The 115,195-nt window shown below is 44.7% G+C and carries 92 protein-coding genes and 2 pseudogenes (1 of these 94 only partly in view); 50 read left to right on the top strand and 44 right to left on the bottom strand.

From position 1 onward, the window contains the following. Positions 1 to 189, top strand: a pseudogene (locus tag AB4274_RS08325) (IS110 family transposase); the annotation flags it as partial. A 391-nt stretch (positions 190 to 580) separates the two neighbouring features. On the opposite strand, the gene AB4274_RS08320 reads toward AB4274_RS08325, so the two are convergent. Together AB4274_RS08320 and AB4274_RS08315 are read right to left on the bottom strand one after the other, a co-directional pair. Next, the gene (locus AB4274_RS08320; protein WP_017046379.1) at positions 581 to 1,735 is read right to left on the bottom strand and encodes a YaaC family protein; all 1,155 of its coding nucleotides are present in this window, start codon (positions 1,733 to 1,735) and stop codon (positions 581 to 583) included. 330 nt (positions 1,736 to 2,065) lie between these two features. Beyond that, on the bottom strand, positions 2,066 to 4,648 hold the full coding sequence (locus AB4274_RS08315; protein WP_372111661.1) for a molybdopterin oxidoreductase family protein: 2,583 nt from the start codon (positions 4,646 to 4,648) through the stop codon (positions 2,066 to 2,068). A gap of 472 nt (positions 4,649 to 5,120) precedes the next feature. Here AB4274_RS08315 and nirB point away from each other — a divergent pair, with 472 nt between their 5' ends. From nirB to AB4274_RS08295, 4 genes are all read left to right on the top strand, one after another. Then, the gene (nirB, locus tag AB4274_RS08310; protein ID WP_372111658.1) at positions 5,121 to 7,703 is read left to right on the top strand and encodes a nitrite reductase large subunit NirB; all 2,583 of its coding nucleotides are present in this window, start codon (positions 5,121 to 5,123) and stop codon (positions 7,701 to 7,703) included. Positions 7,704 to 7,779: 76 nt separating this feature from the next. After that, positions 7,780 to 8,124 (top strand): nitrite reductase small subunit NirD, encoded by a 345-nt coding sequence (gene nirD, locus AB4274_RS08305; protein ID WP_012600889.1) that lies wholly within the window; start codon positions 7,780 to 7,782, stop codon positions 8,122 to 8,124. Positions 8,125 to 8,267: 143 nt separating this feature from the next. After that, positions 8,268 to 9,737 carry a NarK family nitrate/nitrite MFS transporter gene (locus tag AB4274_RS08300; RefSeq protein ID WP_017060867.1) on the top strand — a complete coding sequence of 490 codons (1,470 nt, stop codon included), beginning with the start codon at positions 8,268 to 8,270 and terminating at the stop codon, positions 9,735 to 9,737. Positions 9,738 to 9,905: 168 nt separating this feature from the next. Beyond that, a complete protein-coding gene (locus tag AB4274_RS08295) occupies positions 9,906 to 11,696 on the top strand; it encodes a protein kinase domain-containing protein (protein WP_372111655.1) in 1,791 nt (596 codons plus the stop codon). A gap of 33 nt (positions 11,697 to 11,729) precedes the next feature. On the opposite strand, the gene cra is transcribed toward AB4274_RS08295, so the two are convergent. Then, a complete protein-coding gene (cra, locus tag AB4274_RS08290; protein ID WP_017067037.1) occupies positions 11,730 to 12,734 on the bottom strand; it encodes a catabolite repressor/activator in 1,005 nt (334 codons plus the stop codon). 385 nt (positions 12,735 to 13,119) lie between these two features. On the opposite strand from cra, the gene fruB reads away from it, so the two are divergent. From fruB to fruA, 3 genes are read left to right on the top strand one after another with little or no spacing between them, the layout of a single operon-like run. Next, positions 13,120 to 14,253, top strand: a complete 1,134-nt coding sequence (fruB, locus tag AB4274_RS08285; protein ID WP_372111652.1) for a fused PTS fructose transporter subunit IIA/HPr protein — start codon at positions 13,120 to 13,122, stop codon at positions 14,251 to 14,253. A 9-nt stretch (positions 14,254 to 14,262) separates the two neighbouring features. Beyond that, positions 14,263 to 15,240 (top strand): 1-phosphofructokinase, encoded by a 978-nt coding sequence (pfkB, locus tag AB4274_RS08280; protein WP_065584602.1) that lies wholly within the window; start codon positions 14,263 to 14,265, stop codon positions 15,238 to 15,240. Between the two features lie 15 nt (positions 15,241 to 15,255). Next, positions 15,256 to 16,998 (top strand): PTS fructose transporter subunit IIBC, encoded by a 1,743-nt coding sequence (fruA, locus tag AB4274_RS08275; RefSeq protein WP_372111650.1) that lies wholly within the window; start codon positions 15,256 to 15,258, stop codon positions 16,996 to 16,998. A 165-nt stretch (positions 16,999 to 17,163) separates the two neighbouring features. On the opposite strand, the gene AB4274_RS08270 is transcribed toward fruA, so the two are convergent. The 3 genes from AB4274_RS08270 to yghU all read right to left on the bottom strand — a co-directional run bounded on the left by AB4274_RS08270 (position 17,164) and on the right by yghU (position 23,295). Further along, positions 17,164 to 17,487 (bottom strand): DOPA 4,5-dioxygenase family protein, encoded by a 324-nt coding sequence (locus tag AB4274_RS08270; protein ID WP_017060873.1) that lies wholly within the window; start codon positions 17,485 to 17,487, stop codon positions 17,164 to 17,166. A 204-nt stretch (positions 17,488 to 17,691) separates the two neighbouring features. After that, positions 17,692 to 22,161 carry an SslE/AcfD family lipoprotein zinc metalloprotease gene (locus tag AB4274_RS08265; protein ID WP_372111647.1) on the bottom strand — a complete coding sequence of 1,490 codons (4,470 nt, stop codon included), beginning with the start codon at positions 22,159 to 22,161 and terminating at the stop codon, positions 17,692 to 17,694. A gap of 276 nt (positions 22,162 to 22,437) precedes the next feature. Next, entirely contained in the window at positions 22,438 to 23,295 is an 858-nt protein-coding gene (gene yghU, locus AB4274_RS08260; RefSeq protein WP_372111645.1) for a glutathione-dependent disulfide-bond oxidoreductase, read from the bottom strand. A gap of 284 nt (positions 23,296 to 23,579) precedes the next feature. Here yghU and AB4274_RS08255 point away from each other — a divergent pair, with 284 nt between their 5' ends. Continuing rightward, positions 23,580 to 23,924 (top strand): YajD family HNH nuclease, encoded by a 345-nt coding sequence (locus AB4274_RS08255; RefSeq protein ID WP_017060876.1) that lies wholly within the window; start codon positions 23,580 to 23,582, stop codon positions 23,922 to 23,924. A gap of 180 nt (positions 23,925 to 24,104) precedes the next feature. On the opposite strand, the gene AB4274_RS08250 is transcribed toward AB4274_RS08255, so the two are convergent. After that, complete coding sequence (locus AB4274_RS08250; protein ID WP_017064770.1) at positions 24,105 to 24,485, bottom strand: hypothetical protein; 381 nt, start codon at positions 24,483 to 24,485, stop codon at positions 24,105 to 24,107. Between the two features lie 594 nt (positions 24,486 to 25,079). Here AB4274_RS08250 and AB4274_RS08245 point away from each other — a divergent pair. From AB4274_RS08245 to AB4274_RS08235, 3 genes are all read left to right on the top strand, one after another. Beyond that, on the top strand, positions 25,080 to 26,318 hold the full coding sequence (locus tag AB4274_RS08245; protein ID WP_017067032.1) for an OFA family MFS transporter: 1,239 nt from the start codon (positions 25,080 to 25,082) through the stop codon (positions 26,316 to 26,318). Between the two features lie 57 nt (positions 26,319 to 26,375). Continuing rightward, positions 26,376 to 28,040: a VRR-NUC domain-containing protein gene (locus AB4274_RS08240; protein ID WP_372111642.1), complete on the top strand. Its 1,665-nt coding sequence runs from the start codon at positions 26,376 to 26,378 to the stop codon at positions 28,038 to 28,040. Between the two features lie 222 nt (positions 28,041 to 28,262). Beyond that, complete coding sequence (locus tag AB4274_RS08235; protein ID WP_372111639.1) at positions 28,263 to 30,617, top strand: fatty acid cis/trans isomerase; 2,355 nt, start codon at positions 28,263 to 28,265, stop codon at positions 30,615 to 30,617. Positions 30,618 to 30,718: 101 nt separating this feature from the next. Here AB4274_RS08235 and AB4274_RS08230 read toward each other — a convergent pair whose 3' ends face one another. After that, positions 30,719 to 31,657, bottom strand: coding sequence for a LysR family transcriptional regulator (locus tag AB4274_RS08230; protein ID WP_017071124.1), 939 nt, complete (start codon positions 31,655 to 31,657; stop codon positions 30,719 to 30,721). Positions 31,658 to 31,750: 93 nt separating this feature from the next. Here AB4274_RS08230 and AB4274_RS08225 point away from each other — a divergent pair, with 93 nt between their 5' ends. From AB4274_RS08225 to AB4274_RS08215, 3 genes are read left to right on the top strand one after another with little or no spacing between them, the layout of a single operon-like run. After that, a complete protein-coding gene (locus tag AB4274_RS08225; RefSeq protein WP_017064775.1) occupies positions 31,751 to 33,076 on the top strand; it encodes a cytosine permease in 1,326 nt (441 codons plus the stop codon). 5 nt (positions 33,077 to 33,081) lie between these two features. Then, positions 33,082 to 34,206, top strand: coding sequence for a DUF917 domain-containing protein (locus AB4274_RS08220; protein WP_372111637.1), 1,125 nt, complete (start codon positions 33,082 to 33,084; stop codon positions 34,204 to 34,206). Positions 34,207 to 34,210: 4 nt separating this feature from the next. Beyond that, complete coding sequence (locus tag AB4274_RS08215; protein WP_372111634.1) at positions 34,211 to 35,791, top strand: hydantoinase/oxoprolinase N-terminal domain-containing protein; 1,581 nt, start codon at positions 34,211 to 34,213, stop codon at positions 35,789 to 35,791. Positions 35,792 to 35,941: 150 nt separating this feature from the next. Here AB4274_RS08215 and torS read toward each other — a convergent pair whose 3' ends face one another. Together torS and AB4274_RS08205 are read right to left on the bottom strand one after the other, a co-directional pair. Beyond that, positions 35,942 to 38,953, bottom strand: coding sequence for a TMAO reductase system sensor histidine kinase/response regulator TorS (gene torS, locus AB4274_RS08210; protein ID WP_372111632.1), 3,012 nt, complete (start codon positions 38,951 to 38,953; stop codon positions 35,942 to 35,944). Positions 38,954 to 39,017: 64 nt separating this feature from the next. Further along, positions 39,018 to 39,182, bottom strand: a complete 165-nt coding sequence (locus AB4274_RS08205) for a hypothetical protein (RefSeq protein WP_372111631.1) — start codon at positions 39,180 to 39,182, stop codon at positions 39,018 to 39,020. Between AB4274_RS08205 and torT the strand changes: the two genes are divergently transcribed. Continuing rightward, positions 39,127 to 40,074: a TMAO reductase system periplasmic protein TorT gene (gene torT / locus AB4274_RS08200; protein ID WP_240698627.1), complete on the top strand. Its 948-nt coding sequence runs from the start codon at positions 39,127 to 39,129 to the stop codon at positions 40,072 to 40,074. The two genes, AB4274_RS08205 and torT, sit on opposite strands and share 56 nt — an antisense overlap. Positions 40,075 to 40,134: 60 nt before the next feature. After that, complete coding sequence (locus AB4274_RS08195) at positions 40,135 to 40,590, top strand: methylglyoxal synthase (RefSeq protein WP_017064778.1); 456 nt, start codon at positions 40,135 to 40,137, stop codon at positions 40,588 to 40,590. 120 nt (positions 40,591 to 40,710) lie between these two features. Here AB4274_RS08195 and AB4274_RS08190 read toward each other — a convergent pair whose 3' ends face one another. Both AB4274_RS08190 and helD read right to left on the bottom strand, forming a co-directional pair. Continuing rightward, a complete protein-coding gene (locus AB4274_RS08190; protein WP_372111629.1) occupies positions 40,711 to 41,061 on the bottom strand; it encodes a VOC family protein in 351 nt (116 codons plus the stop codon). A gap of 87 nt (positions 41,062 to 41,148) precedes the next feature. After that, entirely contained in the window at positions 41,149 to 43,224 is a 2,076-nt protein-coding gene (gene helD / locus AB4274_RS08185; protein ID WP_102332912.1) for a DNA helicase IV, read from the bottom strand. A 177-nt stretch (positions 43,225 to 43,401) separates the two neighbouring features. On the opposite strand from helD, the gene yccS reads away from it, so the two are divergent. The 5 genes from yccS (at position 43,402) to AB4274_RS08160 (ending at position 48,956) form a co-directional block, all read left to right on the top strand. Continuing rightward, positions 43,402 to 45,585, top strand: a complete 2,184-nt coding sequence (gene yccS / locus AB4274_RS08180; RefSeq protein WP_372097306.1) for a YccS family putative transporter — start codon at positions 43,402 to 43,404, stop codon at positions 45,583 to 45,585. A gap of 332 nt (positions 45,586 to 45,917) precedes the next feature. Next, a complete protein-coding gene (locus AB4274_RS08175; protein WP_065584591.1) occupies positions 45,918 to 46,103 on the top strand; it encodes a hypothetical protein in 186 nt (61 codons plus the stop codon). 121 nt (positions 46,104 to 46,224) lie between these two features. After that, positions 46,225 to 46,545 (top strand): hypothetical protein, encoded by a 321-nt coding sequence (locus tag AB4274_RS08170; RefSeq protein ID WP_017060893.1) that lies wholly within the window; start codon positions 46,225 to 46,227, stop codon positions 46,543 to 46,545. Between the two features lie 161 nt (positions 46,546 to 46,706). After that, entirely contained in the window at positions 46,707 to 47,969 is a 1,263-nt protein-coding gene (locus AB4274_RS08165) for a hydroxymethylglutaryl-CoA reductase (RefSeq protein WP_029235254.1), read from the top strand. Positions 47,970 to 48,044: 75 nt separating this feature from the next. Beyond that, complete coding sequence (locus tag AB4274_RS08160; protein ID WP_017060895.1) at positions 48,045 to 48,956, top strand: LysR family transcriptional regulator; 912 nt, start codon at positions 48,045 to 48,047, stop codon at positions 48,954 to 48,956. Positions 48,957 to 49,031: 75 nt separating this feature from the next. On the opposite strand, the gene AB4274_RS08155 is transcribed toward AB4274_RS08160, so the two are convergent. From AB4274_RS08155 to AB4274_RS08145, 3 genes are all read right to left on the bottom strand, one after another. Further along, positions 49,032 to 49,946 (bottom strand): YjjW family glycine radical enzyme activase, encoded by a 915-nt coding sequence (locus AB4274_RS08155; RefSeq protein ID WP_372111625.1) that lies wholly within the window; start codon positions 49,944 to 49,946, stop codon positions 49,032 to 49,034. A gap of 43 nt (positions 49,947 to 49,989) precedes the next feature. Continuing rightward, positions 49,990 to 51,555, bottom strand: a complete 1,566-nt coding sequence (locus AB4274_RS08150; RefSeq protein ID WP_017060897.1) for a YjjI family glycine radical enzyme — start codon at positions 51,553 to 51,555, stop codon at positions 49,990 to 49,992. A 330-nt stretch (positions 51,556 to 51,885) separates the two neighbouring features. After that, positions 51,886 to 52,485: a class I SAM-dependent methyltransferase gene (locus AB4274_RS08145; protein ID WP_017064785.1), complete on the bottom strand. Its 600-nt coding sequence runs from the start codon at positions 52,483 to 52,485 to the stop codon at positions 51,886 to 51,888. A 161-nt stretch (positions 52,486 to 52,646) separates the two neighbouring features. Here AB4274_RS08145 and AB4274_RS08140 point away from each other — a divergent pair, with 161 nt between their 5' ends. Continuing rightward, positions 52,647 to 53,525 (top strand): LysR family transcriptional regulator, encoded by an 879-nt coding sequence (locus AB4274_RS08140; RefSeq protein WP_016797108.1) that lies wholly within the window; start codon positions 52,647 to 52,649, stop codon positions 53,523 to 53,525. A gap of 34 nt (positions 53,526 to 53,559) precedes the next feature. Here the strand turns inward: AB4274_RS08140 and AB4274_RS08135 are convergent, their stop codons facing one another. Beyond that, positions 53,560 to 53,910, bottom strand: coding sequence for a hypothetical protein (locus AB4274_RS08135; protein WP_081230662.1), 351 nt, complete (start codon positions 53,908 to 53,910; stop codon positions 53,560 to 53,562). Between the two features lie 287 nt (positions 53,911 to 54,197). Between AB4274_RS08135 and AB4274_RS08130 the strand changes: the two genes are divergently transcribed. Continuing rightward, on the top strand, positions 54,198 to 55,094 hold the full coding sequence (locus tag AB4274_RS08130) for a cation diffusion facilitator family transporter (protein WP_372111622.1): 897 nt from the start codon (positions 54,198 to 54,200) through the stop codon (positions 55,092 to 55,094). Between the two features lie 47 nt (positions 55,095 to 55,141). Here AB4274_RS08130 and yddG read toward each other — a convergent pair whose 3' ends face one another. Further along, a complete protein-coding gene (yddG, locus tag AB4274_RS08125; protein ID WP_371721354.1) occupies positions 55,142 to 56,074 on the bottom strand; it encodes an aromatic amino acid DMT transporter YddG in 933 nt (310 codons plus the stop codon). Positions 56,075 to 56,247: 173 nt separating this feature from the next. Then, entirely contained in the window at positions 56,248 to 56,922 is a 675-nt protein-coding gene (gene yjjG, locus AB4274_RS08120; RefSeq protein WP_017060902.1) for a pyrimidine 5'-nucleotidase, read from the bottom strand. Between the two features lie 213 nt (positions 56,923 to 57,135). On the opposite strand from yjjG, the gene AB4274_RS08115 reads away from it, so the two are divergent. The 3 genes and pseudogenes from AB4274_RS08115 to AB4274_RS08105 all read left to right on the top strand — a co-directional run bounded on the left by AB4274_RS08115 (position 57,136) and on the right by AB4274_RS08105 (position 59,816). After that, entirely contained in the window at positions 57,136 to 57,288 is a 153-nt protein-coding gene (locus AB4274_RS08115) for a hypothetical protein (protein ID WP_017060903.1), read from the top strand. 260 nt (positions 57,289 to 57,548) lie between these two features. Further along, entirely contained in the window at positions 57,549 to 58,697 is a 1,149-nt protein-coding gene (gene yiaY / locus AB4274_RS08110; protein WP_017069430.1) for an L-threonine dehydrogenase, read from the top strand. A 195-nt stretch (positions 58,698 to 58,892) separates the two neighbouring features. Further along, a pseudogene (locus tag AB4274_RS08105) lies at positions 58,893 to 59,816 on the top strand (hypothetical protein). Positions 59,817 to 60,186: 370 nt separating this feature from the next. Here the strand turns inward: AB4274_RS08105 and AB4274_RS08100 are convergent. Beyond that, positions 60,187 to 60,621: a YccF domain-containing protein gene (locus AB4274_RS08100; RefSeq protein WP_004730224.1), complete on the bottom strand. Its 435-nt coding sequence runs from the start codon at positions 60,619 to 60,621 to the stop codon at positions 60,187 to 60,189. 247 nt (positions 60,622 to 60,868) lie between these two features. Between AB4274_RS08100 and AB4274_RS08095 the strand changes: the two genes are divergently transcribed. Continuing rightward, positions 60,869 to 60,994 carry a hypothetical protein gene (locus AB4274_RS08095; RefSeq protein WP_017060906.1) on the top strand — a complete coding sequence of 42 codons (126 nt, stop codon included), beginning with the start codon at positions 60,869 to 60,871 and terminating at the stop codon, positions 60,992 to 60,994. A 102-nt stretch (positions 60,995 to 61,096) separates the two neighbouring features. On the opposite strand, the gene AB4274_RS08090 is transcribed toward AB4274_RS08095, so the two are convergent. Then, the gene (locus AB4274_RS08090; protein ID WP_017071139.1) at positions 61,097 to 62,173 is read right to left on the bottom strand and encodes a low specificity L-threonine aldolase; all 1,077 of its coding nucleotides are present in this window, start codon (positions 62,171 to 62,173) and stop codon (positions 61,097 to 61,099) included. A 303-nt stretch (positions 62,174 to 62,476) separates the two neighbouring features. Here AB4274_RS08090 and AB4274_RS08085 point away from each other — a divergent pair, with 303 nt between their 5' ends. From AB4274_RS08085 to AB4274_RS08075, 3 genes are all read left to right on the top strand, one after another. Further along, a complete protein-coding gene (locus tag AB4274_RS08085; protein WP_017069427.1) occupies positions 62,477 to 63,094 on the top strand; it encodes an NAD(P)H-dependent oxidoreductase in 618 nt (205 codons plus the stop codon). Next, positions 63,094 to 65,019 (top strand): monovalent cation:proton antiporter-2 (CPA2) family protein, encoded by a 1,926-nt coding sequence (locus AB4274_RS08080; RefSeq protein WP_372111619.1) that lies wholly within the window; start codon positions 63,094 to 63,096, stop codon positions 65,017 to 65,019. Before AB4274_RS08085 ends, AB4274_RS08080 begins: the two co-directional genes overlap by 1 nt. 540 nt (positions 65,020 to 65,559) lie before the next feature. Then, complete coding sequence (locus AB4274_RS08075; RefSeq protein ID WP_372111617.1) at positions 65,560 to 66,786, top strand: DUF819 domain-containing protein; 1,227 nt, start codon at positions 65,560 to 65,562, stop codon at positions 66,784 to 66,786. Between the two features lie 128 nt (positions 66,787 to 66,914). Here AB4274_RS08075 and tdh read toward each other — a convergent pair whose 3' ends face one another. Beyond that, complete coding sequence (gene tdh / locus AB4274_RS08070; RefSeq protein WP_372111614.1) at positions 66,915 to 67,946, bottom strand: L-threonine 3-dehydrogenase; 1,032 nt, start codon at positions 67,944 to 67,946, stop codon at positions 66,915 to 66,917. A 110-nt stretch (positions 67,947 to 68,056) separates the two neighbouring features. Further along, positions 68,057 to 69,250 (bottom strand): glycine C-acetyltransferase, encoded by a 1,194-nt coding sequence (locus AB4274_RS08065; RefSeq protein WP_102332044.1) that lies wholly within the window; start codon positions 69,248 to 69,250, stop codon positions 68,057 to 68,059. A 455-nt stretch (positions 69,251 to 69,705) separates the two neighbouring features. On the opposite strand from AB4274_RS08065, the gene AB4274_RS08060 reads away from it, so the two are divergent. Both AB4274_RS08060 and AB4274_RS08055 read left to right on the top strand, forming a co-directional pair. Continuing rightward, positions 69,706 to 70,638 carry a LysR family transcriptional regulator gene (locus AB4274_RS08060; RefSeq protein ID WP_065584581.1) on the top strand — a complete coding sequence of 311 codons (933 nt, stop codon included), beginning with the start codon at positions 69,706 to 69,708 and terminating at the stop codon, positions 70,636 to 70,638. Further along, the gene (locus tag AB4274_RS08055) at positions 70,638 to 71,021 is read left to right on the top strand and encodes a VOC family protein (protein WP_017069423.1); all 384 of its coding nucleotides are present in this window, start codon (positions 70,638 to 70,640) and stop codon (positions 71,019 to 71,021) included. The genes AB4274_RS08060 and AB4274_RS08055 overlap by 1 nt, the downstream gene beginning before the upstream one ends. Before the next feature lie 111 nt (positions 71,022 to 71,132). On the opposite strand, the gene AB4274_RS08050 is transcribed toward AB4274_RS08055, so the two are convergent. The 4 genes from AB4274_RS08050 to AB4274_RS08035 all read right to left on the bottom strand — a co-directional run bounded on the left by AB4274_RS08050 (position 71,133) and on the right by AB4274_RS08035 (position 74,718). Further along, on the bottom strand, positions 71,133 to 72,668 hold the full coding sequence (locus AB4274_RS08050) for a PepSY-associated TM helix domain-containing protein (RefSeq protein WP_372111612.1): 1,536 nt from the start codon (positions 72,666 to 72,668) through the stop codon (positions 71,133 to 71,135). Positions 72,669 to 72,779: 111 nt separating this feature from the next. After that, complete coding sequence (locus tag AB4274_RS08045; RefSeq protein ID WP_017064798.1) at positions 72,780 to 73,130, bottom strand: hypothetical protein; 351 nt, start codon at positions 73,128 to 73,130, stop codon at positions 72,780 to 72,782. Between the two features lie 301 nt (positions 73,131 to 73,431). Continuing rightward, positions 73,432 to 73,827: a cytochrome b562 gene (locus tag AB4274_RS08040; RefSeq protein WP_372111610.1), complete on the bottom strand. Its 396-nt coding sequence runs from the start codon at positions 73,825 to 73,827 to the stop codon at positions 73,432 to 73,434. Positions 73,828 to 73,971: 144 nt separating this feature from the next. Beyond that, positions 73,972 to 74,718 (bottom strand): phosphatase, encoded by a 747-nt coding sequence (locus AB4274_RS08035; RefSeq protein WP_017059533.1) that lies wholly within the window; start codon positions 74,716 to 74,718, stop codon positions 73,972 to 73,974. A 321-nt stretch (positions 74,719 to 75,039) separates the two neighbouring features. On the opposite strand from AB4274_RS08035, the gene AB4274_RS08030 reads away from it, so the two are divergent. After that, the gene (locus AB4274_RS08030; RefSeq protein ID WP_372111608.1) at positions 75,040 to 78,063 is read left to right on the top strand and encodes an HD domain-containing phosphohydrolase; all 3,024 of its coding nucleotides are present in this window, start codon (positions 75,040 to 75,042) and stop codon (positions 78,061 to 78,063) included. Between the two features lie 42 nt (positions 78,064 to 78,105). Here the strand turns inward: AB4274_RS08030 and AB4274_RS08025 are convergent, their stop codons facing one another. Further along, positions 78,106 to 79,125: a DMT family transporter gene (locus AB4274_RS08025; protein WP_372111606.1), complete on the bottom strand. Its 1,020-nt coding sequence runs from the start codon at positions 79,123 to 79,125 to the stop codon at positions 78,106 to 78,108. A gap of 91 nt (positions 79,126 to 79,216) precedes the next feature. Here AB4274_RS08025 and AB4274_RS08020 point away from each other — a divergent pair, with 91 nt between their 5' ends. After that, a complete protein-coding gene (locus AB4274_RS08020; RefSeq protein ID WP_102428808.1) occupies positions 79,217 to 80,164 on the top strand; it encodes a LysR substrate-binding domain-containing protein in 948 nt (315 codons plus the stop codon). A 36-nt stretch (positions 80,165 to 80,200) separates the two neighbouring features. Continuing rightward, positions 80,201 to 80,521 carry a heavy metal-binding domain-containing protein gene (locus AB4274_RS08015; protein WP_004730185.1) on the top strand — a complete coding sequence of 107 codons (321 nt, stop codon included), beginning with the start codon at positions 80,201 to 80,203 and terminating at the stop codon, positions 80,519 to 80,521. 149 nt (positions 80,522 to 80,670) lie between these two features. Here AB4274_RS08015 and AB4274_RS08010 read toward each other — a convergent pair whose 3' ends face one another. Next, the gene (locus AB4274_RS08010; protein WP_372111603.1) at positions 80,671 to 81,927 is read right to left on the bottom strand and encodes a peptidoglycan DD-metalloendopeptidase family protein; all 1,257 of its coding nucleotides are present in this window, start codon (positions 81,925 to 81,927) and stop codon (positions 80,671 to 80,673) included. A 161-nt stretch (positions 81,928 to 82,088) separates the two neighbouring features. Then, positions 82,089 to 82,928, bottom strand: a complete 840-nt coding sequence (locus AB4274_RS08005) for a tetratricopeptide repeat protein (RefSeq protein WP_017067625.1) — start codon at positions 82,926 to 82,928, stop codon at positions 82,089 to 82,091. A 230-nt stretch (positions 82,929 to 83,158) separates the two neighbouring features. On the opposite strand from AB4274_RS08005, the gene AB4274_RS08000 reads away from it, so the two are divergent. Next, positions 83,159 to 83,674, top strand: a complete 516-nt coding sequence (locus tag AB4274_RS08000) for a cytochrome b (protein WP_082151303.1) — start codon at positions 83,159 to 83,161, stop codon at positions 83,672 to 83,674. Between the two features lie 80 nt (positions 83,675 to 83,754). On the opposite strand, the gene AB4274_RS07995 is transcribed toward AB4274_RS08000, so the two are convergent. From AB4274_RS07995 to AB4274_RS07975, 5 genes are all read right to left on the bottom strand, one after another. Continuing rightward, positions 83,755 to 84,189, bottom strand: a complete 435-nt coding sequence (locus tag AB4274_RS07995) for a hypothetical protein (RefSeq protein ID WP_372111601.1) — start codon at positions 84,187 to 84,189, stop codon at positions 83,755 to 83,757. A gap of 116 nt (positions 84,190 to 84,305) precedes the next feature. Beyond that, on the bottom strand, positions 84,306 to 84,572 hold the full coding sequence (locus tag AB4274_RS07990) for a hypothetical protein (RefSeq protein WP_017059525.1): 267 nt from the start codon (positions 84,570 to 84,572) through the stop codon (positions 84,306 to 84,308). A 235-nt stretch (positions 84,573 to 84,807) separates the two neighbouring features. Next, positions 84,808 to 86,592 (bottom strand): ABC transporter ATP-binding protein, encoded by a 1,785-nt coding sequence (locus AB4274_RS07985; RefSeq protein ID WP_372111598.1) that lies wholly within the window; start codon positions 86,590 to 86,592, stop codon positions 84,808 to 84,810. Then, positions 86,586 to 88,349 carry an ABC transporter ATP-binding protein gene (locus AB4274_RS07980; RefSeq protein ID WP_136978008.1) on the bottom strand — a complete coding sequence of 588 codons (1,764 nt, stop codon included), beginning with the start codon at positions 88,347 to 88,349 and terminating at the stop codon, positions 86,586 to 86,588. The genes AB4274_RS07985 and AB4274_RS07980 overlap by 7 nt, the downstream gene beginning before the upstream one ends. A 228-nt stretch (positions 88,350 to 88,577) precedes the next feature. Continuing rightward, the gene (locus AB4274_RS07975) at positions 88,578 to 89,096 is read right to left on the bottom strand and encodes an NUDIX hydrolase (RefSeq protein WP_017090625.1); all 519 of its coding nucleotides are present in this window, start codon (positions 89,094 to 89,096) and stop codon (positions 88,578 to 88,580) included. 302 nt (positions 89,097 to 89,398) lie between these two features. Between AB4274_RS07975 and AB4274_RS07970 the strand changes: the two genes are divergently transcribed. Both AB4274_RS07970 and AB4274_RS07965 read left to right on the top strand, forming a co-directional pair. Next, complete coding sequence (locus tag AB4274_RS07970; RefSeq protein ID WP_017059521.1) at positions 89,399 to 89,659, top strand: DUF333 domain-containing protein; 261 nt, start codon at positions 89,399 to 89,401, stop codon at positions 89,657 to 89,659. A gap of 39 nt (positions 89,660 to 89,698) precedes the next feature. Continuing rightward, positions 89,699 to 89,821 carry a hypothetical protein gene (locus tag AB4274_RS07965; RefSeq protein WP_017059520.1) on the top strand — a complete coding sequence of 41 codons (123 nt, stop codon included), beginning with the start codon at positions 89,699 to 89,701 and terminating at the stop codon, positions 89,819 to 89,821. 4 nt (positions 89,822 to 89,825) lie between these two features. Here AB4274_RS07965 and AB4274_RS07960 read toward each other — a convergent pair whose 3' ends face one another. Beyond that, positions 89,826 to 90,704 (bottom strand): YdcF family protein, encoded by an 879-nt coding sequence (locus AB4274_RS07960; RefSeq protein ID WP_017064809.1) that lies wholly within the window; start codon positions 90,702 to 90,704, stop codon positions 89,826 to 89,828. 356 nt (positions 90,705 to 91,060) lie between these two features. On the opposite strand from AB4274_RS07960, the gene AB4274_RS07955 reads away from it, so the two are divergent. From AB4274_RS07955 to AB4274_RS07945, 3 genes are all read left to right on the top strand, one after another. Then, positions 91,061 to 92,431 (top strand): L-serine ammonia-lyase, encoded by a 1,371-nt coding sequence (locus tag AB4274_RS07955; RefSeq protein WP_372111593.1) that lies wholly within the window; start codon positions 91,061 to 91,063, stop codon positions 92,429 to 92,431. Between the two features lie 415 nt (positions 92,432 to 92,846). Further along, entirely contained in the window at positions 92,847 to 94,325 is a 1,479-nt protein-coding gene (locus tag AB4274_RS07950) for a peptide MFS transporter (protein ID WP_372111590.1), read from the top strand. Between the two features lie 200 nt (positions 94,326 to 94,525). Next, positions 94,526 to 95,308, top strand: a complete 783-nt coding sequence (locus AB4274_RS07945; RefSeq protein ID WP_372111588.1) for a siderophore-interacting protein — start codon at positions 94,526 to 94,528, stop codon at positions 95,306 to 95,308. 133 nt (positions 95,309 to 95,441) lie between these two features. Here the strand turns inward: AB4274_RS07945 and AB4274_RS07940 are convergent, their stop codons facing one another. The 6 genes from AB4274_RS07940 to AB4274_RS07915 form a co-directional block, all read right to left on the bottom strand. Continuing rightward, positions 95,442 to 96,344, bottom strand: coding sequence for a multidrug transporter (locus AB4274_RS07940; protein ID WP_372111585.1), 903 nt, complete (start codon positions 96,342 to 96,344; stop codon positions 95,442 to 95,444). 137 nt (positions 96,345 to 96,481) lie between these two features. After that, positions 96,482 to 97,186 carry a phosphonate utilization transcriptional regulator PhnR gene (gene phnR, locus AB4274_RS07935; RefSeq protein ID WP_004730140.1) on the bottom strand — a complete coding sequence of 235 codons (705 nt, stop codon included), beginning with the start codon at positions 97,184 to 97,186 and terminating at the stop codon, positions 96,482 to 96,484. A 68-nt stretch (positions 97,187 to 97,254) separates the two neighbouring features. After that, entirely contained in the window at positions 97,255 to 98,964 is a 1,710-nt protein-coding gene (locus AB4274_RS07930; protein WP_371704956.1) for a putative 2-aminoethylphosphonate ABC transporter permease subunit, read from the bottom strand. Between the two features lie 21 nt (positions 98,965 to 98,985). Beyond that, a complete protein-coding gene (locus tag AB4274_RS07925; protein WP_004730144.1) occupies positions 98,986 to 100,095 on the bottom strand; it encodes a putative 2-aminoethylphosphonate ABC transporter ATP-binding protein in 1,110 nt (369 codons plus the stop codon). Positions 100,096 to 100,322: 227 nt separating this feature from the next. Next, positions 100,323 to 101,744, bottom strand: a complete 1,422-nt coding sequence (locus AB4274_RS07920) for an FAD-dependent oxidoreductase (protein ID WP_372111582.1) — start codon at positions 101,742 to 101,744, stop codon at positions 100,323 to 100,325. 120 nt (positions 101,745 to 101,864) lie between these two features. After that, positions 101,865 to 102,875 carry a putative 2-aminoethylphosphonate ABC transporter substrate-binding protein gene (locus AB4274_RS07915; protein ID WP_372111580.1) on the bottom strand — a complete coding sequence of 337 codons (1,011 nt, stop codon included), beginning with the start codon at positions 102,873 to 102,875 and terminating at the stop codon, positions 101,865 to 101,867. Between the two features lie 367 nt (positions 102,876 to 103,242). Between AB4274_RS07915 and phnW the strand changes: the two genes are divergently transcribed. The 4 genes from phnW (at position 103,243) to AB4274_RS07895 (ending at position 108,078) form a co-directional block, all read left to right on the top strand. After that, positions 103,243 to 104,346: a 2-aminoethylphosphonate--pyruvate transaminase gene (phnW, locus tag AB4274_RS07910; protein WP_372111577.1), complete on the top strand. Its 1,104-nt coding sequence runs from the start codon at positions 103,243 to 103,245 to the stop codon at positions 104,344 to 104,346. After that, complete coding sequence (locus tag AB4274_RS07905; RefSeq protein ID WP_372111574.1) at positions 104,346 to 105,767, top strand: aspartate aminotransferase family protein; 1,422 nt, start codon at positions 104,346 to 104,348, stop codon at positions 105,765 to 105,767. Before phnW ends, AB4274_RS07905 begins: the two co-directional genes overlap by 1 nt. A 92-nt stretch (positions 105,768 to 105,859) precedes the next feature. Continuing rightward, on the top strand, positions 105,860 to 106,678 hold the full coding sequence (phnX, locus tag AB4274_RS07900; protein WP_372111571.1) for a phosphonoacetaldehyde hydrolase: 819 nt from the start codon (positions 105,860 to 105,862) through the stop codon (positions 106,676 to 106,678). A 332-nt stretch (positions 106,679 to 107,010) separates the two neighbouring features. Further along, the gene (locus AB4274_RS07895; RefSeq protein ID WP_372103293.1) at positions 107,011 to 108,078 is read left to right on the top strand and encodes an OmpA family protein; all 1,068 of its coding nucleotides are present in this window, start codon (positions 107,011 to 107,013) and stop codon (positions 108,076 to 108,078) included. A gap of 133 nt (positions 108,079 to 108,211) precedes the next feature. On the opposite strand, the gene AB4274_RS07890 is transcribed toward AB4274_RS07895, so the two are convergent. Next, positions 108,212 to 108,610, bottom strand: coding sequence for an OsmC family protein (locus tag AB4274_RS07890; RefSeq protein WP_371720962.1), 399 nt, complete (start codon positions 108,608 to 108,610; stop codon positions 108,212 to 108,214). A gap of 200 nt (positions 108,611 to 108,810) precedes the next feature. On the opposite strand from AB4274_RS07890, the gene msrB reads away from it, so the two are divergent. Next, a complete protein-coding gene (gene msrB, locus AB4274_RS07885; RefSeq protein ID WP_372111568.1) occupies positions 108,811 to 109,953 on the top strand; it encodes a peptide-methionine (R)-S-oxide reductase MsrB in 1,143 nt (380 codons plus the stop codon). A gap of 98 nt (positions 109,954 to 110,051) precedes the next feature. On the opposite strand, the gene AB4274_RS07880 is transcribed toward msrB, so the two are convergent. Next, the gene (locus tag AB4274_RS07880) at positions 110,052 to 111,419 is read right to left on the bottom strand and encodes a TrkH family potassium uptake protein (RefSeq protein WP_017065604.1); all 1,368 of its coding nucleotides are present in this window, start codon (positions 111,417 to 111,419) and stop codon (positions 110,052 to 110,054) included. Positions 111,420 to 111,438: 19 nt separating this feature from the next. Then, positions 111,439 to 112,095 carry a TrkA family potassium uptake protein gene (locus AB4274_RS07875; RefSeq protein WP_372111565.1) on the bottom strand — a complete coding sequence of 219 codons (657 nt, stop codon included), beginning with the start codon at positions 112,093 to 112,095 and terminating at the stop codon, positions 111,439 to 111,441. Between the two features lie 186 nt (positions 112,096 to 112,281). On the opposite strand from AB4274_RS07875, the gene AB4274_RS07870 reads away from it, so the two are divergent. From AB4274_RS07870 to AB4274_RS07860, 3 genes are all read left to right on the top strand, one after another. Further along, entirely contained in the window at positions 112,282 to 113,451 is a 1,170-nt protein-coding gene (locus AB4274_RS07870) for a mechanosensitive ion channel family protein (RefSeq protein WP_372111563.1), read from the top strand. Between the two features lie 86 nt (positions 113,452 to 113,537). After that, positions 113,538 to 115,073 carry a mannose-1-phosphate guanylyltransferase/mannose-6-phosphate isomerase gene (locus tag AB4274_RS07865; protein WP_372111561.1) on the top strand — a complete coding sequence of 512 codons (1,536 nt, stop codon included), beginning with the start codon at positions 113,538 to 113,540 and terminating at the stop codon, positions 115,071 to 115,073. 15 nt (positions 115,074 to 115,088) lie between these two features. After that, positions 115,089 to 115,195: the beginning of a phosphomannomutase CpsG gene (locus tag AB4274_RS07860; protein WP_372104299.1), read on the top strand. 1,318 nt of this gene lie beyond the right edge of the window; the window shows 107 of its 1,425 coding nt (coding positions 1-107); the start codon lies at positions 115,089 to 115,091; its stop codon lies beyond the right edge, outside the window.

The following is a 115,195-nucleotide window of genomic DNA, read 5'->3' as shown; positions in this document are numbered from 1 at the left end:
TTAGTTCATGGCGCAAGGACAGTCATTGCCAACCTTGGCGACAAGCAAGATAAGTTAAGTCAGTGGTGTCGCGGCGTTCTAGAACGAAGAGGAATGAACCGAGCAATAGTGGCACTGGCCGCGAAGAACGCACGAATTATATGGTCGCTTTTACACAATCAAACCGAATATGAAAACTATGCTGCTTAAGTAGAAACCTAAGCAGCATAGAGAGTTAAACCCACCGGGTCATTGCAGACGCTAATGATGGAGATAGGTTAAGACCACTTGCGGAGAGCCTGTTAATGCGGCGGACACACTAGATGTCATCTAACGAATAAGGCACCGCAGTCGCGCAAGTCATCAGGGCCACGACGTATGCGAATCGTCGATAAGTAGGCCGAATGTAGAGCGGCAGTCCAAAACCCATCAACATAAGTTTAGCGGATGTTTGACAACCGGGGGAATCCATGTAGCCGCATTAAGTGGTGAGCAACGCAGACCACCACACTTAAAGTATTGTGCCGTAAACACTTAAACTGAAGGAAACCTAGAATGCCAAGCGTTGGGAATCACTCTTAAATGCTTTGTTATAAAACCGTTACACCAAACTCTGCATTGAGCCCGGTTGTGCTGTTCTATGTTTTTTTCCGGTGATTCGATCGAGCATCAATAACGGGATAACTTCTTCAAATGTCGTCAAATAATACTCGATCAGAGAACCGATGTTATCATAAGAGCCCGCCTTAATTTCATGCCATACATCAGGTGTATACCTGACTAAAATGCTTAAGCCATAAAGCAAAAAGAAGTGGCGAACTACAATATCGTTTACTTTTCCAAACATTGGTTCAATGAACATAGAACCAGTAAAACTTGATTTATAGTGTTCAATCGCTGACCACCAAAGCTGGCCTGTTTCATGATTAAGTTTACCGTTAAAGATAGATCGCTCAGAACTGTCCTCATTCGTCTCCAGACGAATATCGTCTAGCGGAATCTTAGTATCAAGAATAAGCTCCAAGTTAATTGGGTTGTCCAAGTTTTCGTAAATACTTACAAATGTAAAGTCACGTTTAGGAAGAGAAAAGTTGAAGTTACCTTTCTCTCTATTTTTTCTACGGATTTCGTCTTCATATCGATGATTTTCAGATGAGTGTCCGATATGCAAACACTTAGATGGCTCTTGGATGAAGGAGTAGAGAACAGGCTCCAGTTCAGGAATGTGTTGAAACAAATCTTTTATAGAAACACTAGGGTGCATTTCTAGCTCAGAAATGTCTTTTGCACGTCTGTCTGCAGCCCACTCTTTTGGCTCAAGGCCTAAATACTTAGCATAGGAATAGAAATGCCCACCTTTCAACCCGTAAATATTGTAGTCCAAAGGACTATCAATGCCTTTTAGCCAAATAGCCAGTCCGTGACCTTGCTCGGTATGTTTTTGAATTGAAGCCAAGTCGCTCTGATTGTTTGGACTAGAAACCTGTTCAGCAATAGTTAACTGTAATAAAGCGTAATACCGAGAAAGAACCCAAGAATTAAGAGATGACGGTTTTTCTTGCCAGTACCCTAACGCTGAATCTATGGCAGAAGCTAGACCTATAGACTTTCGGTCAATAGTTTCTTCAGGTAATGAAAGGCTTTGTCTAGTGCACTTGTCTTTAATTAAATTTCTGCAAACCTCAACACTTGTTAGCTGCTTTAACCTTAACCAAACGAGTTTGTTTGGATCATTTGCTATTATTGGATTTCCCATGTCTCTCCCTTGGTTTTATAACAGCTATATTAGACAGAATAATTCTGCATTTTGTCCCCGAAACAATTCTGTCTAGTTTCCAAGACACACTACACTTAGTCTAATAACTCATTTAATAACATTATCTTACCTACTTATCTTCGTATCAAACATGACGAAAAGCAGAAATTTTCCATATAGTTTCTGCAAAATGCAGAAAACTCTCCAATATGTGAGTAAACCGCAGCTCGATAATGAATAGTCATATCTTTGAATATCGTGTTTTCAAACAAAAACGCCGACGTAATTGTCGGCGCTTAACTCTTGGTATTAATAGTTTAGAGGTAGTAACTACTTCGCCATGGTACTCAAAAACTCGGCTTCGAACTCTTCATCGGCTTCTCGGGTTAAGCACTCCACCAGCCAGTCGATGCTTTGATGGTCTAGCTTACTGTTCACCACGAAGGCTTGCTTTACGCCAGACTGACCCAGCTTGGCAGAGCCGTAGTTCTTGAATGATTTATTGCCGTGGTAATGGAGTGATTTAATCGCTTCTGCGTCAGGTTCTGGCAAGGCATCGAGGGTATTAGCAAGCTGAATAACCAGCTCCATAGGGTTCTTAGATGATGAGATGCGATACAGAAAACCGCCCTCCACTCTTTGGCGAACCCAGTAATCAAAGCCACTGCAGTCCATCACTTTGTCGCTGACCAGTGCGGCTTCACTGCGATAGCCACACGGTTCAACCACCACTGGGGTGTGTTTGAATTCTGGCTGGCCTGATGCGGCATCGGTATGAGGCAAGATCAGGTCACATGGTTTACTGTCTTTGGCGGTCGGTGCGTTCCAATGAATCGGCATGAAAACTTGTTCACGGCGCATCTCTTTGGTCACTACTAATCGCGCTTGGCACTCCCCTTGTGCGCTGCGCACTTTCACCACTGGGTTAATAGTGGCGTGGTTGAACGCATCTAGCCCAAACTCATCCAAGTTTAGTTCCGAAACCGTATCTGGGTGCATCGCAACAAAAGGCTCAGGGGTATGCTCACCTAAACCTGCCGCCAAGCCTGTGCGGCTCATGGTGTGCCATTGGTCTCGGATTCGCCCTGTGTTCATGATAAGTGGGAATTCAAGGCTGGTATCGGCAATCGGTTTGTCGTGCTCAACTGCAATAAACTGCGCTTTGCCTGATTCGGTAAAGAACTCACCATTGGTGAACATGCGCTGTTCGATGATCTCAGGTTGATACTCAAGTACTGGCCATTGCTGTGGAGTGAGTTCGCCATAGCCTTTTTCATCCAGTTGCGTGAGTCCAATTAAGCACAAATCACGCGCTTTGCCCGTTTCATTACCGAGCGCTGTCATCTCGCAATACTCTTTGAATATCTCGCCTTCGTGGCGGAACTCGAACTGCTCTTTGAATCCCATTTTTTGAGCGACTTCTTTCAATATCCACCAATCGGGTTTGGCTTCCCCTGGGCTTGGTAATACACGGCGTTGGCGTGAGATTCGGCGTTCAGAGTTGGTCACAGTGCCCGACTTCTCGCTCCACCCCTGCGCGGGCAGCACTACATCGGCCAAGCGAGTGGTTTCAGTGTCGGCAATGCAGTCCGACACCACCACAAACGGGCACTTCTCTAATGCGGTTTTGATCTTTTCACTGTCAGGCAGGCTCACAACTGGGTTCGTTGCCATGATCCACACCGCTTTGATTTTTCCCTCATTCATCGCATCAAACAGGTCGATCGCTTTTAATCCCGCATGAGTGGCTAGGTTGTCGGTCTGCCAAAATTCACTCACCGTTTGGTGTGATCGCGGATCACCAAACTCAAAGTGCGCCGCTAAAGTATTGGCTAGGCCGCCCACCTCACGCCCGCCCATCGCGTTCGGTTGTCCTGTGACAGAGAATGGCCCCATTCCCGGCTTGCCGATTTTTCCGGTGGCTAAATGGCAGTTAATAATGGCATTCACCTTGTCACACCCTTGTGTCGATTGGTTCACGCCTTGGGAGTAAATGGTTAGCACCTTCTCGTTCGATGCAAACAAACTGTAGAACTGTTTCAGCTGCTGCTCTGTTAACCCTGTGAGCTCAGGAACGCTTTTGTCGCCCCAGCCCGACTCTGTATAACGATATTGAGTCGCAGATCGAATCGATTCAGTAAAGCCTTGAGTGTGGTTTTCTATATAGTCTGAATCTAGCTTGTCGTTATCATCGAGGTAACCCAATAAACCATTGAACAATGCGACGTCTGAGCCTGATTCCAATGCCAAGTGAATGTCTGCGATTTCACAGGTGTCGGTATAACGCGGGTCGATGACGATAACTTTCAATTCAGGGTTGGCTTGTTTCGAGGCTCTTAATCTTTGGAAAAGTACCGGGTGACACCATGCTAAGTTGGAACCTGTAATCACGACGAGTTCGGCTTGCTCGAGATCTTCGTAGCACACCGGTACTGTGTCTGCGCCAAATGCTCGCTTATGCCCGACCACGGTTGAAGCCATGCACAGTCTAGAATTACTGTCGATGTTGCCGCTACCGATAAAGCCTTTCATCAGTTTATTGGCAACATAATAGTCTTCGGTAAGCAGCTGACCAGACACATAGAACGCAACCGAATCGGCTCCAAATTCTTCGATCGTTTGATTGAATTTGTCTGCGACCAACTGAGTGGCACGGTTCCAATCCAGCTCTTGTTTTTGCTCATTCTGAATATGAGCAGGCTGTGTTAGGCGTCCTAAAGGCGTGACGGTATCACCAAGCGCAATCCCTTTAGTACATAGCTTTCCATAGTTTGATGGATGATCTTTATCACCACGCACTTCTAGTTTTCCTAACGATGTCGGTCTCGCTTCTATTCCACACCCTACACCACAATAAGCACAGGTTGATTTTATCCAGCCGCTGTTTGAATCGGTCATCCGTTTCTCGCTCAATTATCCATAATTGTAATAACTGAAACCAAGCAAATAGCACGCCACTTAACACCACTCGACCAAATTGAAATATTACCATTTAAAAACAACAACTTAATGAAATTAAAAATATCAACACTGAACAAAATCGAACTTAGCCAAGATAAAAACTTAATTTTTGCACCATCTTGCAGAAAGTTGCACCACAAACGCTCATTTATATAAATATAACAAAAATTTTACATACCACTTTAGGGGTAATTACGTGCCACCTGCAATTTTTAAATCACTGAAATATATATATTAAATTTTATTTAAATGAACAAATCGCAATCTGGCACCCTCCTTGCTCCACTAGAAACCAAGACTTAGAAAAAACATTTTTGTTTTTCTTGATGATTATGAATTGAGTGGAATCTCAACCCGGTATTCATCTGCTAACGATTAGAAATTAGACGCTAGTGATGGTGACGCCGAGAATAAGGAATGGATTATGAGCAAGAAGAAAATCGTCGTTGTTGGTAACGGCATGGTTGGACACAAATTTATCGACAACATCCTGCAATCAGACAGTGATGAGTTTGATGTGATTACTTTTAGTGAAGAACCAAGGCTGGCCTACGACCGTGTTCAGCTGACGGCTTACTTTAATGGTAAAAGCGCTGATGACCTGTCATTGACCAGTGAAGAATATTACCAAAGCAACGGCGTGAACTACTTGTTGAATCAGAAGGTTGCCAAGCTAGACACCGCCAATCAACAAGTCATCACTGAAAGTGGTCACGTTGAAAGTTACGACAAGCTAATCTTGGCGACCGGCTCATTCCCTTTTGTTCCCCCTATTCCCGGTAACGACCAAGAACACTGCCACGTTTATCGCACCATCGAAGATTTAGACGCCATTGAGCTCTCAAGTAAAGGCAGCAAATCGGGCGTGGTGATTGGTGGTGGACTGCTGGGTTTAGAAGCCGCAAACGCAGTCAAAAACCTTGGCTTAGAAACCCATGTGGTTGAATTTGCGCCTCGCCTGATGGCGGTTCAATTAGATGACGGTGGCGGTGCCCTATTACGCAGAAAAATTGAAGACCTTGGTGTGCAAGTTCATACCGAGAAAGCGACCTCTGAAATAGTCGACGGAGAAAACGCTCGCTACCGTATGAACTTTGCAGACGGCACCCACCTTGAAACCGATATGATCGTGTTCTCTGCGGGTATTCGCCCTCAAGATGCCTTAGCTCGCAGCTCTGATATCGCCATTGGTGAACGTGGCGGCATTGTGATTAACGATCACTGCCAAACCAACATCGACAACGTGTATGCGATTGGTGAATGTGCCCTTTGGGACAACAAGATCTTCGGCTTAGTCGCCCCTGGCTATTCAATGGCGAAAATCGCGGCTGCGCATATTGTCTCTGACGGTACTGACGACGCTGCATTCACTGGCGCAGACATGAGCACCAAGCTCAAACTGCTTGGCGTCGATGTGGCCAGTATTGGCGAAGTACACGGCAAGACGGAAGGCGCTCAATCGTATACTTATAACGATGAAATTGAACAAGTTTATAAACGCTTGATCATCTCGGCTGACGGCACGAAAATTGTCGGTGCCGTATTGGTCGGTGATGCAGAAGCCTACGGTTCGCTACTGCAAATCAAGCAAAATGATATGCCCCTTCCTGAAAACCCATCAGTGCTAATTTTACCTAACGTGGCCGATGATTCTGGCTCTGCAATGGGTGTTGAAGCTCTGCCTGATAGCGCTGTGATCTGTTCATGTTTTGATGTGACCAAAGGCGATATTAAAGAGGCCGTTTCAGCTGGCTGCACCACGATGGCTGCATTGAAAGAAACCACGAATGCTTCAACAGGTTGTGGCGGTTGTTCTGCCCTTGCGAAACAGGTTCTCGATAGCGAGCTAAGTAACATAGGTGTGGAAGTCTCTAACGATATCTGTGAGCACTTTGCTTATTCTCGCCAAGAGCTTACCGACATCATTCGCGTCAACAAAATCAAGACCTTCGACGAGCTGTTAGATTCTCACGGCAACGGATTAGGCTGTACTGTGTGTAAACCGGCTGTCGGTTCGATTCTGGCTTCGTACTGGAACGATTACATCCTGGAAGATCAACATATCGAGCTGCAAGACACCAATGACATCTACCTTGGCAACATGCAAAAAGACGGCACTTACTCGGTAGTTCCGCGTATTGCTGGCGGTGAAATCACTCCAGATAAATTGATCGTGCTTGGTGAAGTCGCTAAAGAGTTCGACCTCTACACCAAAATCACGGGCGGTCAGCGTGTCGACTTGTTTGGCGCACAGCTTAACGAACTGCCTATCATCTGGAAAAAGCTGATTGATGCAGGTTTTGAAACTGGCCACGCCTACGGTAAATCGGTTCGTACCGTGAAATCTTGTGTCGGTAGCACTTGGTGTCGATACGGTGTCGACGACAGTGTTGGCTTAGCGATTCGACTTGAGAACCGCTACAAAGGCCTGCGTTCACCACACAAGATCAAGTTTGCGGTTTCAGGCTGTACTCGTGAATGTGCAGAAGCCCAATCGAAAGACATTGGTGTTATCGCCACCGACAAAGGTTGGAACCTCTACATCTGTGGTAACGGCGGTATGCGTCCTCGTCATGCAGACCTATTCGCCACTGATTTAGACGAAACCACACTCCTTAAATACATCGACCGCGTTTTGATGTTCTACACACGTACCGCAGACCGCTTACAGCGTACATCGGTATGGATGGAGAACCTCGAAGGCGGCATTGAATACCTCAAGCAAGTCGTGATTGAAGACAAGCTCAACGTAGCTGAAGAACTCGAAGCGGACATCGCACTCAACATCGAGAAGTACCAGTGTGAATGGAAAACCACCATTGAAAACCCTGAGAAGATGAAGCGCTTCCAGCACTACATCAACAGTGAAGAAATGGACACTAGCCTCTCTTTCATCAAAGAGCGAGAGCAGCGTTTTCCTAAGCCGAGCTTGAGTGATGCTTCGAATTCAAAACGCGATGAAAAGCTCGCTAAAGCAGACCAAATCGAAGTGACTGAGGTTTCATAAATTTCATCAGGTTCATCAGGTTCATCAGGTTCATCAATAAAAAAATAAAAACTCAATTTTAGACTAGGAGAAAGTCATGGAAAATTGGACAACCGTATGCAGCACCAGCGATCTAACCCCAAACGGGGGAATTTGCGCCAAAGTAGACGATAACCAAGTGGCTATTTTTTACTGCAAGCGCAGCGACACGCTTTATGGGCTCTCTAATTACGACCCTATCGGCAAGGCGAATGTGATGTCACGTGGTATAATTGGTTCATTAAGCGGAGAACCTTACGTGGCCTCACCCTTATACAAGCAGCATTACCACTTAGAAACTGGCGAATGTCTTGAACAGCCTGAGCTCAAGCTCGTGAAATTTGAAGTTCGCAAACAAGGAGAACAAGTTCAAGTTCTCGCACCACTTGCTATCGCCAGTTAACTAAACCGCCGACACCATCATGCAAACGCTTATTAGCGTGCGCAATTTCGGCACAGGGTTTATGCACATTAAAAGCGTTCTAAGTTCGGAAGTAACGCAGGTGCACAAACCGGGTAATTTTCCAGATTTAAAGGATTTAAACCATGGATAACACTAAATTTTCGCTGCTTTCATTTACGGGTAAGATGAAGGTCTTACACCTAAGCTGGATGGCCTTTTTCATTACCTTTGTTGTGTGGTTCAACTTTGCCCCACTACTGCAAATGGTAAAAACTACGCTTGGTCTTTCTACTGAAGAGATCAAAACCCTCCTGATCCTCAACGTTGCATTGACCATTCCGGCACGTGTCGCAATAGGCATGCTAACCGATAGATACGGCCCAAGGTTGGTTTACTCTTCGCTACTCGCGGTCTGTTCTATCCCTTGTTTCATGTTTGCTCTGGCAGACTCTTTTATTCAAGCGGCGATTGCTCGTTTCCTATTAGGCTTCATCGGTGCAGGCTTCGTTGTCGGTATTCGTCTAGTGTCTGAGTGGTTCCCACACAATGAACTGGGTACGGCAGAAGGTATTTACGGCGGCTGGGGTAACTTCGGTTCAGCAGCGGCAGCATTCACGCTTCCAACTCTGGCTTTAGCGTTTGGTGGTGAAGACGGCTGGCGTTATGCGGTTGGTATTACTGGCGTAATGAGCTTAGCGTTCTCGTTTATCTTCTACAAAAACGTGTCAGATACACCAAAAGGTTCGACTTACTTCAAGCCTGCTCAAGTAACAGCAATGGAAGTGACATCAAAGGGTGACTTTTTCTTCCTACTTATTATGAAGATCCCTATGTATGCCGCTTTAGCGCTACTGACTTGGAAGCTATCACCAAGCAACATCAACATGTTGTCTGACATGGCGGTTTACTCTGTGTATGCCGGTTTAGCTGCGCTTTACGTGTACGAAGTGTCGCAAGTTTGGAAAGTAAACAAGAACGTATTTAAAGAAGAAGTGCCAGAGATTCACCAGTACAAATTCAAGCAAGTTGCGGTACTTAACGTATTGTACTTCGCGACATTTGGTTCTGAACTGGCTGTGGTTTCTATGCTGCCACTGTTCTTCTCTGAAACCTTTGAATTAACACCGGTTCTTGCAGGTATGGTTGCATCAGCTTATGCCTTTATGAACCTAATGTCTCGCCCAGGTGGTGGTTGGATTTCAGATAAATTCGGTCGTAAACCAACACTGCTTATTCTAACGATTGGCCTTGCTGTGGGTTACTTCGCAATGGGTCAAGTCGACAGCACATGGCCTGTATGGCTAGCGGTTGTCGCGGCAATGGCGTGTTCTTTCTTCGTGCAAGCGGGTGAAGGTGCGGTATTCGCAACGGTTCCTCTAATCAAGCGTCGTATGACAGGTCAAATTGCAGGTATGACGGGCGCTTACGGTAACGTGGGTGCGGTAGTTTACCTAACTGTGTTGTCATTCGTGAGCTACCAAACCTTCTTCTTAGTGATTGCTGCAACAGCGGTACTTGGCTTTGTAACTCTACTGTTCATGGAAGAGCCTAACGGTCAAATCGCCGAAGTAAACGACGATGGCAGTGTCACGCTGATTAATGTCTCAAGCTAGTCTCAGTACTATGAAGCATTGATATTATTGAATCGGGAGAAGCACCTTAGCGGATACATCAATGCTAGGTGCTTCGTTCAAAGGCTCTAAGTTCACTAGGGCTTTTGTTCTTCCTAGGATGTTCTGTCAAGGAAGCGGGAAGAAGAGCAGTTAAGAAGAAGACCAGTTATGACAATTTCATTCAGCCAAGGGCAAGTCATCACGCCAGAATCCAACAACCAGTTAACGCTTAAGTTTGGTGGTTATTCGAATCAAGGCGTACGTGATGAAAACCAAGACGCCATCATTGTAAAACACCCCAAAACTCGCGTAGAGCAAGAGTTGAAAGGTAGTGTTGCCTGCATAGCAGACGGCGCAAGTTGCAGTGAACATGGCCAGAAAGCCAGTCACACCAGCGTGATGCAGTTTATCGACGACTATTACGCAACTCCCCAAAGCTGGAGCATCCAACGTTCGGCGCAAAAGGTCTTAACGTCCCTCAATTCTTGGCTCTTCAACACGTCTGTTTCTAATATTCATCCCGCACAACAAGTGAACCACAATGCCCTCGTTTCGACGTTCAGCAGCGTGATATTAAAATCGAACACCGCACATATCTTCCACGTGGGCGACAGTCGCATTTACTTACTAAGAGATGGAGAATTACGCCAGCTAACGCGCGATCACACCCGTAAAAATATGGGGCAAAAGCATTATCTAACACGCGCCTTAGGCATGGACAACCAACTCAACGTTGACTATCAAACCCTGCCTATCAAGAAAAACGACTGCTTTATCCTGACATCTGATGGCGTGCACGAGTTTGTCTCTCCCAATACCTTCAAGGAACACATCGACAAACCCGGAGCAGATTTCGAATACGCAGCACAAACCATCTGTAACACCGCTTTAAGCCACAATAGCTCAGACAACGTGAGTTGCTTGATTGTGCAAGTCAGCCATCTGCCTAAACCTTCGCTGATTGAGTTCCATGAGAAGCTAGCTAAACGTGCCATCCCCCCCGCTTTAAAGCTCGGGCAAAGTATCGACAACTTCATGGTGCTTGAGGTGTTGTATGCAGGATCTAGAAGCCATGTGTATCGTGTGATGCAGAAAGAGACACAGACCGAGTTCGTGCTGAAAGTCCCTTCCGTCCAATATCACGATAGCCCTTCGCAACTCAGAGCTTTCTTTAATGAACAATGGGCGGGGATCTTGTTAAAAAACAAGAGAGTAATGAAGGTTTACCCGACGCCAGAGAACTCGCAATTCTTATACCAAATCTGCGAATGGGTAGAAGGCATCACGCTAAGACAATGGATGTACGACAATCCAAAACCGTCACTCAATGAAGTACGCGACATACTAGAAAAGATCACTCAAGGCATTCGAGTACTGCAACGTGCAGACATGGTGCACCGAGACTTAAAGCCGGAAAACATCATGATTCAACGTGATGGTGAGGTAAAAATCATCGACCTTGGTGCGGTGTTAGTGAGAGGCCTTGAAGAGGGAGAGCTCACCGACAAAGACGACACTCCATTAGGCGCGGTCAATTACATAGCGCCAGAGACCATCAAGCACAACACGGCCACCACAAGCTCGGATCTGTTCTCTATCGCCGTGATCGGCTATGAGATGCTAACAGGTGGATTGCCCTACTCTGAAATGACTGCACAATCGCTTAAGCAATCTCGTCATCATCAGTGGGAATACCAACCCATCACACAGAAACGAGCTGACTTGCCAAGTTGGGTAGATTTGGTGTTACAAAAAGCCTGCGCGGAATCACCAAGCGAACGTCATCAAGTGTTAGGGGATTTTGTGGCAGACCTTTACACACCAAACCAAAGCTTGGTGAAAAGCAAAGCCAAGCAACCTTTGATAAACCGAAACCCAATCCAGTTTTGGAAAGTGTTGGCCTTGTTGCTCGGCATTGTTGCGGTCGTAGAACTGGGGTTATTGTTAAACCCAAGCTAGATACGTTTACGAATTAGCCTAATATAACCGCGTTTAGCCTCGTTTCACTAAGCTTCTTGGCACGAGTTCAATGCCAGCTTGGTAACGCTTAGCCGATGCATTCAGCGCCAAAGCAAAAGCGCTGTCGGCAATTACTTCAAACTGCTGAGGCAGTGAATGGACTTTAAAAGGCAAGAAGTCGAGCAGTCGGTTATCACCAAAGGTTGCCAGTTTTACTTGATTAATCAGCTCTGGCTTTTCAACCATCACATCCAACACACCCTCTAACAAAGTGTAAGACATAGTCACAATCGCATCAGGCACCGTGCCTTTAGCTATCCAGTCTTCAAAAACCTCGCGCCCTGATTCTCTATCAAAGTGTTCTCCATAACCCACTACCATCGGCTTGTTTTCTGCTAGCCTTGTTTGTTGAGTATGTGCTTTATTCGCCGCTTCAAAACCCAGCTGACGTTCACGTGAAATGTTCAGGTCAGGTAACGCACCGATCAAGCCAACACTATGAATGCTGTCATCGAGAATCGAGTGGGTCAGTTCAAATGCAGCCTCGAAATCTTCACTGATCACGCAAGCAAAGTGCTCATCGTCTAACGGACGGTCAATCGCAATTACTGGGGTACCTGAGTTTTGCAGTTTCAAGTAGAACTCGTTGGCGTCTGGCATTGAGCTCGCCACCAGCAAAGCATCAATACGACGACTGACCAAAGCTTCAGCGACCTTTCGCTCGGTTTCAGCGTCATCATCTGAACAGCCAATCAAAATCTGATAGCCCACTTTACGTGAGTTCTGCTCTATCAGTTTTGCTAAACGCGCATAACTGCTGTTTTCCAGATCAGGAATAATCAAACCAAATGAACGGCTATTACCAGCACGCAGCGACGAAGCAGCATGGTCTGGTCGGTAGTTATACTCTTCCACCACTGCCATCACTTTCTGCTGTGTCTTTTCACTGATTCTGTATTTCTGCGCCTTGCCATTGATCACATAACTGGCTGTCGTTTTCGATACACCGGCTAGTTTGGCAATCTCATCTAGTGTCATATGGGTGACCTGTATTTTGTGCGTAGGATCATATAACCAATCTTCTGATCCTTGGATTAGTTGAATTATATGCTGAATCGATTCAGTATAAAAGCTGAAAGGATTCAGCAAAATCTGAAAAGTGACTTCAATCATCCTTTTGAATGGATTGAGCGTCATTTGTCGTGATTCAGCTTCTTGTTGTTAACGAAACTGAAATTACGACACGCAGCAAAACTATTTTGAAAACCAAAATCGGCTTTGCTGAATTTTTTTACACTGAATGCTGAACCGATTCAGCTAATATAAAACAAAGAGTTAAGCAACAAGTTAAGCTCCATGAATCTTGCTCTAGACTGAATCGTAGCGATACACAAATTCTCAAGCGATACGCTAAAGAGGCACCATGCTTAAATTATCAAAATCTGACATCACTCTAGGCCAAACTGCCGAAGACAAATTCAAAGCTATCCAAAACATTGCTGGCGACCTAACCGCGAAAGGCTTAGTTGACTCTGGTTACGTTGAAGGAATGCTGAACCGTGAAAACCAGAACTCTACGTTCCTAGGTAACGGCATCGCGATTCCTCACGGAACGACGAATACTCGTGGCCTAGTAAAAGAGACAGGCGTTGCGGTACACCACTTCCCTGAAGGTATTGATTGGGCAGACGGCAACCGTGTTTACGTAGCAATTGGTATTGCAGCGAAATCTGACGAGCACTTAGGCATTCTTAAGCAACTAACAAAGGTTCTAGCGGCAGACGGTGTTGAAGAGAAATTAAAGCAAGCTAAATCAGAAGACGAAATCATCGCCCTACTTAACGGCGAAGTTCAGCTAGAAGCCGACCTAGACGCTTCTTTAGTTCAGCTACTGTTCCCTGCGAGCGACATGATTCAAATGTCTGCCGTTGCGGGTGGCCTACTTAAGAACACAGGTTGCACAGACAACGCATTCGTTGCTGACCTAGTAACAAAAACACCAACTCACCTAGGCCAAGGCCTGTGGTTATTGGGCAGCGACAAAGGCGTAACACGCACTGGCGTATCTTTCGTTTCAACAGCGAACCATTGTGAATACGAAGGCACACCAGTGAAAGCATTAGTCGCATTCGCAGCTTGTAACAGCGCGCACCAATCTATTCTGGCAAACCTAAGCAAGATGGTTTTCGAAGGTAAACAGCAACAACTGTTAACAGCTGACGCAGCGCAAGTGATTGGCCTTCTGAAAGGTGAAGCGGTTTCTACAGCGTCTCAAGACGATGACAACTGCGCAGTATTCAAAATCAAAAACGCACACGGCCTGCACGCTCGTCCGGGCGCAATGCTAGTCGCTGAAGCGAAGAAGTTTGAATCAACAATCCGCGTGTCAAACCTAGATGGCGACGGAAAAGAAGTGAACGCGAAGAGCTTGATGAAAGTGATCGCTCTTGGCGTTAAACACGGCCACCAGCTTCAGTTTGTTGCTGAAGGTGAAGACGCAGCACAAGCACTTGAATCGATTGGCAAAGCTATCGCTTCAGGCCTTGGCGAAGGTTAAGGAGTCGATATGTCTGATAAACAAATCAAAGCCGTTACTGTAACGCTTAACCCTGCTCTAGACCTGACAGGTGCTATCGACGCACTTAACGTGGGTTCAGTGAGCCTAGTAAACAAAGGCTCTTTGCACGCAGCGGGCAAAGGCGTAAACGTCGCAAAAGTTCTTTCAGAGCTTGGCGCGAAAGTGACCGTAACAGGTTTCCTTGGTCGCAATAACGAAGAAGCGTTCTGCCAACTGTTTGAACAGATGGGCGCAGCTGACCGCTTCATCCGTGTTGATGGCGCAACTCGCATTAACGTGAAATTGGTAGAGAATTCAGGCCAAGTAAGCGACATCAACTTCCCAGGTGTTCCTGTTGACGCTGACGCGATTAAAGCGTTCGAAGAAACCCTATTAGAACTTGCTGAAACGCACGATTACTTCGTCATTGCTGGCAGCTTGCCACAAGGCATCTCTCCTGAGCTTTGCGCTTCTTGGGTTCAACGCTTACACGATTTAGGTAAGAAGGTTCTATTTGATAGCAGCCGTGACGCACTTAAAGCCGGTATCAATGCACAACCATGGTTAATCAAACCAAACGATGAAGAGCTGTCTCAGCTGTTCAATGCAGAGCTGACAACTCGTGACCAATGCCAACACGCGGGCCAAGCCCTAAATGAAAAAGGTATTGAGAACATCGTGGTGTCACTTGGCGCAGAAGGCGTGATGTGGCTTAACCAAGGTGAATGGTTACATGCTCAACCGCCGCGTATGCAAGTAGTGAGCACAGTAGGCGCAGGCGACACCTTAGTTGCTGGCCTATGTTGGGGTCACATGCAACAGATGCCGAAACCAGAACTTATTAAATTCGCAACCGCCCTATCTGCTCTAGCAGTTTCACAGGTAGGCGTGGGCATCACCAGCCAACAAGAGCTGGATTCAGTACTACAAAATATCCAATTACAGTCGCTTAGTGCTCCAACTAGCCAGTTAGACACAAGCAAATAGGACAAAAGGTTTATTATGAATATTACCATTATCACAGCTTGCCCTAGTGGCGTAGCAAACAGCATCATCGCAGCAGGCTTGTTAGAGCAAGCGACAAAAGCACTGGGTTGGAACGCCGCTATTGAATGTCAATCAAGCGTGTTACCTGATTCAACCGTATCGCAAGACGCTATCGACAGCAGCGACGTTGTGGTTATCGCAGCCAACACCAACGTTGATAAAGCGCGCTTTGTCGACAAGAAAGTATACCAAGCGGCTATCTCTGAATGCACTGCTGATGCAAAAGCATTCCTAGAGAAAGCGGTAGCAGAAGCAACAGTATTAGACGCTTCACAAGTTGAAAGCGCTGTTGAAGTGACTGGTACGTCACCTGCTACAGGTAGCAAAAAGATCGTAGCGATTACGGCTTGCCCAACGGGTGTTGCACATACCTTTATGGCCGCTGAAGCGCTTGAAGCTGAAGGCAAACGCCTAGGTCACCAAATCAAAGTAGAAACTCGCGGCTCTGTAGGTGCAAAAAACCAACTGACAGACCAAGAAATCGCAGACGCTGACCTAGTTATCATCGCAGCAGATATCGATGTTCCTCTGGATCGTTTTAACGGCAAAGCGCTATACAAAACCACAACAAGCCCTGCTTTGAAGAAAACAAAGCAAGAGATGGAAAAAGCATTCGCAGAAGCTAAACCATACCAACACACTGCTTCTTCAAATTCAGCACCTGCTGACGAGAAGAAAGGCGTGTACAAGCACCTAATGACGGGTGTTTCTCACATGCTTCCAGTGGTAGTTGCAGGTGGTTTGATCATTGCTCTTTCTTTCGTATTCGGTATCGAAGCGTTTAAAGAAGAAGGCACGCTGGCCGCTGCACTGATGACTATCGGTGGTGGCTCTGCATTCGCTCTGATGATTCCTGTTCTTGCTGGTTTCATTGCATTCTCAATTGCTGACCGTCCGGGTCTGGCTCCAGGTCTAATCGGCGGTATGCTGGCTAGCTCAACGGGCGCAGGTTTCCTAGGTGGTATCGCAGCAGGTTTCATTGCAGGTTACGCAGCGAAATTCATTGCCGACAAGGTTCAACTTCCACAATCCATGGAAGCCCTCAAGCCAATCCTGATCATTCCGTTTATCGCGAGTTTGTTCACTGGTCTTGTGATGGTTTACATCGTGGGTGGCCCTGTTTCTGGCGTGATGAGCGCAATGACAACTTTCCTAAACAACATGGGAACGTCTAATGCGATTCTTCTGGGTGTGATTCTAGGCGCAATGATGTGTTTCGACCTTGGTGGTCCAGTAAACAAAGCAGCTTACACATTCGGTGTTGGTCTATTGGCTTCGCAAACTTACGCACCAATGGCAGCAATCATGGCAGCAGGTATGGTTCCAGCTCTAGGTATGGGCCTTGCGACTTTCCTAGTGAAAGACAAGTTTGAAGCAGGCGAGCGTGAAGCAGGTAAAGCATCATTCGTTCTTGGCCTATGTTTCATCTCTGAAGGTGCAATCCCATTCGCAGCGAAAGACCCAATGCGTGTTATCCCAGCTTGTATGGCAGGTGGTGCACTAACTGGCGCTCTTTCAATGATGTTTGGTGCTCAGCTAATGGCTCCACACGGCGGCTTGTTCGTACTACTGATTCCTGGTGCTATCTCTCCAGTTCTAATGTACCTATTGGCGATTGCAGCAGGTACAGCGGTAACAGGCTTTGGTTACGCGGCTCTTAAAAAGATGAGTGACTCTAAGGTAACTGCAGAGGCTTAATCCCCCTACTCTGGTTAACGGTTCAGCCCGATAACCAGTGGCTCTTGATAACCGGTTTCTTGGTAAAACGGCTCCTTAAAACAAAGGCTCCTCATTTGAGGAGCCTTTTTATTGTTCATGTATTTTCCGGTCGGAATGAGTTAAGTGCAATATTGGTATATTTGATTAGCTAGTAAGCGTTTCTTCAAAGACACCCAATTCACGACCAAGCCAGATCGCTCGTACTGTGTGGTCCAAAGTTTCTTCACCGCCAGTTACAGGGTGAATAAGCACCGACATATCACCGCGTTCTTGCTCAAGCCATTCAACAATGCCCGACTCTTTGTTCGCAAAGTGAATCTCAAACATTGGCATCTTATGTGGACCAACCAAACGCTGTATTAATGGGAAAACCTCTAATACATCTTTACGTTCCGCTAAAATTTTCTGACGCAGTGTTTCTGCTTGCTCTGCAAATCGCAGAGGGAAATAGATATGACCGTGGTACATGGCACCATCCTTTAGAATTATGATGCGAACAGTTTAACCTGCTTTCTCTAGCAAGGACAGTCAACCAATGGCAGCCGAAGTATTAAACATCATGTAGAAGACTGATCTAGCTGAAATTTCTAGAGCATTCCAACAAAAACGCCACACGTAGTTTCAGTGTGGCGTTTGTTTTTAAGCTATAAAATGCTTTAGCAATAATTAGCGTTAGTAAATTGAATCAACATTCAAAGGACTGTTGTTTGGTTTCTCTAGTTTTAATTGTTCAACCGCACTAAGACCTTTAGAGCTAATTCCGCCACTATAAGACTTCGTGCCATCAGCATTAGTCATGGGAGTTTCGCCCACGTTCCAAACTTCAAAGAAGTCACTTAAGTCATAGTTTGAAACATAAGAAGCGCACACCATCATTAGGTCTCCACCAGAAAGCCCAGTCTCGCTAGCACTACAATAGTTCGTATTCGAGTCGCCTTCTCTATCACCTCGAGCTTTACGGTGCATAAGTTTGAACATGTTCCAGCCTTCATCTTCACCATACACATCAGATTGGCTTGCGCCGCGTGTATACCAATCATCAATTGCAAAGTTCGATTTTGCCCAGATTTTTAGCTGACCAAACATAACTAATCGTAAACCTGCATCACCATGTGACCACGCATGTTCATTATTAAGCTCTAGCCATTTAGGTGCTTTCTTAATATCCGATTTAATACGATCCATTTCAGGGTTTGCATTGCGCCCCTCTAACTCCTGCATATACAACGCAAGAAGGTTATTGGTCACTTCTGTACTACCAGCCGCAAGGAAAGGAGCTGATGCTAAGTTGTGACCAACTTCATGCCACAACAACCAATCGTTCACAGGGTTGGTTGGAATGTATGTCCGATTTGCGTTAAAGCTTGAATTCATCACTGGGTAGCCAGAGTGAGCAGCGCCAATCGAAATCTGCACGTCATTCACAAAACGATGGCGGAACGCATTCAGTTCTGGATAAGTGAACCTACGGTGTAAACCAGTGCTTTGTTTCTCATCACGCCCGTAGAAGTCACTTGCCGCTTCAGCGAATCGATTCATATCTGTTGCGAATTGGTTCAAATCAGCGGATTCTAGATTCCTGATTGGTGTAGTGTAAATAAATGAACCCGTATCGATTTCTGCAATTGGTGCGTCTGCCGATTGAATAGTGTTAATCCACTGTCCCTCTTTCCACCAAGCCGCTTTTAACGCGCCATCAATGCTAAACGAGACTTCACCAAGCTCTTTTACTTTCGGTTGAATGTAAATAAGGCCACCATATGGAACCTTGAAAGTTAAGCTCGAACCATTGTAGTCAAAGCTGGTTTGCATACGTGGAGGGCGTTTCAAACTCGTTTCGTGATTCGGCTTACCTGTAAGATCATCCGCGATCATCACAGTAATCGTAGCTGCCACGCCATCTTGAATGGTTACTTCTTGTAATTGAGGTGCCCACAGACCTGTCGATTGATTGTTTCCTGCCGAATACGTCACCGCTTTACCGTTGGTCTGAACCATTACCGTACTTGACGAAGATGCCCCCGAAGTTCGACCCGGATACATTGTGGTATCAACAACGATTTCATGATCCCAGAATGAGCGCCCCAACATAATACGAGTCAGAGGTTTCTCCATGTAATTTAATGGATAGCTAGGATTCAACTGCCCAGATAACTCACCTTCGCCATGAATCATTCCATTAGCGACTAACGACGCTTTTAGGTCAACAGGACACTGTGCATCCATTGTGTCTGTTTGATGTAAGTCTTCTGTATAACAGTTAAGGAACTGAACAGCCTGCTTGAACCCCAACTCATCTTGTATTTCTGTTTCAAAATGGTATGCGTTGTCATTCCACATCCAAACAGACAGGTTATCAAACGCTTGATTCAATTCGCTGTTAGACAGACGCTTACCTTGAGTACCTTTTGTTCTATAGTAAATTTCATGCTCATAAAGCGCCGTAAAGTTAGTGCCCAAGTTCGCCGCTTTAACCATGCTACCAACAACAGCTTCACTTACTTCATAGCGATCAAAGTCTGCGCGATGATAAGCACCACGAACAGTAACACCGTCTCCAGAACGAGTCTCAATACAGTTAAATTCATATTCATAATCGTTTGTACAAAGATCAGTTCCAACAAATGCAGATTGCAGTTCTTTGATCGCCGCTTCACGCTCTTCTGCCGATTCAACAAAGATACGTGCGGATTTTTTCTCCATTACTGTTACACCAGACGCATCAAGCACTGGCTTCCCTTCAGCGTCTAACTTAGTAACCTCATAAGTCGGGATCTCAAACTTAATCTTGGACTCATCTTTGATCCACTCAACCGTACCATCTTGATTTACCGTGAATGGAGGCTCTCCTTGGTTATCTTGAAAACGCTCAAGAACCACCATTTCCTTTTGACTCTTCACGTGAAGATTAGGATAAGGTGCTTGGCAGTAATAAGAGCTACCGCAGAAAGCTTGGTTTGTCGGGGTAACGTTTTCACCACCAAGAGATACACCTACGGCATCTGCCAAGCGTCCAACAGGTTCAGGATTAGTCGTTTGAATCGCATCCATAAACAAGATATTGCCACCGTCATTAACATAGTTAATAAGAGCCGTAATATCGTCTTGGTTTAAGTTCGGGTTATCCAAGTCAGCAACAAACTGGTTAGTCATGCCATCTTGAACCAACTTAGGGGGATATGCCTGAAGGATCAAAATCGGCGTATTACTCGCATCCAAATCATCAAAGTCACCTGAACCACGCTTTTCTACTGACGCAAAACCATACTGAGGACTAACAAAAAACGTGTACTGCTTACCCATTGTGGAGTGGTGATAAGCCGAATAGGCTTGGTCAATATTGGTCACTGCATTCATCCCAGCAATAGGCAAACCATTATTGAACCACTCAAACAAGTTCGAGAAAAACAACCTCATGCTGCCTTGGTCATCATGTAGTAGGTTTTCAAACTTCGAAACAGTGCACTGTTGTTTGTTGCTGTCGATATGTAATGTGCGATTAGCCCAATAATTCTCTGGGCATGACAGAATACTTGGATATAAGCCATTGCCCATGAACACGACCTTACCTTTGCCTATCTCGCCTGCAGTAACGAATGGGAAACCATAAGTCGCGTTGTCTTCAGAGACTAAAGGAATCGGAGGCATCGAGATACTTGGGTGTTGTGCGATGTAAGGTTTGCCTTCACGAGTCCAAGCCTGCTTCTCACCAAAATAAAGCTGACGGTTTTTATCAGTTCTTGGCATCATCACAGGGAATGCTCTGTTCGATATGTTCAGAGCTCGCATACCACGGGTATACCCCGTCGCACCGTAAAAACTACCATTGTCATTGAAAACATGGAATGTGGTGACGTTGTGGAAGATTTGCTGCAGAGACTCCGTAACATACTGACCAGAATCCATTGATAAAACGGCAGGTTGACGAACATAATCCATAAACTGAGGCGTTTGGCGCAGCTGCTCATCGATTACTGCCGTTAACCCTTGGCTAAACTGACCAACAAACTCATTAGGAAGTTCAAAGTCTGTACCCTCTATTAATCCCCCATTTGGCAGAGTTAGGTTGATCAGTTCATTTATAACGTTAGGGTACTTTGAAAAGGTACCTTGGACTTCTTCAGATATCTCATAATGACTTACATGATCAAGCGCGTAGCGCTCTAGTAATGACTGGATATTCGCTTTCTCAACCACATTATTGGTCACATCAGACAATTTATAAGCAATCTGATTACCCGTAATGGAGCCAAACTCAAACGTATCAATACCAAAAACGATTCTGTCGCCCCACAGGTACTCAAAGATTCCCTCTTCATCCGTCACGCCCGTCGCGTTAGCCGAAAAGAAACTGATCCCAGAAATCGCTTTACCATTAGCGTCTGTAAGCTTACTGCGAGTTAACACCTTACCTTCAACACTTGGCTTATAAGCATAGGTAGACTCTGCGTCTGCAGAAACAAAACCAGCGTTAAGGTTATTGTCCGCATTAGGGTCAACCGCAGGAACAACTGTTGTGTCTACGTGTGAACTAGGAGCCTTACCTACTTCATCTGTAGACTCTTCTTCTTTCGATGAAAAGTACGCATCGACAGCATCTTGATCATCAAGTTGCGAGAACACACCTTCAATATCAAAAGCATCCAGTTCTTTTAAACAGATAGCACTTTCAGTCTCACAAACATCAATTGATTCGAGTACCTTAGTAACGTTGTCTCCATGTAATTCTGTCAACTCAAATGCCGCATGAAGCGCATCATTTGAAATCGTGCTTTCTGTAACTTCAGGGAAAGGAGCAGTGAAATCACCTAAAGTAAGGTGACCCAAGGTACAACTAAAACTCACGCCTTGTTTAACACTGAACGTTCCGTTTTCAAGATGAATGCCGTCACAGTACACATCTCCAGACACAAACGCCCCACTCGACAACAGTGAACCTATGTAAGTTGTTGGGGGGATAATATCTGTTGGCGGAAGAATATCCGTTGGTGGAACAATATCTGTCGGAGGAAGAATGTCCGTTGGTGGTACAATATCTGTTGGAGGAACCGTATCAGGGCCGTCACTATAGCTTAGTGAATCGTGATTACACCCGGAAAGAGCCGTGGATATGATAGCCAACGCAATTAAGTTTTTTTTCATTGAGCGAAGTTAGTCGTAATTTAAAGTGGACCGTTATCTTATAGATTTACTCCACCTCGATGACTATTGTTTTTTGTCTTAACCACAAAGACCATTACTCATAAGCGATTGAATAAGAAAAACAAAATGATAATTGAGACTCTCATTCCAATTACAAAACCTCTCCCTACCTTAAAACGGAAAAACGCCATATCTCGATTGAGATATGGCGTTTCAATTAGCCATTAACATTAAGACCGATAGGGTATATCTGCCAAAAACACGTTCAAAAAAGAACTAAGGCTTAAGCTTTAAAACTCGGTCAATGTCTTCTGCAGAATGGCGCTCTGGTACTTGCTCCCACTCTTCGCCAAATGAACGATTAACCACTCGGCCGCGTTGGAAACCTTCACGCGCTTCTAGCTGCTTCGCCCAGCGCACAACGTTGGTGTAAGACTCAACTTGTAGAAATTCGGCTGCGTCGTAAATTTTGCCAAGTACTAAGTTACCGTACCAAGGCCAAATCGCGATATCAGCGATGCTTAACTCGTCACCCGCCACAAATGTGTTATTTGCGAGCTGTTTGTCTAACACATCTAGTTGACGCTTAGCTTCCATTGCGAAGCGGTTAATTGGGTACTCTTGCTTTTCATCCGCGTAAGCGTAGAAGTGACCAAAACCACCACCTAGGAATGGCGCAGAACCTTGTGCCCAGAACAACCAGTTAATGGTTTGTGTTCTTGCTGCCCCTTTTTTTGGTAAGAAGTGACCAAATTTTTCTGCTAGATGCATCAAGATAGATGCCGATTCGAATACATTCACGTCTTCGTCACCAGACTTGTCGACAAGTGCTGGTATTTTGGAGTTTGGATTCACGCCAACAAAGCCAGAAGAGAACTGATCAGCCTCACCAATGTTGATCAAGTACGCATCATATTCAGCTTCTTTAACACCCGCCGCTAACAACTCTTCCAGCAAGATAGTGACTTTTTGACCGTTAGGTGTGCCAAGAGAATACAATTGAAAAGCATGGTCACCAACAGGAAGCTCTTTATCAAAGCGAGCTCCAGATTCAGGACTATTGATGTTTGCCCACTTGTTACCACCAGCAGTATCGTTAACCCAAACTTTTGGCGGAGTGTATTGTTCTGACATGATATTTCCTTATTAATATAGGGTCTCACAAACTGATATTAGGTCACATGCCTGCGGTTAAAACCCCTGAATACGATTTATTTTCAAACTGTTAAGCATGGCTTATTCCAGAAAGACATAACCCGCTTAAGCGTTAGTGTGTAGAAGGTAAGTCTGTATTCAAACTTCAATCTAATATCGATAAGTCCACTGCATCATTTAGCAATGATTTTACGAACGACATACCGACAGCTTCAAGAAAGCTGTGATAAAATCGGGATATTACAATTGATAAGGATTTGGCAATGTCTTCTGATTTCACAGGTTCGAGTGCAGCGTATGCTCGCCAAGAGAAAGGCTACCGCGAAAAAGCACTAAAACTGTACCCTTGGGTTTGTGGTAAATGTGCGCGCGAATTTGTTTACTCAAACCTCCGAGAGCTTACCGTTCACCACGTGGATCACGACCATACAAACAACCCTGAAGATGGCAGCAACTGGGAGCTACTGTGCCTGTACTGTCACGATCATGAGCATTCAAAATACACTGACCATGAGCGTTATGGTGTGGATGCAAAAGCGAGTTTAGATGATCATCAGTCAGCGACACACAACCCGTTCGCCGATCTCGCTAAGATGATGAAGAAATAACACACCTTCAGAGTAGTCTTTGGTAGATGGTAACTGCTAGATAATAGATACATAACAAGTAACCCCAGTATGTCACCATACTGGGGTTTCTTTTATCTGCCGTCATAACCAAATAATAGAGTTCAGGTAGGCAGGATCAAAAAAGCCTTCCGAAGAAGGCTTTTTAAGAATCAAATCGAATTATGCTGCCGCTTGCTTGCGAGACTCTTCTACCTTCTTAGCGCGTTGTTTTAGCGTCAATTTATCGCGGTATGCAAACCAAACGTAAGACACAACCACTAAGAAGAACAGGTATGACAATGAGAAAATGAACGGCGATTGAATGATATCGTTCGAGATACCCCAAGAAACACCGATAACAGTCACTGCAATTTTCGCAAAAAAGCCACACATCAATAGCACTAATGCCAACTGTGGGAAACGCGTACTGCGGAATGCAAGCCAGTAGCAACTACCAACTGCTAGAGCCGCAACATAGAAGCCGAATAGGAAAGAGTGAATATGGTCAGCTGCCGCTACACCACCAGAAATTGACATCAATAAAATTAAAAACAGTTTCATAATACTCGCCTCACCATAAGTTGGAAACGCATCCTTTCAAATTTGGAATCTCAGTTTGCATACTATTTTCCCACTTTTTACGGACAACACAACCCCTCCAATCGAACAAAATGTAAGCAAAAGTACTAACAAAAATCACCCTTAACAATTGCTTAACATTCTGTTTTTAATAAAACTCCGTTACTCCTTGTCTCATATGAACAAAGCGCTGTTACGATTTATTTTGTTACACAAATTTAACCTTGGAAATTAATTAAAATTATTTGTAACTCTGTGATATCCGCACGCAATACGCGTCTATTCAAAAACCATCACCTCAAAATCCCTGAAATAATAAGAAGACAGAGCGAAAAAGAACAAAATAGAGAGGTGTTAAAAACATTTCAAAAACCAATGAAAAACAACTTATTAACAAATTGAATTTAATTTACCAAAAATGGAAAAAGAGATTCCAATCACATTTTAATTGGTTATAATCCGCGCTCTTTTGCGCTATCTGTTGATAAACGCAAACTAATTTTGAAGAAACAATCACAATAACCCGTCTTTAGTTAAGTGGCTCTCCACTAACCGATGACAAAACTGAGAATAAAAATGAGCAAGATTGATAAAGCAACACGTATCCTGCTAGCAGGCTTCTGTATCAACCTTTGTCTTGGCATCCTGTATGCTTGGAGTGTATTTAACAAAGCGCTAGTAACTGAAGCTGGTTGGAGTGCTGCTGAAGCATCTTCACCTTACGCTATTGCAACTATCACATTCTCTGTTTGTCTTCTTGTTGCGGGCATCCTACAAGACCGTATGGGTCCACGTAAGATCCTTATCCTAGGTACAGCGCTTACAGGCCTAGGTATGATTGCTTCTGGTTTCGCTACAACGCCTATGATGCTGAACATCACGTTCGGTATTATAACAGGTGCAGGTATCGGCTTCGGTTACGCATGTCTGTCTCCATCAGCAATGAAGTGGTTCCACTCTTCTAAGAAAGGTATGGTTAACGGTCTTATCGCAGCAGGCTTCGGTCTTGCGGCTATTTACCTAGCACCAGTAACTTCTGCGCTAATCGACAGCATGGGTATCCAAACTAGCTTTATGATTCTTGGTGTTGGTGTACTTGCAATCGCAGTACCTCTAGCAGCAACAATCAACAACCCACCAGCGGATTACACGCCAGCTGAGCCTAAAGTAAAAGCAGGCCAAGCTCCTAAAGCGGTTAAGAAGACTGAAGACCTAACTTGGAAAGTAATGCTGAAGACTCCTCAGTTCTACTCTCTATGGATCATGTACGCATTCGCTGCATCTGTTGGTCTAATGATCATCGGTAACATCACTACAATTGCTAGCGTTCAAGCTAACCTGCCAAACGCAGTTTACCTAGCGTCTATCCTTGCAGTATTCAACTCAGGCGGCCGTGTTGCTGCGGGTATGCTTGCAGATAAAATCGGTGGCGTACGTACTCTACTTCTAGCGTTCATCCTTCAAGGCGCGAACATGGCTCTATTCGCTACGTTCAACTCTGAATTCACGCTAATCATTGGTACGGCTATCGCAGCGGTTGGTTACGGTACGCTTCTAGCAGTATTCCCAACACTAACTGCTGAGTTCTACGGCCTGAAAAACTACGGTACTAACTACGGCGTGCTTTACACGGCATGGGGTATCGGCGGCGCTATCGGTGCAGCAGTTGTTGGCTTCTCAATGTCAAACGGCGAAGGTTACGGCCTAGCTTACACAATCTCTGCAGTTATGATGGCAGTGTGTATTGTTCTAGCAATCATCACTAAACCAATCTCTGAAGCTAAAGTTGCTGAACTAAAAGCATCACAAGCTTAATCAACAGAAAAGATTGAATTTGTTACTGAAGAGCTTAACCTTAGGGTTAGGCTCTTTTTGTATCAAGCGACTTCTCCATTGACGACCGAAACCACTCTTCAGCTCTCCCCCACTTATTATCTCGACAACTTCAATCGACTGGTTGAACACGCTCAAACGCTCTACCCCGATCTTCTGAGTGATGATGAATGTCGTTGGTTGTCCGCATACAAACGTCTTTCTGTTTCAAGCCAATGCCTAATGGTCCGTTTGCTTTCTCGTAAAGGCCGTTGGTTTCGCAGCGATAAACTCAACTATGTTGAGATCCCAGATCTAAAGACCGTACTGCAAGAGCTAAACAGCTCAGGCTTCATTGGGTTGAGTCATCCCGAAGAACAGCATGACCTCGCCATTAGTGAGGTCGAGCTCGGGTTGCACTTGCTCACCAAACCAGAGCTGTTGAGTGTATTCCCCGCCCTTAAGAGCCATAGAAATGCCAAGAAAGACGAGCTGTTGTTACGGCTTGATCAGCAACCTTTTGATCAATTTCAAAACCTCTCTTTCGACTGTATTTACGTCATCGAATCTCAAGTGATTGATGTATTACTGTTGCTGTTCTTTGCCAACACCTATCAAGACTTAAGTCAGTTCGTGTTAAGCGACCTTGGGCTAAACACCTTTGAGAACTACCCATTAAGCAAGCAACGCCGCTTCTTCACCTCTAGGGATCAGCTCAATCAATTAATCCAGATGCGCGATATTCAACGCTTGTATTCAGAAGGTGACCGCAAAGATGGCGAGTTTCTGGAACTGCTTTTAAATGCGATTCCTGAAGAATCAGAACACAGAAGTATTGCCAGAAAACGATCGCGTTTGATCAATGATATTGCTCGCGATCTTGAAAGGCTTAATCTAAACGACCAAGCTATCTTTTGGTTCAGACAATCTACACTTCCTCCGAGCAGAGAACGACTTGCACGCATCTATGATAAGCAAGGTACGCTAGACTTAATGTGTGACATTGTCACGCAAATGAAAGCTACTCCATCGGATGTGTCAGAGTTGGAAATCGCTATTAAGCTTGAAGACCGACTGCTACGGAAACAGGGGCACAAAGTTTCACGAACCATAAAGCCGAGCTGCAAAGAGTTAAAACTGGAATTAGACCTCAGCCAAACTCGAGTCGAGCTTGCGGTAAAGCAGCATTTTGAGAACCAAGGTTGGGACGTCTACTTTTCAGAAAACAGTTTTCTGTGTGGCTTGTTTGGTTTGGCTTTCTGGGATGTCATTTTCGCAGACGTTGAAGGCGCCTTTATCAATCGTTACCAACATCGACCATTGGATCTGTACCATTCAGATTTCGTAGACAAGCGAGCCGAACAGATTGAAGCCGTGTTTCAAACGATATCCAAACATGGGCTGAACCATTTTCTTGATACTTACGATGAAAAGCAAGGTATCGCGAACCCCTTTGTTCATTGGAATTATTTTCCTAAAGCACTCATCGAACACGGCATGGATTCAATTCCAAATGCCTTGGTTGTAGACCTCTTCAAAGTGATATTGAGTGACTTAAAGCTATTTAGAACTGGGATGCCGGATTTGATTGCGTTCAAGGGCGATGAGTTTCATTGGATTGAAGTCAAAGGCCCTGGCGATAAACTGCAAGACAACCAGTGGCGCTGGATCAAAGAGTTTGAGCGATTGTCTGTCCCCTTCTCTGTTTGTTACGTCAATCAATGAGTCTTAGCTCTTAACTCTTAACTCTTAACTCTTAACTGCTAGCTTTTAGCTCTTGGGACTTAAATCTAGCTAAGTCTAAACACCAATTTCTGAGCACTAGCGAGTGACGCGCATCGACAAGTCACTCGTCCCATCAAGATCTTGTCTACAAAATTGTTAGAACATGAGCATTTTCAATCATTTTCGATATAATTATAGAAAATGCCTAATATTTAAATACGTATGAATTTGAAAAAACTCTTCATTTTAGCTTTTGTTAGCGTCTTCTCAGGTTGTGCCGTCTACGCGGGTTTAAACTTCGACGAACTGTTTGGTGAACAACAAGTACGCGATCGCCAAGCACCTATTCTTTCAGCTCAAGCGCAGCACTTCATTGACGAAGTAAAGCCCATCATTGATAACCGATGCGTGGTTTGTCACGCTTGTTATGACGCCCCTTGCCAACTCAAAATGTCTTCAGTGGAAGGTATAGACCGAGGCGCGAGCAAGGCACTCGTTTATCAAGGCACCCGCTTAACGGCATCAGCCCCTACTCGCTTGTTTGAAGATGCTTTAACCACGCAAGAGTGGCGCGATGCGGATTTTCATCCTGTCCTCAATGAGCGCATGCAAAACTCAACGGCTAACCTCGATGCTGGTCTTGTTTCTCGTATGTTGATCCAGAAAGAGAATCACCCTCTGCCCGATCAAACCCAGCTTGAAGGTTTCGACTTTTCAATCGATCGCGACCAACAGTGCCCAACCATTGAAGAATACGCTCAATACGAGAGAGATTACCCAACTTGGGGAATGCCTTATGGGATGCCAAACTTAGACAAAACCGAATACGCGACTTTAATGAGTTGGTTGGAAAATGGCGCGTTAATGAACGACCACATTCCATTGACTGATGCAGAACAAGAGCTCGTTAATGTCTACGAAAGCTTTTTAAACAAGAGTGACAATAAGAGTCAACTTTCAGCACGTTACATCTACGAGCACCTGTTTTTATCTCATGTCTATTTTTCTGATTTAGCTCAGTCAACACGCTTCTTCACTGTTGTTCGCTCTGCAACACCACCAGGTGAAGCGGTACAGCGCATCACGACTCGTCGCCCTTATGACGATCCAAAAGTAGACCGTGTTTACTACCGTCTGATTCCAGAACAAGGCACTATCGTCGACAAAACGCACATGCCTTTCGCACTTAATAAAGAGCGTCTACAAAAGTGGAATACCTGGTTTGTCGACGTAAATTACGAAGTAAAACAACTACCTAGTTACGACATCGATGTTTCAGCTAACCCAATGACTTCGTTTGAAGCACTGCCAGTAAACTCGCGCTTCAACTTCATGTTAGATAACGCGCAAAACACCATCATGGCCTATATCAAAGGACCTGTGTGTCGTGGTCAACTTGCCTTGAACGTAATTAACGACCGTTTTTGGGTTTTCTTCATCGACCCAGAGAAAGCCGATGTTCCGGAAATCAACGCCTTCTACGCAAGTCAAAAGAAAAATTTAAAGCTACCTAGCGAACTAAAAAGTAACACCGTACCTGTGACCAACTGGGTAAGATACGCAAAGCAACAAGCGCAATACCTAAACGCGAAATCAGACTTCACTAACCAATGGTTCGAGAGTGGCGTCCACCTAGACACTGGCATCATTTGGGATGGCGATGGCATCAACCCGAATGCTGCTCTCACCGTCTTTAGGCACTTCGATAGCGCCTCTGTTGTACAAGGGTTAGTTGGCACGCAACCTAAGACTGCGTGGATTCTTGATTATGCTCTTCTAGAGCGTATTCATTATCTTCTCGTTGCAGGCTTCGATGTTTACGGCAACTTTGGCCACCAGCTGATTACACGCATGTTCATGGACTTCTTGCGTCTTGAAGGTGAGAGTAACTTCTTAAGCCTTCTTCCTAAAGACGTTCGTCACATTGAACACTCTAGTTGGTACCAGAACCAAAGCGCACAACTGAGTGACTATTTGCAGCGAAACATTGCACCTTTTGATCAGCCGACCAGCGTGGTTTACAAAACGGCGGATCCGAAACACGAACTGCTTGATATGATCAAAGATAAGCTCGCACCTGTTCTCGATAATCGCTTTGAGATTGTTGAAACAGGTTTTGGTAGGAAGAATGAAGCACTGCTTAACCAAGTGAATTTGATAAAGGGCGAAGGCCTGCGTCATGTGCCTCAATTAGTGATGATCATGATTGAAGGCGAAAACGGCGAAGAGCAACTGTTCACCATGATTCACAATAACGCGCACAGCAACATTTCTAGCTTGTTTAATGAAGAAGGTAACCGTGATTACGCCAATGATGACCTTACCCTCGTACGAGGCGTTGTCGGTAGCTACCCTGCGGCTTACCTATCATTAACCGAGAGCGAGATTCCTACTCTGGTTAAAACGCTGCAAAACTTAAGCACAGAAGAAGACTACGTGGCGCTGCTAGATAAGTTTGCGGTACGACGCAGTTCTAGCGAGTTCTGGCCATTCAGTGATCGCGTGCATCGTTGGTATCAACAAGACCAACCGATCGAGTTCGGATTGTTGGATTACAACCGCTTCGAGAACCGTTAGTTTTCACTCATAAAGCATAAAAGCAAAAATCCTCTGTCTTGGCAGAGGATTTTTTGTATATGAGAAAGTATCTTAAGTGCTATTGAGAAGCGACGAGTTCTCTATATTGAATCCGATGCTTCCGGTTGGTGTAGCTCATCAAAAAACGCACGCGCGGCGGGGGAAAGGGAATCTACAGGTTGCTTCAACACCACATAAAACTGACTCTTAAGGCTCCACTTCTCGGGCTGAAGCGGAATCAAGGCTTGGTCATAATGGCCACGGTCGATTAAATGAGATGGTAAAAAACTCAGGTGTGTGCCCGCCAAGGTTAAAATTACACCCGACTCGACATGCCAGCCATCAAAAGGCTTTACGGAATCGTACTGCTCAATATTCAGTAATCGGAACATCTCATCTTTGGCATAGCCGCCCATGTTGATACGACAGCCATCCAATGAGAAATCCTTGTCCATGATCTTCTCAGCCAGATCCTTACGCGCATACAGATAACTGTGCTCTTCAAACAGTGGGTATTTATGTTGAAACGCTGATTTTTGATGTGACCCTAGAACCACTATCATCATATCAATCTGGTTCTTTGCTAACTTCTCATTCAACTGGGTGAAATCCCCGACATCAACACTCACCTCAACACTGTTACTGCGTTGGTAAAACGTCTCGATCGCTTTGGGAAGTGGGTTATAAGGCAAAGTGACGGTGTTATCCAAACATCCAATTCGCACATGCCCAGAGAGTTCCGTCTGTACACCTCGTAACTTATAAGCGAAGTCGGTTAAGGTCGATTTTAGTTGGTTCGCATATTTATACACTTGCTCACCTTCATGAGTCAGCTTAAAACCACGTCGACCACGTTGGCATAATGTTAATTCTAAGCTTTTTTCCAAGGCAATAAGCTGATTACTCAGCACTGGTTGACTAATCCCAGTGCTTGCGACCGCCTGATTGATGCCTCCTTGTTCAACAATTTCACAAAAAAGCTCTAATCTACGTAGGTCTCTTTTATCTAACTTATTGTTTGGATTCACTTTGCCACTCACATTTGTTTTTTGTTATGTTTACATCTGATTATATTCATTTATTAACAATAAATACATCAGTATGCTTTATTCACACTTATGGAATAACAATGCATGGATGGCACTATGGCGGCAGAAGCTTACGTGAATAAACCCGAAGCAACACACAGCCACAAAAAGATAGATGACTTCGAGTTGGAACCCGTTCCCGAGAAGGCCAAACGATCTTGGTGGGTCATCAGCCTTATTTGGTTGGCAATCGGCATCGACATTTCGGGACTGTTTCTCGGCTCGATTCTAAGCAGCGGTATTGGTTTTGAAGACGCACTGCTTGCCACGTTTATTGGTTCAGGCTTATTGGCGATCATCGCGATGCTGTGTGCCAACATTGGCTTTCAAGCTGGCGTCTCTACCCCGCTGGTGAGCAGCGCGGTATTTGGCCGTAACGGCGGTAAAATTCTTGGCTTCATCAACGGCATCTCATTAGTCGGCTGGTTCGCATTCCAGGCTGATTTCTTCGCTTTCATCATGGTCGATGCACTGGCGAAATACGACATCATAATTTCACACCTCACCGCTCTTATTGGCGGCAGTGTGTTAATGATGATGACGGCTATCTATGGCGTTCGTGCTTTAGGCAAACTCAGTACCTATTCTGTTCCATTGATGGTGACGTTGATTACCATCGGTTTGTTTATGGCTGCTGATTATCAAGGTGGCGCAGCGCCATCGATTGAAGATCCTTTGACGCTTGGCCAAGCCATCTCTTTTGTTATGTCTATCTGGATTCTAGCTGCGGTTGCTGCACCTGATATTGCTCGCTACGCCAAAACACGCCGTGATGCGATTTTAGGAGCGGGTATCGGTTTCCTCGTCGGCAACAGCGCCATCATTCTTATCGCATTGATCTTGACCAAAATGACAGGCACCGACGACCTAGTAGAAGTCTTCTTCACACTTGGTTTAGGTATGGCGGCCATCATCGTTCTGGTGTTCGCACAGTGGACTACCAATAGTAGCAACCTGACCTCTGGCGGCTTATGCATGTCGATGGTTCTACCTAAGATTCCGCGCCCTGTTCTGGTTGTGATCATGACCATCGTCGGCATTGGCATTGCTCAACTCGGCATGGTGAACAAGTTTACCGACTTCTTAATGCTACTCAGCGTAACCATTGCGCCTGCTGCGGGTGTCTACATCGTTCAATATTATGTTTTAGATTCGACAAAAATGAGCTTTGAGAACATCCAACAAGTTCCAGCTTGGATGTTTAAAGGCTTGGCTTCTTGGGCATTTGGTACTGCATTCAGCGCTTGTACTGCACCAGAGTTTTTCAATCTGTTTTCGTTCACCAGCATCTCGGCGTTAGACGGCATTCTTGCCGCTGGTGTGATTTACCTCGCCCTAATGAAACTTTCTCCTTCAAGTGATAAGGAATAGTAGTTGTGATTATTACTGAACAAATGATTGATGATATCGCGCTTGGTGCGACGGTATTAGGTACTGGCGGCGGCGGTGACCCATACAGCGGTGCCTTGATGGCGAAAGTAGCCATTGCAACGGCAAAGCACCCTGTACGCATGATTCCTTTAGAAGACGTGCAAGACGATTGGATAACGGTGCCCTCTTCAATGATTGGCGCACCAACCGTTGCAGTAGAGAAACTCAATTCGAAAGATCAAATGTTGATTGCTTTCGAAGCGATGGAAAAAGCGCTCGGCACTGAAGTAGCGGCAACGTTTCCTATCGAAGTGGGCGGTTTTAATTCATTGATTCCAATTCTCGTTGCAGCGCAAAAGAACATTCCTGTGATCGATTGTGATGCGATGGGACGTGCGTTTCCAGAAGCTCAGATGGTGACCTTCTTTCTTGATGGTCTCCCTTCTGCACCGAACACATTGGCCGATGAGCGTGGCAATGTCGTCACGCTTTACCCAATTGACGGTATTTGGTCTGAAAAGTTTGCGAGGCCAATTACCGAGCAGATGGGCGGCTCTGCAGCAATGTGCGATTACCCAATGAACGGTAAGAACCTAAAACGCAGCGCACTGCCTGCAACACTGACCCAAGCAATGAAGATTGGTGAAGCGATTAGATTGGCGAACGACAACAATCAGAGTGGCACACAGGCCGTTTTAGATATTGTCGGCGGCCATACCATCATCAGTGGCAAGATTGTTGATATTCAACGTGAAACCGACGGTGGCTTTGCAACAGGTGGTGTCGTGATTGAAAAGTTGGCTCAGTTTGAAGATACAGGCGTCGATAACGTGTTTGTGCAGTTCCAAAACGAATTGCTTCTCGCGCACAAAGGCACAAGCCGCGCCGACATGAACCAAGATAACCTGCTGGCATCAACACCGGATCTTATTTCGATCTTGGATCATGAAACGGGTAAGCCAATCACAACCGAACAACTTCGTTACGGGCAGCGCATCGACCTAATTGCCTACCCTTGTGACCCTAAATGGCGCACTGACAAAGGCATCGAAGTCGCGGGCCCGGGTTACTTTGGCTACACCGTCGAGTATCAAACCATTGAACAACTAAAGTCTGCATTGAAGAGGTAGTCGCATGACAAACATTACGCTTGATTACTGCCGCCTTGGCATTGACGTAGGTGGCACCAATACCGACGGTGTACTGCTCGACGCAGACTTGAATGTGATTGCCAAAGTAAAAACCGCAACCACACATGACATTTCAACCGGCATTGATAACGCGATAGCTGCGCTATTAAGCCAAGCAAACATTGATGGTCAGCAAGTGAAACATGCGATGCTTGGTACCACTCAATGCACCAACGCAATCGTTGAACGAAAAGGCTTAGATAGAGTCGGCATGATTCGCTTAGCGCTTCCAAGTGGTGATAGTGTTCCGCCACTCTGTGGTTGGAGCAAAGCTTGGCAAACACTGCTTGGGGAGCACTTCTACCAAGCTCACGGCGGCTATGAGTATGACGGCCAGTTGATTGCCGACATTCAAGAATCTGAAATCCGCGAGCTTTGCCAGAAAATGAAAGGCCAAGTGGATTCCATTGCTATCTGCGGAGTGTTCTCTCCCGTCAATGGCGACCAGGAGCTTCAAGCAGCAGAGTGGATTCAACAAGAACTTCCGGGGGTGAACCTTTCGTTATCCCATAAAGTGGGCAGCTTAGGGCTTTTAGAACGCGAGAACGCCACTATCCTCAATGCTGCTCTGCAAGGTACAGCAAAACGATTCGTAGACGGCTTTTGTAATGCACTCATCAATCATGAAATCCACACCACGCCTTATTTCGGTCAGAACGACGGAACACTGATGTCGCAGCAATTCGCATTGATGTACCCGATTCTTACCGTGGCTTGTGGCCCAACAAACTCGATTCGCGGAGCAAGCCACCTGACCAAGTTAAAAGATGCAATCGTGGTCGATGTGGGTGGCACTACGTCTGATATCGGCGTGCTAACTCACGGTTACCCAAGAGAGTCGAGCTTAGCGGTAGAGATTGGCGAAGTGAGAACCAACTTCCGCATGCCTGATATTTTGGCGTTAGCCATTGGTGGAGGCACCAAGGTTCGTTTTGAGCAAGAACGTATCGAACTAGGCCCTGAAAGTGTTGGTCACACTCTAACGCAAACGGCGCGTAGCTTTGGTGGTGATGAACTTACGCTCACCGATATTGCACTCAAAACAGGTCAAATGCAGTGGCAGGCAGAGCATCAATTGAGTGATGAGATTGGTGTTTCGGCCGAACAAGCAAGCAAGGTTTACCAACAAATGGTCACGGATGTTGAAGAAGGCATCGATAAGATGAAGACCTCTGCAGCGAGTGTACCCGTAATCATGGTTGGCGGCGGCAGTGCACTATTCCCAGATCATTTTGAAGGAGTAAGCCAAGTGGTTCGCCCTGAGCACTTTGAAGTAGCGAATGCCATTGGTGTTGCGCTGGGAGAAATATCAGGCCAGTTCGATAAGATCGTACCGATTGATCCAGCATCACGTGAAGAGACCTTAAAGGGCTTGGAGGAGCAATCAAAGCAACTGGCGATTGAAGCTGGCGCATGCAGCGATAATGTCGCGATCATTGAACGAAGCGAGATTCCATTAAGCTACCTTCAAGGCAACATGGTTCACGTTAAGATCAAAGCAGCTGGACATATCAAGATGATTTAAAGCGAATCAACGAAAATTGTATTTAACCAAGTCCTATAACGAAAAAGCAGCCAATTCTTTCATACAAAATGAAGAAATTGGCTGCTTTTTATGTTGTTACTTTTGGTTTCCAACTCACGATACGTTTCTGTCACAACCTAAGGTTTGTTTTTATAACTGCTCTTGCAACGCCTCAAGCGACTCTTGAACCAACTTCGACAACTCGCTATCTTTGCCTCGGTATTCACCTAATGGATCGCTGCTCGCCTCTATCACTTGGCAAGCATTGAAAAGTTGCAACAAACCTAAACTGCCCGCGGAACCTTTCAGTTTATGAGCGAGAGATTTTACCTCACGTCCATTGTTCGAATCACTCGCTTCGACCATTTCGCTTAAAGTGACGCGGCTACTCTCTTCAAATAGTCCCACAATCTGCTTCATCTTTTCTAAGCCAAGAATGGACAAGTCACCTTTGATGACATTGGAATCAATCAATTTCACAGGAATCTCTCCTTCGTCTTCAGTTTGCGAAGCCTTGATGGCTAGATGAGAGACGACACTCGCCATCTGAGATGAGTACAACTCGTTGCCTTTATTACGTTGAGGCTTGCTGTTTTGACTGCATATAGAATCGTTAGGATCTGGTTGTGGCAGTAACAAAGCCTTGCCATCAAGCTGTGTCACAATGAGCTGAGAAAGTGCTTCCTTCTCTAGCGGCTTAGGCAAGAAACCATCAAAGCCAGACGACAAGTAGCTTTCCACTTCCTCGTTAAACACGTGAGCCGATACTGCGATCATTGGTGGTACTTTGCGTGTTACGTTTTCTTCATGCTCATGCTGAAGCGCATCGTCTTTGAGCTGTTGAATTAACTCGACGCCATCGCAATCTGGTAAGTTAATATCCACCAGCGCAATATCAAACTCTTGCTCACTGAATATGGCTCTCGCTTCTTGTCCCGTTGTCGCTATCACAACATCGTGACCTAAGTTATTCAAAAAGCCTTCGGCAACAATACAGTTCACAGGGTTGTCTTCAATCAGAAGGACCTTCGCTCGGATACAAGCTTCAATGACCGTTGCTTTCGTTTCAATTTTCTCACCTACTTCGAGTGGCAATGAGAACCAAAACTGACTGCCCTCGCCTTCTTCCGAATGAACGCCAATATCCCCATTCATTGCCAACATGATACTTTTACTGATCGCTAATCCAAGCCCTGTGCCACCGGTTTTGTTGCGGCCGCTATCGGTTTGGGTAAACGCATCAAACAGACAAGCTTGTTCGCTTGCGTCAATTCCGACACCGGTATCTGACACTTCAAACATGACTCGATTTTCATCTTCGATATCTAAGCTGATAAAGATATCGACCGAACCACTTTCCGTAAACTTAATCGCGTTACCGACCAAATTATTCAAGATTTGGCTGATTCGCGTTACGTCACCACGCCAATAGCGTTGCACATCACTTTCAATATGGAAATCAAAGTTCAGCTTCTTCTCAGCGGCACGCCCTTCCATCAATTGGTAGGTATCTTGAACCATCTGATGAAGATCAAACGAAGCAGTGCGGATTTCTAAATGCCCTGCTTCAATCTTTGAGTAATCTAACACGTCATTCAAAATCGCGAGTAGGTTCTTACCGCTGCGGTTAATGATGTCTGCATAGCCGGATTGCAGCGGGTCTAACCCGGTATCTTTGAGCAATCTTGCAGTACCTAATACACCGTTCATCGGCGTTCGTATTTCATGACTCATCGTCGCAAGGAAAGCGGATTTTGCGCGGCTTGCTTGTTCTGCGGCGTTACGAGCCTTAGCGTGGTTCCCTACCTCGATGTTCAGCTTCTCATTGGTCTTTTGCAGCTGGTAGGTTCGGTCTGTGACCAACTCTTCTAAGTGTTCTTTGTGCTCTTCAAGTTCGCGTTTCGCCTTTGCTTCACCCACCGCAACCACTTGTAGCGCCTGCGCGGTGTTTCTGGCAGTGATGATCGCCTCGCCCATATGAGCCAGCTCATCATTACCCTTTACCGAGATATCAATATTCAGGCGACCTTGTGCGATAGACATCAAGGCCGATGAGTATTCAGTAAGACGTTTAACAACCGAGATATACACCACTCGCCACACGATAAATGCAACGATAACCAAACCAATAACCGAAATCACAGACAGTGACCATTGAGCCAAATTCAACGTGCTGGTCAGCTCATCAACCGCTTTTTTGGTACTGCGGTTTGAATCATCAACCAGTTGGTTAACCGTTGTATTCAGCTGAGAGAACAGCTCCAACGTATTTTGCATCAGAAACTCTGACTTTTTGGTGTTCTCATATTGTTCTAATGAAATATCGAACACGACTTGGCGTTTTCTGAGCTCTTCTAGAAGCTGAGACATCTGCGCTGAACGAGTAGGATCTTCGACCGCTTTAACGCGGCGCGCCATGATTCTTAGGTTGGATTCAAATTCTGATTGGATTTGATGAATACGCTCTACGTTGGTAACGGTTTGCGTTTCTTCAATTTGGTTAAGCATTTTGAACGCCAGCAAATGCAATTCGTGTAGGCGCTCAGACAAATCAAGGTCAACCTCTACAAGCGCATCTAAGGCTTGGTAGGCTTTATCCGTTTCTTTGGTTTCTAGCAGGTCATAGATATGCGTGACGTTAGCAACCGCAATGGTAGCCGTGTTCAAAACTTGGGTTCGCGTCAACTGCTCTAGCTCTTCGGCCAATAGGCGCATCTCTTCGACACGAGACGACAACTCTTTGCTTAACCAAAGCTTACGCTCAACCGACACACCCAACTCAGCCAGTGTGTTAATAACGCTTTGAACATTGTTTTCGAGTTTATTGAGGAGCTGAGAATCGAAACTGTCGACACCAAGCTCTTTGATATGTTGAAGAAGCGACTCAAGTTGGTCAAACAGTACGGTGCCAGCCTCTTTTCTTTCGGCCTCGTTTCTCGCATTAGAAAGTGTTTGTACTGACGAAATAATACGGTTACTCAACTCAGAAACCTGACGAGCTTCGATCATGGCAGGAAGCGCCGAATCAACGACGTTTCTTTCCGTTTTTGCTACAAAGCTAAAACCAGAAACACCGATCAATGCAGACAATAGAACCAACAGTGCCATCACTAAGAATGAGGCCAGCAGCTTGCGTCCAATACTCGCTGAAGCTAACAACATAAACTCTAAACCTTAAAACGTTCTTCTTTACCCATGCAGAATACGCTATATTTTGCAGTGTTTCTTATCTAAAACCAACAAAACGGCAATTCATGCTATCTAGACCTTTCGCTTCAATAATTCTTCTCTCACTACTGGCCTCAGTGACTACTGTCGCAAGTGCTAGTGAGCCTTTGAGCCCAATAAAGCCCGCCAATGCCACATCACAAAAAGAGAAAATCTGTGCCATTTATCCGCACCTCAAAGACTCTTATTGGTTGTCGGTAAACTATGGAATGATCTCTGAAGCAGAAAAGCAGCAAGTTGAGCTAAGAGTATTGGAAGCTGGCGGTTACCCCAACGTGGCCAAACAAGCCTCGCAACTGGTGCTTTGCACGCAATGGGGAGCCGATGCCATTATTTTAGGTACGGTTTCACCCGATGCGTATCATGACAATCTCAGTGATTGGGTTGGCTCGACGCCTGTGTTTGCTACGGTAAATGAGTTAACCGTCAATGAAGAACAACAGAAGGTATTAAAAGGTACGGTCGGTGTCGATTGGTACCAAATGGGATACCAAGTCGGAGATTTTTTGTCGAAACGACACCCGAAAGGATCAGGCGAAACACCTATCGCCCTGTTACTTGGCCCACAAGCGAGTGGCGGCACTAAGCCTGTAGCACTGGGGTTTTATGATGCGATCAAGTCGAGTGATATCAAAATTGCGATCAGCTATTGGGCAGATAACGATAAAGAACTTCAAAGAAATCTAGTACAGCAGGTGATAGAAGAACCTGATATCCAATATATAGTCGGAAGTGCCGTCGCGATTGAAGCAGCGATCAGTGAGCTACGAGCGGCCGATAAAACCGAAGATATTGGGTTAATCTCAAGTTACCTAAGTCACGGAACCTACCGTGGTTTACTCCGTAACAAGGTACTTTTTGCGCCAACAGATAAAATGGTTGAGCAAGGTCGCTTGTCGGTAAAACAAGCCACGAGTTACTTACGCGGTCAACCTTACGAGCAACACAGCGCACCGATTATCGAAGCGCTGACACCTGCAACTCTCAAAGATCAAATTATCGCCGACTCATTGTCACCTTCTGAGTTTCGTCCGGTATTCAGTGTGAATCCATAGTGCTATATTGGCTGAAGAACTCAAAACAATAAAAACGAAACAACAATTTAGGGAACATTCATGCAAAAAACAACGCGCACTATGCCAACACACAAGCATATCGCTTTGGTCGCTCATGACCACTTCAAACCTGAGCTACTAAGATGGGTCAAAGAGAACAAAGAAAAACTACAAAAGCACTTCCTTTACGCAACGGGCACGACTGGTTCTCTACTCAGTAAAGAGACAGGCTTAGCAATCAAGAGCATGATCAGCGGCCCTATGGGCGGCGACCAACAACTTGGCGCGCTTATCTCTGAAGGCAAGATCGATATGCTGATTTTCTTCTGGGATCCACTTAATGCTGTACCACATGACCCAGACGTAAAAGCACTGCTTCGTATCGCAAGTGTTTGGAACATTCCTGTGGCCACTAACCGCGCTACCGCTAATTTCTTGTTTAACTCTTCACTGCTTGAAGAAGAAGTAATCATCGAGATCCCAGACTACGAAGCGTACCTAGCTGAGCGCACGTAATCGCACGTTAAATGTGCTCTCTACTGAACAGACTAAAAAGCCTGCATTTTATCGCAGGCTTTTTTATGTCTCGTTTTCAGACATTAAACAGTTCAATCATAAAACAGTGCGAGAGTCTCTCTATTTATCGCTCCACACTGCCATCTCGTTGCCACTTGGCTCTCTGAAATGGAAACGTCTGCCGCCGGGAAAGCTAAAGATCTCACGGTTTATCTGACCACCAGCATCAATTACATCGAGCTCGGTTTGCTCAAGATCTTGGCTATAAAAAACCATCAGCGCCGCGCCATTATCCGTATTCGACGCCAGATCCGCCAAATAGAAGCCGCCCATTAAGCCTTTGCCTTCAAACGCAGAATACTCAGGGCCATAGTCTTCAAAGCTCCAACCAAACACTTGACTGAAAAATGCCTTAGTTGCGGCGATGTCTTTCGCAGCAAATTCAATGTAGTTAATTGAGCCGTGTTCCATAGCAAATTCCTTATGCTTTATGCGTCTGCCTTGTGATATTAGGGCAGGGATTGAAGATCTAATCTTAGACAATCAAGTCAAGTAACATCACTTTTTACGAACAACTGGGTAATCAGAACCATGCAGCTCCTGCACAAAGCCAGAGCCGTCGCCACTGTGCGTGATCCATACTTTCTCTTTTGCCCGCGTCATTGCTACATAGAATAAACGACGCTCTTCAGCATAAGGGAACGCGTCTGATGATTCAGTCAATGCGCCATCAATATGCAGCTGTTTCTTCTTGGTCGGGAACTGTCCTTCGTCAACACAAAGAATAATGACAAAGTCCGCCTCTTTACCTTTACTGCCGTGGCAAGTCATGAACTTGATATCAATGGAAGTGAAGATCTTCTTCCAGTCTTCCAACAACTCTGGCTTGTGGTAATGATTACGTCCAAGTAGCAGCACCAATTTATTGGTTTTGCCTTTGGATTGACGGTTCAGTTGATCAAGAATCTTCTCAACTTCTTTACTTGGCGCACTGTACACCGCCTTCTGCTTCTGTTGCTTGAAGCTGTTCAGTTCTTTCGGAATCTGAATTGGGTTTTCTTGTACAAAGCGATTAGCCACCGCACCTAACTGATTGTTAAAGCGGTAAGTCGTATCTAGGTGATGAATGGTCGAACTTTCAAAACGATCCTTAAAGCCCGTGGTCAAATCCACATCCGCACCTGCAAACTGGTAAATCGACTGCCAGTCATCGCCTACTGCAAAAATAGAGGCTTGATGCTCGGCTTTAGACTGATTACACAGTGCTTCAACCAAGGCAAGACGATCAGGTGAGATATCTTGGTATTCATCGATCATGATGAACTTCCAAGGTGAGATAAACTTGCCCTTCTCGACATACTGAGTCGCTCGGCTGATCATGATTGAGAAGTCGATATGATTCTGTTCTTTCAGCTCCTTTTGCCACGCGGTTACACATGGCCAACACAGTGAAAGCTCGCTGTTGAGGCGCGCATAGTCTCGGTGATCAATCAGCTGTTGCTGTACTTCTTTTTTGGTTAAACCCGACGCATTCAACTGTTCTAGCTGCTTTTCAAGCCAACCGATCAATTTGAGGTTTGAAACGTGGCTACCAAGCTCATCGTCACCGGTTAAATAAGCGATTGGCCATTTAGACAAATGCTTTTGCCAACGTTTAAAGTTGGTCGGTGTCATCCAGTGCTTCTTCAACCAATCAATGCACCATGCTTGGCGTTGGTTGTCATCGAGCGCTAAAGGAGAAATAACCACACGTTCGGGTTCAACTTGATTCAGTATCTTTAAACCCAACTGGTGGAAAGTGCTGACTTGCACCTTCTCTGCTGATAAACCAATTTTGCTGTCGAGACGTTGCTTCATCTCTTCTGCCGCTTCACGACCAAAAGCGAGCAATAGCAACTCTTCAGCTTGAGCTTGATGGCTTTGCAGTAAATACGCGACGCGAGCCGTTAGAACACTGGTTTTACCCGAGCCTGCACCCGCTAAAATAAGGTTGTGATCATCATTCATCAACACCGCATATTGCTGCGATAAGTTCAGTGGTGACGACTCACATTGCGCAAACAACACTTCCCAGTTTTTTCGCTCGGTCTCTAGCCATTGCTGGTTTCTTTCAGCTTGCTTGATTTCCGTTTCAGATAACCATGGCTGCATTCTTGCGATGCGGTTTGGCATGCGTTGTGCGGCCTCTTCTAGCGTCATTGTCATACTCTCTAAGCCTGAGTTGACCATATCAACCCAAGTGTTGACCTTAGAATGCGGTAGAAAGGCTGGTAATTGCTCAAGACGTGTTAATTCAGCTTCCCACTGAGGTACGTGTTCAGCCAATTGTTCACATTGAGTGTCGTGCCACTTCTGATAAGCACTAACTGACGCGCGTGCAAATTGACGGCATTGATCCCAAGGTAAGCCTTGTACTAACCAACTGCGCTGTGTTCCATCTTGTTGATTAGCAAAAAATTGTAGCGATCCCCAGAACAATCCTCGCTTTATCGCGATCTTGCCACTCCAAATAGTAAATGGGATACGCTCTTCACTCCCTACTGAAGATAACAGCAAGCGTGGACCATCAAGTTCAACCTGATGATATTCATTTTGAATAAAAAACTGTGCAGTCTTGTTAGCGCTTAGCTGCATTGGAGTGTGCTCTTAATTGGGAATATTGAATTTATATCATGATGCAATGAGAATTAATAATATCTCATATCTTATCGACGCTTTCATGACCACCTACGGGCAATTATGGATAAGTATCAAATTCTTGTGCTTGATTTCTGTTAGGATTATGGTTTTTAGTGTGTCAAGTGAGCGACTGTGGACTTTTCAGCCAAATTACGCCTCTATTGGGCGAATAAAACCATAAATTACAGCGTATTAATTCTCATCACTCTGCTCGGCGTGGTGGTGCCTGCTTGGTATTATGGACAAAACACACTGATCACGCCTTTGATCTTAGGCGTTATTGCTGCGGCTCTTGCGGAAAGTGATGACAGCTTTACCGGGCGCTTGAAAGCACTCACGCTGACCTTTATCTGTTTCGCCGTTGCGGCTTTCTCTATTGAGCTTCTCTTCGATACGCCTTGGCTGTTCGCGATAGGGCTTTTTGTTTCAACCTTCTTTTTTATCATTCTCGGGGCAATTGGCCCTAAATACGCGAGTATCGCGTTTGGTTCTCTCTTGGTTGCCATCTATACCATGCTTGGTGCACACGAGAGCACCAACCTTTGGTTTCAACCGCTTCTACTGTTAACTGGCGCCGCTTGGTACTACTTCATGTCGATGATTTGGCAGATAGTGTGGCCAATGCAACCCGTGCAGCAAAACTTAGCCACGGTATTCGATCAAATCGGTAACTACATCGATTCAAAAGCGGAACTCTTCTACCCCGTTTCTGACTTGATTCCCCAGCCACACCGAATCATTGAAGCCAAACTCAACGCGAGTACCGTTAACGCACTCAACATGTGTAAGGCGACGCTACTTAACCGCTCTAAGCGCGGACACATTGACGGCCCTAGTGACCGATTTCTTAACACCTACTTTATCGCACAAGATATTCATGAACGCGTAAGCTCAAGCCATTATCGTTATCAAGAGCTAGCAAAACACTTTGAACGCTCTGACGTGTTGTTTCGATTTAAGTATCTACTGGAAGCGCAGGCCACTGCGTGTAAAGAAGTGGCGAGCTCGTTGAAAGTTGGCGCTGAATACCAGCATGGTGACAAGTCTGTATTGGCACTCGATGAGCTGATGTCTTCGCTCAATCATCTGCACCAACAGAATAATCCTAAATGGAAATCACTGCTGAACCAGTTGGATTACTTATTCAATAACCTAGCAACCGTTGAAAAACAGCTCTCGAATATCAGCAACCCAGATGCAGAGAAGATTGAAGAAGGTGTATTGAACGATACCAACCCTCATACTTTGACGGCAATGTGGCACAAGATCAAAGCTAACTTGCACACCGATTCTATGCTATTCCGCCACGCGATTCGCATGGCGATCACTTTGACGCTGGGCTACGGGATTATCCAGGGTTTTGATATCGAACGAGGTTATTGGATTCTACTGACGACACTGTTTGTGTGTCAGCCAAACTACAGTGCAACCCGTCAAAAACTGACGGCGCGTGTCATTGGCACGGTCGCAGGCTTATTGATCGGAGTACCGTTACTGACTTTCTTCCCGTCGCAAGAGAGCCAATTAGTGTTCATTGTGATCAGTGGCGTGATGTTCTTTGCGTTTCGAATCAATAACTACGGGTTTGCGACCGGCTTTATCACACTGCTTGTGCTCTTCTGCTTTAACCAATTAGGTGAAGGCTACGCGGTAGTATTGCCAAGGTTAGCGGATACCTTTATTGGTTGTGCTCTCGCCGTGCTTGCTGTCATTTATGTGTTACCTGATTGGCAGTCGAAGCGACTGCACAAAGTGATGGCGAATGCGCTCGATTCCAATAAGAACTATCTCGCTCAGATCATCGGCCAATACCGTGTCGGTAAGAAAGATAGCCTAAACTATCGTATCGCTCGACGTAGTGCGCATAATAATGATGCAAACCTGACTGCCGCGATCAGTAGCATGTTGGTTGAACCGGGTAAGTACCGCACCTCTGAAGATGAGAGCTTCCGATTCTTAACACTCAATCATGCTCTACTTAGCTATATCTCGGCTCTGGGTGCTCACAGAACGCGTATTGATGATGAAGCGACACACAAACTGGTGCTAGATGCGCACAGAGTAATCCACCAGCATCTCGACGCTCTAAATGATCAACTCTATTCTCATAAAGAGCATTGTGAAGTGAAAAACGCTTATGACCCGGAGCTGGATAAACGTTTGAGTGAATGGCGAGAAGAAGATGAGAATTCTGTCAAAATGGTTCTACAACAGCTCCATTTGATCTATCGAATGCTTCCAGAACTGCATACCTTAGCGACCAAGTTTGCAGTTAAGGTTAAGATCGACAAGTCGTTTGAAACAGAAGCTTCTTGAGCAACAAACAAAATACCGTAAAAACAAAAAGATAACGCCAATTGCTTATCTTTTGATCATCACAAATATTTATACATTGCTTTACCCATACCCCTAATTGGGTAGAGCAATTACTTACCTACCCTTGTGCCACAAGGGTTGAAGGCGTTTTTACATTGTAGGAATTTTCTGACTTTGATTGACCAAGCCTTAACTTTTCCTAACATTTCTCGGACAAAAAACGACCACAGGAATTTATAGTTGTCTTAGTTTCAAGAAACTTCAAACATCATTTAAAATTCACTTAATCTTGTTTGATTTCCTGAATCAGTAGACTATGCTCTAAAGAGCATATGGATTTGAACAAAGGTCACACTATGAATACACAGCAATTTGAAGCATTTAAGCAGCAAATACAGCTTCTTAGCCCACAACAATTAAAAGCACTTCAGAGTGAGATCGACGGCAACCTCGAAACAGAGAAGCCTTCTTTGCTTACTGATGAAGAGTTAAACGCGCTAAATGACCTGTTCAGTTAATAGACAGACATCACTATTTTAGCTTAAGTTCACATTTTCACCGTAAATTTCATCTGTTCACCATTGCGCTCAAAATATCGTCCGCCTAGACTCATTCCATACGTCAATAAAAGGTTCTGATATGTCGATATCTGGTATTCAATCTGGTTACGCCATTATTCAGCAATCCACCAACATGGCTGAAGAAGCCGCAATCGAGCTCAACCAAGCCTCCAAACACGCTCTAGAATCCGACGACACTTTCGAAGCTAGCGATCTCAGCTTTAATCAAATAGAGCCTGAACAAGCCATTTCCTTTAAAGACAAAGAACCTGAACCTGCTTCATCTTCAACCGATTCCCTGATTAAACTGACACAAAGCGCAAGTTACAACCGCGTTGGTGCAAGTGTGGTTGATCGTCAAAACGAAGCCATCGGTAGCCTTCTCGACATTCATATCTAAATTTCGCTCAAATACAGCCTATATTTCGCGAAACTTCGCTGCTTTTTGCTTCAACAACCACACAAACTGTAACTCATTATATCAGGCGCTTGTTTCTGGTTTATTACTCGGTAGAATCAGCGCAAACCAATTTGCTGCACAAACTTTACTTCATACTATTTATGCCAAAACTAAATCTGCATCGCCGTGACTATGTTTCTATTTTAGGAGGCGACATCTCCGCAGACGAATTAGAAAAAAAGCTTCAGCCTCATTTTGAAAAGCCAGTAAATAAGCTGACACCTAGCCCCTACCTGACAGAAAAGAATCTCACACGTCGCTGGACAGCGCTCGATAATGCAGATTCACAGCAAGAACTGCTCGACCCTCATACACAAAGTCAGTTCCAAGCTTATGAGAAAAACATTGAGCACTTTATTGGCACCGTTAAAGTCCCTGTGGGAATATCTGGCCCTTTAAGAGTCAATGGCCTATTTGCTACGGGCGATTACCTCGTACCACTCGCGACCACAGAAGCTGCGCTTGTCGCGTCTTATAACCGTGGTTCTAAGCTGATTACGGCTTGTGGTGGCGCAAGTGCTATGTTGCTCAATGAAGGCGTAACACGTACTCCTGGCTTTGCATTTCAAGGATTAGTTGAAGCCGGACAGTTTGTGGCTTGGGCTGTGACTCAGTATGACCAGTTCAAGATCTTGGCAGAATCAACAACATCACACGGCAAGCTGACCGACATTAATATCAACATCGAAGGTAACCATGTTTACTTGGTGTTCGAATTTCTAACCGGAGACGCTTCTGGTCAGAATATGGTGACCATCGCAACCAATGCCGTGTTTGAGTACATCATCGAAAATACGCCAGTTAAGCCTGACCATGCTTTCCTTGATGGCAACTTGTCAGGCGATAAGAAAGCCAATACCCAAACCTTGCGCAGCGTTCGTGGCAAAAAGGTAACTGCTGAGGTTAATATCCCTGCAGAGCTTGTCGCGAAGTACCTACACACGACACCAGAGAAGATGGTCCAGTTTGGCCAAATGACCACAGTCGGTGGCGCTTTGAGTGGTACTATCGGTATCAATGCCCATTATGCGAATGCGTTGGCGGCACTCTATATCGCTTGTGGCCAAGACGCGGCCTGTGTCGCCGAGTCAGCGATTGGTATGACGCGTATGGAACTCAACAAAGAAGGCGGTTTATACGCTAGCGTGACACTGCCTAACCTAATGGTGGGGACTGTCGGCGGTGGTACTGGCTTGCCAAGTCAAAAAGCCTGTTTAGATTTACTTGGGCTGCATGGTAACGGTAAATCACAAGCCCTAGCTGAAGTTTGTGCTGCACTGTGTTTAGCGGGTGAACTATCGATTGTGGGCGCATTTTGCGCAGGCCACTTTTCACGAGCGCACCATAAGCTAGCTCGTAAATAACCTTTATCCAATTTGGCTTGTTCGATTTTGTCGTTCATGCAAAATCACAAGCCAATCTGAATGCGTGAGTCATAAATGGATTACTTACACTTATCTAGGGTGAGCCTTAAGCACCTCACTGCGCTTCATATTATGCTGAACACCCACAGCGTCACTCAGACCTCAGAGCAACTCTGTGTCAGCCCTTCGAGTGTAAGCAAAACCCTGTCTCAGTTGCGTGACATCCTGAATGATGAGCTTTTCTATCGAGATGGTACCAAGCTTATCCCGACTCCCTTTGCTCTGAAGATAGCGCCCACTGTTCACGCAATTCTTTCAAGCATGAATGGACTGCTTCATCAAAAGAGTTTTACCCCTCAAGAGTACCAAGGCAGTTTTTCACTTTCGATGCGTGAAAGTACCTTCGAAGTATTTGCCTCTAAGATAAGTAAAATCACTACTGAGCTCGCGCCAAACGCGAAGCTCAACATCTATTCGAAACAACAGCTCGGCTTCGATGCTTTACTCAGTGGCAAGGTCAATTTGATCTTGTTGCCTCATGATATATCTCAGCCGCCGACCGATAACAAAGAGCTGGTTTGGGAAACAATTCTTCCAGATGAAATGGTTTGTTTGATGGGCGCACACCACCCTCTCGCTCAGCAAGAACTGACGGTAGAAGGCTACTTAGATTACAAGCACATTGGGATTTTAGATAACGAACTGTCTCAGCCTTACTTTGAACAAAACTTGGTTCAATGCCACCAACCAAGAGAGATGGCAATATCGGTCGCGGACTTCGGCGCTGCGGCTGTGTTGTGTCACCACACACCTTTCCTGTTCACTTGCTCTAAACAGTGGGCTGAGCATGCTAAACAAGCTCAGGGCTTAGTGAGCAAGCCCTTGCCTTTTGATTACGGTAAGGTGGCGTACAGCTTGGTGTGGAATAAACCCAACATGAATGATCAAGCGATCAAATGGTTGTGTGACCTGTTTTTAGAAGCTTAATATTTTTAGAGACTTAATATCTTTAGAAAGTTAACGTTCTTAGAAGCCTGATTGACCGCCTAAGAAATCTAAAGACTAGGTATAAACCTCAGGAGTTTGCATCGGTCTTTGAACTATGGTGTAGAGCTTATCGTGAAAGCTCTGCATCTGTTTTTCGGTGCATTTCGGCCAATCTAACGCGTCGCCAATGACACCATGATGCTGAAACGCATTCAGCCGAATTCGAATATCACTTGGTAGAGTCTTCAAGTAACGCCCCACTTGTTCAATTTCGTCCTCAAGATCGCTTTTATTTGGGATATGTAGCAACCTAACTTCGTGCAGTTTTCCTTTATCTGCTAAGTAGTTAATGGTTTCAAACACCCTATGATTACCTCTACCCACTAACCATTGATGTGTTTCCGATTGCCATGATTTTAGGTCAATCATCGCGCCATCAAGATAAGGCAACACCTTGTCCCACCCTTGAAGTGACAGCGAACCATTACTATCAATAAAACACGTGAGATGCGCTAACTGTGAATCACGTTTAATCGCTTGAAACAGCTCTATGATAAACGGCAACTGCATGGTCGCTTCACCGCCAGAAACGGTAATGCCACTCAAGAAAAACTGATTATGCCTGACAAGCTCCAGAACCTCTGAGGCCGTCATTGTGGTAATTTTCGGGCTCGACTTATGATCGCAGACATCAATGCACTGATCGCAATTCGTACAGGCTGCTGGGTCCCACTTCACTTTGCCATCAATAAGACTCAGAGCACTGCTCGGACAGCCGCTAATGCAGTCACCACAATGGTTACAGTGATTAATTGTGTGTGGGTTGTGGCAAGTAATACAGTCAAAGTTGCAGCCCTGAAGAAACAGCACCAAGCGGTTTCCCGGGCCGTCAACACAAGAAAAGGTCAGCACACGGCTGACCTTCGCTTGTTTTTCTGTCTTATTATTTTTAACCCTAGCCATTTGAGTTGTTAGATCAGAAATTTTCATAATTCACATTGTTCGTATTCGAAACGCATAACACACGTTAAAGCTATTCGTATGTTGGCGACATCTCTAAACTCGCCACGCGTGGTTTACGCTCTAATATGCCCGTGTTCTTCGCAGCTTCGGCACCTAAAAAGGTGGTATTGGTGCGTGAGCCTTGCTCGTCATATTTGGCAATGTCAGATAGCTTAATCATGTAACCCGTGACACGAACCAAATCATTTGATGCAACGTTAGCCGTGAACTCTCGGTAACCCGCTTGAATCGCGCCTTTACACAGGTTAAACATCGCTTCAGGGTTAGATTTTACTGTTTCGTCGATGGTCAGAATGTCACTGATGCCCGAGGTGTAGAACTTATGGTGACCCGCGGTTGCACGAACGTAAGAGACAGGATCCGGTTCGGTACCATAAGGAATACGGACACCCGGCGTCACATCTTCATCTAAGCTAATACCGCCTTGAGCATGCAGCAGAGCTTTACCTTCTAATCCATATTTCACTTCAGAGCGTTCAACGATCTCAGCCAGCTTTTCAGAGATACGATGACCAAGCTGATTCGCCAGTTCATCGTGACCATAACGCCCTGCTTGACCTTCTTTCTCCAACAAGATGTTGACTGCTTCCGCCATGCCGTAAATACCAAACATTGGCGCAAAGCGATCCTCTTCGATCAAACCTTCTTTGGTTAAGAAGCCTTCGAAGAAGTTAGACTCTTCATGCAAGAAGCGGCTTCGAACGTTCATCAACTCAACCATGATGCCACTGTAGTTCGGCAATACTTGTTGTAAGAAATCAGCACTGTCCTCAGACTTCAACGCCACTTGCTTAAGGTTCATACGCACCAAGGTGTTTGAACCACCCGCTAACGGCAGAGAGTTGTAGCAGCTCACAATACCAAAACGCTTATCGCCGTAAGCCTCGGCATGCGCTGGATAGTTTGCAATATGTGGTTTACTGCATTCACAGATGTTGCTCGCCGCATGACGAAGTAGATCATCAGGTGTCACGGCTGGGTCGTACATAAAGGTTAAGTTTGGCGCGATCTGCTTCAATTCAGCGTCTACACGTAAAATCGTACGGCAGATAATGTTGTCTGTCGGGCCGATATTCACATGCATAAAGGCGTCTGGCAGTGTGCGATCCAACATGATCCAGAACAGCTTAATCTTTTGGTATACCTGCTCTTCTGTTAAGTCGCCCACGAAAGGCATCAACACATCATCCAACTGACCTAGGTAAACCGGAATTGAAGTGACAGACGGAACATGGTGGTAAAGGATGGTAAGCATGTTCAATGCTTCATCGAAGTTGGTTGCCGCGCTAAGCTCTAAATACTCTGAGCCTTGATGTAAGTATTTAGAATAATCTGGAAGTACATAGCGCGGCTTAAATGGGGCGTGCCCTTCAAACATGTCACACAGCACACCTTGTTGTAAGGCTTGCTCTACTTCTTTGCTTACCGGCATATACGGTAAGCTGGCTTCAGCTTCTAAGGCAAGATAGCTCGACTTCTGTTTTGGTGACAGGTTGGCATCTGAAATGATATTGCTAAAGCGTTGTTGTTGCTCTGAAAGTGGTGAAGAAGTAGATGACGCAGATTGGTGGCTCATGATTAAACCCTTAGTGTTGTTATGGGCTTATTTTATATCTCACCGTTATATTTCCACTAATGAAATGTATGCAAGACTACATTTCCAAAATGGAAATAAATAATTTGTAAATTAGCGGTGTTGAGTTTTCTATGAGCGAGATGAGAAACAGAGAAATAGAGAAATAGAGAAACCAGAGTTAGTAGTGAAGAAATGAGAAAGCGCTAATTCGTTCTGTTTAAAACGATAGCGCCAAAAAGAGAAAACCCACATAACTGACGTTAGAGTCGTTAATGTGGGTTTAGTAGTTTAAATGAGCATTCTGAATGCTAGCTCAAGGCATACACACGATTACAGATCTGGAAGCGCTTGTTTACGTCCAACACCCATTAATACCTTTAACTCTCCTTGTGGAGTGTCAATCGAGAACGGTGTAGAGACTTCAACTACTGCAAAGCCCGCTGCACTCAATACATTTTCTGAGCGCTGTTGGCTTACACCGTAGTCTTCACTGTCGCTTTCCAAGTACCAATCCCAGTGTACAAACGTACCGTCGTTTTCAAGCAGCGTGTAAATCAGACTGACTGTGTCTTGTAGGTTCGGGATAAAACCACACACCGAAGAGGCTACCACTAGGTCAAACTGGTTTCTGAATGCTGGATGCTGCGCTGCAAGTCCGCGCGATAAAATATCAACTACCGGTTCAACGTTAGGTAACTCTTTCTTATCTAACTCTTCAATCATCCCTTCAGAGATATCAAGTGCGATGATCTCTTTTGCTAAAGGAGATATTTTCTGGCTGAGTAGTCCTGTACCACAACCAAAATCAAGGACACGGGTTCCGTTTAAATCAACGAGCTGTGTTAACTGGTCAAATACGGATTGTGCGAATACTGCAGTTGCGGGATCTTTATCCCAATCAACGGCGTATTCGTCCCATTGTTTCGCCATCATGGCCTCCATCTTTACTTCTTGTAGGTTCGGAACTTCCCCAGAGTAAACCAAATTAGTCAATTCGTCATAGAGTTATCATGCAAAGATGGACTATTTCTAAGATAGTCAGCACAATATTCAGATAATATGCACCAACCCCCGCTCAATATGGAAATGAAATGAACCTTTCTCAAGTCCAAGCCTTTTGTTCCGTTGCTGATTTAGGATCAGTTTCTGAAGCTGCACGCCAGTTAGAATGCAACCGAACCAAACTCAGCATGTCGATTAAAGCCTTGGAAAAAGAGTTAGATGTCGAGCTGTTCGTCCGCAGCGGAAACCACGTTGAGCTTTCAGAAGCGGGTAAAGCGATTTACAAAGATTGCGAAGGCATGTTGGTGACAGCCGCGCGTATTAAACAAACCTGCTTGCATGTTTCGGGCGAATTCAACGCAGAAATTTGGATAGCACGAGATGACTCCCTACCCGATGAAATGTGGCAGGACTTATCCCACGCCTTAAATAACAAGTACCCTTCTACCTCATTCAACTTCGTTCTCGCGTCGAGCGGTGACTTAGCTAACCTAGTTGAAACTCAGCAAGTCGACTTCGCATTTGGTGTCGATTACGAACGCGTCGATGACCCAAGAATTATCTACAACCCGCTTGGTAAGATTCGAATGATGTCTGTATGTAAGAAAGGGCATGATTTGAGTGCGATGCGACGAGTGTCTGATGAGGTACTAAGGAATTCGATGCAAGCAACCATGGTTTATCTTAATGAAAAGGATAATCCTGAGCTTGAGCCCTTCTCGCGTCGTTACATTGGCTTCTCTAGCTTCGACTTTATGTTGGATACGATTCTACGTGAAGAAGCATGGGGCGTAATGCCTGAGCCATTGATTCGCCATTTACTGCGTGAACAAGAGCTTGCCGTGATCAAACACACCTACGGTTTAACACAAGAAGACTACTGTATGTTTACCGCAGCTGGCATGGCAGAGCACCCAGGAATGAATTGGTTGGCCGACCAGCTTAGTGATTATTTGTTTGATTTCTAGACGGACGACTTTTACTCCATACTTAAGTCTTGCTCTAGAAAACCATCACGTGATCCACTAAGTAGCGTCCGTCTTCTTCAACCAATACCATTTCGGCGACAAACTCACCTTTAGCGATGGTGTAGGCTTGTTTCCACACAAAGGCGATGGAATCTGAACGTCTAAACAGCGCAACTGGCTCACGCTCAGCAAAAAAGCCATTACTGTGCTGATAATGGTGACATACCTTTTTTAAATATTCTGGCGTAACAATGTCTTTCATTCTTTGAGTAAAGTCTCTACAGTGCTGCTCATGATCAACCTTAGTTGAACCATCCATCAGATTATCCATGATCGGGGTAGCAATCGCCCACAACTCGTTATCACTGATATCGTCAAACTTCATATTGATTCTCTCCTTGTTCATTGCAGTCTCAGTCAAATCTAGAAGACCAATAAGACCCCAGCGACTGATGTGTTTTATTAATCATAAACGATCCTATTTCAGTTGCACACCATCCCAAAAAACACTCAACGTCAACTTTATTGACACCTTAAATTTAACTTAAGAAACTGAATTAAAAGCATTTATATATTTCACTTAAATAATACATATAAACGTCATCAGATAAAGTTTGTAAAGTTAGCTCATTATTAGAACAATGAAGTTATCAAAAACATCTGGAAAATATTATGTGTGACAGGAAAAGCCAAAACGAAAATCGAGTACTATTGTTCTCAGCCCTTTTAGCATCAGGCTTCGCAATTGGCGGATTGGTGTTGGGTCTTCTCGTTGGCTCTCTGGTCATAGTATTTGACGGTGTCTATTCTCTTATCAGCTTACTGTTAACTTTAATGTCACTAGCTGCCTCGAAATACATCAATCGCCCTTCGGACACTGAGTTCCCGTTTGGTCGAGCAATTATCGAACCGATTGTTATTGCCATCAAAGCCGTTGTGATTCTTCTTGTGGTTGGTTATTCACTTTACTCTGCGATTGGTGCCCTAATGACGGGTGGCCGTGAAGTTGATGCTTCTATCGCAACTCTGTTTGGTATTTTCAACGTACTGGGTTGTGGTTACGCTTGGTGGTACATCGCGAATAAGAGTAAACGTATTTCTTCAGGTCTGATTCAGGCTGAGTCTAAACAGTGGCAAATGGATACGCTACTGAGTGTAGCGGTAACCGCGGGTTTCGTAGCGGCTTGGTTAATTACTTTTTCTCCGCTTGCAGAATACGCAGTGTATGCCGACCCAATGATGATGTTGCTAATGTCTTTCTACTTCATCAAAGTGCCTTTCGACATGTTACGTGAGGCGATGCGCGAACTGCTTATGATGTCGGCAAACAAAGATATTTGTGATGCGGTAGATAAGAACGTTGTCGCGGTAGACAAAGAAGCGGAGCAAGATTTGGAGCTGATGGGTGTGACTAAGGTTGGTCCAGAATTACGAATCAATGTTGATATTCATACCAACGACCAACAAGCGATTGCGGTCGATGATATTGAACGTACGCGCCGCCAACTTAAGCGACGCTTATCGAAGATGCCTTATGAGCTTCAATTGAATCTCAATATCGCGAGTTAAGAGTCGAGAGTTAAGAACCAAGAGCTAACCAATCAACCTCTCGCTGACTAAGACTCTGATTGAACCTTTTTAGAAGCCGACGCCGTAACCGTCGGCTTTTTGTCTCTGGTTACCCACCAGCAAGCTAAAGAGCCAATCGTTACCATACAAACGCCCTGCCAAAACGTCATGCTCAATGACAAACCCAAAATAATAGAAGACAGTAAGGTCGCAAAAATAGGCGTGAAATACGACATGGTCGCCAAGAAGACCATATTGCCGCCAAGTATCGCTGTATTCCAAAGCGCGTAACCTGCGCCCATACACACTCCTGCCAACACTAAGTCAATCGCAGCACTGGTTGTCATCACCATGCCGGTTTCGTTACTCAATGCGTATTTGATCCACAAGGTGATTGCCGTTGCGATAAAGAACAACACAATCGCATTCTGCCCTTTCGCCACTTTCTGAGTGTAATTACAGTAAACCGCCCAAATAATCGCGCCGAAAAACGCCATTGAATAAGTTTTTGGGTTAGTAGCAACATTGGCAGCGATTTGTTCAACAGAAAGCCCCTGATCGCCGCTGATGCTCCAAGCGACGCCAAAGAAGGCCAAGAAGATACTTGGGTAAACCAACCAGTTAATTTTCTTGTCGCTCAGCAGCACCGCAAATAACACCGTCAGTGCTGGCCATAAGTAGTTGATGACAGCCATTTCCAAGGCTTGATGTCTATTGTTTGCCATTCCTAAAGCCAGAGCCAAGAAGATCTCATAACAAACGAACAAGGTGCCGCCAATCAGCAAATAAGACTTAGAAAAGCGTGACAGCTTTGGTAGACCCATAACACAGATCAACAACAGCGCACTCACCGTGTAAAGGCTGGCCGCACCACCGATTGGGCCCAGTTGTTCAGATACGCTTCGAGACAGCGCGATTAAGCAGCTCCAAAGTAGAATGGCAGCAATGCCGTAGCAGCTATGGCGATGAGATTTAAACACACCTCTTCCTTTTCTTTATTGTCATTGGGTAATCAAAGCGAGCTTAAAGCAAAGATAGACTTAAGCACCACTATCGATAACTTACAGTAGGTGAAAATAAGTAGCCGAGCACATAACTGTACTCGGCTATCAATCATTCACTCAAAAATCTAAAAGCAATTAGCAATTAGCAATTATGCTAGTAAAAGAGCTTGCAGGTCAGCCAGAGACTTAACCTGATAATGAGGGTTAATTCCGGCTGGCGTTGCCTTTTCTTGACTATTTAACCAACAGGTTTCAATACCAAAATCTAATCCGCCTAGAATATCGGAATGTGGGTTATCTCCGACCATCAATACTCGTTGCTTAGATGGTAACCCGATCAGCTTATGGGCATATTCAAAAATTTGTGCATCCGGTTTGGCTACCCCAACCTCTTCAGAAATTATCACGTGCTCAAAGTAATCCGTCATTCCTGTACGCTCTAAACGAATTGACTGCAGCTCTGTAAAACCGTTAGTGATGATGCCCATGTTCACTTTGCCTTTTAAAGACTCCATCAACTCTTGTGCACCCGGTAATAAAGAGCAGATATCCGCCATCGCTGTTAAGAATGCACTGTTTAAAGCAGCGGTTGTTGTCTCTAATTTCTCAGCCCAGCTTTCGAAGCGCGTGTGTTTCAGTTGATCAGCCGTAATGCGACCATCTTGATAGTCTACCCATAGTGGTAGGTTAACTTCTTGATAAAAGGAATAATCCTGTTCGTTGAAGTCCACACCAAAACGAGAAAACATCAGCTTCATTCCCTGATAAGCATCAAAATGGAACAAGGTTTCATCTGCATCAAAGAATATCCAGTCGTACTTCATTTTATTTCCTATTAATCACGCTGTTGAGCTGCGTTTATCTTTAGTTGTTCATTGGCTCAAAGACCAGATGTTCATTCTACTACCAATTTTGTGAGCCTGAATATAGTTCTAATAATTTATAGAAAACAAGCCACAAGTCATGATGTATCGCAAATTTTGCCACATATTAAACCAATACCATACAAGAAATACATTTAAGTACCGGGAGGTATTATGAAGCACTTTTTACCATCGTCTGTCATGCTTACCCCTTTTCTTGTCAAATACTATGACGAGGAGTCAGAAGACACGCTTGATTCTGAAGAGTCACAAGAACCTGAAATTGAATGCAGCGATGACTCAGATAAAACGTCGACACCAGCCTAACTAGAAGAGTTTTCAATGAAAAACCTTATTTTTCATTGTTATAGAGCTCCATACTGTCTCTAATTTAGTCGATTTATCGCGATCTATTACTGACAATCAACACAGCCAAAAACCATGAAAACGATTGCTATATGAGCCCTATCACAACGACTAGCCACAAAGTGGTAGTTCGAATTCAAAGTTGTTCCAGATCAATGGTCGACCACTTGAATGCCGACAACATGTAGGAAATTAAAAATCATAATTAACGGAGTTTTCCAATGTCTACTGCATTTTACATCCCTACAATCAACTTCATGGGTACTGGCTGTCTGAAGGATGCTGCTGATAGTATTCAGTCTCAAGGCTTTAAAAAAGGTCTGATCGTAACTGATAAGATCTTGAACCAAATTGGTGTAGTTAAGCAGGTACAAGACCTTCTTAGCCAGCGAGGCGTAGACGCAGTTGTATTCGATGGCACTCAACCAAACCCAACCATCACGAACGTTAACGATGGTCTTGAATTGCTGACTGACAACGATTGTGATTTCGTTGTTTCTCTAGGTGGCGGTTCTCCACACGACTGTGCAAAAGGCATTGCTCTGGTTGCTTCTAACGGCGGCAAGATTGCAGACTACGAAGGCGTAGACCAATCTGAAAAGCCAATGATGCCTCTTATCGCTATCAACACTACGGCTGGTACAGCATCAGAAATGACACGCTTCTGCATCATCACTGATGAGGAACGTCACATTAAAATGGCGATCGTTGACAAGCACACAACACCGCTTATTTCAGTAAACGATCCTGAACTAATGCTTGCTAAGCCTGCATCACTGACTGCTGCAACAGGTATGGATGCGCTAACACACGCAATCGAAGCTTACGTTTCTATCGCAGCGACACCAATTACCGACGCTGTAGCGATTAAAGCCATTGAACTTGTACAAGCTCACCTAAGAACGGCAGTAGCGCACGGCGAAGACATTGAAGCACGTGAACAAATGGCTTACGCACAGTTCATGGCGGGTATGGCGTTCAACAACGCGTCACTAGGTTATGTTCATGCGATGGCGCATCAGCTAGGCGGCTTCTACGATCTTCCACACGGTGTGTGTAATGCTATCTTGCTACCACACGTTCAACGCTACAACGCGCAAGTTTGTCCTGAGCGTCTACGTGATGTTGCAAAAGCAATGGGCGTTAACGTTGAAGGTATGTCACCAGAGCAAGGTGCAGAAGCTGCGATCGAAGCAATTGTTCAACTAGCAAATGACGTGAACATCCCAACAGGTATCGCGCAACTTGGTGCGAAGCTAGAAGATATCCCTACTCTGTCTGACAACGCACTGAAAGACGCATGTGGTTTTACTAATCCTAAACAAGCGACCCACGAAGAAATCTCTGCGATTTTCGAAGCGGCAATGTAATCTGCCATTAAGTCACTTATAAACTTATCGACAAACGGGCTCACCTACTGAGCCCGTTTTCTTTACCTGCCATATGTTATTCAAGTCTCTGTTTTGAATAGCCACTGATTAAGATAAATCTCTTTAAAAGTCGCATTGTCATAACTGCTTAGTTATAGTCAAACTATTGATACATAGAATGACAAACAGGTTCCATTGAGTCGTTGGATAGTTAACTCCTCATTATTAGCATCGCTCGTTTCCCACTCTGCCTTCGCGGAGGAACAGGATGAGTGTCACAGCCAACCGTTAGAAGACACGCGCGTCGAAAAAGCTTACCACTACCTAAACAGCAAGTTTTGTCAGCCCGCAATATGGTTCGATAACTTCTTTGTGGATGACCGTATTACCGAGGACGCCAGAGCCGGAACCTCTGTACGTTGGTATAATGATTTCATCTATTCTGAGGGCGGTGACGTGGATTATTCCACCAAGCTCAACGCACGCCTGCATTTACCCTTTGTCAGCAAAAGGCTTAAGCTAATCTACGAGTCTGTTGGCGATGAAGAATTCTTAGACTTCTTCCCACAAGATTCTGAAGAGTTAGAAAATGCACTTGGCCTTCGTTATGACGCCTATGCCAAGGGTTACAGTAGTTTCAATATCAAAGCGACATTACGCCCAAGAATAGAGGCTCGCTATCGTTTTACCTACCCGCTCACCACAGATGCAGTATTCCGGCTAACCCAACGTGTGTATCAAGAGAAGAAAGAGACGGGAGAGAGCACTGATATCGATTTTGACCTCTCTTTGAGTGACGATTTCTTAGCGCGTTGGTCTAACTTTGCTGGCTATAACGATGACCTCAAAGGCTGGGAGTATGGTACGGGCATTACCTTGTACCATTACCTTTCTCAAGACCAAGCTCTGTAATACAGCGCCACGATAACCGCGACCAGCGAACCGTATAACCACAACGAATATTCGCAAGTGTCGGTAACGTATAGAGAAAATGTATGGAAGGAATGGCTGTTTTACGAGGTCACCCCGCGTTACCAGTGGGAACGAGAGCCTTACGAGAAACACACGGAAGAAGCCAACATCACCCTTAGGCTTGAAGTCTTGTTCAACAATGTCTAGGGCGTGTTGACCTTTCGCGGTTAAATTTTGTTCGAAATAAAAGCGTTTTAATCGCGGCGAGGGGGAAGTAGCCTAGTCATTCTAAGCAAATCCCCCTCAACAAAGAGTAAAACGCTTTTAGCCGAACCCTTCGGGCAGCGTTTGCTGGTCATTCCTACTACGTTATCGGCTTCTCATGTAGGCTAGCTACACATCGAAGTCTCTGCCTTGTATAAATACCCAGCAACTCGCTGCAAAAATCAGCTCGAAAGATCAACACGCCCTAGTGAGTGTTTGTGAGATTGGGGCATCGTTAGATAGAAAACGAGGCACAAAAAAGCACATCATGTGATGTGCTTTTTCAGTTCTATATAAGGCTTAAACTGTAGTCTTAACCCTTGTAGTTTCTTACTCGTGCCGCTTCTGCTTCACGCTTGTCGACAACGGTTTTACCGATTGGCGCCAATGAGATAACCGCGAGCTTAAGGTGCTGAATCGCAAACGGAATACCTATAATAGTAATGAAACACGCTACTGCTGACATGATGTGACCAATCGCCAACCAGATCCCCGCAAATAAGAACCAAATAACGTTACCAATCACACCTAGCGGGCTCGTGCCGATGTCCATTTCATTGGTTAGCTCATCACGCGAAATCGCTTCCTGACCAAATGGGAAGAATGAGAAGTTACCCATAACAAAACATGCTCTACCCCATGGAATACCAACGATGGTTAGGAATGCGAGCAGTCCGAAGAACCACCAAGCTAGTCCCATAAATACGCCACCGAACAGAAACCAAATGATGTTTCCTATTGTTTTCATTCTGTATTCTCCAAATCTTTGAATGCTATTTATTTAATATGCCGAGTAAGGCAATGATTGTTGTAATAGGTTCATTATTGTTGAACCTTTATGAACCGTTTATGAATCACTTACATTTTATGTGATTGATATACACCACGGTTCTCTAAATCTACATAGGGCTAAACCCATTTATTTGATACCATACACTTAGATTTTTAGTACCAAAAAGCTAAACAGACTCAACAACGAATTTAAGGCCGAATTTATGAATAACACTGAGCAACCTAAAAAGAAAATGAAAAACTGGGTGCCAATCGTCTTCTTCGGACTTCTCAGCACTGTTCCAGTGTTCATGTTCTTAGTTGATGTGTACATCAACCAGTATATGTAACAGAGCCGGACATCCTAGCTATATAAATGGATATAAGAACCCTTTCCTGTATCCATTTCAGTTCCAATTAGATCAGTTCTTCTTCAGCCAGCTCTTCGCTAATCAAATCAGCTCTTCGCTAATAAAATCTAGAATGTCTATCAGCTCATGATCAGGCAAATTTAGTAGGTTATCCCCTACATACCATTCAATCTTACATTGGTTTGGCAACTCACTGATCGCTGGGTTTCCTATCCAAATCTTGTGTTTCTTCGCTATGTTATCTCTCACAATAATGCCGTCTTCATAGCTCACAGGTAAATATAGGTGAAGCATGTTGACCTGCGGTTGCTGCGGATTAACAGTGAACTGAGGATAGTCTAATAAGATTTGGTAGATCTGTTTTGTTCGCTCAAACAGTGATGGCATCAACTCTAATCGCTCATCAAACTGCATTGCTGCTGAAACCACATAAGGCGTTCGGTGATAAACATTGCCACCTTGGCGCTTCATCCACGCAGATGCTTTCGCTACAAAGGCTTTATCGCCCAACAATAGCGAACCACCAAGGCCATTGAGACCTTTGTACAGCGAAACATAAGCACTATCGAAGCCCTGAGCAATCTCGCTGTATGACTTTTGGTAATAGGCGCCGCATTCCCACAAACGCGCACCATCCATATGAAGGTGAATTGATTGTTCTTTGCAGTACTGCTTGATCGCTTCAAGCTCATCCCATTCTGGTAATTGGCCGCCGATTTCACGCATGGGTAATTCATATAGAGCGGCTGCAATCTCATCAGGCCACGCCTTTAAGTCATCAACATTCCAAGTGCGAAATACGTTGCCAACGGGAAGTACGTTGAATCGGTTTTGGAGCTGATACCCTTGGCGTTCATGACGCATAATATGACTCGATTCATGCATCGCCACTACTGGGTTTCTTTTCTCTTGGCACGCAATTTCTAATGCTGTTGGTTGATTCATGGTGCCAGTAATCACAAATACAGCCGCTTCATAACCTAGCAGTTCCGCGACTTTGTTTTCGAAGCTCTCGATAAACTCACCATCGCCGTAGCTATCATGGCTCACATTGTGTGTCTCACACCATTCAGCCATCTGAGCGAATGTTTGTGCTGGAGTCGGTTCTAGGTGACCGGAAAGCAACAAATCACATTGTTGACGCAAGTCCATGCTCATAGTTTTTCCTTTATTCATTATCGTTCTATGTAGGGTTATTGGATTATTTACGTTACCCACCAACGGTGACATAAAATGCCCATATTCGCTTTTACTATTCGTGAATAATTAGTTTTACTCAGTCATCGGCGGCTTGTGCCAGAAATACTCAAATTGACGGATGTTTTATATAATTAAGTACCTAAAAACACACGCATCTAGATAGATAAGTATGGGCTAATTCGTTGTTGTTCAACCATTCTTCTATTATTGTATATCTATAATTCCAATAAATATTATTCGTTAATGGACAAAGAGGGCTATATGTCGAAAAATCGAGTCTTGGTGCTATTCGCTCACCCTTCTCAACATCGTTCTGAAGCAAACAAACCCTTATTTGAACAAGCCAAACGCGTTGACGGTGTTACCTGTGTCGATCTCTATGCCGAGTATCCGACATTTAAAATCAACATCGACCGTGAACAGAAACGCCTGTTAGACCATGACATTATCATTTTTCAGTTCCCTTTGTATTGGTACTCAACACCGGCAATTCTTAAAGAGTGGCAAGACCTTGTTCTTGAATACGGCTTCGCCTACGGCGCCGAAGGCAATGAACTACAGGGTAAGAAATTGTTATGTAGCATTACTGCAGGAGGTAAAAAAGATGCCTACCAAAGTGATGGTTACAACCATTTCACGATTCGAGAACTGCTTCACCCAATCGAACAAACCGCTTCTCTGTGCGGGATGAACTATCTCGCGCCCTTTGCGTTATTTGGCTCGCGTACCGCTTTGGAAGAAAACCGCATTCAAGAGCATGTCGATAGCTATAAAGTGCTGTTGGAGGCGTTAGTTGCTGGCAAGATCAATATCAAGAAAGCCAGCAAAGCAGAAAAACTCAACCACTACGTAGAAGAACTAATGGCAGAGGTTAAATAATGACGGGATATTTTCTACAAGCATTTATCTACTTAGTCGCAGCAGTTATTGCCGTGCCTATTGCCAAAAGACTTGGCCTTGGTTCTGTATTGGGTTACCTCATTGCTGGTGTTGTGATTGGCCCAATCATTGGTCTGGTAGGTGAAGAGACCAAAACGATCCAACACTTTGCCGAGTTCGGTGTGGTTATGATGCTGTTCTTAGTCGGCCTTGAGCTTGAACCTAAGATGCTTTGGGCAATGAGGAACCGACTTATGGGGCTGGGTGGCCTGCAAGTTGGTGGTACTACCGCGATTGTAATGGGTATTGCTCTGTTCTTTGGGCAGCCTTGGACGATCGCACTGACTATCGGTTTGATCTTCGCACTGTCATCTACCGCGATTGTACTCCAAACCTTTAACGAAAAAGGGCTATCCAAAACAGAAGGCGGCAAGAACGCTTTTTCAGTCCTACTGTTCCAAGATATTGCCGTCATCCCTATGTTGGCGTTCATTCCTCTATTAGCGTTGCCAGAATTAATTGAAGCTGCACAAAGCGCGGTCGCTTCGGCCTCTGATCATCATGAAGAGTTAAGTCTTGTTGCTGGCCTACCCGGTTGGGCTTATGGCCTTGTGATCACAGCATCTATTGCGATTGTTGTGGTCGGCGGACACTTCTTGAGTCGTCCACTGTTCCGCTTCGTGGCAAGCTCAGGCCTGCGTGAAATCTTTACTGCAACCGCACTGATGTTGGTGATTGGTATTGCTGCACTGATGAGCCTAGTCGGCCTATCACCGGCTTTGGGTACCTTCCTTGCGGGTGTGGTTTTAGCGAACAGTGAATTCCGCCACGAGCTTGAGTCTAATATTGACCCGTTTAAAGGGCTGCTACTTGGCTTGTTCTTCATTACCGTTGGTGCTGGCATCAACTTTGATGTTCTATTCAACGACTTTGGTTTGATCATTGGCCTCACTCTTGGCGTTATGCTTCTTAAAGCCTTGGTGCTATTTACGTTGGCATTGATCTTCAAAATCAAAAACAGTGACCGTTGGCTGTTTACACTGAGCTTGGCGCAAGCCGGTGAGTTTGGTTTTGTACTACTAAGCTTCTCAGCTCAAAACCACGTATTACCTGCTGACATCGTTCAAACATTGTCGCTGGTTGTGGCACTTTCAATGTTCCTAACACCAGGGCTGTTCATTCTATTTGATAAAGTGATTCTTCCTCGTTACGAACAAAAATCTAACGACCGCGAAGAAGATACCATCGAAGAGAAAGGTACCGTTATCATTGCGGGCATTGGTCGATTCGGTCAAATCGTTAACCGCTTGTTGGTGTCGAACGATGTCAATACGGTGGTTCTTGATCACCAAGCGAACCAAGTAGACTTACTACGCTCTATCAATATCAAATCTTACTTTGGTGATGCGACACGTCACGACTTATTGCATACCGCCGGAATCGAAGAAGCCGCGATGCTAGTAGTAGCAATCGATAATCAAGACTCAAGCGTTGAATTGGTCAAATACGTTAAACACACCTACCCTAAAGTGAAAATCTTAGCCCGCGCATTCGACCGTGGTCATAGTTATCGCTTACGAGAAGCAGGTGCAGACTTTGTGGAATCAGAGACCTACCATTCTGCTCTTGAAATGGGTGCAGAAGCCTTGCGCTCTTTGGGTCATCACCCATTCTTCGTCGAACAGCAAAAATCGACGTATCAACGCGTTGAAAGCCGTAAGTCTGAAAAGCTCTATCAAGCTTGGTCTGAAGCGGAAGAGAACCCACGCTACGACAACAACTACCGACAAATCTTCATTCACCTTGAAGAAGCAATGAAAGAAGATATGAAAAAAGACCGTTCAGACAAACACTCTCGCTCTGAACGTGGTTGGACACCACCACCAAAAGGCTATGCAGATGGCTTTGAGGAAGAAGAGTCTTAAACGGCATCTAGACTTCAGCTCTAGATAACCATGCAATTCAACCATCAAAAGCGGCTATTTAAGCCGCTTTTTCTTTCATTTACCCCCTACAAAACGTCAAATGAGCATAAGTAGCGGGTGCTGAAACTCGTAATCCGAGAGATTTGTGTGATCTAGCTAAAATTTTTAATTTCTGACCACATAGCAAAAGTGGATTCAATTTTTACATTATTGAAACATTCCACCCCTGCATAAACCACACCATAAACATGGCTATATATGCACTCATTCCTACCATTCAAGCACCCACCCAATTCATAGCGACCACTAACTAAGGCTTGAATTACATTGCATATATCGAAATGCGCCGCAAAAGCCCCAACAAACCCATTCATCAATCAAATAAATAACGCACAACATTCACAAATTCAAACCATCAAAATTAACATAAACATTTCAAAATATGTCTATCGTTACAATTTGTAACGAATGGCGGTTGTCGGTATAGTCCTGCAATTCAAAAAGTGAGACCTTTGCGCTCACCTTAAAGGAGATATAATAATGATTACTAATGATGCTGTAATAATGGGCATGTTAGCTGTTATTCTTGGCGGTGTTTTTATCACGGAAAGTAGCCAAAATAGCGCACTGAAAAAATTCTACTCGTTCGTTCCGGGTCTATTGCTCTGTTACTTTGTTCCTTCTCTATTGAACAGCCTAGGCATCATCGACGCATCAAACTCAAAGCTGTACTTTGTTGCAAGTCGTTACCTATTACCAAGCGCACTCGTTCTACTGATCATCTCAGCTGACCTACGCAAAATCTTCGGCCTTGGCTCAAAAGCCGTCATCATGTTCCTAACGGGTACGGTTGGCATCATCATTGGTGGCCCTTTAGCGATTCTGATTATTGACCAAGTTAACCCTGACCTCGTATCTGGCGATGTATGGCGAGGCCTTACAACTGTGGCTGGTTCTTGGATCGGCGGCGGTGCGAACCAAGCTGCAATGAAAGAAGTGTTCGAGGTTGATGACCAACTCTTCTCTGCAATGATTACGGTTGATGTTATCTGTGCGAACATTTGGATGGCCGTTTTGCTTATCATGGCTGGTCGTCAGAAGAAGATTGATGCATGGTTAAAAGCAGACACATCATCTATCGAAGAGCTAAAAGAGACAGTTTCTAAATACCAAGAAGAGAACGCTCGCCCAACAACCACAACCGATCTCATGAAGATCACGGCAATTGCCTTTGGTTTAACAGGGTTGGCTCACTTATTCAGTGACATGATTGCACCATGGATCTCAACCAACGCGCCACAGCTTGCGAAATACAGCCTAACATCTGGCTTCTTCTGGCTGATCGTAATGGTAACAACGTTCGCGCTGATCGCTTCATGCTTTAAATCAACGCGCAGCCTTGAGCACAGCGGCGCGTCTAAAGTAGGTTCAGCGTTCATCTACATCCTAGTTGCAACTATCGGTATGCAAATGGATGTGACAGCTATCTTAGACAACCCAGGTTACTTCTTCATTGGTATTACATGGTTAACTATCCATGCCCTTCTGATGATTGTAATGGCGAAGCTAATTCGTGCACCATTGTTCTTCATGGCTGTAGGTAGCCAAGCTAACGTAGGCGGTGCTGCATCGGCACCTATCGTCGCGGCTGCATTCCACCCAGCATTGGCACCAGTAGGTATCCTAATGGCGGTATTGGGTTACGCTCTCGGTACATACGGCGCTTACATCTGTGGTCTCATCATGCAGGCTGCTGCATTGGGTTAACAACTCATTGCTGTAAAAAATGGGCAACTGAACCTTGATCATATCGCCCATTTTCTTGAGTTCCGAGATGTAAAAAAGGCGACAGTAAAAACTGTCGCCTTTCTAATATCTTGTTACTCAGCTAAAGCTTATTCCCAATCAAGAATTACTTTACCTGACATACCAGAGCGCATCATGTCGAAGCCTTTTTGGAAGTCATCAACCTTGAAGTGGTGAGTAATGATTGGTGTTAGATCTAGGCCAGATTGAATCAATGAAGCCATCTTGTACCAAGTTTCGAACATCTCACGACCGTAGATACCTTTGATAACCAAGCCTTTAAAGATTACTTGGTTCCAGTCTACTGCCATATCTGATGGTGGAATACCTAGTAGAGAGATCTTACCGCCGTGGTTCATGTTAGTCAGCATGCTGTTGAACGCAGATGGGTTACCAGACATTTCTAGGCCTACATCGAAGCCTTCAGTCATGCCAAGATCAGACATTACGTCTTCAAGCTTCTCTTCCATCACGTTTACTGCGCGAGTCACACCCATTTTCTTAGCAAGATCTAGGCGGTACTCGTTTACATCAGTGATTACAACGTGACGAGCACCAACGTGCTTAGCAACAGCTGCAGCCATGATACCGATTGGGCCAGCACCAGTAATTAGCACGTCTTCGCCAACTAGGTCGAAAGAAAGTGCTGTGTGTACTGCGTTACCAAACGGGTCAAAGATTGAAGCTAGATCGTCAGAGATTTCTGCAGGGATCTTAAATGCGTTGAACGCAGGAATCACAAGGAACTCAGAGAACGCACCAGTGCGGTTAACACCAACACCTGTTGTGTTACGACAAAGGTGAGTACGGCCGCCACGACAGTTACGACAGTGACCACATGTGATGTGACCTTCGCCAGATACACGGTCGCCGATTTCAAAACCACGAACTTCTTGGCCAATGCCAACAACTTCACCCACGTATTCGTGACCTACTACCATAGGTACTGGGATTGTGTTTTGTGACCACTCATCCCAGTTGTAGATATGTACGTCAGTACCACAAATTGCGGTTTTCTTAATACGAATAAGAAGATCATTATGACCCATTTCAGGTTTTTCAACCTCGGTCATCCAAATGCCTTCTTCAGGCTTTAGCTTAGAAAGTGCTTTAATTTTCATAATGTTACCTAGTTCATCTCGCCTAACTGTAAGGCGAGAATCAAAAATCTATATATTCTACTGGGTGTTGCTCTATCTAATTAAAGGATGCTCGTGGCATCCCTTTAAAATTAGATGATACCCATGTCTTTACCAACTTGAATGAACGCATCGATTGCGCGGTCTAGTTGCTCACGAGAGTGTGCAGCAGACATTTGCGTACGGATACGAGCTTGACCTTTTGGTACTACAGGGAAAGAGAAACCTACAACGTAGATGCCTTTCTCTAGTGCGCGCTCTGCGAACTCAGCCGCTACTTTTGCATCACCAAGCATGATTGGGATGATTGCATGGTCAGCACCACCCATAGTGAAGCCCGCTTCTTCCATGCGAGTACGGAAGTGAGCAGAGTTTTCCCATAGTTGAGTACGTAGGTCGCCAGATTCCGCTAGAAGATCTAAAACGCGGATAGACGCAGATACGATTGCAGGTGCAACAGAGTTAGAGAATAGGTATGGACGAGAACGCTGACGTAGCCAGTCGATCACTTCTTTCTTACCAGAAGTGTAACCGCCTGAAGCGCCACCCATTGCTTTACCTAGCGTACCAGTGATGATATCGATACGGTGTACAACGTTGTGGAACTCGTGAGTGCCCGCGCCGTTTTCGCCCATGAAGCCCACTGCGTGAGAGTCATCAACCATTACTAGTGCGTCGTACTTGTCTGCAAGGTCACAGATAGCAGGAAGGTTAGCCACTACGCCGTCCATTGAGAACACACCGTCAGTTACGATTAGTGTGTGACGAGCGCCAGCTTCTTTAGCAGCGATAAGTTGCTGCTCTAGCTCTTCCATGTTGTTGTTCGAGTAACGGAAACGCATTGCTTTACACAGACGAACGCCATCGATAATAGATGCGTGGTTTAGTGCGTCAGAGATGATTGCGTCTTCTTTACCTAGAATTGTTTCGAACAAACCAGCGTTTGCATCAAAACAAGATGTGTAAAGGATAGTGTCTTCTTTACCTAGGAACGTAGAAAGCTTTTGCTCTAGTTCTTTGTGAGAATCTTGAGTACCACAAATGAAACGTACTGAAGCCATACCAAAACCGTGCTGATCCATACCATCTTTAGCTGCTTCGATAAGAGCTGGGTGGTTAGCAAGACCTAAGTAGTTGTTTGCACAGAAGTTTAGTACTTCTTCACCAGTCGAGATAGAAACCGCTGCTTTTTGTGCAGAAGTAATAATGCGCTCAGACTTGTAAAGACCTTCTTCTTTAACTTCTTCGATTTGAGTTTGAATCTGTTGGTAAAATGCAGAAGACATTGTCTCATTCCTTCCTAGTTATTATTTAGCAGCATCGCGCGCCGCTTTATGTAGGGATGTAAACGATCTCAACACGATCATTTACACTGTAAAACTTATGCCTATATTCTAGTTGAACATCCCCGTTCCGATTATCCCTTTAGTTGGAAAAACATTAATGAATCACAGGCACTAATAATAGTTCATCCCAGTGACATAGGGCACATTAACGCCCTTCACTTGCTTTTTTAAACGCCAAATTAGCTATAATTTCCGTCTAATTTCGCTTTCATATCAAATCTCAATTTTTCATCTCAGAATGCGCAGCAGCAACGCCGCTATACAGATGAGCTTCAAACACAACAACCTATCAGAGCAATCACGTCAATCAATTAATGAAATTGATTCACAAATCAAAGTAAATCGCTCACAATGACCATTAAGTTCATCGTTGAAACTAGCTTAACTGGATACTTATGATTAACCCAAAACTCATCGCCCTGCTTCCGGATCTCGCCTCGTTCATTTTGGTGGTTAACGAAGGTAGTTTTACGGCTGCAGCAAAACAGTTAGGCGTGACACCATCAGCCTTGAGTAAGCTCATCACCCGCTTGGAAAAAGCGCTATCGGTGAAACTGTTTGAGCGTACCACTCGTACCCTTATCATTACGCAAGCGGGTCAATTGGTTTATGATCAGAGTGTGGTGATGATCAACGCAGCGCAACAAGCCGTTGAACTGTCTACCTCCGACCATACCGAACCTGCAGGCTCGATAACGGTAGCGGCGCCTGAAGCCTTCTTGAATTCGGTATTGCAGCCTTTCGTTGTTCCATTCTTAAATCAGTATCCAGAAATCCAACTTAAATTGAGAGCGGCTGACGGCGACATCGATATTTTACGTCAAGGCATCGACATTGCTTTCCGCCTGACTGATAAGCCCGACGAAAGCTTAGTATTGAAAGAGTTAGGAAAAACAAACCTCGTGTTGTGTGCAAGCCCTGACTATTTAGATGCCAAGGGGATTCCTCACCACCCTACCGAGCTGTCTGAACACGACTGTTTGTATCTTGCAGAGACAGACAAAGATCACATTTGGGATTTTCTTAAAGATGATGAATTTCACACAGTACCCGTCAGTGGACGTTACGCAGTTAACCACTCGCAGATGCGACTGAAAGGTGTGAAAGAAGGTCTAGGCGTCGGTATTTTCCATGACTTCGTGATTCAAGATGCGTTGGCTGAAGGGTCTGTAGTACAAGTGTTGGAAGATTGGACCATCAAGAGTAATTACCATGGTGCGATTGCGATGCAGTTTGCTCAAACCAAGTACATGCCCGCTCGACTGCGTGTATTCATTGATTACGCCATGAAGCACTTAGGTGACAAGTTGGCAGGAGAAATAAACTGATGCTGAAAGGAATACACCACGCGGCCATAATCTGTTCAAACTACGACGCGTCGAAACACTTTTACACTGAGATTTTGAAACTTGAGATAATTGCTGAAAACTATCGTGAGGCTCGCCAGTCGTACAAACTTGATTTAGCGCTACCTAATGGTGCTCAAATAGAACTATTCAGCTTCCCTAACGCGCCAGAAAGGCCTAGCTTTCCTGAAGCTCAAGGGCTAAGACACTTAGCTTTTTGTGTTGATGACGTTCAACAAATCAAAAGCTATTTGGAAGAACAAAGAATCGAAGTCGAACAGATCCGAATTGATGAATTTACAGGTAAAGCATTTACTTTTTTTGCCGATCCTGACGGGCTTCCGTTAGAGCTTTATGAAATCTAGAGCTTTATCAAATATAGAGCTGTACAAGTCTAACGTCTTCTTAATAAACAGAGCATGTCATCTGAATAATGAAACTGACCTCCTCAAAAAGGAGGTCAGTTTGTATATCAATTAACTCAATGCCGTCTTGAATTTCTCAACGCGTGAAAATAGTAACCAATCCAGCAGCATTGCTGTCACGATCGTCGCTCCCGCCAGTGGAAACAGTACTGAAATAACTATCACGATCACTAAACCTGTCTTCCAAAGCCCTGCATCGCCAAACTTCGGTGGCGTGCCAAGCTTTCTTTGACCTGAAGGTCTACGTATCCACCACATCACACCGCCAGTCACGGACACAACAATGAACGCCAAACAAAACAAAGCATTTAGAAGCTTGTTAATGATGCTGATGTCACCTTGATGCAATGAAATACCTACCGCTAACGTTTTGGCAATGAAGTTATAATCTTGCCATGTCACCTCACCCAGAATACGACCTGAGTATTGGTCGAGGTGCGTAGTACGATCCTGCGTTGGATCGATGATGTCACCGCCCATAGTGTTGGCTGTGACCGTGTAAACACCTGTTTCTGAACGCGGGAAATTCACCTTGTATTGAGTGAAACCAAGTGAGTGCGCTTTTTGGATAACATCATCAATCCCGAAACTGCTTGCTGACATCACATGTTGAGAGTGGTCTTCGCCCATCTTAGAGTGATCATGAGGTTCAGATGCCTCTTCCACGTGATGTACATGTTCTGCAGGCTTATCTTGAGACAACGGCAGCGGTGTTTGTTCTAGATTCCATGGAAGTTCTTCCTCTGAGCCATGGTTAAGCGATGTGTGCGTCTTATCAGACAGCGGAATATCGTCCCACATTTGAGCAGGGAAAGTGCTCCATGCTTGAACAAGCTTACCGCCCCAAAAACCTGTCCATGCCAATCCAGACAGAATAAACAACAACAGAACGAGCGATAACACACCTCCAATGTTCGCATGCAGATCACGCATTAAAATACGCGTTCCTGAACCAAATCGAAGCTTAAGAAAACCAGCGCGGCTCGCGTTATCTCTAGGTAACCATAAGTAAATACCACTGATGAGCAACAGAATAGACAAGCTTATTGCGACTTCAATTAGATAATCACCCCAATCACCAATCAACAAAGTGCCGTGAATGTCATTCGCGAGTTGGTACAGGCTGTCGCTACGCGGAATCTCTCCGACCACTTCGCCCGTATATTGATTTACCGTGGCGAAGACCGATGTGCCGTCTACAAGTGCTACCGAAAAGCGGTTAGCCAGATCAGGAGCTTTGCTCGGAACAAACTGGGTAACCGAACCTTGTGGGTATTGAAGTTGTACTGCAGCTAACTGTTGTGACACTTTAATCGGCTCGCCCGATGCAACAATCTCTAGGGCTTCGTGGTGGAAAGTCAATTCGATTTCATCATCAAACAGCATCACCAAACCTGTAATGCTCAGCATTAACATAAACGGGATAACAAATAGCCCAGCATAGAAGTGCCAGCGCCATGTGAGGAAATAGAGGGTTTTATTGCGGTCTTTGCTTTTTATATTGGTTTCCGAACCGGTTGTTGCACTGCTTTTAGACTGCGAAGTTGCTTGTGCTTTCGCAGGGGTTTGAGATTCATTTCTCAACATTATAATTTCCTTTGACACACGCAAACATACCTTCTGAAAAATCAGAAAGTAATCTGAGCATGTTTAACTTTACTTAATACTTTATTTTTTAATTATTTTAATGGGTTAGGTTTAAGCAATAACAAAGGGAGGGCCGCGCGGGGCTTGCCTCGTGTAGCGTTCGCTTAGAGCCAAAAAAGCGTAGCTGTCGGAGACAATAGAACTCAGTCGAGTTGTCAGTAGTGTAGTGGGAAGTTCATCTTGGTGAAACGTGGAAAAATGGCTAAACGGACACGGCTTTCCTTTATGAGTATTAGGTTCGCCTTCTTCGATTTGAACCAATTCAAAGCCATTGACCGTACATAACGACGCCCATACTCCCGCACTATTACCATGAGCATTGATAACAGGCATTAATGTCACTAGCGCCCAGCTTAATGCTGTTGCAAGTAACATGAAGAAGTTGAACGAGGTTCGGCGCATTATTCCAAGTCTTTATAAATTTCCCTTATTATGAGGGACTTGGAATATAGGTAAACGTAAAGATTAACAGCAAGTTAAAAAATTGAAGCTAACGCACACTCTTTTTCGTTAAATACTGGTTACAACACTAAAGCTAAGAAAGTAATACTCATCTCTTTGCAGCAGGCTTTCGATAAAAGAGACAATAAAAACGCCGCCTTACACCTTCCTCGAAAGAGGGTAATGTAAGGCGGCGTTTTAGAAATCGAATCTTGAGGTTTGCTCTTTGTTACCTATCTAGCAAACGTTCATGATTAACGAATTAACCGAAGATCTTGCTCCAGATGCTTGGGTTACGCTTCTCATGGTACTCTTCACGAAGGCCATCAATAGTACGAAGTTCTTGCTGTGCCGACGCTAAGTCACCTTGGTCTAGCTTCTGCTCAATGCTATCCAGTGATGCACTGATCTTTTTGAAGCCTTCCATGAAGTTGTCTTCTTTCTCGACTGGGTAAACACCCGTTTTCAGCTCGGCCACTAGCGTATCTAAACGAACGATAGGCTTTTGCATCTCATCAATGCTTTGAGCTTCTGCCGCTTGTTTGAACGCAAGCTTCATTTCTTGCATGTTTTTCTTAAGGTCTACATTAGCAAATGCGTTGCCAGACAATACTGAAGCAGCGATTAAGCCAGATAAAAGGATTGAGCGAGTTTTCATTGTTTCTCCAAGTGAAGCGGTGTATTTGAAGTTAGAGCCGTCATTACTGTGGCACTTCGACTTTATTATTTTCGGCTAGTGTATACAAAAATCTTTCAGGCACAAAAATTGATTGTGTCGAAATGCAAACCCGCCGACATTCTCTTAAACAAGATCTGAATATTCTGGGATTTCATTACGACCGCGCAAGGCCAAAAAGGCTAGGAACTGCTTTGGCGAATGGGTAATCACTTTACTCGAATCTACGCCCACTTCATCTAACAATGCTGCGACTAAGTCTAAGCCACCGACATCTAAACAGAAATGCGCATCGCTGCCTGTTGTAATAAATGCACCCTTCGCTTTCGCTATTCTTGCAATCTCATAGCAGCGGTCAACACTGCCAACTCGGCTATTGCCTTTGAGTGTGGTGTTGTTGATCTCAATCGCCACGTTGTTCTCAACCGCACATTGAATAACGGCTTCGAAATCGAAATCAAAATTAGGATTGCCTAAGTGACCAAGCGCATCAATTCGACCGCCCTTAATCACATTCAACAATGCTTCTGTATGGGTAGCGACATCCGATGGGCGAAATACTGGCTCATGAAAACTCGCGATCACCCAATCCAAGTTCTTATCCACACTCGGATGAATGTCGATTTCACCCTGTGTGTTCATGATGTTTGACTCAACACCTCGAATAATTGCGACATCTTCAATAAAACGAGGGAGCACACGCTGATTGCTGAAGAACCAATAGTGTGGCGCGCCCGGCATTGATTCTGAATGATCAGTAGTACAAAACATGGCTAAACCATTTTGCTTTGCCGACTTGGCGTTTTCGATCAATGTGCTGTAAGCATGACCACTTGCGTATGTGTGGGTGTGAGTATCTACTTTGAGTTCCATGAATCAATGCCCTCTTCGCTCGGTCAAAATACGTTTTTCAGAAAGTAACTCTGAATCTCTTTCAGGAAAAGAATACTTCAGAAAATGAATGCCTAATGGCAACAATTCGGCCAGTTTATCAGCTGAAAGTGACAATTAGCACCCAAACATAAAGGTTTATTACTGGTTCATTTACACGACACGGGAATACGTGGCTAACCAGAGCCAGCCAGCGCTTGGTCTTATCTAAGTCGAACCGCACACACTCGGTAATTGCGCCAATTTTTTGCAACCTACCCAAGTTCGTCAATACTTAAACTAGCCTACAAACTGGAGTGTTAGATGAGAAGAAGACGATATCCGCTGAGTATCCACATCACTAGCCTTTTCCTAATTTTGACAACACTTGTCGGTGCGGTATTGATTTCGATTAGTTATCGGCACTCCCAAGAGCTGCTGCTAGGCACAGTGCGCGAGATCAGTAATGAGCACCGCGACAAACTGGAATCAGTATTTAAACAAGCCATTGCCCCTGTTATCACAACCTTAAATGTGATGGCGGTGAGCCCGTTTGTTGCTCATCAAGCTTCCGCTGTCGAAAAAGACTCTTGGCTTGCTTCGGTCGATATCATCTTCAAGCAAAACACCAATTTGGTCGCTCTATTTTATGGTTCTGAAGATGGTGACTTCAGAATCTTTCGTCCATTAAGCACCAATAAACAGAGAGCCGAAAACAGCGCGCCCGCTAAAGCGACCATGATGGTCAGCAGCACCAATCTAGACGGTGAAAACTTTATTACCTATCTTGATGGCGCACATCAAGTGATCAGTACTCGACAAGCAGAGAGTAAGTTCAACCCCACCACTCGTCCTTGGTTTCGTAACGCAAAGCCTGATGGCTCAATACAACTCTCTGAGCCCTATCTATTCTATTTCCTGCAAACCAATGGCATTACACTCTCTAGGCGTTCTGCCGATGGCAAGCATGTGGTTGGTGCCGACTTTACGTTGAGTTCCCTCTCTTCTCAGATCAGTGAATTAGCTTATTCTCCGCAAACCCGACTCGCCTTGTTCGATCAACATTTTAATCTTCTCGGTCAGCATCAACTTGAGCTATCAGTACCCAAGCCTGACTCCCAATCTGATGACACAAGTAAAACTGAGCAAACGAACAACCAAACGACGGGGAATCTCTCTGGCAGTGAGCAAGACCAAAGCTTCTTTAATGTGCCCAAACGTGAACAGATGGAAGCATTGAAAGCGTCCGTTATTGCGCCGCTTATCTCTGATGAAGATAAGTTTAACCTCAATCTAAAAAACGTTGAGTACAACTTAAACACTTGGGCACTAACGCTAACGCCGGTTCAACTGACTCAAAATGTCACCTTATACTTGGCAGAAGCGACGCCACACAATGAGCTGCTCGCTGATCTTATCTCGATGCGAGACAAGCAAGTTGCGGTTGCGATTGGGATGTTGTTCATCTGCTTCGCTATCGTATGGTTTGTTGCTAATCGACTGTCTCAGCCGCTCAATACGCTGATGCAACTCACCGACAACATCGCTCGGTTCGACTTCAGGCGTACTCATTATCCCAAAAGCATGATTCAAGAAGTGGCTAACCTCGCCCACTCGATTGAGCTAATGGAACACACGCTTCATGATCTGATTACCCTACTTCGAGACACCGCCGGGAATCAGGAGTTTTCGATCTTAGCCAAGAACATTGCTCATCAAAGCTATTTAATTACCAAAGCAGAAACCATTGTCCTTTTCACTCAATCCAAAGAGAAAGACGTGTTTGATACGGCAGCCAACCTTGCCATTCTTCCTTTTAAGGCCGACATCAATGACTTCATCAAACACACGCCTTGGTTGCTGTGTCAGCTTAAATCTGGTGAGACGATCCATTTGAACAGAGAAGACAATGTTCTCAACTATTACCAAGATTCGATCTTCAATTCAGACCTGTACCTATTTCCACTATTAAACCGAGAGAAACTGTTGGTAGGGATTGTGGCAATTGGCTATGAGAGACCAATTACCAAGATGCAGGCAGACAAGCACGCCTTTTTAAGAGAGTTGCTCAGCTTTGCGGAAATAGCGAAAGACAACATCGACCAAATGCAGCAACAAAAAGACATGCTTAATGCCTTTATTGAGCTGATTGCATCGGCGATTGATACCAAGTCACCTTATACGGGCGGGCATTGCCAACGAGTGCCTGAGCTCACCAAATGGCTAACTCAAGCAACCATAGATGATGACCGCTATTACCCGCAATTCTCATTGGACAGTAAACAGTGGGAAGAGTTGATGCTCGCCGCTTGGCTTCATGACTGCGGCAAGGTGACCACGCCTGAATATGTGGTAGATAAGGCAACAAAACTGGAAACCATTTACGACCGAATCCACGAAGTGCGAATGCGTTTTGAGTTGTTGAAACAGCAAGCGGAAACCGATTACTGGAAAGCGATGGCGAACGGTGCACTACAAGAAGAACAACTCAAAATACTCGAACAAAGCCTGTCTGAACTGGATGAGGAGTTTGCCTTCGTTGCTGAGTGTAATCTTGGCGGCGAATCTATGACGGAAGAGCAGCTAGAACGCTTAGATCAAATAGCCAAACGCCAATGGAAACGTACACTGGATGATCAATTGGGTTTGTCTTGGTCTGAAAAAGAGAGATTTAATACCCAAAAAGAGTCGGTTGAGAAAGAGAGAACTGAGCCAACAAGTCAGGAAAAGGGTTTGCCTGTCATGGAGCCTCTGCTTGCAGACAAACCGGAGCATAAAATACCTTGGGACAATGGCTTTAACCCTGCCGATGTATGGCAAGAAGCGTTTGTACTTAAGCCCGGAGAAGTTAAATACAACCAAGGTGAACTGCACAATTTGAAAGTACGCCGTGGTACGCTAAACGATGAAGAACGTTTCATGATCAACGATCATATTATCCAAACCTTCACCATGCTCAACAAGTTGCCTTACCCGCCTTACCTTCAAAACATTCCGGATATCGCCAGCGGACACCACGAACGTATCGACGGTAAGGGATACCCAAGAGGCTTAAACGAAGACCAGTTACCTCTGCCGTCCAGAGCAATGGCAATTGCTGATGTCTTTGAAGCGCTCACCTCTAGTGATCGCCCTTATAAGAAAGGTAAACTCTTAAGCGAATCACTCAACATCATGACCGACATGGCCACCAGCGGTCATATCGATCCCAAGTTGTATTTACTGTTTTTGGAAAACAAAATCTACGATAAATACGCTGAGCGATTCCTAGAAATGAACCAACGCTGCGAGATTGACCCGCACGAACACATCGACCGAGTAAAAGAATACATACGCTCATTGTTCTAAGTTTTAAATTAACCATTCAGAGGATAAGCCATAACTCAATGGTTAGCTTTTAGCTGCCGAGTCCAATACCGCAACGTCCACTACAGTCGCTACAGCCACTGTGGTGTGCGGTTTTTGTTTGGCTTTCGCCTTGCTGTGTCTTTTTGCCAGCAATGTATTGGTGATGCTCGCCACGACAATCAGGTTAATGCCAATCATCTGCTGTGTAGAAAACACATCATCAAAGAACAAGCCCTGCCAAAGCGCGCTAAACAGCATGTTAGTAAAAATCAGAGGTGCCAACTGGGAGCCACTGTCTGCAAGCTTATACGCCTTGGAACGGAAGATTTGGGTATTGATGGTAAACATTGCAAGACCAAGTGCTCCGAGAACAATCCAACGTAAGTCATCGAAAGACCACAACGCCGATAAGCTACCTGAGCTTTCAACTACATCAGGAACCGCAGACACTGAAGTAAACACAACCATAGGAATCACAATGATTGCCGCAACTAAAAAGGTCCACGCGTTAAGCTCTGCTGGTGTCAGGCTAGTTTTAGACGCTCGGTACAAACTCACTTGCGAGCCCGAATTAAATACCCCAGCGAGAAGCCCAAGAAGAAGCGCAGGTCTAAAGAACTCCGAACCCAACTCAAACTGCGACCAATCCCCCGCCATCATAACTACGCCAACAAAGGTGACAGCTAAACACACGATCGTCGTTGTATGAATCTTGGTTCTAAATATTAACTTTTCTAACAATGGAATAAACAGAGGACCAGTACTGAACAACACGACCCCTTCAACTAGCGTTAAGGTTTGCAGTGAAGTAAGGAAACACCACTGACACGCCACCATAAAGATCGCCCGCATCACCAAAGGTTTCCACATTTCTCGTGTCGGCTTGCTGATTTTGTAAAAGGTCAGGAAAAGAAATAAAAACAGACTGGGTAACAAAAAACGCACAAAACTGAGTAACGAAGTGGGCATCACTTCAGATAGATACTTGGCCATCAAGCCACTTAAAGACAAACTGAACGTCGACAACAACATGAAAGTCGTCGCCTTGGTAATATCAGACATAATTATCACCTCCTATGACATCTATTTTAGAGGCGTGACGTAATGAAAAATAGCGAGTAATATTAACTATAACTGTAAGGAAAACTTACCAATGAAAAAACTCGTTCCGCTTAAATCCGTTTATGCTTTCATTGCTGTTGCTGAGACTGGCAGCATGACCGACGCCGCGCGGGTATTGTACGTCAGTCACTCTGCGGTAAGCCAAGCGATAAAGTCGTTAGAACAACTGGTCAACAAGCCTCTGTTTCAACGAGTCGGTCGTCGTGTTGTTCTTAATGCCGCAGGTAAGCGATATTACCGCAAAGTTGCTCCCGCACTTGAGCAAGTGATAGAGGCGACCGAAGAGCTTGCCAGAACGCCTAACGACCACCGCATTACCCTCAACATGGTCAATTCGCTAGCGATGCACTGGTGGATCCCACGAGTTCCCGACTTCCAAGCCTTCGCTCCCTCACTTGATATCCGCATTTCGACGCTAACTGGCCCTTTCGATATCGAGCAGGAAGGGGTCGATGTTGCGCTTGTACATGGCAAACCCAACGAGTGGGAACAATATTACAGCGAGAAACTGGGCGACGATGACCTAATCTTGGTGTGTAGCCCTACGATATTAAAAAACCAGACCGGATTGAGCGTCGAACAACTCGTCAAACAAAACCCGACCATTGGCGTTTTTAACCTCAGGCGACAACACGACTGGCAAGTGTGGTGCGACAATTACCAAATCCCAATGCCCACATTCCATAGCAACCTGACATTCGATGTCTCCATTCAAGCAGTACAAGCTGCGATTCGTTCACTAGGCGTATTGGTTACACATCGCTTGTTTGTGAAGGATGACATCAGCCACGGGATGCTTGTCGAACTGGGTAAACCGGTTGCTAACCCGCACCAAGATTTTTACTTTGTTTGCCCAAAAAACAAATTAAAACAAGAAAGTGTGCTAAAACTGAGAACATGGTTAAGACATGAATTCACACGCTCAGAGACAGCACTGAACGATGACATTCAAGAGCAAGACCAAACTATCAATCAATAAGCGAGTGACAGCTCAGCAAGCTTACAAGAGGCCATTATGATTATTACCACCACACAATCAGTCGAAGGCAAGCGCATTGTCGATTACAAAGGGGTTATTGCCGGAGAAGCCATTCTAGGGGTGAACGTTTTCAAAGATATGTTTTCAGGAATTCGTGACTTTGTGGGTGGACGTTCTGGCACCTACGAGAAAGAACTGGAAAAAGCACGTAACTACGCGTTCAAAGAGTTAGAACAGAAAGCGATTGAAGCGGGTGCCAACGCGGTGGTAGGCGTAGATATTGATTACGAAGTCTTGGGAACAGGTAATGGCATGTTGATGGTCTCTGCTAGTGGCACGGCAGTGGTGGTTGCTTAATCAGTGGCAAACCTATCGCTCAATAGCTCTATCCATCGAATAACGGATTCAGTCGCTTAATCGTGTGATTCTTTAAAAAAACGCCCCTTAGCTAAATCGCTAACTAAGGGGCGTGATTGTATGCGTTGCCAAGTTAGATATGAATATCTCTAACTCGCGCGATCTGCGGGCTCAGAGAGCATGGCATCAAAAGAGGCAATTCGAGCCAAAAACTCTTTTCTATCTTTAGGCATAATTGAGCTTGCCATTGGTAAGTTCGCCTTCATCGCATCGACGGCGCGACCACGAACCAATACCTCAAAGTGCAAGTGCGGGCCAGTAATACGACCAGTAGCACCCGATAGCGCAATTTTCTGACCTCGCTTAATTTGCTGACCTTTCTTAACTAAGAAGCGGCTCAAGTGAAGATAACGCGTCGTATATACGCTGTTGTGTTCAATCACCAAATATTTACCAGCATACGGGTGGTCACGAAGTGCCACCACTCGACCATCACCAGTTGAGTAGATAGGTGAACCAACAGGTGTCGCAAAGTCGGTACCATTGTGCGGTGAGATTCGCCCAGTTACTGGGTGTCTTCGTGTCGGATTGAACGAAGAAGTGATTCTTCGGAATTTTCTGTCGACTGGGTATCTATCAAAGGCTTGCTCTAGACTATTTCCCTCTCTGTCATAAAAAAGACCATCTGGTGCTAGAAAAGCTGAGACTTCTCGGTTTCTTAATTGAATTGAGATACCTTGAATTTCTGTTTTACCCGTTAGGTGATCATCCGTGTACTGCTCTTTGACCAATACATTGAAGCTATCACCGGCTCTCAGCTCACGAGCGAAGTTGACTTTGTCTTTTAGTGTGCGGGTGATATTGGCTATCTGGTTAGTAGTTAACCCCGCTTTGTAGGCTGACGTTGAAAAGCTACCGTGAACACTACCCGCATAGAGTTTTTCTTTCCATTCGCCTGGGATCTCGTGGAATTTATAGGTGAAGCTACCATCATCGTTTCGAGTAAAGGCTGCTTGCTCAACCAGACTTTCGTGAAAGACCAACTCTACGAGCTGTTTGGACTCACCATCGACAAGCAGCTCTAAGTGGTCACCAGGTTTTATCGTATCGAGTTTCAAAGATTCAAGATCCGCTTCCATGATCTTATGAACCGTTTCATAAGGCAGATTCCATGACTCGAATATGTTACTGAGGGTATCGCCAACTTTCACAAAATAATGGACCTTAACCAAAGAGTTGGGAGTCGCTTGCGAGTCGATGACTTCCTTATCATTAGGTTGAGAACCTTGGTAAGGTGTTATTTTGATAGAGATTTCTGGTGCTGGTTTGGAGTGAAAAGAGAGCAAAGCAGCAAGGGAAAATGCGCTGATCGCAGTAACGATCAGACCAATACGGAGGAACTTCATAAAATACTTAGCGGTTATAACGAGGAACTTAGAAAGTGTTATAACATAACAATTAAATCAAAAAAATAAATGAAATGTAAGAAACCATAGCGCGATAGGTGTGAAAGTATGGTGAGCATGCAAAGCCCACCACCTTAGTTAACACGGATCTTTACCTCATATTACTCTTCACGAAGTACTTCGAAGCGTTCTAAGCCTCGCAGCATCTCAAAGTCCGGCTCTTCAGTTAGCAGCTCTCTCATGGACCCACTGGCTTCAATAGCGCGCTCTAAGTCATCGATAGCTTGACCTTCTGCCCCTAATCGAGCATAGGCGCAAGCACGTTGATACAAGGCATGAGCATTTTGGTCATCGACTTCTAATACACGGTTACAAAGACTCATTGCCCAGTGGTATTCCTGTATATCCATAGCAGCGTCAGCTTTGGCAGTAAGTGCTTCTAAATCTCCAGGACGAACCTTCAGTATTTCATCGTAGATTTCAATTTTTTGCTCTGCCGTTTGTGCGTTCTGTGCTCTCAACCATAGGTTATGAATCTCATTGATAATTTCAATTTCGCGGTTGTTGTCGGAAATGATTCTGGTCTTGCGCTTAAGATCCCGTTCAAGAACATTAAACTTCTTCTCATAGTCTTGAGCGATAGAATTAAGTCGCTTATCAGCCATGTCTTGAGTTGTGTGTTTAAGCTCTTTGATGGATTGCCAACCCACCAGCGCGATAAGAGAGGCCACACCAGCAATAATGTAGAAGAAGTAGGTTACGGTTACATTGGCGTAATTCAGAGACTTGTCTGCCACAGTCAGTTCCCGGTCAGTCATCTGAATGGTCAAGCGTCTTTCAAGATCCTGCTGTTCCATTCGCAGTTGCTTCAACTCATCCAAGATATAGCGTTCCATCAGCGGTCTATCCAAATACTCTTGTTCCGAGTACTTAACATCTTCGCTTGCAAAACTCATCGTGCTGAACACCGAGATAACTGCAACCAATAAGATTCGAAGCATTATACATTCCTTATATGTTTATATTTAGACTAACTGTATCTCGTAATAGGCATACAAGCTAGGAAGTCGACAAGTTTGCTATGTCCATATTGGAATTAACACTCTAAAACATCATTGATAATTATAAAACACCTGAAGCAATATGATTAATTCGCGATGCGAATATACCGAAAAATGGTTTATTGCATCGAGATGAATCTTATATTAATAACGATCAGAACGAGGTTAATTTGAATAATCCACGATACGATTTAGTAAGCCGTGTACTGCACTGGGTAATGGCTTCTGTAATCATCTATGCAACGATCGCAGGGTATGTGATGCACTATGTCACCAGTCATCCAGAGCTGTTTTCTTTTCTGTCAGTGCTCAACATGTCATTGGCGACCGTTGCGACGCCACTGCTTGTGGTTCGTTATATCTGGAGCCACTTTCGCTCGTCGCCAAGCATGCCAACCTCTGTGCCTGAAGGGCAAAAATGCGTTGCCAAGCTTGCACACTCTTTGATGTATCTTGTGATGTTTATGGTTTTCAGCACCGGCTACTTAATGCTAAAAGAACCGTACTCTTTATTTTGGTTAGTGAGCGTAAATAATCTAATTACCGACTCTGCAATCAACGGCTTCTTTTTCTATTTACATCGTGCCAGTTGTATTGCCCTAGCCTGTTTAATTGTGCTGCATATCAGTGCCGCACTTAAACATCACTTTGTCTCTAGGAACTATGTATTGAAGATGATGCTCTAGATTCAAAGAATTCAAGACAATTTGCACAAACAACAAAAAAGCCATAGCATGTTCGCTATGGCTTTCTTATTTCAATTTGATTACTTGCTGTGAGTATCTATCATCACTTGCCAATATTCGCATTTGGCTAAGAACTCTTTTAAATAAAGCTCTGGGTTAGCAAGCTTCTCACCGCCTTTCACATCAGCGCCAGTCACTCGCCAAAAGCCACGAGTAACAAGATTTCTGTGGTAGATAAAATCGTTAAGTTCGTTTGTTTTTAACGGAAGCTGCTCACCAAAGGTTTGTTCGTACAAGATCAACGTAGCAGCTTGCTCACTTGGTTTCTCTCTTAGAAAGGTATACAAGTCCAAATCGAGTGGCTGTTGTGCTTCTTTCGGCAACGCTTTAGCTAATTTAGAGATCACACTGAACAGAGCCAACTCAACTTTTTGAGACGCTAATAACGATGCACCTAAAAGCGCATGTTCGTTGGAAATATGTTGTTCTGTTGATGAAACGGTTGCTGTTGTCACTGTGTTAACCTCAAATAATCATAACGGGTGTTACTGAACTGGATAGAGTCTTTTCACTAAGCTGAATCTTATTCTTGTTATTAAGAAGAATCTTGCAGCTAAGCAGAGCCTTTCGACTAAGCAGAATCTTTTAGCAGAACACGGTCAGCATCAATAATGGTGAAGCCTGATGCATCTTCATTCTTTTCGACTTGCACTAAACCTTTAAAACCAATCTGCGACAGCTTCTTCGCAAGTTGATCTGGTGCTGTTTCAAAAACAACATTCATAAAAGGTAAAGACTCAGCATCAACAAAACCATGCTCGTTAAACAGTTCCATTGCTTGAGATAAATGGTCTGAGTCGGTTAATTCGATAATTTCTACAACTTCTTCCAACAACATTTTCGATTCCATATTCGCCAGAAAGTGACTGACACAAGCCGGTTCTTTTTGCTTGCATACATCCCGATGCCCTAAGACACCCCTTTAGTAGTAGGGAGATCATAACATATTAATAATCGTAAAATATGTTCTATTTTTCCTAAGCTACTGGGAATACTAGAAAAGAATAGAAATTGGTGAAACATAAGCAACACCAATTCATAGTATCGATAACGGTAAACCTGATTTGAGGTGATCAGGCAACCGTTACTTGAGAATCGCCCGTTTCTACAATCGATTCTTGTAACAAGCCAGCATAAATACCATTGTGTGCCACCAGCTGTTGATGATTACCTTGCTCAACAATTTCACCCTTTTCCAACACCAAAATCGTATCTGAGTGACGAACGGTACTCAAACGGTGTGCAATCGCAATCACGGTTTTTTCCTTGAAAAGGCGCTGCATTGCTTTTTGAATCAGGTCTTCGGTGATTGAATCTACCGAACTGGTCGCCTCGTCAAGCATCATCAATTGACCACCCTGTGCAACCGCTCTAGCGAACGAGATAAGCTGCGTTTGCCCTACAGACAAGTTGGAGCCGTTCTTTTCCAAGTGGAAGTCATAACCTTGTGGCAATTGTTCAATAAACTTATCGGCATAAACATAGCGCGCCGCCTGTTCAACCTCAGTTCTAGATAGATGCGTTTTGCCCAGCGCGATATTGAATTGAATGGTCTCTTCAAATAAGTGCACGTCTTGCATCATCATTGAGAACAAATGAGCAGAGTCTTCACTTGAGATCTGTGACAGCTCTATTCCATTCAACAAAATGCTGCCTTCATAATCTTGGTAGGTTTTAGAGATCAGACGCAGAATCGTCGACTTGCCCGAACCCGTCGAACCCACAAGGGCGATTTGATGCCCTTTCTCCAATACAAACGAGACATTCTTTAGAACGTAGGGAGAGTCGTCTTTGTAGCGGAAGCTTACGTTCTTAAACTCTAGGCTCACAAACTGTTCAAGCTGTTTCTCAACCTTGTTAGATGGCAGCAGGTTACGCCCTTCCTCTTCAGTCGGCTCAACAAACAGTTCTTCAATATGGTCAAACGCTGCAAATGAACTCTGAATCGAAGCGATCTGCGAAGTAAAGTCTCGGATCGGAACAAACACTTTCTCTAAAGTATTGATGAACGCAATCAGCACACCCAAGGTGAGCGCTCCTTCTATCAATTGCTCAGAGCCATACCAGATCATAATCGCGATAGTGATTGAAGTGATGCCGGAGATAAACGAGAACAAAATCGCATCGTATTTATTGATTTTCTTCTGCGCTCTCAGAAACTCATCGGTATAGCCTTGGTAGCGTTGTTCGACTTGCTCTTCCGCTCGATACATCTGAACGGTTTTCATACCAAATAAGACTTCTTGTAAAAAGCCAATACCGCGAGCGAGCGAAGAACGAGTCACCTTATACAAAGCACGAAGTCGGTTTCTCACATAGACCGTCAAGTACATCACTGGCGGCATGATAATCAACACAATCATCGTTAACTGCCAGTCAATGAAGAACATCATCACCAACAGAGCAATGGTATTGATGCTGTCTTTAACTAGACCTACAACCGACTGAACAAATGTCTCGCCGATGGTTTCCAAGTCACTGGTTAATCGTGAAAGCGTGACGCCAATCGGTGTGTTATCAAAATAGCTGCGTGGCAGTTTAAGCACGCGAGCAAACAATACTGAGCGCATGTCAGTTATCGTGTATTGACCAGTTTTACGCAGATTGTACGAATAGGTGGTATCCACCACATAACTCGCCACCAGCACGGCAACGAGATAGAAGACGTATTCGAGCAGACCATCCATATCCCCGTGACTCAGGTGAACATCGATCACTTGAATGATCAGCCAAGGGAACAACAAGCTCGTGATGACAGAAAGAGGAAGCATAGCGATGCCCAGAATCGCAGAGCCTTTGTATTTCTTAGCAAACTTAAAAAAGTGCTTGAGGTACTTGAGATCAACACCTTTTAACATGCTGCTGCCTCCGTTTCATTCTGCTGTAGTTGCCATGTATCGTAATAGTAATCACAGGTTTTCAATAACGTGGCGTGGTCGCCCTTCGCGATCACTTTACCTTCGTTCAACACGATAACTTCATCCATATATTCAAGGGCATTAACGCGGTGTGAAACCACAAGAACCGATTGATTTTCCAAACGTTTAAACAAACCTTCCAAGATCTTACGTTCTGTTTCATAGTCGACAGCCGATAGAACGTTATCCATGATGATCAGGTCGGTGGGTTGCAATAAAGCACGCGCAATACTTAAGCGCTGCTTCTGACCACCTGACAACATGATCCCTTTCTCACCGACTAAGGTTTGATCGCCGTGTTCAAAACGTGTCACATCACTAGCCAACTGGCTGAGCTCTAGCACTTCATCAACCTGACTCTTTGCCAAATCGGTATCTAGGCTACCAAAGCGGATATTGTCTTCGACGGTTGCTGAAAACAGGTAAGGGTCTTGAGTCACGGTTTTCACGTAACGGCGTAAGTCACTGCGTGAGAAGCTAGTGACATCTCTTTCACCAAGGAAAACAGAACCTTGTGGTACATCCAAGTGGTGGTTTAAGCAGTTCACTAATGTCGTTTTACCCGCTCCGATCCCGCCTAACACACCCACTTTCTTACCTGTTGGAATATCAAAGCTGATGTCATCGAGAATCACGCGTTCTTCACCTGAATAGCTGAAGCTGAGGTTGCGAACAGAAAACGTTTTTCCCTTCAGTGATTCAACATCTAGTTCAGTCAGCTTATCTTCATCAAGCTCCGGGACTTTGGCATTAAGAATGGTTTGTGCACTTTGAATACCTACCATGCCACGCTGATAAATGGTCGCGATTCTGCCAAGTTGCATCAATGGCATAGCGAGCAAAACCGAGTAAGTCAGAAAGGCGGTAATCTCACCAAGTGTGAGTTCCTGTCTCATTAACATGTAGCCACCAAGCCCAAGAATGATGATTTTCATCAGGTCATTGGCGTAGTCGAGCACCGGCATAAAGAAGACTTGAATGCGTGTAATTTTAAGGCGGCATTCAAGCAATAACTGGTTCAGTTTTTCAGTTTCAGCTTTCACCCAGGGTGACATCTGCTGGCTCTTAATGAGATCAATCCCAGACAGGTAACTCATTAGCTGAGCAGACAGATTTTGTAGGCGCTTCATGTGCTCTAAATGCAGTATTTTCATACGCTTGAAGCCCACACGGAAAATCACAAAAGCGATTGAGATAGGAATGATCGAATACAGTGTGAGTTCTGGCGATATGCGCCACATGTAAAGAGGCGTCAACGACAACGCAAGCAAGGCATTGAAGAACTGCAAGAAGCCGACACCAAACATCAGTCGAATGCCACTAAGGTCATTGTTGACAATCGAGATCAGTCGACCCGAAGCAAAGCGTTCGTGAAAGCTGCTCGGTAAGCGATTCAACTTTTGTAGAAGTGTACTTTTAAGTGCGGCCTCTGTAATTCGCCCCGGATTAAGCGCATAGATACGAGACAGAATTCTCACCACCACCATGGCAACCGACATCCCGACCACAATCCAAACATAGGTTTGAAGCTGTTTGTGGCCAGTTGAAGAGGCATCATCAATCAAATCTATCGCCAATTGGATATAGCGAGGGATCTCTACTTGTAACCAGTTGACGAGAAAGATGAACACAATCGCCAATAAGTACGAGGTGCGATTCATGCGCAGATAATGGGCAATAAACTGTCTTTTATTCATAGTATTCTTTGTTTAGGGCAGGCTCACAGCGAGATTTAACGATATAACCGGGCAGTTAAGCTAGATAGGTTCATCGCTGAGGTAAAGATACATCAAAAACACTTAGTTGACAATATCAACCATATTCAATAATTAGTTTCGGGTATTAAGTTTTAGCATTGCTAGAAACAACTTTGCCGCCAAAAGTGGCGGCAAATAAATAGCTTAGCAGGCTAGTATTGATAACGGCTAAAGCATCTCTTTGGCAATCAAATGCAGCAAAAAGGTTTCACGTTCAATACTCATGCCCTTCTTAGGGCTCTCTGCCATGGTCTTTTCGTTATGAGCGATCGCTTCATGGATATTCATCCACATCGGTTTCATCCCGTTTTTCACTTCATAATCTTCGTAAGCCGTTTCACCAAGCTCACGATCGATCTTGCATGAGTAGCAGTAAGAAATCATGTGCATCATGTCTGCATCGTCTTTGTACCAAGGACGAAACTCTTCAAAAATGCCGAACGGCTTGATGCTATGGATATTCTTCGCGCCAGTCTCTTCTTCGAGTTCACGAACCATACCTGCGATCACATCTTCCCCTTCATCCAAACCACCACCAGGAATGGTGTAGTCGTGATAACGCTCTGTATACAGCATCAGAATGTCTTCACCATCTAACACAATGGCACGGGCAGCGTTGCGCTTATAGACCGTTTTATTGTCTAGATGGTCGATATCAGGATGGATGGTTGTTTTTAGGTGTCTCATGATTCTGACTGCTCTACTGAATTTGGCGGCATCATATCATAATCATCAATAGATTCGAGGTTCACAACCGCTAACCAGAACGGAGCGGACGGGGATATTCCTACGGTAACTTGAATCCACTTAGCTTGATCTAACACTCAAAAAGTCGTTAAACATGAAGAAATATCAACCTATTTCAATATCTTGACCAAATTAGGACAACCTTTTCTGAAATCTAAAATATACTAATTTCATAGAGCTTCTCATTTGGTTCTGTAGAACTTAACGCATTCGATTATAGAGTTATCACGTAGGAGATAGACATGAAGAAAATTGGTTTGATGGCTGTATGTGCCGTTGTATTAGGCGGTTGTGCAAACGACTATGCAGAATATAGCGAGGGCCAACGTGTTTCAGTCGCTAACCCAGCAGCGGTTTATTGTGTTCAACAAGACGGTGAATTAGACACGGTTACTGAAAACAATCAGCGTACAACTTACTGTGTATTCGATGACGGCGAGCGCATTGAACAGTGGGAGTACTACCGCAATAACCATGAGCAAGATTCAGAAAACCAAAGTTAATCACTGTAAAAAAACACATGAGCCTTCTGGCACAATGTTATGGGCGATGATTACGTTCGAGCGGTTAAAAACATCGCTGAAGAAGGCACTGAGCTTCTAGCTTACTGTCTGATTGCCTTTGCGAGTTTAAAGACCGTTATTGGCATCACGAGAAAGAAATAATCACCTATCGCCACCAGCGATGTGTGTGATCCGATTCCGGATCTAAATAACGATTCAATAAAGTCAGGTTAGTATCTAGTAGAGCTAGGTATTCCCTGACTTTTTTTACATCGGTACCCACTGAAGTCTGCTGGATACAGCGCTCCAATGCTGGGAGTAAACTCTCCACAATGTCAAAGTCAGATGAACGTCCAACGAGCTCTTTGGCAGTGATCAATGCTTCCAAAGACAGTCTTTCTGGCTCTCGTCTAACCAACTCTAAATCTCGCTTAAATGCGCCCGCACAAACACCTTCAAGATAAACTCGGTAGGTCGTCAGTACGTCCATCAACAGAAACAATTGCCCCTGAGCACTTTGATGTGGGTATGGCACCGCAACATGAGCCTCCAACCTGCGATCTATTTGCTGCTCTACCCCAAGTGCGGAACACTTCTCGATGAGAACTTTAAGCAAACCTTGCTCGCCCATGAGCGATTGAATCTCGAATATACGTTGTAAATGGTAGTCATTCGAAACGAATGTCACTTGCACACTTTGCCCGCGAGTAAACAGCCCGCTTGCAATCATCTCTGAGGCCAAGTTCTGTATGTTCTCGACAGTGTTGGTCGAGTGCTGCTCGAGCAAAATCGCCCCTAAAGAAAACGGATGTTCACGCTGCTTTTCAAGCTTTCTAAAGTACTGGTGCATCGCGTCGGCTTCAGACAGTGTTTGCCCTTTTGTTAGCCCACCACAAAATGCTACCGCAGTTTGCTGATTCGACTCTTCTACCAAAGGCTCCGCCAGATACTCAACCAAAGCATCAACTCGACTGATTCCTTCATCAGTCAATTTATTCTCATTAAGTCGCTTACCCAGCACAATAAGGAGGTGATTAATGCTCATTTTATGTTCAAGTCTCGTTTTGGGGATTAGATGGAGTGAATTATGTATACAATACTTGTTAACAAAAGTATTTTGAAATTCTGATATGTTGCTCGCAATAATGCTCACTATTGATAGCGACATCTTAGGTAATACAAGAATAAACGTGTCGCTTTACAGCAAACATAGCACGCTCTTGTATTTCATCGCTCTATGCTTGTTAGCACTAGTCGATAAAAGAGCCCTTTCAATCAATGAATACGCTCTATCGCATAACTATTTCACCCAAAGAACAGGTTCACTCAAAGAAGTGCAACTAACTAAATACAAATTTTACACAGAGTTCGTTCATCGAACCGTCTTCACAGGAAGTTACTATGCTGTCTATTTTTGATATCTACAAAATTGGGGTTGGCCCGTCCAGCTCCCACACAAATGGACCAATGATCGCTGGGTTTAACTTTACCCAAAAAATTGATGCTCAGCTTAAGCAAGTGAAGCGTATTCAAATCGACTTATATGGCTCATTATCATTGACGGGTATTGGTCACCACACAGACAGAGCGACCTTGTTAGGTTTGCTCGGTAACCGCCCCGACACCATCAAAATTACCAGTGCTAACCAAGCAATTCGTAAAGCGATTGAAGATAAATCTCTATTGGTTAGCGGTAACCATGAAATTTATTTCGATGTAGAAAGCGATCTGCTCTTCCACAAGACCAACCTTCCGCTGCATGAAAATGGCATGACTATCTCTGCCTTTAACGAAAGCGGCAGCCTTCTGGATATGGAAACCTACTACTCGATTGGTGGTGGCTTTATCGCAACCGCTGATGAGCTACAAAACGGCAAACAGGAAGCAGAAACTCAAGTTGAGTTCCCTTTCTCTTCTGCTGATCAGTTGCTTGAACTATCCGAACAACAAGGACTGAGCCTTGGTGGCTTAATTCTACGTAACGAAGTTTCATTCCAAGGTATGGATGTGATTGACCAGAAAGCCGACCAAATTTGGAAGGTGATGTCTCTGTGTATGCAGCGTGGCTTTGACACCGAAGGCATCCTTGATGGCGGCCTAGAAGTCACTCGTCGAGCACCTGCTCTGCTTAAAAAGCTTGAAGCGAATGCCTCGATTGAAAACGATCCAATGGAGATCATGGATTGGATTAACCTATTTGCCTTTGCTGTAAGTGAAGAAAACGCAGCGGGCGGTCAGGTCGTGACATCACCGACCAACGGTGCGGCTGGGGTTATTCCTGCGGTATTGATGTACTACCATCGTTTCATCAAGGAGCTAGACACCAAGCAGCTTAAAGACTTCTTGGCAGTCTCTGGCGCAATCGGCATCTTATACAAAACCAACGCTTCGATTTCTGGCGCAGAGGTAGGTTGTCAGGGTGAAGTCGGCGTTTCTTCATCAATGGCCGCAGCAGGCCTAACTGCCCTACGTGGTGGTAGCAACGAACAGATTTGTATTGCCGCTGAGATCGCGATGGAACACTCACTGGGCATGACATGCGACCCAATCGGCGGACTAGTACAGGTACCATGTATCGAACGTAACGCAATGGGTGCAATGAAAGCGATCAATGCATCGCGCATGGCATTGAAACGTACCAGCAAGTGTCTTATCTCGTTAGACAAGGTTATCGAGACCATGTACCAAACAGGTAAAGACATGAACAAGAAGTACCGTGAAACTTCTCTAGGCGGCCTAGCCGTGATCCACATGGCACCACCTTGTGAATAAAAGACAGGAACACGAGTGGAGAAAGCCTCTATAGAGACAGCATTCTTGTAAACTTAGTTTTCAATATCTCAACAAAGCCAGCCACCAAGCTGGCTTTTTTATTGGCTAAAGCCCAGCAGACAATTGAAAGTGATACTCACTCAAAATAACTTATAGAATGACTACCTCTAACTTTCCCTTTATTAGTTCATTACTTAGCCACAAATGATGATGGCTAAATTTCATACCGCCATGCATCCACTTGCAAAATCTAACGTTGCAAACCTCATTCATGAGAAATATGAATGCACTCATAAGAAAAGATATATCGAGTAAAGTTCTGTTTGGGACAGATATTTCAGTTTATGTATTACTACTAATGATATTATAATCGGGTAATTACACTACATATCAATACAAACGTGAGAATAAAATAATGTGGAATAGATTAAACAAATCAATGATGTTCTGCCAAATGATGTTCGGACTTTCGTTCTATGGCGTCATGGTGATCTTGACTCGTTTCTTCCTTGAAGATCTGAACTACAATGAAGCCGACACCATGATGGTTGTTGGTGCTTTCTCTGCAATCGGACCGCTATTTGCTATCGCAGGTGGCTTTATCGCCGACAAGTTTTTAGGCGCCTACCGATCTTTAACCATTGCCTTCCTAGGGTTCGCAAGTGGTTACGTTCTACTGGTACTTGGTGCAGCAGCAACCAATGTTCCGATGGCATTATGTGGTATTGCGTTAGCAAGTTATGCACGTGGTTTGATGTCCCCTTCTTACCCAAGTCTTTACAAACGCACGTTCAAAACTCAAGAAGATTTTGAGAACTGCTACCCAATCAACTACTCAGTAAACAATATTGGTGCTCTGTTAGGCCAATACCTGTTCCCAATGCTAGTACTTGTTGTTGGTTTCCACGGTGGTTTCCTTCTTTCAGCGGTGCTAGCCGGTGCTGCGCTTCTGATGATGATCTTTGTTCGCAAAGGCCTTGTTGAAGCAAGTGCTGAAATCGACCAAAAACCAGTAAGCACTAAAAACTGGGCAGCGTTCCTTGGTCTTTCTGCAGCAATGATCGGCTTGGTATTCTTCATGTTCTCTAACATGGATATTGGCCAAAACATCGTGTACGCAATCGGTGGTGCAGCGATCATCTACTTTGTCTCTTTGATGATGAAATCGAAGAAATCAGACATGCTAAAAATGGGGACTATCTTAATCATCACATTCCTGACGACATGTTTCTTCGTGTACTACGGTCAGATGATGACTTCGATGACAATGGTAGCGATCAACACAATGCGTGGCGATCTATTTGGTTTCATCCCTGTCGCACCTGAAGCTTCAATGGCAATGAACCCACTATGGTGTATGGTTGCTGGCCCTATCATCGCGGGTATCTTCTCTAACCTAGAAAAGAAAAACATTAACTTCTCAACTGCAACCAAAGTCGGTTTCTCTTTCATCCTTACGGCTATCGCTTTCGGTATCTTAACGATGGCAGTAACAACCGTTGGTGAAGATATTCTGATTCGCCCTGAAGTGTTCTTAGCAATCCACTTCTTCCTAGCATTTGGTGAGGTTATTGTTGGTTCTATGGTTGTAGCCTTCATCCTGTCTGTTGCACCTAAGCACATTGAAAACTTCTCAGTAAGCTTGTTCTCTGTTGCTATCGCACTATCAGGCATTGTTGGCGCGGTATTCTCAACGTCTATTGCACTAGAGAAAGGTCAAGAGATCACACAAGAGATCGTGCAAACGGTTTACGGTGATTACTTCCAAATGCTGACTGTTCTTGCCGTCGTGATGGTAGGTATCGCAATGGCAGCATCGTTCATTATTCGTAAGATGCTAGAAGCTGCGAAAGCCGCTGAAGAAACGATTGAACTAGAGCAAGCAAACAGCTAATTCTGTTCGCTGAGTCAAACCAATCCTAAGAGCCCTTTAGTTTTCTAAAGGGCTCTTTTTTGTAGGATCCGTTTCTCAATAGGATCTGTCGTATAAGTTAGGTAGTACATGTGTAAATCAAAGTAAATGATAACTATTAGTATTGAGTGTTTTTTAGTTCAGGATTATGATGTGGAAATCCAAATCTAAGAGAGCCTTATATGAGCAAGCCTAGCCCTATCACATTAACCGTTACTCAAACCTCAACAATTACTCCAAACATGCAGCGCATAACGCTTAGCGGTGAAGGATTAAGTAAATACCCAACAGAATGTGCCGGCGGCTACATCAAGCTTTTATTCTCGCCACTTGGCACGACTGATTTAAGCCAGCTAAACGAAGGTGAGCGCCCAACCATGCGCACTTACACCATTCGTCAGTACAATCCTGTAGAGCAGTGGATTGAAGTTGATTTTGTTCGCCATATCACTACAGATTTGCAATGTGGTTTTGCGGCTCGATGGGCAATGAACGCAAAAGTGGGTGACACGGTTTCAGTGGCTGGCCCTGGTTTAATTCAGGGGCTTAACCTAGAGTCAGACTGGTTCTTCTTAGTTGCAGACATGACGTCCCTACCTGCGCTTTCTGCAAAAGTAAAAACGCTCCCAGAAACAGCAACGGGGCACGCTATCATTCAGATCAACTCAGCAGCAGATAAGCAGGTACTTGAGACTCCTCAAGGTATCAAAGTAACCTGGTTGATTGAAGATGAAACCTCAGAGTCACTTTCACAAACCGTGCGCAACACAGAATGGTTAGAAGGTCAGGTTTCAATATGGACAGCGTGTGAATTTGAAAGCATGCGTGAGCTAAGACAATACTTCCGCAACGAAAAAGAAGTCGCGAAAGAGAACATCTACATCAGCAGCTACTGGAAACGTGGTGTCACTGAAGATGGCCACAAAGTGTTGAAACAGCAAGATGCTCAAGCTTTAGCGGGTTAAGTCTTTTACTACCTACAGCTTCTTACTAGATAAAGAGAAAACGCCCTTGACGAAGTTTGTATCGCTAAGGGCGTTTTTGATTTAGCTTAATATAGATGCCTCTGCACAAATATCCAATCGTTCCGGCGAGCTTTTAAGTCAATGAGATAACTAAGCCAGCAATAATTAGAGAGACGCCTACACCGCGAGTCGCGTGCCACTTTTCCTTTAAAAAGTAGAACCCCATCACTACGCCGAAGATGATACTTACTTGCCTAAGAGCAACAACCAAGCTGACGTTCTCAGTCATGGTCATCGCAAACAACACCAAACCATAAGTCGAAGCCATCATGATGCCGGCCACTGTGGCTCTCTTTCGCAGTATCCAAGCATTAGTAAACTCGATTCTTTGGTTGGTTACGAATAACCAAACACTGAGTGGAATCACAATCGCCCAAAACTGAATGCCTAGATAGAAAATCGCGGTGTGCTTGTTAGTTATAACTGGTGTGCTCAAAGGCTCGAGTAACAAAAGCGCTTCTTTATCAATGATGGAATAGCCAGTGGTACCAATGGCCGCGATCAACGCCCACAGTACGCCAAGGTTGAGATACGCTTTTAACCTAAGATCTGAAAACTGCTTAAGTGGTACAAACAAGCAGCCTAATGTTATTAAAGTGAACCCAATCCATTGATTAGGTGACAGCTCATAGCCTATCAACACCGTGCCTAAACCCACCATCAACACAGGCAGTGCCCGTGCCATTGGGTAAATCACACCGATATCAGCTTGTTTATAGGCCGCGCCTAACCCAATCAAATAGATGATTTGACAGATCCCACTCAAGAAAACCAGTTGCCAGAATGGAAGTAAGATATTTGACAGCCCTACACTGTGAACATACCAGATCAAGTAAGGCGTCAATATCGCGGCAGCGGCAAAGCCAGAGGCTAAAAAGAAAGACGAGCCCGAGCCTTGATTAGATTTACCTAGAACGTTCCAACCCGCGTGAAGCAAAGCCGAAATGATCACGATTACAATCGCAGAGAATTCCATTTCATTCCTAAATTATTGATGAATTAGCACAACGGCTGACAACAGGTGATAAAAAAGGCCTCCGAATAAGAGACCTTTGAGCGTTTCAATTGGGCAATCCTGCATAATTGCAGATATGCCAACGTTATAACGTATGACTAGCGCTCTAGCTGCGCGATTGACTCAATACTGATCGCGTCATGACGCCAATACTCAATATCACAGTCAATCAGGTCGCCGTTTTGGTTGTAGTTCACACGCTCTACGACCATTGCAGGAGAACCAGAAGTCGCACGCAGGGCTTGCGCGGTTTCGCCAAGCAAAGACGTTGTGCTCACTCGGTAACGGATCTTCTGATACACCACGCCAAAGTGCTCACGGTAGATGTCCGTCAACGATTTAGACAAGTCATAATCAAGCAAATTAGGGAACAGCTCAGGTCGAATGTAGTTGGTCACATACACAACCGGCCTATCTTCAAGATAACGAACTCTGTCGACTCGATAAACGTCCGAAAAAGGTTGTAACTCAAGAAGCCGAGTCGCCTCCTTGGTTGCTAACATGCCTTTCGCCGCCACCAATTCTGTTTTTGGCTTACGATTCTGCGACAAAGCCATATTCGTGAAGTTCAGTGTTTGTGTTGGATCGTAGCGCAGTGGCGCTGGAGAGATAAACCAACCACGTCGGTCTTCTCGATAAATTCGTCCTTCCGCTTCAAGTGAAGACAAGGCTTCACGTAACGTAACTCGTGTTGTATCAAACGATTCAGCCAGTTTGCGCTCCGCAGGCAGCTTCTGTCGTGGTGTTAACATCCCCGACTCTATCTGCTCTACGATGACGTCTTTGATTTTTACGTACTGCACTTCATTTCCTTTTATTCTTGTTCTTGTCGTCAGCCATTCCTTGGCCAACTGCAATATAAAATGGTTCGCTAGCGTTTGCGCCAAGCTTGGGTGCGCTTCTCGAATAACTTGTTGATTAACATATGAATCAACTTCGCGCTCGCTGCCGATATCATGATCATCACCGCCATGGCAGCTGCTGCACCCGTTTGTCCCGCATCATCCATATTCAGTACTGAAACTGACGCAGGTATCGTATCGGTAGAATACAAGAATACTACCGCAGATGTCGTGGTAAGTGCATTAATAAACAGGTATGTCGCAATATCTAAAATCGCAGGCAGACAAACGGGTACCGTCACCTTAAAGAACAGCTTGTATTGCGGTAGGTTAACCGAAGCCGCCGTCGCTTCTATTTCCTCAGGCAGCTGTTTTAATGCGGTTAACGCTGTCATGTGGCCGACTGTGTAGTAGTGAACCACCGTATTAATCACCAAGAACGCCATCGTGCCATACAAGAAGTTGAGTGGGTTACTCAAATCATTAAAGTAGAAGATATACCCCAAACCCAACACCATACCCGGAACGGCCATCGGTACCACACTGAGCATTTGCATTGCTTGACGAACAGGACCAAATGCTCTGCCCTTCTCAATGCAGTACGCGCCTAAGAAAATCAATACGGTACCGATGATCGCAGTCCAAGCGCCGAGGGTTAAAGAGTTGAAAAATGGCGTCCAACCATAAGTACTCATCTCTGCGAAGTTATAGTTATTTAGCGTTAGCGTTTTATTCCAAGGCCAGAAAGTGACCATAGATCCGTATATCGCCATGCCTAGCACGATAACAACAGCCACTGAAATTACGGTGCAATAGAGTAAACACACGCCATCACGTAGAGTGTTTGGCTCTGGTTGGTAAGCGACGGAGCGAGTATCAAACAAGCTCTTTTGTTTCTTTTGAACCCAGCGGTCAACGGTAAATGCAAGCAACGCAGGCAATAGCAATAGGATGCTAGTCACCGCGCCCATAGAGAAATTCTGTTGCCCTACTACCTGTTTAAAGATATCGGTAGACAGAACGTTGTAGCTACCACCAATCACCTTTGGCACACCAAAATCACAAACCACCAGCGTAAACACAACGATCAAGGTACTTATCAAGCCGTATTTTGCCGCAGGTAACGTCACCATGAAGAAGGTTTTTAGCGATGAAGTATTGAGTGCACGTGCCGCCTCATAAAGACGAGCGTCAGAGGTTCTCAATGAAGTAGTCAGAATCATTAAGGCGTGTGGAAACGTCCAGAATATCAGGCCCAGTGAGATACCAATCAAGCCGTACACCGAGTTACCACCTAAGACTTCTTTAGCGATACCTTGATTACCAAATAAGAAGATCAAACTGATCGCTGGTAGCAATGAAGGAGCCAGAATAGGCGCTGAACCTAGCACTTGAAAAAGCCCCTTAAAAGGCATGCATGAACGAGTCAAAGCATAGGCATAGCCAAACGCTAATACTCCCACGACAACGGTCACTAACAACCCAAGCGTGAACGTATTGCCTACCGACTGCCACAGGCTTTGAGAAGCAAAATACGTTGCGAAATTCTGTAATCCTACAAATTCTCCGTCTGCATTCTGAACGCTTTTTTTCAACATTGCCCATAGTGGCATCAGGATAAACAGCGTCATGAACACAGACAAAAAGGCCAACAGCCCAAATAGGATTACGTTGTCTTTACTTAATCGAGCAAGAAAAGGCTGTACTCGTCGTTGAATTAGCAGCTTAGATTGCATCATTTGAGTCGATTCCATGATTATTTACGCCGCCTCGTCTTTCATCACTTGCAGGCTTTTCGATGGGTAAGCTCTCAGGCCTTCTTGGTCAAACGCCACATAACGAATATCACTGCGACGCAGCTTCAATCGATTGAACTCTTTGACTGATACATCAACGATGATCTCTTTCGCCGTGGAGTCATGTTGCAATTGACACTCAACACGATAAAACGCCCCTAAGAATTCGCTTGATACGATTCTCACGGGTAATGACTCACTAAAACGATCCACAAACTGGATTTGCTCTGGACGAACGGCAATATCGAAAACATCACCAAGTTTTGGCGTGAGGTTATCTAAACCCGGCAACGGTAGCATCGACTCAGCAATACGTATCTTGCCTTGCGCTGCGACAGAAGCTTGAATGAAGTTCATGCTACCAACAAACTCAGCCACAAAACGACTGACAGGTTTTTGGTAGATCTCTTGTGGAGCACCGACCTGCTCGATAACACCATGATTCATCACGACAATACGGTCGGCCATCGTTAAGGCTTCATCTTGGTCGTGCGTCACCATGATAGTGGTGATACCCAACTTGCGTTGCAGTTGGCAGATCTCGTCACGCAGATGTGTTCTTACCTTCGCATCCAACGCAGAAAGAGGCTCATCGAGTAGCAACAAGCCTGGAGACAACGCTAACGCGCGAGCCAGAGCAACACGCTGCTGTTGTCCGCCAGACAACTGATTCGGATACTTTTGGCCAGACGTTGGTAAGCCGATGGTCTCTAACCAAGACTCAACCGTCTCAAGGGCTTCTTTGGTCGACATGCCTTGGTTTTTCAGACCAATCGCAATGTTTTCTTCCACAGTGAGATTTGGAAACAAAGCGTAAGATTGGAACACGATACCAAAGTCGCGCTTTTCTGGTGGCAAGAAGGTCGTATCATTACCGTTCTGCTCAATAGAACCTGAAGTTGGCAAGTCTAGACCTGCAATCGCACGTAATAAGGTGGTTTTTCCACAGCCGGACGGGCCAAGAAAGCAGACGAACTCGCCTTTATCTATCGATAGGGAGATGTCTTTTAACGCTGTAAATTGGCCAAATTGCTTTACAACGTTTTCAATATTCAAATAAGTTTGGTTGCTCATACTACAGCACTCTCTATATGGTATATACCAAATTTAAACTGAGAATATTGCAGTTGAGTGACAAATTTATAGTAGCTAAATGACAGTTATATTGCAGATATAATAAGCATTAAGGATTGCTATTTGTTCAGCATTCACAGTTCGTTCAACGTTGAAAGCCCTCAGTGACTTGCCCATAAATCACTGAGAGCCTTAATGTAAACTTCTAATTTAAACGCAAGATTAATCTATGATTCAACCTTGTCGGCTTTGCCCGCCGCACCTGCGAGTTTGGATAACTGTTTATCTAGCCACAATGGCGTGTTACCCGAATCTTCCGCGTTCTCTTTTCTTCGTACCGCATCACGCACCATCATCGCACCTACCCAACGAAATGGCTCTGGCGGGAAGTGTCCTAACGGGCCTTTAGTTAAACCGCTTCGTGTCCAAGCATTGTCGATATCGAGCACCTTTGCTGACAAAATCTTCCCGCCCATACGGGTTTGAGCAACGCCATTGCCTGAATAACCAAGCCCATAATAGATGTTGCTTTGGCCTTTTAGGTTACCGAAAAATGGCAATCCGGTAACCGAACGATCTGAGCCGCCAGACCAGTTGTAATCGAATTCACTTTGTTCCAATTTAGGGAACAGTTTTTGGAACGATTGATTGAGAATCGGCAGGTAGTTAGTCGTTTGGTTAAACATGCTTTCAACTTGATTGGCAAACGAGAATTTATTGCCGCCTTTGCCCAACATGAGTCGTCCGTCCTGGGTATCTCGGTAGTAGTGGACAAAGATACGCGAATCCACCACCGCCGCCCCTTTCTCTGGGCCAAACTTCTTGAGCTTTTCAGGAATGGGCTTGGTCACCACCATATCTGAAGAGACAACCACAATGCTGCGTTTGAACTCTTTGAAGTGATCGAGCATCCACGCATTGAGTGCCAAAATCACTTTATCCGCAAATACTGACCCGCCTTTGGTTTGAATTCGAGCGGGAGAGCCATAGTCGAGTGATGTCATCTCTGTGTTTTCGTGAATTTCGACACCCAGTTCAAGCGCGACTCGGCGCAAACCTCTAGCCAATAACGCTGGCTGCACACTACCCGCAGCTTCTGAGTAGTAACCCTCAATATGGCGTTCAGATCCCGCTTTATCAGCCAAAGAATTATCGCACTTCTTCCAGCTATTGATACCCTGCTTAACCAGCTCATTAACAACAGGCTCCATTCCACCCTTTTGAGCTTCATTGGTCGCCGTGTAGTAAGTTCCGCTGCGATATAGATGCGCGTCAATCTTGTGTTCGTTACAGAAGGATTCGATCTCGTATATAACCTTTTCCGATTCCTTAACCAACCATTTCGCTTGTTCTTTTCCATAGAGCTTTTTCAGCGTCGGATACTTGGTTGACCACGTCAGCATGCAACCGCCGTTCGCACCAGAAGCACCGCGACCACATAGGCCTTTTTCAATCACGACAACATGCTTTTCGGGTTGCTGTTGTTTGATTAAAATCGCCGTCCATAAACCCGTATAGCCACCGCCAACAATGGCGATATCACAGTTGACATCTTTTTGGAGCGGCTTAGCCGAATCTAGCCCCGCATTGATGTTGCCGAACTCTTGTTCCAACGCTTGCTTGAACCAATATGAGTAGTGCTTTGTCATTTGTTGTACCTTACTTAAAACCTGAAGGCGTAAAACTAAAAAAGGAAGACCGAAGCCTTCCTTTACTGATTTCTAACTTCTAATGAACTAAATAGTTAAGTAACTGACTAGGTCGTCAGATTAAGATTTTGGCTCTGATTTAGCGTCAAACTTGTCAGACCATGTTTTAAGAACGTCGGCACGTTCGCTGCCCATGCGAGCGAAGTCCATTTTTGCCATGTTCTTTTCTACATTAGGGAAGTTCTCTGCTTTGCCTGTCACATCTTTGTGACCAACAACTGGGTACATTTCGATGTAAAGCTCATTTGCCGCTTTAGAAATAGACCAATCGATAACACGTTGTGCTGCATCAGAAGGCTTAACAAGACCTACCGCTTCAGATTCCCAGCCGATGCCTTCAGGCGTAATCACTGAAAGTGGAGCGCCTTGAGTTTTCAGCTTAGCGCCACGGCTCGCCATAGAAATACCGATAGCGACTTCACCCATGCCCGCTTGAACACATGGCTTAGAACCAGAGTGCGTGTAGTGAGCGATGTTTTGGTCTAGCTTCTGCATGTAGTTCCAACCTTGGTCTTCACCCATGTTTTGTAGCCAAGCAGACACTTGCATATAACCCGTACCAGAAGACGCTGGGTTTGGCATCGCAATATGACCTTTGTAGATAGGCTTGGTTAGGTCATCCCAAGATTTAGGTGCTGGTAGGTTAAGTTGTTTCGCTACCGCTTCGTTGAAACAAACCGCATTGAAGAATGCATCGTTGCCATACCAAGCTTGAGTAGATTGCGGATCGTTGAGGTTTGAGCGCAGCGCTTCTACACCTTGAGGCGTATAAGGTTTCAGGACGCCCTCTTCTTTAAGCAATGCCATTGAAGAACCCGCAAGGCCCCACACCACTTCTGCACGAGGGTTGTTTTTCTCAGCTAATAATTTTGCCGTCATGATCCCGGTTGAATCACGAACCCATTTGATGTTGATGTCTGGGTTTTCGCTTTCAAAAGCATTTTTGTACTTCGCTAAGATGTCAGTTTCAAAAGCGGTATAAACCGTCACTTCCTGTGCCGCATAAGCGTTACCAGCTAATAGTGTGACTAATGCTGCAAGTGATCCTTTCATAAAACGGTTTTTCATCATTTTCTCCAGTCAGGCCCTACTCTAAAGTGAGAAGCTGCCAAAATTAAAAATTGCCAAAGTTAAAGTTGTTAAAGCTAGAAGCCCTATCGAGAGGCACCTATATTCAAAAATTCATTCCAGTTGTTGGCACACACCCCACATATTGGTATGTACCAGATTTCAATTATTAAGCTAACTGGCTTTTGTGACGATTAAATGAACGAAAAATGGCAATTTAAAGATCGAAAACTTTCTCAAGACAAGTGACCATTTTTAATATGAAGCTTTTGTGAAAATGATGTTTGGGCTATTTACGACCGTTTAAATTGGTTGTTAAAGTAGCTCTAAATATTGGTATAGTCCAAAATTAAAATCACGAGAGTTGAACATGAGAAACGAATACTTACTGCTGACACCGGGCCCTTTATCTACTTCTGAAACCGTTCGCCAAGCGATGTTAAAAGATTGGTGTACTTGGGATGATGAATACAACAAAGACGTTGTTGAAGTGATTCGTAGCAAGCTAGTGACTTTAGCGACTAAGCAAGCGGGATATACAAGCGTATTAATGCAAGGTAGCGGCACCGCTTCGGTAGAAGCAACAATCGGTAGCGTTATCTCTAAAAATGGAAAACTTCTTGTTGTTGATAACGGTGCGTACGGCGCTCGTATTGCTCAAATCGCAGAATACTTAAACATTCCATGCCATGTCGTTTCCCCAGGTGAAACATCACAGCCTGACTTGAACGAAATGGAAACGGCATTGGCCATGGATTCAGACATTACTCACGTTGCGATTGTGCATTGTGAAACCACGACAGGCATGCTGAATCCAATTGAAGACATTGCCAAATTGGCAAAACAGCACAACAAAACCGTCATTCTCGATGCAATGTCGAGCTTTGGTGGCATCCCTATGGATATCGCTGACTTAGGTATCGATTACATGATCAGCTCTGCAAACAAGTGCGTCCAAGGTGTACCGGGCTTCGGCTTTGTTATTGCTAAGCAATCGGAACTGGCAAAGTGCAAAGGCCAAGCTCGTTCATTAAGCCTTGATCTGTTTGACCAATGGCACTGCATGGAAAGCAACCACGGTAAATGGCGTTTTACCTCTCCGACGCATACAGTGCGTGCTTTCTATCAAGCTCTACTTGAATTGGAACAGGAAGGTGGTATCGAAGCTCGTCATAATCGCTACCAAACAAACCAAACCACACTGGTTGCAGGTATGCGCTCTCTTGGTTTTGAACCTCTGTTAAATGATGAACTTCATTCACCGATTATCACCTCTTTCTATTCTCCAACTCATAGCGATTACCAATTCAAGGAATTCTATGACCGTTTGAAAGAACAAGGTTTTGTGATTTACCCGGGCAAGGTTTCAAACGCCGACTGCTTCCGAATCGGTAACATCGGTGAAGTTTACCCTTCTGACATTGAAGCCCTCATTGGCTCAGTTAAAAACGCAATGTACTGGGACATCAAATAATGACGATGGCCAATCAAGATTCTGTTCTAAAGGCGACACACTTTCGAAGCGAAGGCGATGTGAACACCACGCCAGCGCGTGAGAAATGGAACGAGTCGCTAAACGATGAGGCGACTCAAGCGATGTTAAAACGCGACTCAGACGTGTTTCTTCATCAAGCGATGTCAACACCTTGCCTAGACACACTTGAAGCAGCCGAAGGCATTTACATTCAAGATGCGACTGGCAAAAAGTACATGGACTTTCATGGCAATAATGTCCATCAACTAGGTTATGGTCACCCTCACATCATTCATAAAGTGACTCAGCAAATGGCGTCATTGCCGTTTTCACCACGTCGCTTTACCAATGAAACAGCCGTTCAATGCGCTGAAAAGCTGACACAGATCTGCGGTGGTGAGTTGAACCGCGTGTTGTTTGCACCGGGTGGTACTTCGGTTATCGGCATGGCACTCAAACTGGCTCGACATGTCACCAACAACTTCAAGGTCGTTTCACTGTGGGACTCATTCCATGGCGCGTCACTGGACGCAATTTCAGTGGGTGGTGAAGCTTGTTTCCGCGAAGGCATGGGCCCGTTAATGGCTGGCGTAGAACGTATTCCACCAGCCGTCTCTTATCGTGGCGCTTTCCCGTTTAACGAGAATAGCGCAGTCAATGCAAACGAAACTGCATGCGACGTTCACTATGCCGACTATTTAGAGTATGTGATTGAAAAAGAAGGTGGCATTGGAGCCTTCATTGCCGAAGCAGTGCGTAACACAGACGTTCAGGTTCCAAGCAAAGCTTACTGGAAGCGCATCCGTGAGATCTGCGATAAGCATAACGTCATGTTGATCATCGACGACATTCCAAACGGTATGGTTCGTAGTGGCGAATGGTTCACTCACCAGGCCTTTGATATCGAACCTGACATTCTTTGTATCGGTAAAGGTTTTGGCGGGGGCTTGGTTCCAATTGCAGCCATGGTCACTAAAGACAAATACAACACGGCAGCGCAAGTATCACTTGGTCACTACACCCACGAGAAAAGTCCTATTGGCTGCGCGGCGGCACTGGCTACGATGGAAGTGATTGAGCAAGAAAATCTACTTGAAAAAGTACAAGCGGACAGCGCATTCGTGCGTGAACAACTGCTTCAAATGAAAGAGAAATACCCAGTCATTGGTGACGTTCGCGGCATCGGCCTGCTCTGGGGAGTGGAATTGGTCACTGACCATATCACCAAAAACCGAGCGTTCGATGAAGCAGAAGCAGTACTTTACCAATGTCTGAACGATGGCCTGAGCTTTAAGGTGTCACAAGGTAACGTGATTCAATTGAGCCCGCCATTGATCATCAGTCGCAGCGAGCTAGAAGTCGCTCTGTCTGTATTCGAAAAAGCGATAGCCAAAGTCTGCAAAGATTTTGAATACCTTTAATTCTCGAAATCAACATTTAAACCAATAACCTTAAACAACCATTTGTTTCCCAGAACTTTGAACTGGGAGTGACACAAAAATAGGACACTATTATGAACACGACATCACCTATCCAAGCGGTTATCTTTGACTGGGCCGGCACTATCGTTGATTTTGGGTCGTTTGCTCCAACTAGCATCTTCGTTGAAGCATTCAAACAAGGTTTCGACTTTGACATCGACTTAGCTGAAGCGCGTGAACCTATGGGGATCGGCAAATGGGACCACATCCAAGCAGTGGGTCGAATTCCAGCTGTTGACGCTCGTTGGAAGGCTCAGTTCGGACGCTCCATGACAAGTGAAGACGTTGACGCGATCTACGCGGCATTCATGCCTCTTCAAAAAGCGAAAGTAGCCGATCACGCAGCACCTATTTTGAATGCGATAGAAGTGGTCAATAACCTAAAAGAGAAGAACGTGAAGATCGGGTCTTGTTCAGGTTACCCACGTGAAGTGATGGATGTTTTAATTCCTGCTGCTGCAGATTACGGTTACCGACCAGATAACGTGGTAGCGACCGATGACTTACCTCAAGGTGGTCGCCCTGCTCCATTTATGGCACTGAAAAACGTAATCGATCTAGGTGTAACTAGCGTTGCTGCGTGTGTAAAAGTAGACGACGCAGCACCGGGGATCGATGAGGGTCACAACGCAGGCATGTGGACAGTTGGACTTGTATTATCGGGGAACGAAGCAGGCTTAACGTATCAAGAATATTTAGATGCAGACGAGACAACACTTGCAGCTGCACGTGAAAAAGCAAGCGTTAAGCTAAACAAATCAAACCCACACTACCTAATCGATACCATTGCAGACTTACCTAGCGTAATTGCAGATATCGAGAAGCGTTTATTGGCGGGTGAGCGTCCATAACGGTAATCACCTAGATTACCCAACCAAACATTCCGTACACATGAAAATGAAACCTCATATCGCCTAAAAATGATACGAGGTTTCTTCGTTTCCAACATTTGAGACAGCAATTAATTGACAAAAACCTCTGTAAATAGCACCTTAAATATATAATTTTTAACAATTTCATTGACCATAATAAGCAACTGTACTAACAATGTAATAACAGTTCCAAGATAGGTTCGACCTGAATCTACGCCTTGAACGATCTACTGTTGCAGTGTCCCAATCAGTAAGTCGTCGCTTTAAAGGCTCATTCAGATAACAATAAGAGTTAATCCAAGGATAAGATTATGAAAAAATTGTCAAAAATCATGTGTGCTGTGATAGCTGCTTCAGGTTTCGCTGCTGCTCCATCAATTGCCGCAACGACATACGTAGGCGCAAAAGTTGGCATGGGTTGGCTAGATAGCGCTTGTGTCGACAACATTGATTGTGAAGATGATTCAGTGGCGGGCGGTATTTACGGTGGTTACAACTTTACCGATAACATTGCTCTAGAATTGAATGCAGATTACTTAGGTGATTATGACACCAGCTTTAACAACAACGGAGCGACTCAAAGATACAGCGATTCTATCGTAGCCATTTCTTTAAGCCCAATGTATCGACTAGCGATTAAACAAGAGTTTGATATCTTCTTTAAAGCAGGTCCTGCTTACATCATGCACGATGACGAAGACGACGTTGTTTTAGCCTTAGGTATCGGTGCCGAGAAACAGCTTTCAGACGATTGGGCGCTGAGAGTGGAATACCAATACTTCGATGATTTTGACGATAAGATCATCCAAGACCTAAACTCCAACCTTGTCACAGTAGGTCTTAGCTACAATTTCGGCACGGGTAATACAACCGCATCAGCGGCTGCAGCTTCTGCGGCGGCTGTAACTCAAGCACCTTCTGAACCAATCACAGAGCCAGAAGCTGTGGTCGTTGAAGAGGAAGTGGAGGTAGTGGTTACCAAAGCGCAAACTGAGAGTTTCTCTCAAGGTACATTTGCGACTAACAGCACAGAACTTTCAGACGAAGGTAAAGCCGCTATACAGCCAATTGTGGAAGTCTTACAAACATACCCTCAGTCTACCGTTAACATTGTTGGTCACACAGATTCAACAGGTGCAGCTGAGTACAACATGATGATCTCTAAGAAACGTGCGGCAGCAGTAGCAGCATACATCGAAGAGCAAGGTATTGAAGCTGATCGCATTACCGCTTCTGGTGAAGGGGAAGAAAACCCAATCGCATCAAACGATACGGCTGAAGGTCGTGCTCAAAACCGTCGTGTGGAAGCAACAATCCCAAGCTTCGAGTACCAAGAAGATGTTCAAGTTGAAGAAGTTATCATTGAAACAGTGGAATAATCGTATTCTAACGTAATAACGACTTCCTTAATAACAAGGGAGGAGCACTGCTAAGTGCTCCTCCCTTTCTTTATCTATGTTTGCTCATAAGCCGAAAAGTAACGACTCAAAGCCAAGCTATACAGCCAGAAGACTAGACGATTTCCCAGCTGTGCGTCATTTCTACGCCTGCACCTAGCATTAGGCACACTGAACAGTACTTTTCCAATGAATCAGCGCATACTTTTGCAACCAACTTAGGATCAAGGTTGTCACCTGAAACTTCAAAGTGAATGTTAATCGCAGTAAAGATTTTTGGCGCGGTTTCACGACGTGTCGTTTCAAGTTTCGCGTTACAGCCTGTAATGCTTTGACCAGCAGATTTCAATCCATCGACGACATCAACAGAGCTACAACCACCAGCGGCCATAAGAACCATTTCCATCGGGCTTGGCGCCGTTGCACCACCGCTGCCATCCATGACAATAGAGTGGCCTGATTGAGATTGACCCAAGAATTTAAAACCTTCGACCCATTTAACTTCTGCTTGCATGCTGTTCCTTAGATGTACGAAAACGTCATCATTATCTATTATTTTACATCAATGCCTACACCCTACTACTGGCGGCATTTATGAGCAAGATTTTCTCGATAACATATTTTTTTCATGAATGATGCAATTTTTTCCATCTAAAACCTGTCTCTATTCGTACATTCAAAATCGAATGAGAAGAACGTCAAGATGAGGTATCTATGAATAAATTATCTAAAATATTGGTATCACTCGTGGTTGCGCTACCACTGATTTCGCTGTTTGTAAGCCAGACTGGCACTGCCAATACAATGGATAAAACAGCTAATTCAGGTAATAGTGAAATCGCGACACTCGCGGGTGGTTGTTTTTGGTGTACAGAATCCGACCTAGAAAAGCTGACAGGCGTCACCGACGTTATCTCTGGGTATTCTGGCGGTGAACTAGAAAACCCAACCTACAAACAGGTCTCTTCGGGTAAGTCAGGTCACATCGAAGTGATCAACGTGACCTATAACCCTGATGTGGTTAGCTACGAACAGGTTCTTGACCAATTCTTCCGACACATCGACCCAACCGATGACAAAGGTTCTTTTGTAGACCGAGGCCGTCATTATCGACCGGCTATTTTCTATCATAACCAAGCACAAAAAGATGTTGCTCAGAACTTCATGATGGAGATCGACAAAGCTAATATCTTTGGTGAACCACTAAAAACAGAACTGATTGAATTTGAAAAATTCTGGCCAGCGGAAGACTATCACCAAGACTATTACAAGAAGAGTAAAGTTCGTTATAACTACTACCGCTATGCTTCTGGCCGCGATCAGTACCTAGATAAAATCTTCGGTGATGATAGAAAGGACAACCCTAAAACACTACGTCAGATCATCGACAGTAAGAATGCGACAGCGAATGCTAAAACCTACGTTAAACCTTCTGATGTAGAGATCAAAGCGAAGCTTACAGCACTTCAATACGATGTAACGCAAGAAGACGCTACTGAGCGCCCATTTGACAACAAATACTGGGATAACAAAGAGGAAGGTATTTATGTTGATATCGTTACCGGTGAGCCTTTGTTCTCATCAAAAGACAAATACAAATCAGGTACGGGTTGGCCGAGCTTCACCCAACCAATCAGCGAAGCTTATGTCGTTACAACTACTGACTACAAGCTGCTTTACCCAAGAACAGAGGTCCGAAGTAAGTTTGGCGATTCCCACCTAGGGCATGTATTCAAAGATGGTCCAAAACCAACTGGGTTACGTTACTGCATGAACTCAGCCGCAATGCGCTTTATCCCTGCGGATAAATTAGCAGAAGAAGGCTATGAGGAATACGTTGAGATGTTTGAGGGATAGGCATTCAGCAATTAACGATCAGCCTATGACAACAAAGCCAGCATATCGCTGGCTTTGTTTTTATTTACAGAGCTTTATTTATCAGCCCATGGACCTAATTAACCCGTTAACACCGTGTCTTCAGGGTATTTCAACAAGGAAGGTTCTGGGCGAGCTAGCATATAAGCCAAGGTCAGGGGGCCGATACGTCCAATCACCATAACCACAATCATGATGTATTTACCTGGCTCAGTCAGGTTTGCGGTTAAGCCAGCTGTTAAACCAACCGTTGCAAAGGCAGAAATCACCTCAAACATGACTCGATCAAACGCTGCCTTTTCAGTAAGCATTAACAAAAACATCGCGGTGGTTAATAACGCCCCACTTACCACAATAATGGCCAATGACTTTGTTACCGCTTGCCAAGTCACAGTGCGCTTAAACATCACCACGTGCTTTTTCTGACGGAGGAAGGTCCACGTTGCGACAAAGGCTACTGCAAAGGTCGAAACCTTAATACCACCACCTGTTGAGGTAGAACCTGCACCAATCAACATCAGTACAATCATTACCAGCAACGCAGGCTGTGTGTACTGAGACAAATCCACACTATTAAAGCCAGCAGTACGAGCACTTGCCGACTGAAAAAATGCGGCTAGCCACTGTCCTTGAGTCGATAACCCTTCCATGGTTGCTGAGTTATTTCTTTCTAGCAGCCAGAACAATACCGTACCTACCAACAATAGAGTCGGAGTGGCGGTTAGCATAATCTTGGTGTGTAAATGAAGATGTCGAAAACCTTTACGCCAGTTACTCGATAGGTCGCCGACGACTGTGAAGCCTAGCCCACCGAAAATAAACAAGCCAGCTAAGGTGAAGATCACCAGCGGATCATCAACAAAACTCATCATACTGTCTGAAAACAGTGCAAAACCTGCGTTATTGAATGCAGATATCGCATGAAACAGTGCATAAAAACTGCCCGTTGACCATCCCATCTCAGGTACCCAGCGGAAGCAGAGCAATACAAAACCGATAAATTCAGCCACTAATGCAAAGATGATGATCTTCTTAACCAATTTACGAAGGTTAATCTTACGATCTTGGCCAAGCGCTTCTTTCGCGAGTGCTTGTTGTTTAAGGCTTAACCTAACACCGAACATGTAAAGCAGTACCGCAGATAGAGTCATCTGCCCTAACCCGCCGACTTGCATCAAGAACATCAGTAAGATTTTACCCGCCAAGGTGAAATGCTCACCGGTATCGACAACACCTAATCCTGTCACACTGATCGCCGAGGTTGCTGTAAACAGTGCATCCGTAAAACTTAGGCCTGTCACAGAAAATACAGGCATCGTCAACAATATTGCAGAGGGGATAAGTACGCCTAAGAAGCTCGTAAGGATAATCTTAGGTTCAGAGCCTTTACGTGGCTTTTTATCACTCTTAAGCGTGTAGAAAGTACCTTTTCGTTTTAACGAATTCATACTGTTACCTTATTGCCAATTACCAATTGCGTAGCTTTCTAGATAAGGTCTCTTTCGGCCCAGCGATGATCACCACATCCCCAATTTCTAAACTCACATCCAATTCTGGTGCTTTAGTGAGGTTCGGCCCTCGCTTGAAGCCAAGTACCTCAACACCATTTTCTTTACACAGCTTAAGATCGCCAAGTTTCTTACCCAACAGTTTAGAACCAATAACAATCTCCGTCATCGCTAAGCCACTGCCAATGTCGATAAATTCGAGAACGCGTCTGTCCAGCATCTTACGAGCAACACGAATACCCATATCGCGCTCGGGCATGATGATATGGTCAGCACCAATCTTAGAGAGGATCTTGCCGTGGAACTTATCATTCGCCTTAACCCAGACTGCTTTTGCTCCAGATTCTTTCACCACCAAAGTCGTTAGAATGCTTGAGTTAACGTCAGAGCCTATCGATACCATCACCATATCGTAATCATCGAGTCTTAACTCTTTCACCGTCTCTTCGCTCGTGCAGTTCGCAACAATCGCTTGTGAAACAAAAGCCGCTGCTTCTTTCACTCGCTCTTCATCAATATCGACGGCCAGTACCTGTGCCCCTGAACTTTGTAGCTCTTTGCAAACAGACAGACCAAATCGCCCTAAACCGATAACTGCATATTGTTTGTCGCTCATTTGAAATCCTGTTTAGAAATTTTAATTACACGGGATAGCCAAACCTACATTAGTTTCTATCTCAAAAAAAGTTAGTTCTGCAAGAATAAGGTTATACTATTGTCATAATCGCTTGATTTATAAAGGTAGAGAACAACTCGAGTTTCTGCTAATTTCCAATTCATAATTTCTGCGGCAGCACACACAATGAATGAATTCATAACCCAAGTACAAACCTACATCAACCAGAGCCATAGTGATTGGGCAAACAGCGTCCTATTCATCACTATTGCGAGTTTTCTCGCTTGGGTAGCTTGGCGAATTATCCATAATCGCTTGGAAGTTCTGGTACAGAGAACCCACTTTCACTGGGATGACCTACTACTAGAGGCACTGAAAACCCCTGTCAGTACGTTACTTTGGTGTTGGCCAGCGACCGTATCTATCGGGTTGATTCTTCAAGATCAGTTTGGCAATGAAATCAACTGGTTAAAAACTCTCAAGCACATATTGATCATATGTACCTTCGTTTGGTTCACCTTACGAATGATCACCAATGCTGAAGCATACGTCTTAGAGCAAAAAAACAGGGATGAGACAACTGTACAGGCGATTGCAAAAGTAGCTCGTCTGTTCTTTATGGTGATGGGCGGCCTAACCATTATGCAGGCATTTGGGCTCAGTCTTTCCGGCTTACTCACCTTTGGTGGTGTTGGTGGTTTAATTGTCGGTTTAGCTGCAAAAGATCTACTGTCGAATTTCTTCGGTGGCATGATGATTTACTTCGACCGCCCTTTTAAAGTCGGTGATTGGATACGTTCTCCCGATCGTCAAATCGAAGGCACTGTCGAACGCATTGGTTGGCGCATGACGATCATCCGCACTTTTGATAAGCGTCCTTTGTACGTGCCAAATTCGGTGTTCAGTAGTATTGTGGTAGAGAATCCATCGAGAATGTTGAATCGTAGAATCAATGAAACCTTTGGTCTTCGTTATCAAGATGCAGACAAATTGGCGCTCATTGTTGATGATGTAAGAACCATGCTCGAGACCCACCCTGATATTGATGCCAAACAGACGTTGATCGTTAACTTTGACAAATTTGGGCCATCAACGCTCAACTTCTTTATCTATACCTTCACAAAAACAGTCAACTGGATCAGGTACCACAAAGTGAAGCAAGACGTTCTGTTACAGGTTCTGGCGATTATTCATAAACACAATGCAGACATCGCGTTCCCAACACAGACACTCAAGATTGACCCTCAAGACTTTTCTAATGTTCAAGATCATAACAGCGTTCAAAGCCTAGGTGATAATCAGAATATTAGCGATCCCAAAGACATGTTGAACTCCCCTACGGAAGGTCATCGATAGTCATATCCTTCTTGGTTATCGATAAGTAATAAGCGTGAAGCGTGGTAATATGCTGGCAGTATTCTAATGCACCTAATTACCACGCTATGATTTTACCTGTCATTCTAGCCGGCGGCTCCGGAAGTCGTCTCTGGCCACTGTCTCGCGAGCTTTACCCTAAGCAATTTCTCAATATTGCCGGCGACCAGTCAATGCTTCAGCACACACTTCAACGCCTGCAAGGCCTTGAAGAGCACTTGATGGATAGTAAATGCGATGCCCCATTCATTATCTGTAATGAAGAGCATCGCTTTATTGCCGCTGAACAAGCTCGATCAGCTAACATTCAACATAGTGGTATTCTGCTAGAGCCAGTCGGTAGAAATACAGCCCCAGCCATTGCGCTTGCCGCCCTAAAGGCTTTAAGTAAACCACCGCTTAATGAACAAAGCGCATCCGACCCTATCTTGTTAGTGCTGGCTGCTGATCATCACATCGCGAAAACCTCTGAATTCCAACAAGCGATTAGTCGTGGTGTTGATTATGCAAAACAAGGCAAGCTGGTGACATTCGGTATAACACCTAGCTCCCCAGAGACTGGCTATGGCTATATCAAGCAGGGAGAGCCTCTTTCCTCCAGTGCTCAAACTGATACTAATGGAACAGAGCAGCCAATCAATCACGCCTTCGCCATAGAATGCTTTGTAGAAAAGCCAGACACAGCAACAGCAGAAGAGTACATCCGCTCAGGACAATACTTATGGAACAGTGGCATGTTCATGTTTAAGGCATCACGCTATGTTGAAGAACTCGCCGAACACCACCCTGAGATAGTAGCGGCTTGTAAACTCGCTCTTGCAACGCAAAATACCGACCTCGACTTTATCCGTATAGACGCTGAAGCATTCAAAAGCAGTCCAAGTGATTCAATCGATTACGCCGTGATGGAAAAGACCTCGCACGCCGCGGTGATCCCGATGGATGTCGGCTGGAACGATATTGGCTCATGGTCCGCGATCTGGGATGTAAGCGAAAAAGATCAGCACAATAACGTCATTGAAGGTGATGTGTTAACCGTCGACTCTCAACACAACTACATCCATGCTGAAAATAAGCTGGTTGCGACGGTAGGTGTCGACAACCTGATTATTGTCGAAACCAAAGACGCTATATTGGTTGCAAATAAAGACAGGGTTCAGGGTGTTAAATCGATTGTCAGTCAACTAAATCAAGCGGGTCGCACAGAACATGTGCATCATCGTGAGGTGTTTAGACCTTGGGGTAAATACGATGTTATCGACCTAGGCAAGCGCGACAAAGTTAAACGTATCACCGTTAAACCCGGTCACAAGTTGTCGTTACAAATGCACCACCATAGAGCGGAACATTGGGTAGTCGTGGCGGGTACTGCGAAAGTGACCAACAATGAGAAAACCTATCTGGTTGAAGAAGATCAATCCACTTACATCCCTTTAGGTCATATTCACAGCCTAGAGAACCCAGGGGATCTCCCACTCGAGATGATTGAAGTACAAACAGGCAGTCATTTAAGTGAAGGCGACATCATTCGATATCAAGACAGTTATGGGCGAGACGTGCGCAAGCAACAAGTCCACTCATCAAAGCACAACCAAACGAAATAAAGCAGCGACAAATCGATGAAACCAACATTAGACCTAAACTGCTTTAAGAACAACGATATCCGCGGCGTCATTGGTAAACAAATCAATGAGCCACTCGCCTACCTGCTCGGTAAGGCATTTGG

The sequence above is a fragment of the Vibrio sp. 10N.261.55.A10 genome, assembly GCF_041470825.1.
In the GTDB taxonomy this organism is placed as follows: domain Bacteria; phylum Pseudomonadota; class Gammaproteobacteria; order Enterobacterales; family Vibrionaceae; genus Vibrio; species Vibrio crassostreae_C.
The sequence above is the reverse complement of the archived record's forward strand: the minus strand, read 5'-3'. Positions and strand labels throughout refer to the sequence as shown.

Bases quoted from the DNA above. Each gene is read 5' to 3' on its own strand.
- AB4274_RS08195 (WP_017064778.1), top strand. From the start codon at position 40,135: ATGCAAAAAACAACGCGCACTATGCCAACACACAAGCATATCGCTTTG.
- AB4274_RS07980 (WP_136978008.1), bottom strand. From the start codon at position 88,349: ATGAATAAAAGACAGTTTATTGCCCATTATCTGCGCATGAATCGCACC.
- AB4274_RS08050 (WP_372111612.1), bottom strand. From the start codon at position 72,668: ATGTTGAGAAATGAATCTCAAACCCCTGCGAAAGCACAAGCAACTTCG.
- AB4274_RS08225 (WP_017064775.1), top strand. From the start codon at position 31,751: ATGGATGGCACTATGGCGGCAGAAGCTTACGTGAATAAACCCGAAGCA.
- AB4274_RS08065 (WP_102332044.1), bottom strand. From the start codon at position 69,250: ATGTCTTCTGCATTTTACCAACAGATTCAAACTCAAATCGAAGAAGTT.
- AB4274_RS08265 (WP_372111647.1), bottom strand. From the start codon at position 22,161: ATGAAAAAAAACTTAATTGCGTTGGCTATCATATCCACGGCTCTTTCC.
- AB4274_RS07925 (WP_004730144.1), bottom strand. From the start codon at position 100,095: ATGAGCAACCAAACTTATTTGAATATTGAAAACGTTGTAAAGCAATTT.
- AB4274_RS07970 (WP_017059521.1), top strand. From the start codon at position 89,399: ATGAAGAAAATTGGTTTGATGGCTGTATGTGCCGTTGTATTAGGCGGT.
- yjjG (WP_017060902.1), bottom strand. From the start codon at position 56,922: ATGAAGTACGACTGGATATTCTTTGATGCAGATGAAACCTTGTTCCAT.
- AB4274_RS07895 (WP_372103293.1), top strand. From the start codon at position 107,011: ATGAAAAAATTGTCAAAAATCATGTGTGCTGTGATAGCTGCTTCAGGT.
- fruA (WP_372111650.1), top strand. From the start codon at position 15,256: ATGAATATTACCATTATCACAGCTTGCCCTAGTGGCGTAGCAAACAGC.
- AB4274_RS07930 (WP_371704956.1), bottom strand. From the start codon at position 98,964: ATGATGCAATCTAAGCTGCTAATTCAACGACGAGTACAGCCTTTTCTT.
- AB4274_RS07975 (WP_017090625.1), bottom strand. From the start codon at position 89,096: ATGAGACACCTAAAAACAACCATCCATCCTGATATCGACCATCTAGAC.
- AB4274_RS08320 (WP_017046379.1), bottom strand. From the start codon at position 1,735: ATGGGAAATCCAATAATAGCAAATGATCCAAACAAACTCGTTTGGTTA.
- AB4274_RS07965 (WP_017059520.1), top strand. From the start codon at position 89,699: ATGGGCGATGATTACGTTCGAGCGGTTAAAAACATCGCTGAAGAAGGC.
- AB4274_RS08030 (WP_372111608.1), top strand. From the start codon at position 75,040: ATGAGAAGAAGACGATATCCGCTGAGTATCCACATCACTAGCCTTTTC.
- phnW (WP_372111577.1), top strand. From the start codon at position 103,243: ATGAGAAACGAATACTTACTGCTGACACCGGGCCCTTTATCTACTTCT.
- AB4274_RS08160 (WP_017060895.1), top strand. From the start codon at position 48,045: ATGGATTACTTACACTTATCTAGGGTGAGCCTTAAGCACCTCACTGCG.
- msrB (WP_372111568.1), top strand. From the start codon at position 108,811: ATGAATAAATTATCTAAAATATTGGTATCACTCGTGGTTGCGCTACCA.
- AB4274_RS07865 (WP_372111561.1), top strand. From the start codon at position 113,538: ATGATTTTACCTGTCATTCTAGCCGGCGGCTCCGGAAGTCGTCTCTGG.
- AB4274_RS07990 (WP_017059525.1), bottom strand. From the start codon at position 84,572: ATGTTGTTGGAAGAAGTTGTAGAAATTATCGAATTAACCGACTCAGAC.
- AB4274_RS08025 (WP_372111606.1), bottom strand. From the start codon at position 79,125: ATGTCTGATATTACCAAGGCGACGACTTTCATGTTGTTGTCGACGTTC.
- nirD (WP_012600889.1), top strand. From the start codon at position 7,780: ATGGAAAATTGGACAACCGTATGCAGCACCAGCGATCTAACCCCAAAC.
- AB4274_RS08005 (WP_017067625.1), bottom strand. From the start codon at position 82,928: ATGCTTCGAATCTTATTGGTTGCAGTTATCTCGGTGTTCAGCACGATG.
- AB4274_RS07880 (WP_017065604.1), bottom strand. From the start codon at position 111,419: ATGAATTCGTTAAAACGAAAAGGTACTTTCTACACGCTTAAGAGTGAT.
- AB4274_RS08175 (WP_065584591.1), top strand. From the start codon at position 45,918: ATGGATTTGAACAAAGGTCACACTATGAATACACAGCAATTTGAAGCA.
- AB4274_RS08235 (WP_372111639.1), top strand. From the start codon at position 28,263: ATGAATTTGAAAAAACTCTTCATTTTAGCTTTTGTTAGCGTCTTCTCA.
- AB4274_RS08115 (WP_017060903.1), top strand. From the start codon at position 57,136: ATGAAGCACTTTTTACCATCGTCTGTCATGCTTACCCCTTTTCTTGTC.
- AB4274_RS07870 (WP_372111563.1), top strand. From the start codon at position 112,282: ATGAATGAATTCATAACCCAAGTACAAACCTACATCAACCAGAGCCAT.
- AB4274_RS08145 (WP_017064785.1), bottom strand. From the start codon at position 52,485: ATGGCGAAACAATGGGACGAATACGCCGTTGATTGGGATAAAGATCCC.
- AB4274_RS08100 (WP_004730224.1), bottom strand. From the start codon at position 60,621: ATGAAAACAATAGGAAACATCATTTGGTTTCTGTTCGGTGGCGTATTT.
- AB4274_RS07945 (WP_372111588.1), top strand. From the start codon at position 94,526: ATGAGCAAGCCTAGCCCTATCACATTAACCGTTACTCAAACCTCAACA.
- AB4274_RS08015 (WP_004730185.1), top strand. From the start codon at position 80,201: ATGATTATTACCACCACACAATCAGTCGAAGGCAAGCGCATTGTCGAT.
- fruB (WP_372111652.1), top strand. From the start codon at position 13,120: ATGCTTAAATTATCAAAATCTGACATCACTCTAGGCCAAACTGCCGAA.
- AB4274_RS08245 (WP_017067032.1), top strand. From the start codon at position 25,080: ATGAGCAAGATTGATAAAGCAACACGTATCCTGCTAGCAGGCTTCTGT.
- AB4274_RS08250 (WP_017064770.1), bottom strand. From the start codon at position 24,485: ATGAAACTGTTTTTAATTTTATTGATGTCAATTTCTGGTGGTGTAGCG.
- tdh (WP_372111614.1), bottom strand. From the start codon at position 67,946: ATGAAAATTAAAGCACTTTCTAAGCTAAAGCCTGAAGAAGGCATTTGG.
- AB4274_RS08060 (WP_065584581.1), top strand. From the start codon at position 69,706: ATGATTAACCCAAAACTCATCGCCCTGCTTCCGGATCTCGCCTCGTTC.
- AB4274_RS08170 (WP_017060893.1), top strand. From the start codon at position 46,225: ATGTCGATATCTGGTATTCAATCTGGTTACGCCATTATTCAGCAATCC.
- nirB (WP_372111658.1), top strand. From the start codon at position 5,121: ATGAGCAAGAAGAAAATCGTCGTTGTTGGTAACGGCATGGTTGGACAC.
- yiaY (WP_017069430.1), top strand. From the start codon at position 57,549: ATGTCTACTGCATTTTACATCCCTACAATCAACTTCATGGGTACTGGC.
- AB4274_RS08255 (WP_017060876.1), top strand. From the start codon at position 23,580: ATGTCTTCTGATTTCACAGGTTCGAGTGCAGCGTATGCTCGCCAAGAG.
- AB4274_RS08295 (WP_372111655.1), top strand. From the start codon at position 9,906: ATGACAATTTCATTCAGCCAAGGGCAAGTCATCACGCCAGAATCCAAC.
- AB4274_RS07875 (WP_372111565.1), bottom strand. From the start codon at position 112,095: ATGAGCGACAAACAATATGCAGTTATCGGTTTAGGGCGATTTGGTCTG.
- AB4274_RS08215 (WP_372111634.1), top strand. From the start codon at position 34,211: ATGACAAACATTACGCTTGATTACTGCCGCCTTGGCATTGACGTAGGT.
- AB4274_RS08190 (WP_372111629.1), bottom strand. From the start codon at position 41,061: ATGGAACACGGCTCAATTAACTACATTGAATTTGCTGCGAAAGACATC.
- AB4274_RS08055 (WP_017069423.1), top strand. From the start codon at position 70,638: ATGCTGAAAGGAATACACCACGCGGCCATAATCTGTTCAAACTACGAC.
- AB4274_RS07985 (WP_372111598.1), bottom strand. From the start codon at position 86,592: ATGTTAAAAGGTGTTGATCTCAAGTACCTCAAGCACTTTTTTAAGTTT.
- AB4274_RS07950 (WP_372111590.1), top strand. From the start codon at position 92,847: ATGTGGAATAGATTAAACAAATCAATGATGTTCTGCCAAATGATGTTC.
- AB4274_RS08035 (WP_017059533.1), bottom strand. From the start codon at position 74,718: ATGGAACTCAAAGTAGATACTCACACCCACACATACGCAAGTGGTCAT.
- AB4274_RS08205 (WP_372111631.1), bottom strand. From the start codon at position 39,182: ATGGCACAGATTTTCTCTTTTTGTGATGTGGCATTGGCGGGCTTTATT.
- AB4274_RS07915 (WP_372111580.1), bottom strand. From the start codon at position 102,875: ATGATGAAAAACCGTTTTATGAAAGGATCACTTGCAGCATTAGTCACA.
- AB4274_RS08080 (WP_372111619.1), top strand. From the start codon at position 63,094: ATGACGGGATATTTTCTACAAGCATTTATCTACTTAGTCGCAGCAGTT.
- AB4274_RS08075 (WP_372111617.1), top strand. From the start codon at position 65,560: ATGATTACTAATGATGCTGTAATAATGGGCATGTTAGCTGTTATTCTT.
- AB4274_RS07955 (WP_372111593.1), top strand. From the start codon at position 91,061: ATGCTGTCTATTTTTGATATCTACAAAATTGGGGTTGGCCCGTCCAGC.
- AB4274_RS08090 (WP_017071139.1), bottom strand. From the start codon at position 62,173: ATGAGCATGGACTTGCGTCAACAATGTGATTTGTTGCTTTCCGGTCAC.
- AB4274_RS08020 (WP_102428808.1), top strand. From the start codon at position 79,217: ATGAAAAAACTCGTTCCGCTTAAATCCGTTTATGCTTTCATTGCTGTT.
- AB4274_RS08300 (WP_017060867.1), top strand. From the start codon at position 8,268: ATGGATAACACTAAATTTTCGCTGCTTTCATTTACGGGTAAGATGAAG.
- AB4274_RS08140 (WP_016797108.1), top strand. From the start codon at position 52,647: ATGAACCTTTCTCAAGTCCAAGCCTTTTGTTCCGTTGCTGATTTAGGA.
- pfkB (WP_065584602.1), top strand. From the start codon at position 14,263: ATGTCTGATAAACAAATCAAAGCCGTTACTGTAACGCTTAACCCTGCT.
- AB4274_RS07890 (WP_371720962.1), bottom strand. From the start codon at position 108,610: ATGCAAGCAGAAGTTAAATGGGTCGAAGGTTTTAAATTCTTGGGTCAA.
- phnX (WP_372111571.1), top strand. From the start codon at position 105,860: ATGAACACGACATCACCTATCCAAGCGGTTATCTTTGACTGGGCCGGC.
- AB4274_RS08150 (WP_017060897.1), bottom strand. From the start codon at position 51,555: ATGAGCCACCAATCTGCGTCATCTACTTCTTCACCACTTTCAGAGCAA.
- AB4274_RS08085 (WP_017069427.1), top strand. From the start codon at position 62,477: ATGTCGAAAAATCGAGTCTTGGTGCTATTCGCTCACCCTTCTCAACAT.
- torS (WP_372111632.1), bottom strand. From the start codon at position 38,953: ATGTTGTTAGCTTCAGCGAGTATTGGACGCAAGCTGCTGGCCTCATTC.
- AB4274_RS07920 (WP_372111582.1), bottom strand. From the start codon at position 101,744: ATGACAAAGCACTACTCATATTGGTTCAAGCAAGCGTTGGAACAAGAG.
- AB4274_RS08165 (WP_029235254.1), top strand. From the start codon at position 46,707: ATGCCAAAACTAAATCTGCATCGCCGTGACTATGTTTCTATTTTAGGA.
- AB4274_RS08010 (WP_372111603.1), bottom strand. From the start codon at position 81,927: ATGAAGTTCCTCCGTATTGGTCTGATCGTTACTGCGATCAGCGCATTT.
- AB4274_RS08135 (WP_081230662.1), bottom strand. From the start codon at position 53,910: ATGAAGTTTGACGATATCAGTGATAACGAGTTGTGGGCGATTGCTACC.
- AB4274_RS08155 (WP_372111625.1), bottom strand. From the start codon at position 49,946: ATGAAAATTTCTGATCTAACAACTCAAATGGCTAGGGTTAAAAATAAT.
- yghU (WP_372111645.1), bottom strand. From the start codon at position 23,295: ATGTCAGAACAATACACTCCGCCAAAAGTTTGGGTTAACGATACTGCT.
- AB4274_RS07940 (WP_372111585.1), bottom strand. From the start codon at position 96,344: ATGGAATTCTCTGCGATTGTAATCGTGATCATTTCGGCTTTGCTTCAC.
- AB4274_RS07905 (WP_372111574.1), top strand. From the start codon at position 104,346: ATGACGATGGCCAATCAAGATTCTGTTCTAAAGGCGACACACTTTCGA.
- AB4274_RS08045 (WP_017064798.1), bottom strand. From the start codon at position 73,130: ATGCGCCGAACCTCGTTCAACTTCTTCATGTTACTTGCAACAGCATTA.
- AB4274_RS08130 (WP_372111622.1), top strand. From the start codon at position 54,198: ATGTGTGACAGGAAAAGCCAAAACGAAAATCGAGTACTATTGTTCTCA.
- AB4274_RS08095 (WP_017060906.1), top strand. From the start codon at position 60,869: ATGAATAACACTGAGCAACCTAAAAAGAAAATGAAAAACTGGGTGCCA.
- cra (WP_017067037.1), bottom strand. From the start codon at position 12,734: ATGACACTAGATGAGATTGCCAAACTAGCCGGTGTATCGAAAACGACA.
- AB4274_RS08270 (WP_017060873.1), bottom strand. From the start codon at position 17,487: ATGTACCACGGTCATATCTATTTCCCTCTGCGATTTGCAGAGCAAGCA.
- AB4274_RS08040 (WP_372111610.1), bottom strand. From the start codon at position 73,827: ATGAAAACTCGCTCAATCCTTTTATCTGGCTTAATCGCTGCTTCAGTA.
- helD (WP_102332912.1), bottom strand. From the start codon at position 43,224: ATGCAGCTAAGCGCTAACAAGACTGCACAGTTTTTTATTCAAAATGAA.
- AB4274_RS07960 (WP_017064809.1), bottom strand. From the start codon at position 90,704: ATGAGCATTAATCACCTCCTTATTGTGCTGGGTAAGCGACTTAATGAG.